Raw genomic sequence first — 115,343 nt, forward strand, 5'->3', positions numbered from 1 at the left:
CGGAACCGGCGGAGGCCAGCTCGCTGGTGGCGCAGGAGAGCCCGGCGCCGCCGAGGTCCTGGATGCCCGCGACGAGCTTCTCCTTGAAGATCTCCAGGGTGCACTCGATGAGGAGCTTCTCCTGGAACGGGTCGCCGACCTGGACGGCCGGGCGCTTGGCGGGCCCGGTGGACTCGAAGGTCTCGCTCGCCAGCACGGAGACGCCGCCGATGCCGTCGCCGCCGGTGCGGGCGCCGTACAGGATGACCTTGTTGCCGGGGCCCGACGCCTGCGCGAGGTGGATGTCCTCGTGCTTCATCACGCCGATGCAGCCGGCGTTGACCAGCGGGTTGCCCTGGTAGCAGGCGTCGAAGACGACCTCGCCGCCGATGTTGGGCAGGCCCAGGCAGTTGCCGTAGCCGCCGATGCCCGCGACGACGCCCGGCAGGACGCGCTTGGTGTCGGGGTGGTCGGCCGCGCCGAAGCGCAGCGGGTCGACGACCGCGACCGGGCGGGCCCCCATGGCGAGGATGTCGCGGACGATGCCGCCGATGCCGGTGGCCGCGCCCTGGTAGGGCTCGATGTACGAGGGGTGGTTGTGCGACTCGACCTTGAAGGTGACCGCGTACCCCTGGCCGACGTCGACGACGCCCGCGTTCTCGCCGATGCCGACGAGCATCGCGTCGTTGGCGGGGACCTTCTCGCCGAACTGCTTGAGGTGGACCTTGCTGCTCTTGTACGAGCAGTGCTCCGACCACATCACGGAGTACATGGCGAGCTCGGCGCCGGTGGGGCGGCGGCCCAGGATCTCGCGGATCCGGGCGTACTCGTCCTCCTTGAGGCCGAGCTCCTTCCAGGGCTGCGCGGCGTCCGGGGTCTCGGCCGCGTGCTTGACCGTATCCAGGCTCATGCGTTGACCAGCTTCTTGATGATCGAGGTGAAGAAACCGAGGCCGTCGGTGCGGCCGGTGCCGATCAGCGGCTCCACGGCGTGCTCCGGGTGCGGCATCAGGCCGACGATGTTGCCCGCGGCGTTGGTGATGCCCGCGATGTCGCGGAGCGAGCCGTTGGGGTTGCCGTCCAGGTAGCGGAAGGCGACGCGGCCCTCGGCCTCCAGCTCGTCGAGCGTGCGCTCGTCGGCGGTGTACCGGCCGTCCATGTTCTTGAGCGGGACGCTGATCTCCTGGCCGGAGCTGTAGTCCGAGGTCCAGGCGGTCTCCGCGTTCTCCACCCGCAGCTTCTGGTCGCGGCAGATGAAGTGGAGGTGGTTGTTGCGCAGCATCGCGCCGGGCAGCAGATGCGCCTCGGTCAGGATCTGGAAGCCGTTGCAGATACCGAGGACCGGCATCCCGGCCTTCGCCTGCTCGATGAGGGTTTCCATCACCGGCGAGAAGCGGGAGATGGCACCGGCACGGAGGTAGTCCCCGTAGGAGAATCCGCCGGCCAGGACGACCGCGTCGACCTGGTGCAGGTCCTTGTCGCGGTGCCACAGGGATACGGGCTCGGCGCCCGCGATACGGACGGCGCGCAGGGCGTCCTGATCGTCGAGGGTGCCGGGAAAAGTGACGACGCCGATACGGGTGGTCACTTCTCCTCCTCCACCTTCACGACGAAGTCCTCGATGACGGTGTTGGCGAGGAACGTCTCGGCCATCTCGTTAATACGGGCGAGGGCGGCGTCGTCGACCGGCCCCTCGACCTCCAGCTCGAAACGCTTTCCCTGACGAACGTCCGCGATTCCCTCGAACCCGAGACGGGGCAGTGCGCGCTGCACCGCCTGTCCCTGCGGGTCGAGGATCTCGGGCTTGAGCATGACGTCGACTACGACGCGTGCCACTGGCACTCCCGGTGTGGTGGTGTGGTGCGGCTGTCTCTCCGGGGGGTTCCCCAGACCCCCGCGGGTCCACTCAGCGTACCTGGCCAAAATTTCTACGCGAGTAGATATCGGGCAGGGCGGCCCTGGTGAGGGCGGTGCGTAGATCACGTCCGCATATCGGCCACGACACCGCTCGGAAAAGGTCTGGGAAAAACCCGCCCGGATTGCACACGGATTGCACACGGACACGCGCACGCAATTGACTGGGCTTCACAATGCGGTACCGACCGCTGTACAAATGATTACCGGGGAAAGCACCATTGCCCCGGGGACAACGGAACAGTCGACATCTCGTCGATCCGCTTCCGCCCGCCCGGCAGCCGGAAGGCCGGCATCCGCGCACGCAGAACGCGCCGGTGCCGCAGGAAAGGACCGATATCCGTGGCTCAGCGCGTAGTGGTGACACTCTCCGACGACATCGACGGGGGAGCGGCGGCGGAAACGGTGATCTTCGCCCTGGACGGGAAGACGTACGAGATCGACCTCAATCCCGCCAACGCGAAGAAACTGCGGAAGACGCTCGCGCCTTACGTGGCCGCCGGACGGAAGCAGACGAACGCCGGCAAGCACGGCAGGACGCCCACGGCCTACCGCCACACCTCCCTCGCCCCGGACCCGGCGGCCGTCCGCGCCTGGGCCCGCTCGCACCGGATGGACGTGCCGGCCCGCGGCCGCATCCCGAAGAAGGTCTACGAGGCGTTCCAGGCGTCCGTCTGAGGCGCGCGGCTTCCCGCGGCCGGACGCCCCGTCAGACCGGCCGCCGGAAGCCGACTTGCGCTACACCCCCGCAGGTCGGCTAGAGTCTGGAGCACGCCGAGGGGCGAGGCCGCAAAGCCGAATCCCACGCAGCGTGCGGGTGTAGTTCAGTAGCAGAACAGCCCCCTTCCAGGGGGAAGGCGCAGTGTGCAATTCCTGTCACCCGCTCTGCACGACTCTTCGGACCACTCAGGTGGATCGGGTAGAGTAGTGCTCGCTCCACCGGTGAAAGCCGAGTGGCTGCACTGCGGACGTAGCTCAGTTGGTAGAGCGCAACCTTGCCAAGGTTGAGGTCGCCAGTTCGAACCTGGTCGTCCGCTCAGAGGCAAAGGCCCCGATCATTTCGATCGGGGCCTTTGGCGTTCTTCCGCCACCCCATGACGTTTGTCATGAGCAGTGGTGACAGCGCGCACTGCTTCCGGGCCCGATCCGGCGGAACCCTTGAAGCATGACCAGCGACGACTTTCTCAACGACCGACGCGACGGTGGCACGTTCCCGCTCGCGAAAGCCGTGACCGCGGAGACGGTGATCGCGGTGGACGGGGTTCGCCGCAGCTACAAGGACGGCTTCGAGGCCGTCTCCGGCGTCTCCTTCTCCGTCGCCCGCGGCGAGCTGTTCGCCCTGCTCGGGACGAACGGCGCGGGCAAGACCTCCACCGTGGAACTCCTCGAAGGACTGGCCCTCCCGACCTCCGGAACCATCAAGGTCCTCGGCCACGACCCGTACCGCGAACGCGCCGCGGTCCGGCCCCGTACCGGCGTCATGCTCCAGGAGGGCGGCTTCCCCTCCGACCTCACCGTGCTGGAGACCGCGCGGATGTGGTCGGCGTGCACCACCGGCGCCCGCCCCGCCGGCGAGGCCCTGGAGATGGTCGGCCTCACCAGCCGGGCCAAGGTGCGGGTCAAGCAGCTGTCCGGCGGCGAGAAGCGCCGCCTGGACCTGGCGCTGGCCCTCACCTCGCGGCCGGAGGTGCTCTTCCTGGACGAACCGACCACCGGACTGGACGCCGAGGGGCGGCGCGACACCTGGGACCTGATCCGGGCGCTCCGGGAGTCCGGCACGACCGTCCTGCTGACCACCCACTACCTGGAGGAGGCCGAGTCCCTCGCGGACCGGCTGGCGATCATGCACCAGGGACAGATCGTGACGGCCGGGACGACCGCCGAGGTCACCGCCGCGCACCCGGCCCGGATCCGCTTCACCCTGCCCGGCGGTGTACCGGCCGCCCACATTCCGCTGTCGCTCCAGGCCGGCGCGGACGGGCAGCGGGTGGAGATCCGCACCTCCACACTCCAGGAGTCCCTGCACGAACTCCTCGGCTGGGCCCGGGAGTCGGGCGTGGAACTGCTCGGGCTCGACGCCCGCTCCGCCTCGCTGGAGGAGGCGTTCCTGCAGATCGCGAACACCCAGCTCCGCTCACGGGCCGACGACCCGCGCCGGGTGGGACCCCGGCACGGTTCCGCCGACGGCAGCACTCCGAACGAGACGAAGAAGGTGACGGCATGACCACGCCCACCACCCTCGCGGACGGCCGCACCGCCCCCGAGCGGTCCCTCTCCCCCGCCCCATCGGGCTGGTCCGCCTCCCTCCGGCGGCTGAACGCCCTCGCCCGCGCCGAACTGATCCTGCTGATCCGCAACCGGTCCGCGATCTTCGTGGCCCTGGTGCTGCCGATCGTGATGATCTTCTCGATCCGGGCCTCGCTCGAACAGATCGACCTCGCCGGCACCGGACTCTCCGTCGCGGGCGCCGCGCTCACCGGCGGTATCGGCATCGTGCTGGTCCAGGTCGTCTACATGAACCTCGTCACCGGTTACGTCACCCGGCGCGAGGAACTCGTCCTCAAGCGGCTGCGCACCGGCGAGGTCACCGACCGGGAGATCCTGATCTCCACGGCGCTGCCCTCCGTGGCGCTGGCGGTCCTCCAGAGCGTGCTGCTCGTCGTGGCGGGCGCGATCGCCTTCGACCTGAGCGCGCCGAAGCGGCCGGACCTGTTCCTGCTGGGCCTGCTCGTCGGCTTCGTCATGATGTCCGCGCTCGCCGCCGCTACCTCCGCGGTGACCCGGACGGTCCAGACCTCGCAGCTCACCACGCTGCCGCTGTTCTTCGTCTCGCTCTTCGCCTCCGGGATCTTCGTCCCGCTGGACGTCTTCCCGGACAAGCTGGCCGCCGTCTTCGAGCTGCTGCCGCTGACCGGCGTGATGACCCTCGTACGGCACGGCTGGCTCGGCGGGGTGGAGGGCGGTGACCTGGTCACGGCCGTCGTGGCGGCGCTGGCCTGGACCGCGTTCGCGGTGTTTGCTGTGCGACGGTGGTTCCGCTGGGACCCGCGGGGCTGACATGAAGGGGCTGAGGGGCGTGATCGGTCGGGTACGGGGCTGGCGGCGCGGCTGGCACGAGCGCACCAAGCTCCAGCGCATCGACCTCTACACCCGGGGCACGCTCGCCGTGCTCCCCTGGGTCTTCCTCGCCTCCTGGGGCCTGCTGCCGCTCCTCCCCGTGCTGGGCGAAGGCCCGGTGCCGGCGGGCCTCGCCGTGGCGTTCTTCGCGGTGAACACCGCCCTGTGCGTCCTGAGCAACCGCGATCTGGGAGCCGCGTTGGCCCACCACCGGGGCACGAAAACCTTTCCGGTGCGGCGACTGCGGCTCCCGGCGGCGCTGCTCGCGCTGCTGACCGGCCTGATGGTGGCGCTCGCGGCGACGGCCGACCTCAAGGACGCGGGTCTCGCCCTGCTGGTCCTGGACATGCCGTTGGCGTTCGCCATCCCGTACGTCCTCCTCGTCCCCGTCCGTACCTACCTGGTGCACTCAGCGGTCTACGCGGCGGTCCTGGTGGGGCTGCTGGCGGCCGTCGGGGTGCCCGCGGGGCTGCTCTTCGGCGCGGTCCTCTCGATGCTCGTCGCGATCCTGCTCGTGCTCTCCTCGGTCCGGCCGAGCGCCTGGAGCATGAGCGCGATGTGGCAGGCGGAGGAGGCACGGGACATGCAGGCCCGACTCGCGGTGGCGGAGGAACGGCTGCGGTTCGGCCGGGACATGCACGACGTGCTGGGCCGGAACCTGTCGGTGATCGCCTTGAAGAGCGAGCTGGCCGTGGAGCTGGCCCAGCGCGGCAACCCGGCGGCGGTGGACCAGATGGTCGAGGTGCAGCGGATCGCCCGGGCGTCCCAGCAGGAGGTCCGCGATGTCGTACGCGGCTACCGGGAGGCCGATCTGCCCACCGAACTCATGGGCGCGCGGGGCGTGTTGCAGGCCGCCGGGATCTCCGTCACCGTCGAGGGCGCGGACGGCCCGGCCGGGATCGGGGCTCCGGCCGCCGTCCAGGCGGCGCTCGGCTGGGTGGTGCGCGAGACCGCGACGAACGTCCTGCGCCACGGCGACCCGCGCCACTGCTCGATCCGGCTCGCCCGGACCCGGGACGCCGTGGTCCTGGAGGTCGAGAACGACGGGGCGGGCGCCGCGGACCCGCTCGACGGCGGGGGCGACGGCGGCGGTTCGGGCCTGGCCGGGCTGCGCGAACGGCTCGGGGCTCTCGGCGGCACCCTCACCGCCGGACCGGCCGGGGACGACCTGTTCCGGGTGACGGCGACGGTGCCCCTCACGGCCTCCCGCCCGGACCCGGCCGGCCGCGCCGCCTCGGCCCCCGACCCGGACGGGCGCGCCGACCCGGCCCCCGCCCCGGACGGCCGCCCGAGCCCGGGCGGAAGCCCGGCCTCCTCCCCTCCCTCCCCCGACCCTTCCGCCCTCCCGGAGGAACGATGACCACCGCGCGGCCCCTGCGCGTCCTGCTGGCCGACGACGAGCACCTGATCCGGGGCGCGCTGGCCGCGCTGCTCGCCCTGGAGGAGGACCTCGTCGTCGTCGCGGAGGCGGCGAGCGGACCCGAGGCCCTCGCGATGGCTCTGGCGCACCGGCCCGACGTCGCCGTCCTGGATCTTCAGATGCCGGGCGCGGACGGTGTGAAGGTCGCCACATCGCTGCGGGCCGAACTGCCCGACTGCCGCACCATGATCGTGACCAGTCACGGCCGGCCGGGGCACCTCAAGCGGGCCCTGGCCGCCGGCGTACGCGGCTTCGTGCCGAAGACCGTCAGCGCCCGGCGGCTGGCCGAGATCATCCGTACCGTCCACGCCGGAAACCGTTACGTGGATCCGGAGTTGGCCGCCGACGCGATCTCCGCGGGGGACTCCCCGCTGACCGTCCGGGAGGCCGAGGTGCTCGAACTGGCGGCGGACGGGGCGCCGGTCGCGGAGATCGCCGAGCGGGCCTCGCTGTCCCAGGGGACCGTGCGCAACTACCTCTCCTCGGCCGCCTCCAAGATCGGCGCGGAGAACCGGCATACGGCAGTGCGTCTCGCACGCGAGCGAGGATGGGTATAGTAGGCATCGCGCTTCGGCGCACTGCGGACGTAGCTCAGTTGGTAGAGCGCAACCTTGCCAAGGTTGAGGTCGCCAGTTCGAACCTGGTCGTCCGCTCCACAGAAGAGAAGGCCCCGGACCTTTCGGTCCGGGGCCTTCTCCGTGTCCGCCGGTCGTTACGCCCAGTTGGCGCCGGTCAGCACCTCGAACGCCTCGATGTACTTGGCGCGGGTCGCGTCCACGATCTCCTGCGGCAGCGCCGGCGGCGGCTGCTCGCTCCTACGGTCCCAGCCGGAGGCCGGCGAGGTCAGCCAGTCGCGGACGAACTGCTTGTCGTAACTCGGCTGTGCGCGGCCGGGCTCCCAGGTGGCGGCGGGCCAGAAGCGGGAGGAGTCCGGGGTCAGCACCTCGTCGGCGATGATCAGCCGCTCGGTCCCGTCCTCGGTGGTCTCGAAGCCGAACTCGAACTTCGTGTCCGCCAGGATGATCCCGCGCTCGTGCGCGATGTCCCGGGCCCGGCGGTAGACGTCGAGCGTGGTGCGCCGCAGCTCGGCGGCGGTCTCCACACCGACCTCGCGGGCGATGTCCTCGTAACTGACGTTCTCGTCGTGCTCGCCGACGGCCGCCTTGGTGGCCGGGGTGAAGATCGCGCCGGGCAGCTCGGACCCGTTGACCAGGCCCTCGGGGAGACCGATGCCGCACACCGTACGGGTGGCGTCGTACTCGACGAGCCCGGAGCCGGTCAGATAGCCGCGGGCCACGCACTCGACCTCGACCATCCGCAGCGACTTGCAGATGAGGGTGCGCCCCGCCCAGTCTGCCGGGGCGCCCGGGGGCAGCTCGGTGGAGATGACGTGGTTGGGGACGAGGTCGGCGAGCTGGTCGAACCACCAGAGCGAGAGCCGGGTGAGGACGCGGCCCTTGTCGGGGATCTCGGTCGGCAGGACCCAGTCGTACGCGGAGATGCGGTCGCTGGCGACCATCACGAGGTCGCCCGCCTCGTTCCGGTACAGGTCACGCACCTTGCCGGTGTGCAGGTGGGTGAGGCCCGGAACCTGTACGGGCTCGGGCTTTTCTACAAAACCGGACACGGTGCCTCCGCGTAGATTGATCCAGGAGCGGTTCCGATTGTCCCGTACGGAGGACACGGAGCGCGCGCCGGGCCCGGACCCGATGCGGTGGCTCTCGTCAGTCGCGCTTGCAGATCCGGTCGAGGAGGTTGGCCGTGGCCTGCTGGATCCGGGGGTCGGTGTGTCCGGGGCGATCGAGGGCCGGGGACCAGGCGAAGGTGCCGGAGGCGAAGACCAGCGCGCCGGAGGGGGCCTGGTAGAGCGAGGTCTCCTGGTGGCGGGTGGCGCCCTCGGAGTCCTCGTACGGGGAGTGGGCGAGCAGGATCCGGTTGTCGTGCTCGGGCAGGCTGGTGCGCGGGAAGTAGCGGTCGGCCTCGCCGGCGACCAGGCCCGGGATCTCGTCGCCCTCCACCGCGCCCGTGGCGTCCCAGAGCCAGTGCTCGGCGTTGCGCACGACCAGCGGGCTGGGGTCGGGGACCCGGCCCGCGTACTGGATGCCCAGGAGCTGCTGCTCGGGCCGGTCCACCTCGCGCCACAGGGCCGACTTCCCGGGCCCCCGGCGTTTGCGGCAGGTCAGCAGCCGGTCGGGCTCTCCGGACGCGGAGGGGGCGAGGCCCACCTGCCAGTACATGGTGTTGGCGGAGAGGAAGACGAGCGAGGTGCCGGAGTCCCGGGCGCGCTCGGCGGCCCGGCGCATCGGCAGCGACCAGTACTCGTCGTGGCCGGGGAAGACCAGGCCCCGGTAGCGGCTGGGGTCGACGCGGCCCGCGTGCAGGTCGCGGGCGTCGGCGTAGGCGAGGTCGTAGCCGTACCGCTCGGCCCAGCGGATGAAGTCGTACGCGTGCCCCACGTGCAGCGGCAGGCCCGATCCGGCGTACGGGCGGTCGAAGGAGATCGTTACGGCGGCGTCCTCCTCGCCGAGCAGCCGCCCCCGCTCGTCCCACGCGTGGTAGAGGCTGGCACCGGTACGGCCGTCCTCCGGATAGAGGTTGTACGCCTGCCAGGTGATGTCGGGCAGCAGAAGCAGCAGGTCGGCGGGGTGGTCGTGGCGCACGGTGAAGGGGATGTGCGAGCGGTAGCCGTCGGCGGTGGTCAGGACGGCCACATACGCGCCGACCGACCAGTAGCTCGGGATCTGGAGCCGCCAGGACATCCACCAGTGGTGGCAGGAGACGGTCCGGTCGGCGGCGAGCGGCGGGGGCTGGACGATGCCGGAGAGCCGGGGGCTCGTGGTGATCTTGGCCGCGCCGTCGCCGCCGTAATGACCGATCCGGTAGACGTCGACGGAGAACTGCTGGGGCGGGTCCACGGTGATGTGGAAGTCGATGGCCTCGCCCGGGGCCGCCGCGCCGGGCGAGACGAAGCCCTTGATCTGGCGGTGCACGTCGTCGGCGGTACGGGTGCCGCCGCCGGTGGAGCGGGCGAGGTCGGCGTACCAGGGGACGACCTGGCCGGTGTCGTCGAAGTAGTTCTCACTGCCGCGCAGCCAGGGCAGCGGGCCCTGACCGAAGGGATCGCTCACCGCGTGCGCGAGGGCACCCGACTCCCACCGGCGAATCTGCTCCGCCCCCATGCCGCGCCCCTCCCTCGGATCCCCCGGACAACTCGGGTGATCCCCCGGACAACTCTGGTGCGCCGAATGTCAGCGCCGATCCCCAGCACATCACATAACGCACGCACCCCGTCACCCTTCGTCGCGAATTGACGAGAACGGAACCATTCCTTCCGAACAGCGGATCCCGCACTCCGGACGCGGCGGCCTGCGCCTCGGCCCCGTGGTGGCGCGCCCCGGTCCCGTACGCGGCCGGTCCCGTACGCGATCCCGTATGCGGCCGGTCCCGTACGCGATCCCGTATGCGGTCACACCAGCCGGACCGGTTTGTCGGAGCGCACCCCCACCTCGGCCAGCCAGTTCAGCAGCGGGTCCGGATCGCCGTCCTCCACAAGGCTCAGGACCGGAGCCGCGAGGTCCGCCCGCCGCTCCCCGCCGACGAGCAGCGCGGGGCCGTCGAGCCAGTCCAGGCCGGGGGCCGCGCCCGCCGTGTCCACGGCCGCGCAGCAGACCATGGCCGCGACGTGGTCGGCGAGCAGTTCGGTGCCCGTACGCGGCGGCTGGAGGGGGAAGAGGGGCAGCGGGCCAGGACCCCAGAGGTCGAGGGGGTCGTCGGCCGCACCGCCGTGTCCCGGACCCCCCTGCTCCGGGCCGCCGTGGACCGGGGCCTCGGCCTCCTCGCGGGCGACCGCGGCGCCGATGCCCGCCGCGAGCGCCTCGCCCGGCCCGCCGGGTCCGCCCGGGCCCGACAGGTGCTCCATCACCCGGGCCAGCGTGGGGACGGCCGGGTCGGCGGCGGAGGCCCGGGGCACGCCCAGCGTGTCCAGGACGCGGTGCAGCCGGGCCGCCTCGCTGCGCCACTTCCGGTCGACGACCTCGTCGGGATACTGCTGCCAGTCCACCGGCGCCCAGCCCGGACCGCTCTCGGCGGGCCCGCCGTGGAAGAGCCGGGCGGCAAGCAGGGACGCGGCCTCGTCGGCAGCCCCGGGCTCCTCCAGCAGGTCGCACGCCGGCCGCTCGCCCAGGCGCAGGGCGAAGCCGTCCGCGAGCCGGTCCCGGCGGGACAGCTCGGTGAGCGCGGAGACGACTCCGGCGTCGAGCCGGGAGGGCCAGCGGCCCATCCGCCAGGCGGGCAGTGCCACCCGGGTCAGCAGCCGGTCCCAGCCGGCGTAGGCGAGGCCGACCTGTTCCTGGGCGGCGATGCGCAGCCCGTAGTCGACCGTCTGGGCCCGCATGGACGCGGCGGCCGCCACGCACCGCTCCATCTCGGCGGCATGGCCCCGGCAGGCCCGCAGCAGCAGCCGGGCGACCCAGCCGGCGAAGGCGAGCGGCGCCCCGCGCACCGGGCCCCGGCCGGGGGCTGCCGCGTCGGCGATCGCGGCGTCCAGACCGCGGACGAAGCGGCGGGCGGCGGCTATGTCGGGGTGCGCGGACGGGCCCGTGCCGGCCACGACGGGGGCGAGGACGGCGCGGAGCTCGGCGACCCGCATCCACCACAGGAACGGCGAGCCGATGACCAGGACGGGGGCGGTGTCGGCCGCCTCCGCCGGGGCTTCCGGCCGCTTCGGGAGCGACACCCCCGGGCCCTTCCTGAGCGCGGCTCCCGGGCCCTTCCTGAGCGCGGCTCCCGGGCCCTTCCTGAGCGAGCGGTGCGTGCGGTCCTCCAGCCAGCTGTCGCAGTCCGGGGTGAGTGCCACGGCCGAGGGCGCGGGCACGTCGAGCCGGTCCGCCAGATCGCGGACCAGGCGGTAGAGGTCGGGGGCGCCTTCCTCGGACACGGGGACGGTCGGGCTCATGGCGGGCCGCGCGCGGGCCACGGAGACGGCGACCAGGACGGTCACCAGCAGGACGACGACCGCGACGCCGAGGACCGTCCAGCGCACGGCGTCCCAGGCCGGACCGGCCAGATGCCCCTGCGCGTCCGCCGCGAACAGCACGACGGCGACGGCCGCGGGCAGGATCGCCACGGCCAGGGCCCTGCTGCGGATCCGCAGCAGGACGAGCGCCCGGGCCTGCGCGGCCCGCGCACCCAGCTCCTCACCCACGTCGGTACCGGACACGGCCGGACGTCACCCCCTCTGCCCTCATCGCGGCCCTCTGGGCCCTCGCGGCGGTGTTGCTCACTCCCCCACTGTGGCACCCGTCACCGACATCGCAATGCCGGTGGGCCAAGTGCCGGAACGCTTGCGCCGCACCCTAGTTGGGGGTCCGGCGGCCGTCATCCGGATAGCCCAGTCGTCACCCGATGGAATGGCTTTGGGCAAAGCTGCTGACGTGTTCGCGCCCATGAGGCAGGCCCGGGGGAACGGGCTGGTGGCGTGGTGACGGCATGGGTCAGCCCCTCGCGCCTGCCGCGTACGCCGGTGGCGTACGGGAGCGGGCGGGCGCGAGGGGCTGCGGGGGTGCTGTCCGGGGCGGGTCAGCGCTGATTCAGCCCTGGTTCAGGCCTGGTCAGCCCTGAGAAGCCTTCAGGGCGATGTCCGTACGGTGCTGGGAGCCGTCCAGACGGATCCGCCCCAGCGCGGTGTAGGCGCGCTCACGGGCCGCCGTGAGGTCCTTGCCGGTCGCGGTCACCGAGAGCACCCGGCCGCCCGCGCTGAGGACCGCGTCGCCCTCGGCGCGGGTCCCGGCGTGCAGGACGTACGCGTCGGGCGCATCCTGTGCCGCGACGTCCGCGAGCCCGTCGATCGGGTCGCCGGTGCGCGGGGTGTCCGGGTAGTTGTGCGAGGCGATGACCACGGTGACGGCGGCGTCGTCGCGCCAGTTCAGCGGCGGGAGGACGTCGAGGGTGCCGTTGGCGGAGGCGAGCAGGACGCCGGCCAGCGGGGTCTGCAGCCGGGCCAGGACGACCTGGGTCTCCGGGTCGCCGAAGCGGGCGTTGAACTCGATGACCCGGACGCCGCGCGAGGTGATCGCGAGGCCCGCGTAGAGCAGCCCGGAGAAGGGGGTGCCCCGGCGGCGCAGCTCGTCGACGGTCGGCTGGAGGACGGTTGCGAGGACCTCGTCGACCAGCTTGGGGTCGGCCCACGGGAGCGGGGAGTAGGCGCCCATGCCGCCGGTGTTCGGGCCCTCGTCGCCGTCCAGGGCGCGCTTGAAGTCCTGGGCGGGCTGGAGCGGCACGACCGTGGTGCCGTCGGTGATGGCGAAGAGGCTGACCTCGGGGCCGTCGAGGAACTCCTCGATGACCACGCGGTCGCAGGAGAGCGCGTGGGCGCGGGCCACGTCCACGTCCTCGGTGACGACGACGCCCTTGCCGGCCGCGAGGCCGTCGTCCTTCACGACGTACGGGGCGCCGAAGGCGTCGAGGGCCTCGTCGATCTCGGCGGGGGTGGTGCAGACGTAGCTGCGGGCGGTGGGGACTCCGGCGCCGGCCATGACGTCCTTGGCGAACGCCTTGGAGCCCTCCAGCCGGGCTGCTTCGCCGGAGGGGCCGAAGCAGGGGATGCCGGCCGCGCGCACGGCGTCGGCGACCCCGGCGACGAGCGGCGCCTCCGGGCCGACGACCACCAGCCCGGCGCCCAGCCCGGTCGCGAGGCGCGCGACGGCGTCACCGTCGAGCGCGTCGACCGGGTGCAGTTCGGCCACCTCTGCGATGCCGGCGTTGCCGGGGGCGCAGTACAGAGCGGTGACATCGGGGTCGAGGGACAGAGAGCGGCACAGGGCGTGTTCGCGGGCGCCGCCGCCGATGACGAGGACCTTCACGGGGTGCAGCCTAGCCGCCGGGCGCGGGGACCCCCGACGGCCGCCGGTGGGTGGACGCACCGCCGGGCGCGGCGAGCGCGGTCGGCCGCCGGTGGGTGGACGGTGGACGGCCGATGCCTGAGGGTGGGCGCCGCCTCACTGCTCGTTGGCGAACTCGTCGATCACCGTGGCGCCGAGCTCGCGGACGATCAGGTCGTGGCCGGAGAGCGCGGAGTCGACGAGATCCGGATCGTCGTCCTCCGGAACATCGTCCTCAGGGGAGACGGAGCGTGGCGGCTCGGCCCCGTACGAACTGCGAGAAGCCTCGGGGGCGGGCGCGGCGTCCCGGCCCTGCGGCGGCGCGGCGGGAGGCGGCTGCTGGGCGGACGGGGCGGGCTGGTACTGCGGCGCGGGCGCGGACTGCTGCGGGGGCGCGTGCTGGGGCCGGGGCTCGTACGCGACCGGGGCGGCGGGGGCCGGCGGGGCGGGCTGGTACTGCGGGGCGGGGCGTCCGCCGCCACCGGACTGCGGGGGCATGCCGCCACCGGAGGGATCGATGACCGCCTCGATGCGCCACTGGGCGTTGAAGCGCTCGGCGAGGGCCTGCTTGAGGACCTCCTCGCTGCCGCTGCCGGCGAAGTTGTCGCGGGCGCCCGCGTTGAGGAAGCCGAGTTGGAGCGTCGTCCCGTCGAACCCGGCGACCTGGGCGTTCTGGCTGAGCAGGATCCAGGTGAAGCGGCGGCGGTTCTTGACCGCCTCCAGGATGTCGGGCCACATGTTCCGCACCTGGGCGGCACCCTGCGCCATGCTCTGCCCGCCCTCGGCCGGAGCCTGCGGCGCGGCGGGGGCCGCCGGGGCGACCGGGGCTGCGGGCGGCGGGGTCGCGGCGGGGGCCGGACCGCTGCCGGGGGCGGACGCGGTGGGCCAGCCACCGGGCCGACGGCCCTGGTCCCCGGATCCGGCCCCAGAACCTGCCCCGGATCCGGCTCCCGCGGCGGCGGGCCAGGAACCGGGCCGCTGTCCGGGCTCGGGGGCGGGCGCCACGGGGGCCTGCGGGGCGGGCTCGGCGGCGGGCGGCGCGTAGGCGGCCGGGGCAGGGGGCGGCGCGTAGGCAGCCGGAGCGGCGGGCGGCGCCTCGCCCCGTACGGCGGCACGGGCGGCATCCGGACCCGCGGGCCCCACGGGCGCAGGACCCTGAGCGGCATGGCCCTGGGGAGCATGGACATCCGGCCCCGGTGCGTACCCCATGGGGGCGGCACCGACGGGCGGAGCGGCGAACGGTGCGGCAGCGGCGGCGGCCGACGCCCCGCGCTCCAGCCGGTCGAGCCGGGCCTGGAGCGACCGTTCGTCGTCGTAGGCGGCGGGCAGCAGGACCCGGGCGCAGATCAGCTCCACCTGGAGGCGCGGCGAGGTCGCGCCGCGCATCTCCGTGAGCCCGTCGTTGACGAGGTCGGCGGCGCGGCTGAGCTCGGCGGCGCCGAAGACGGAGGCCTGGGCCTGCATGCGCTCGACGACATCGGCGGGCGCGTCGATGAGCCCCTTCTCCCCCGCGTCCGGCACGGCGGCGAGGATCACCAGATCCCGCAGCCGCTCCAGGAGATCGGCCACGAACCGGCGCGGATCGTTGCCGCCCTCGATGACGCGGTCCACGACCTCGAAGGCGGCGGCCCCGTCGCCGGCGGCGAAGGCGTCGACGATCGAGTCGAGCAGCGAGCCGTCGGTGTACCCGAGGAGCGCGGTGGCCATGGCATACGTCACACCGTCGTCGCCCGCACCGGCCAGCAGCTGGTCCATGACGGACATCGAGTCACGCACGGACCCGGCCCCGGCGCGCACGACGAGCGGGAGGACGCCGTCCTCGACCGGGCTGTTCTCCCGCCCGCACACATCGGCGAGATAGCTGCGCAGGGTCCCCGGGGGCACCAGCCGGAACGGATAGTGGTGCGTGCGCGACCGGATCGTCCCGATGACCTTCTCGGGCTCGGTCGTCGCGAAGATGAACTTGAGGTGCTCCGGCGGCTCCTCGACCACCTTCAGCAGGGCGTTGAAGCCCGCCGGGGTGACCATGTGGGCCTCGTCGATGATGTAGATCTTGTAACGACTGGAGGCGGGCCCGAAGAACGCCTTCTCGCGCAGGTCACGGGCGTCGTCCACACCACCGTGGGACGCGGCGTCGATCTCGATGACATCGATGGACCCCGGCCCGTTCCGCGCGAGGTCCCGGCAGGACTGGCACTCCCCGCACGGGGTGGGCGTGGGCCCCTGCTCGCAGTTCAGACAGCGGGCGAGGATCCGCGCGCTGGTCGTCTTTCCACAGCCGCGCGGCCCGCTGAACAGGTACGCGTGATTGACCCGGTTGTTCCGCAGGGCCTGCTGGAGCGGGTCAGTGACATGCTCCTGACCGATGACCTCGGCGAACGACTCGGGGCGGTAGCGGCGGTACAGCGCAAGGGACGACACATCTACGAGGTTATCGGGGCCGACTGACACTCGACCCCACAGCACCTCACGGCCAACGCAAAGGGCCCCCCACGCACCCGCCAGAGCCAACCTACCCTTGCTGCCTTCCGGCCCTGGGGGAGTTCAGTCAGATAGCGCCACGTGAGGGGCTGACGCCCACCTTAGCGGATCCCCACCCCCTCCGGTCCACCCGCCCGCCCCCACGAACGACCTGCGGAACGTCTGCGGACCCCCCTCGGGACGATCTCCGGGGATCGTGTTCGCGAGCACCCTCAAACGTCTTGTATTGTTTGCGGCGGAGGATTCGCCTAGTGGCCTAGGGCGCACGCTTGGAAAGCGTGTTGGGGGCAACCCCTCACGAGTTCGAATCTCGTATCCTCCGCCATTGCTCTCACCGGGCAATACGTCGAAGGGCCCCGCAGCTTGCTGCGGGGCCCTTCGACGTTGGCAGTTCAACACAGAGCGGCCACTGATCCCCCGGGTACGGGGCGAAGTCCCGCAGGCTCAGGCGCACCACCGCCAGGCAGCCCCTCCGCCGCTCTCTCCTGCACCACCACCAGCAGGAGCAACCGGCATGAGGCGAGCGGCGAGCGGCGAGGCCGGCGGGTGCACACCGCCTCGGCGCACCAAAACTAGGAGTATGTTTTATGTAGCTGTACTTCTATATCTGGAGCATATTTCGGTGCGACCGAGGCCGCCGATGCCGAGTCGCTACGGCGGATCAGCGCGGCGCTGACCGCCCACGTCCGTCCTGCCAGCCCGTTCCACTTCGCCGACTGGGCAGAGGCCGTCGACGCACTACTGCGCTCAGCGCCGACCGGCCCGTCCCCGTGGTGATCGACGAGTTTCCGTACCTCGCCAAGGCCAACCCCGAGCTGCCCTCGATCATCCAGGAGGCGCTGCGGCCCCTGCGTGACCAGCGCACCGGCTCCCGTACCCGGCTGTTGCTGTGCGGCTCGGCGCTGTCCTTCATGGGAAGGCTGCTCTCGGGAAACGCCCCACTACGCGGACGGTCGGGGCTGGAGCTGGTCGTCCGCCCCCTGGACCACCGCCTCGCCGCCGAGTTCTGGGACATCACCGACCCCCGCTTGGCCATGAAGGTGAACGCGATCGTGGGCGGCACCCCGGCCTATCGGCGCGAATTCGCACGCGGCGACACACCAAAAGGTCCGGACGACTACGACTGGGTCGTCCGCACCGTCCTCAACCCCGACCCCCCCTTCCGCGAGGCCCGCTATCTGCTGGCCGAAGAACCCGACCTTCGCGACACCGCCCTGTACCTGTCCGTTCTGGCCGCCGTCGCCGACGGCAACGCCACCCGCGGGGGCATGGCCGGCTACCTGGAACGCAAGGCCACAGACATCGCTCATCCCATCAACGTCCTCGAGGACGCAGGTCTGCTGCACCGGGACGCGGACGTCTTCCGCGACAACCGTCCCACCTACCGCATCGCCGAACCGCTGATCGGCTTCTACCACGCGATCATGCGACCGGTTTGGGACCAGCTCGAACGCCCGGGCAGTGCGACACGGGTCTGGCAAGCCAGCCGCCGCCGCTTCGTCAGCAACGTCCTCGGTCCCCACTTCGAGCAGGTCTGCCGGGACTGGGCCCTGCATCACGCCGACCCCGAACTGCTTGGCGGTCTGCCGGCCCGCGTCGGACACGGTGTCGTTCACGACCCCAAGGCGCGTACCGGCCACGAGGTCGACGTGGCGGTCATCGGAATCGCGGATGGCACCAAGCCACCACTGCTGGCCGTCGGAGAGGCCAAGTGGAACGACACCATGGGCGCTGCCCACATCGAACGTCTCCGGCACATCCGCGACCTCATCACGCTGGCAGGCCGATACGACACCACGAATACCCAGCTCCTGTGCTTCAGCGGAGCCGGATTCAACGACAAGGCGCACGCTGCGGCAGCGGGCGACCCGGACATCCGCCTGATCGACCTGGCGACCCTCTACAACCAGGCCTGATGTACGCCCACGCGTCCACGACCAACGGCGCACCATGGTGAGCGCCACCCTGCCGTGGCGTAGCGGCACACCGCGTGCAGCCACTTCGGCAGGGAGGTGAAGCATCGTCTGTTGTCGGCGCTACCAAGGTTCCCGAATGACGCAGAACACAGCCGACCGAGCCTGACGCTTCCAGCAGAGACGCGCATCCGACGGACGGCCCCAAGCCCTGGATGCCTGGAACCACGCCGAACGCTCCGCCGCAGGTCAGGTACGGCTCCCGCTGGATGGACACACGCTCGGAAAGCGTGTTGGGGGGGCAACCCCTCACGAGTTCGAATCTCGTATCCACCCACAGTGATCGATCTTGACGACGAGCTGCTGGCCGACGTGGCTCAGGCGCTGGGGACCGGCACCAAGAAGGAGACGGTCAACACGGCTCTACGAGGTACTCGACAACCGCCGACGGGCTCTCGCTCTGACTCGGCTGCGGGCTGCAGCGGGTGAGGGCGCGTTCGATTAAATGAACGGGGGGCCGGTCTCAGTCCGCTGTTCAGCGTGAGTGGTTCGGCGTAGGTGGTTCAGCGCGAACGGCCGGTCTGCCCGCGAACCTGGATCAAGGCATGCGTACCGCTCGTACGCCAAGCCGCGCCGGACCGTTCCAACGCCTCCAGCGTCTTCTGCTCCAACCCCACGATCACGTCCGACTTCAGTGTGCGCAGCGCCGCGACGGCCCCGGGGAAGTACGCCGTGCGGTCGGCGAACGGTGTCGTCTCGGCCCACATCCGGTCGCCCACCAGGCGACGGTAGTTGAGGTCGCCCTTCAGGATCGTCACGGTGGCCGCCGCGAACTCCGCCCGCAGGTCACCCGGCATCTCCTCGTACGGCAGCGGGGCGCAGAAGAACGGATGGGCCCGGACCTCCAGGCGGCCCGTCGCCATGGCGTCCCACAGGCGACTGCCGATGCGGCCCGCCTCGCCGGGTGCCTCCGCCAGGCGCCGCAGGCAGTCGACGACGTCGGCTGTCGTCGCGTCGGAGACGTAGTACGGGTAGGGCTTCACGTGGAGCACGAGCCGCTCGGCATGGCGGTGCACGAGGAGGTGGTCGATGAGGATCAGGTCCGGGATCAGCTCCCGCCCCGCGTTGTCCGCCACCACCGCGACCGTGGCACCGGCTCCGGCGGGCAAGACCTGCCAGAGCAGGGCGCTGTCGTCGGCGACCAGGTCATCGGCCGCAGCGCCGGGTGCCGCGTCCCCCTCCGTCACGCGGAAGCCCAGGTCCGCGCGGTTGCCCCAGACCGAGGCGTGGAGCAGGGCCGTGGCCCGCTCGTCGGCCGGTACGTCGGCGAGCGCGTCCAGGGCGCGGAGCTCCTCGTCCACCGCCGTGCCGCGAAGCTCGGCCCGCTTGAAGGGGGCGAAGGGGTCGACACCCTGCCACGGGCCCGTACCGAAGTACCCGACGGCGGAGAGGAGCCTGCGGTAGAAGTAGCTCTCCGACCACAGGAACGGGGCGTCGAACCACGATCGCCCGAAGAGCTCCCGCCCCCAGGCCGACCACTGCTCGTGGTCGGACTCCGAGGGGGCGAGGGGTTCGATCACCCCGTTGTTGTTCTGCTCCAGCAGGGCGTCGAGTGCCTCGTGCTGGCGGGGGCCGTACGGGAAGGCGTCCCGTACCTGCTCGATCAAGGCCGGATGGCGGTTGGCCAGGACGCCCCGGGCGAACGAGCCGGGCTCATTGCTCAGGATGACCTGCGCGTCCCGTTCGGGGGTCGGGGGAGCGCCATCCGAATCGTGGGCCGTCTTCTCCGCCATGCTCCACGCCTTTCGCTTGCCGCTCACGCGTCTTCGGCCTTCAGAGCCATCAAGCGGGTGGCCACCGCCTCGGGCTCCGACGTTGAGGGGGTGAGACCGAAGTGCTCCACGAGTTCGGTCTGCAGGAACGCGGCGATCTCCGCCTGGTCCGCGCCACGGCGGAGCATCCCCAGGAGGGGTGCGAGCATGCAGTCGTACTCGTCGGGCACCTCGTCGGCGACGCCGATCGGGTCCCAGTCGTTCAGGAGCTGCCGCAGGTTCTTCTCGGTCAGGCCGGTTCCGGTTCGCATGGCTGCAGGATGCCACCCGAGCGGGCGGGGGCCGCGACCCTGCCTCTGCCTCCGGCCTCGCCAGGCCGCCTGCGGCAAGGGCTACCGCCCGTGCTCGTCGCGCAGGCGGAGCGCGGAGACGAGGAAGAAGACGCCGCCCAGGAAGGCGTAACCGGCCAGGCTGGTCAGGGAGGCTCCGTCCTTGCCCGCCTGGGCGATGAACGAGGCGCCGGCGAGCGTGGAGATGCCGCCGCTCGCGATCATGGCTCCCTGGCCGCCGAGCCGGCGCCTGGCGACGCCGACGACGAGTTGGACGATGCCCGCGGTGATCGCCCAGGCGCCCCAGACCCGCAGGACGGCGGGGATACCGGAGGTGGCGGCGACGGCCAGGCCGATGCCGGTGAGGGCGCTGAGCGCGATGTTCGCGTAGAGGGCACGTACGGGTTGGCCGTTCGTCCGGGCGGACCGGAGGTCGACGACCGCGCAGGCCACGTCGAACAGGGGATAGATCGCCAACAGCGTGGCGGTGAGCGCGCCCAGCGTGTCGGCGGTCGCGAACAGCAGGGCGGCCCACGCCGCGGCGAACGCGAAGCGCAGGAAGTACAGCCTGCGCAGGGCGGCGGGGACGCTGGTGGGAGGGGTACCGACGAGGGTGTCCATGGAAGTTCCCTTCAGGAAAACCGAGTTGGCATCGATCGGCTGGGCACCGGAAGCCCTCCACTGGAGAGGGAGAACGTTCGGTCTCATTGCCATTCAAAGCAATGCCCCTCTACCTGTCAAGACCGAACGTTCTCCCTCACTCGTGCGGTAACCTGGCAGCATGAGCGAAGGCGCGGGAAGGGGCAGTACGTCGGCGGCGCGTGCCCGGCTGCTCGACACGGCGACGAAGATCTTCTACGCGGAGGGCATCCACTCCGTCGGCGTCGACCGGATCATCGCGGAGGCGCAGGTCACCCGCGCCACGCTGTACCGGCACTTCACCGGCAAGGAAGAGCTCGTCCTCGCCTACCTCGACCAGGCCGACCGGGGCATCCGGGCAGGCATCGAGGCCGCGCGGGCGGGCGAGAGGTCGGCGGCCGACGCGGTCCGGGCGGTCGCCCGGTTCATCACCGGAGGCATTCAGAGCCCCGGCTTCCGCGGCTGCGCCTTCCTCAACGCGGCGGCCGAATACCCGGATGCCGCCCACCCGATCCACCGGGCCGTCCTGGCCCACCGCCAGTGGTTCCTGGAGACCGTCACCGAGTTGCTGGCGCAGGTCGGCGACGAGCCCGCCGAAGGGGCCGGCCGGCACCTCGTCATGCTCCGCGACGGCGCCATGGCGGCGGGCTGCCTCTCGGATCCGAAGCCGATCGCCGAGACCTTCCTCCTGGGCGTCGAGGGGATTCTGCGGGCACGCGGGGCCTGAGGGGCTGCAGACGGGGCGGTCACCACCGTCGAGCGCTCTCAGCCCGCCGGTGGTGACGAGGAAGGCGCGGACGGGAGCGGGCTGATGCCCGGTTCGAAGTGGGCCCGGAGGTAGATGCGGGTGCGTTGCGGTGTGTACTCGTGGGCGTACAGGCTCACGCACCGTTCGTCGGACGTGTCGTAGCCGTCCTCCATGCCGTACGGCATGTCCGGGGCGCCGGAGGGTTCCGGGCTCTTGGTGGCCTTGGGGCTGCCGGGGCAGACAGAGCCGTAGCGGATGCCCTTCTTGAAGCTCTCCGGTTCCGGTAGCCCCAGGTGGGTGAAGTCGTGGGCGGGTGCGCCGGCCTGTGCCTCCGTGGGTTCCAGCCACTTGCCCTGGGGCGGGTGCTCGGACAGGTAGGTCTCCGCTTCGGCTCGCGTCAGCGTGAAGGTCAGGATGCCCGTGTCGAAGCGTGAGGTGCCCTCGTAGGCGGCCTGAGCAGACTTGGCGGTGGCCGGGATGTCGAGGCCCATGTGGCCGCTCATCCAGGCGGGGGTGATCCCTTCGGCCCAGCCGATACCGGGCCCCGTTTCCTTCACGCGGCCGGACGTGCTCTCGCCGTCCTCGTCGATGAGAAGCAGACCCGCCACGACTGCAGCACCGACGAGGACCAACGCTCCTGCGGCCACCGACGCAAGGATCCAGCGGCGCCCGCCCAGGCGGCCGTCGCCCCCGGAAGGGCTCTCCGGAGGTTGGTAGGCAAAGACGTCATTCACCTGGCAGAAGTCCTTCCGGGCGGCCTGTTGGTCGTGCGGTCCTGTTGTTGCTCGCGGCCGGAGTCCTCGCGTCCGTCCCTGCCTTCACCGGGGCCCGGGAGTTCGCCGTCGGGAGATGCGCCCCCGAGGTCGTAATGCCGTACATCGCTGCTGCCCGCCATGTCGAACTCCTGGGCCAGTCCGACCCGGTGCAGCTTGGCCATCTGCCCGTCGGGGATGTCCAGCGGGCCGACGTTGACACCCTTGCCCTCGTCCCAGTTGTACCGGTCCCACGCATTCGCCTGGTAGTCAAGGCTGACCCTCGGGTTGCCGTGGGCGTCAGGCACGGCGGTCACGACTCCGGTGACGTTGCTGTTGACCCCGCCCACCGCGTAGAACCAGTTCTCGTCAGCTTCCTGGGTGAAGTAGAAGCCTTTGGGTTGCTTCGCCTCGACCGGGAAGGCGACCGGCTTCCCTCCGTTCCTCTTGAACTCCTCCACGGCCTGCCTGCGCCATTCGTCCTGCTTCAGACGGACCGTGTCGTCGACGTACGACTTGAAGGCCGGGACGTCCGCCATCATCTTGTCCACCGGCAGTTGCATGGGGCGTCCGCTGTTGCTCAGGTAGTGATCCATGTGGCGCGACGCGTCCGTCATGCCCTTCCAGTCAGCCCCCTCGGTCAGCAGCCGCATCTTCTGCTTGGTGGCCCACTCCTCGAAGCCCGCCGACTGCGAATCGTGCCGACCCGCGCCCCCGTCCGCAGCGATCTGCGGCATGGTGGGACTGAGGATGCCCGCAGCAGTCAGATCGTCCTTCTGCTTCAGCCAGAGCTGCGCCCGCGCCTCGGGGCTCAAGGACTCCCACAGACGGCGCAGCTCCGCCCGCTGCTTATCGTTCGCGTCCTTGCCGAGGCCTGCCAGCTCCTAGGCACGTGGGACCTGCTCCTCGTCCAGGGAGGTGTACGTGGCGTGTCCGGCGTTCTCCGGGGCACCGCCGTGGCTCTTCCGCAGGGCGCGCGCGGCCGTGGCGTCCACCTCGGCCGCATGCTGAACGATTCCGGCGAGCGTGTCGGCGTACCACTGCATACGGTCCTGGTCCGCTGGTCGGGCCCCTCGGGCGTGCAGAGCGCCTCGATGACACGGACCGTGCCACCCGGGCCGTCGGAGATCAGGAGCGCGGGGTCCGGCGGGTTGTGCGCGGGATCGCCCTTCCTCGCCGCGTCGGTGAGCGTCTTCGCCTGCTTCTGGTAACGCACCAGTTCCACGTGTGCGTCGGCGAGGACGTTGGCGATGCTCTCGGCCTCACTGTGGAGGTCGGTGAACTCCTTGGCGGTCTTTGCCGACGAACTCCCGTGTGACGGTGGCGTTTGCGCCCTGCCAGCGTGCGCCGGCCGCCTTCTTGGCCAGGCCGTCGCGGACCGTGGTGGTGAGTTTGGACAGTTCACCCGCCATGGCCTTCCAGTCGGATACCGCGGTGGCCAGCTTTCCGAGGTCCATGCCGATGAGGTCCGAGTACGTGAATCGACCCACGATGCTCCCTACCTGAAGTAGTCGTTCAAGGCAGAGACAGGTATCGGGCCGGAGCGGCCACTCACCTCGGCGGCGATTTTCACATCGTCCCGGGCGTGCAGCTTTTTGGTGAAGTCCAGGTGATTGGAGATGTGCGCACATGCCTGCAGCACATGCTTCACCTGCGAGGACCAGACCTCGACGGTGGTCTCCAGCTCAGAACCGATGCGCAGACTGTGGCTCTTGAGGACAGCGGCCGCCTGCATGGTCGACCCGGCGCCGCTCTTGTCCGCACCCGTTCCGGCGATGTCGGCTTGCTTCTTCAGTTCCCCGTGGAGAACGAACGCTTCGTGTCCCACAGCCCCCAGGTCGTCCTGGTGCACCACCAGGTCCGCGGCAGCGGCACCCTGCGATCCGGCCTCGTTCAACCGCATCGGCGTGTGCCCCTCGGCCACCGCCTCCTTGGACCTCTCCCACTCTTCCCAAGCCATGTATACCCCCGTCGCGCGACGACGGACCGTGCCTCGACCTCGGCCCGATAGACCGAACAAACTATCAATTCCCGCTTTTCACCTGGTTGTTCATCGCTTTCCGCAAGCCATCGGCAGAGTAGAACTCGCCAGGGGTCGCACCTACAAGCAGTCATCGCTTTTCGGACAACCCTGCGCCAATCGGGGGACCGGAGACAACCCGAAGCGCCCGAGTCCGCCTCTCACAGGCCGGACACAGCGTCGCCACCGGTGAGTTGAGTTTGGGGCCGTGCTGATCGTCCACGTTCCATCACGCACTCGGAAGCCGGAAGTACGAGGAATGATGACCAGATCACCGCAGGGCCGCACCAGCCGTCTCACCCGCCCCTCGATCGCCGTCGCCGCGGCCGTCGCCGTGACGGCGGGTGTCGTTGCCGCCGCGCCGGACGCCAAGACGGCCGAGCCGTCGCCGAAGCTCAGCCTGATCGCCGCCACCACCTCGGTGACGCTCGACTCGTGGAAGGAGGATCCCGGGGTATACCTCGACCTCGGGACCTACCTGACCTCGGAGAACGGCGCCTTCGAGCTCAAGGTGACCCGTAAGTCGTACAAGGATCCGGTCCTCGCCACACAGGTGCTCCGGAACGGGAAGAAGACCACGACCAAGGCGCTTCCCGCCGGGCTCGTGAAGGACTTCTCCGGGCTGCCGGACTTCGCGCAGATCTCCGTCACCGACGCGGCCGGCAAGACCGTGCTGAAGCAGACCGAGGCCTTCTGCCCCAACAACGCCTCCGGGCGGGTCCGGCCGGACGCGCCCGCCAACTCGAAGTATCCGCAGAGCTGTCCGGTGAACCCCTTCACCCTCGGCTCGGTCTGGGGCGTCGAGAACGGCTGGGCGTCCAACACCTACGCCGGGTACTACGCCAAGCCGGTCCAGCTGGCCGCCGGGACCTACACCGCCAAGATCTCCGTGACGAAGAAGTACCGCGACCTCTTCGGCATCGCGAACAAGCCGCAGACCGTCAAGGTGACGGTTCGGGAGCGTAGTTGGGAAGAGGAGGAGGGCTCGGGATCCGCCGCTCGCAGCGCGGCTCCCCGGTCCTCCCAGTCCGCCAAGTCCGCCGCCGGGCACCAGGGGCACCAGGGGCACGGCGGGCATGAAGGGCACCAGCAGGCCGCCGACGCGCCCGCCGCCGCTCACTCCGGGAACGCCGCCGCCTCCGCCCATGCCGCGCACGGCGCCCCGGCCCGTCCCGAGGCCCCCGCCGCCCGGACGACCGGCGCCACCCCCACGTTCAACGTCGGTCACGGGCCCTACCCGCCCGCTCCGCCCGCCCTGCCCTGGGCGCTGAAGAAGGAGTCCCTCCAGCGGCAGGCCTTCTCGGCGGCCAAGGTCGGCGACCGGCCCGGGCAGACCGACGGATCGCGGCAGGCGCCCGCGGCCGAGCCCAACGCCAAGCGGCCCACCGGCAGGGCCACCGTGCCCGACGTGCCCAAGCCGGACCTGCGCTCGCTGCCCGCGTACGGCATCACCGTCAGCGACGGCTACGAGGACGTGCCCGGCAAGGACTACCTCGCCTTCAGCGCCAACGTGTGGAACGCGGGCCCGGCCAAGCTCGTCGTGGACGGCTTCCGCTCCCCGGGCAAGGAGCTGATGGACGCCTACCAGTACTTCTACGACGCCAAGGGCAAGCAGGTCGGCTACACCCCGACCGGCACGATGGAGTGGGACCCGCGCCCCGGCCACGAGCACTGGCACTTCACGGACTTCGCCAGCTACCGGCTGCTGAAGGCCGACAAGAAGGAGTCGGTGCGCAGTGGCAAGGAGGCGTTCTGCCTGGCCAACACCGACGCCGTCGACTACACGGTGAAGAACGCCAACTGGCACCCGGACAACACCGACCTGTCCACCGCGTGCGGCCAGGAGAACTCGATCTCCGTCCGCGAGGTGCTCGACGTCGGCTCCGGTGACACCTACACCCAGGACCTGCCCGGCCAGTCCTTCGACATCACGGGTCTGCCGAACGGCACGTACTACATCCAGGTCCTCGCCAACCCGGAGAACCGGCTCAAGGAGACCAACTACAAGAACAACAGCGCCCTGCGCAAGGTCGTCCTCGGCGGCAAGAAGGGTGCCCGGACCGTGACGGTCCCCGCCCATGACCTGGTGAACGCCAACTAGTCGTCATCAGCGCGGCGTTGACACGCCCAGCCCCGTACACTCCGCCGGCCCCGGGAGAATTGGTTCTCCCGGGGCCGGTCGGGTTGCGGCGGGCCGGCCCGTCAGTCCTCCCCCTCCAGGTTCCCTTCCGTCTCCAGGTACACCTGGCGCAGCGCTTCCAAGACCGCCGGGTCCGGCTTGGCCCACATGCCGCGGGACTCGGCCTCCAGCAGGCGTTCCGCGATGCCGTGCAGGGCCCAGGGGTTGGCCTCCTGGAGAAACTGCTTGTTCTCCGGGTCCAGGACGTACGTCTGGGTGAGCTTGTCGTACATCCAGTCGGCGACGACGCCGGTCGTGGCGTCGTACCCGAAGAGGTAGTCCACCGTGGCCGCCAGCTCGAACGCGCCCTTGTAGCCGTGGCGGCGCATCGCCTCGATCCACTTGGGGTTGACGACGCGGGCGCGGAAGACGCGGGACGTCTCCTCGACGAGCGTGCGCGTGCGGACCGTCTCGGGGCGGGTGGAGTCGCCGATGTACGCCTCCGGGGCCGTGCCCTTCAGCGCGCGCACGGTCGCCACCATGCCGCCGTGGTACTGGAAGTAGTCGTCGGAGTCCGCGATGTCGTGCTCGCGGGTGTCGGTGTTCTTCGCGGCGACCTCGATGCGCTTGTAGGCGCTCTCCATCTCCTCGCGGGCCGGGCGGCCGTCGAGTTCGCGGCCGTAGGCGTAGCCGCCCCAGACCGTGTAGACCTCGGCGAGGTCGGCGTCGGTGCGCCAGTCGCGGGAGTCGATGAGCTGGAGGAGGCCCGCGCCGTACGTGCCGGGGCGGGAGCCGAAGATCCTTGTGGTGGCCCGGCGTTCGTCGCCGTGTTCGGCCAGGTCGGCCTGGGTGTGCGCCCGTACGTAGTTGCGCTCGGCCGGCTCGTCGAGAGATGCCGCCAGGCGTACGGCGTCGTCGAGCAGGCCCACCGTGTGCGGGAACGCGTCGCGGAAGAAGCCCGAGATGCGGAGCGTGACGTCGATGCGGGGGCGGCCCAGCTCGGCGTACGGGATGGGCTCCAGGCCCGTCACGCGGCGCGAGGCGTCGTCCCAGACGGGGCGGATGCCGAGCAGCGCGAACGCCTCCGCGATGTCGTCGCCCGCCGTGCGCATCGCGCTCGTGCCCCAGAGGGAGAGGCCGACCGACGTGGGCCAGTCGCCGTTGTCGGTGCGGTAGCGGGTCAGGAGGGAGTCCGCCAGGGCCTGGCCCGTCTCCCAGGCCAGCTTGGACGGGACCGCCTTCGGGTCCACCGAGTAGAAGTTGCGGCCCGTGGGGAGCACGTTGACCAGGCCTCGGAGCGGGGAGCCGGAGGGGCCTGCCGGGACGAATCCGCCGTTCAAGGCGTGGACCGCGTGGGTCAGTTCGTCGGTCGTCGCCGCCATGCGCGGGACCACCTCGGTGGCCGCGAAGGTCAGGATGTCGGCCACGGCGTCCGGGAGGCCCGCGGCGACCCCGGCCACTGCCTCCGGGTTCCAGTCCGCGTCGTCCATCGCCTGGACCAGGGCGCGCGCCTGCTCCTCGATCTCGTCGGCCGCGGTGCGGGTGGCCGCCGACTCGTCCAGGCCGAGCGCCTCGCGCAGGCCGGGGAGGGACGCCGTGCCGCCCCAGATCTGGCGGGCGCGGAGGACGGCGAGGACCAGGTTGACCCGGTCGTTCCCGGCGGGCGGGTTGCCCAGGACGTGCAGTCCGTCGCGGATCTGGACGTCCTTGATCTCGCAGAGCCAGCCGTCGAGATGCATGATGAAGTCGTCGAAGCCCTCGTCCTCCGGGCGGTCCTCCACCCCGAGGTCGTGGTCGAGCTTCGCCGCCTGGATCAGCGTCCAGATCTGGGCGCGGATCGCGGGCAGCTTCGCCGGGTCCATCGCGGCGATCTGCGCGTGCTCGTCGAGGAGTTGTTCCAGGCGCGCGATGTCGCCGTAGCTGTCGGCGCGGGCCATCGGCGGGACCAGGTGGTCGATGAGCGTGGCGTGGACGCGGCGCTTCGCCTGCGTGCCCTCGCCCGGGTCGTTCACCAGGAACGGGTAGACGAGGGGCAGATCGCCGAGGGCGGCGTCCGGGCCGCAGGCGGCGGAGAGGCCCGCGTTCTTGCCGGGCAGCCACTCCAGGTTGCCGTGCTTGCCCAGGTGGATCATCGCGTCCGCGCCGAACCCGTTGTCCTCGGCGGAGGCGGCGATCCAGCGGTACGCGGCCAAGTAGTGGTGGGACGGCGGGAGATCGGGGTCGTGGTAGATCGCGATCGGGTTCTCGCCGAAGCCGCGCGGCGGCTGGATGAGGATGAGGAGGTTGCCGCGCCGCAGGGCCGCGAGGACGATGTCGCCCTCCGGGTTGGCGGAGCGGTCGACGAACATCTCGCCGGGGGCGGGGCCCCAATGCTCCTCCACCGACTCCCGCAGCTCCTGCGGCAGTTCGGCGAACCAGCGACGGTAGTCGGCGGCCGGGATCCGGACCGGGTTCTTCGCCAACTGCTCCTCGGTCAGCCACTCCTGGTCGTGGCCGCCCGCGTCGATGAGGGCGTAGATCAGCTCGTCGCCGTCGCCGGAGGCCAGGCCCGGGATGTCCTCCTCGGGGCCGAAGTCGTACCCCTCGGCACGCAGTCGGCGCAGCAGGGCCACGGCGCTGGCGGGGGTGTCGAGGCCGACCGCGTTCCCGATGCGGGAGTGCTTCGTCGGGTAGGCGGACAGCACCAGCGCGATCTTCTTCTCCGCGTTCGGGATGCTCCGCAGCTTCGCGTGGCGTACGGCGATCCCGGCGACGCGGGCCGCGCGCTCGGCGTCGGGGACGTACGCCGGGAGCCCGTCCTCGTCGATCTCCTTGAAGGAGAACGGGACCGTGATCAGGCGGCCGTCGAACTCCGGCACCGCGATCTGCGTCGCCGCGTCCAGCGGGGAGACGCCCTCGTCGTTCTCCTCCCAGGCGGTACGCGGGCTGGTGAGGCAGAGCGCCTGGAGGATCGGCACGTCGAGCTGGGTGAGCGCGCCCGCGTCCCACGACTCGTCGTCGCCGCCGGCCGAAGCCTCTGCGGGCTTGGTGCCGCCCGCCGCGAGGACGGTGGTGACGATGGCGTCGGCGGAGCGGAGCCGGTCGATGAGGTCCGTCTCCGGCGTACGGAGAGACGCGACGTACAGCGGGAGTGGGCGGCCCCCGGCGTCCTCGACCGCCGTGCACAGCGCGTCCACGAACGCGGTGTTCCCGCTCATGTGGTGGGCGCGGTAGTAGAGGACGGCGACGGTCGGCGCGCCCTCGGGCACCGCTCGGGCCTCCCGCTCCAGCGGGCCCCACGCGGGGGCCGGGGCGGGCGGCTCGAAGCCGTGGCCGGTCAGCAGCACGGTGTCGGAGAGGAACCGGGCCAGCTGCTCCAGGTTGGCGGGGCCGCCGTGCGCGAGGTAGGCGTGCGCCTCGGCCGCGATGCCGATCGGCACGGTGGACGCGGCCATCAGCTGGGCGTCGGGGGCCTGCTCACCGGTCAGCACGACGACCGGGCGGCCGGTGGCCAGCACCGCGTCGAGCCCCTCCTGCCAGGCCCGTACGCCACCGAGGAGCCGGACGACGACGAGGTCGACGCCGTCCAGCAGCTCCGGCAGTCCGTCGAGGTCGACGCGCGAGGGGTTGGCGTACCGGTAGCTGACGGGCCCCTCGGAAGCGCGGGCGCTCAGGAGGTCGGTGTCGGACGTCGACAGGAGCAGGATCATGCTGCGTCAGGCCTTCCTCGGGGTGTCCACGCCCCGGGCGGGTGTCGGAGGGTCTCCCCGGGCGGTCCGGTGGCTACCGGGCACTCGGAGAAGGGAGTTCCTGACTCGTCCGGCGGCCGGTGGTGGCGGCGACCGGACTCACAGTGGCGGGACCGCGCCGGAATCTCACCGGGCTTCCTCCCCTGTCGCCGTCTGGCGATGGCGGCCTGAACGGACCACCGCCAGCATCCTAAGCGGCGGAGGTGGGGGCGGGGCAGGGGGCGTGGGTGCGGTGGTGATCACTGTTTCCGGCGGCCACCACCGGTCAGCCGCCGCTGTCCCGCAGGTCACAGCCGCGGGCCCCTCGCCGGGAGCGGCCCGGTCGGTATGCTCGCCGCCATGCCCGATTCCGCCCTCTCGCCCCTTTCCGCGGGCGGCCCAGCCCTCCGCGACAGCGGCGACGCCTGCCCGGGGACGCTGCGGCTGCACCGGGCCGACGACGGTGCGCTGGCCCGGGTCCGGGTGCCCGGCGGGGTGCTGAGCGCGGACCGGGCGGACGCGCTGCTGGCGGCGGCCGGCCGGTTCGGGGACAGTGAGCTGCATCTCACCTCGCGGGGCAACGTCCAGCTGCGCGGCCTCGACGCGGAGTGCGGAGGCGGGCTCGCCGAGCTGCTCACCGCCGCCGGGCTGCTGCCGTCCGCCGCGCACGAGCGGGCCCGCAACATCGTGGCCTCGCCGCTCGCCGGGCTGGACGGATCGCCCCCGGTCAGCGGCTGGTTGTCCGGACTGGACGGCCTGGTCTGCGGATCGGCCGCCGCCGCCTCGCTCTCCGGCCGCTTCCTCTTCGCCCTGGACGACGGCCGAGGTGATGTGGACGCGCTGGGCGCCGACGTGACCCTGATCGCGGCGGGCGACAGCTGCCTCCTGCGGATCGGGGCCTCGGACGAGGTGTTCCGGGTACCGGGCGGGGAAGGCCCCCGCGCCGCGCTCCTGGCCGCCGAGGCGTTCCTGCGGGCCGCCCGGGAATCCGGCGCGTGGCGCGTGAAGGACCTGCCCGACGGCGTACGGGCCGATCTGGTGCGAACCGTCGGTGCGGGGGCCGGTCCGGCGGTGCATCGCCCCCGGCCGCGTACGGCGACGCCCCCTGCCCCGGGCGCGCACGCTTCCGCCAGCGCGATCAGCGTCGACGTACCCCTGGGGCGGCTCACCTCCTCCCAGTGGCGGCTGCTCACCGAAACGGCCCGCCGGTACGGGAACGAGCTCCGGCTCACCCCGTGGCGCGGGATCGTCGTCCCCGGCCCCTTCGCGCACGACGAGGCGGTGGAGGCGCTCCGGGCGCTGGACGCGGCCGGGCTGATCACCGCCCCCGACTCCCCGTGGACCGGGGTCGGCGCGTGCATCGGCCGCCCCGGCTGCGCGAAGTCCCTGTCCGACGTGCGGGCCGAAGCCGGGGCCGCCGTCGGACCGGTCGGGCGGCTCCCTGTCTACTGGTCCGGGTGCGAACGCCGCTGCGGCCACCCCCACGGGGAGTGGATCGACGTGGTCGCAACGCCCGACGGGCACCGGATCTCGCACGTACGGGGAGAGCGGCGGGACCCCCGGACGACCGTTCCGACCGTTCGGAACGGCGCCCCGGCACGGCTGGCGGCAGCGGTGGCCGAGGCCCGCGCCCTCTGACGCAACACCCGATTCCTCTGACGTATCAGCTGAAGAAAGCGACAGCACTGTGCACCAGTACGAGAAGGACGGACCGGCGATCTACCGCCAGTCCTTCGCCACCATCCGCGCGGAGGCGGATCTCGCCGGGCTGCCCGCCGACGTCAGCCAGGTCGCCGTCCGGATGATCCACGCCTGCGGCATGGTCGACCTCGTCAAGGACCTCGCCTTCTCGCCGAACGCCGTGGCCGACGCCCGCGCCGCTCTGCGCGCCGGCGCACCGATCCTCTGCGACGTGGCGATGGTCGCCAGCGGGGTCACCCGCAAGCGGCTGCCCGCGGACAACGACGTGGTGTGCACGCTGTCCGACCCGTCCGTGCCCGAACTGGCCGCGAAGATGGGGACGACGCGCAGTGCGGCGGCCCTGGAGCTGTGGCGGGACCGGATGGAGGGGGCGGTGGTCGCGGTCGGCAACGCGCCGACGGCCCTGTTCCGGCTGCTGGAGATGATCGAGGAGGGCGCCCCGCGCCCGGCCGCCGTGATCGGCGTCCCGGTCGGCTTCGTCGGCGCGATGGAGTCCAAGGAGGCCCTGGCCGAGCACCCGTCGGGCCTGGAGCACCTGATCATCCGCGGCCGGCGCGGCGGCAGCGCGATAGCTGCGGCGGCCCTGAACGCCATCGCGAGCGAGGAAGAGTAGTGATGAGCGAGTCCAGCGGCAGCACGGGCCGTCTCTACGGTGTCGGACTCGGCCCCGGCGACCCGAACCTGATGACCCTGCGGGCCGTCCAGGCCATCGGCGAGGCCGACGTCGTCGCGTACCACAGCGCCCGGCACGGCCGCTCGATCGCGCGCTCCATCGCCGCCGCGCACCTGCGGCCGGACCACATCGAGGAGGCCCTGGTCTACCCCGTCACGACGGAGACCACGGACCACCCCGGCGGCTACCGGGGCGCGTTGGAGGAGTTCTACGAGGCGGCCGCGGCCCGTCTCGCGGCGCATCTGGACGCGGGCCGGACGGTCGCGGTGCTCGCCGAGGGCGACCCGATGTTCTACGGCTCATACATGCACATGCACAAGCGCCTTGCGGACCGGTACGCGACCGAGGTCATCCCGGGTGTCACGTCCGTCAGTGCTGCCGCCGCCCGGCTCGGCACCCCGCTCGTCGAGGGTGAGGAGATCCTGACGATCCTGCCCGGCACGCTGCCGGAGGAGGAGCTGACGGCCCGTCTCGCCGCGACAGACACGGCGGTGGTGATGAAACTGGGGCGGACGTTCCCGGCGGTGCGCGGGGCGTTCGAGGCGTCGGGCCGGCTGCCGGAGGCGCGGTACGTGGAGCGGGCCACGATGGCCGGGGAGCGTACGGGCGAACTGGCGGACATCGACCCGGAGTCGGTCCCGTACTTCTCGGTGGCGGTGCTGCCGAGCCGCGTCGACGCGCCGCGTCCGTCCGGAACAGCCGCCGGCGAGGTCGTGGTCGTCGGCACCGGTCCGGCGGGCCCGCTGTGGCTGACGCCCCAGACGCGGGGCGCGCTGGCGGCGGCCGACGCCCTGGTCGGCTACACGACGTACCTGGACCGGGTGCCGGTCCGCCCCGGGCAGGCGCGGCACGGCTCGGACAACAAGGTGGAGTCGGAGCGGGCGGAGTTCGCGCTCGACCTGGCCCGGCGGGGCCACCGGGTCGCGGTGGTCTCGGGCGGCGACCCCGGGGTCTTCGCGATGGCGACGGCGGTGCTGGAGGTGGCCTCGCAGGACGCCTACGCGGACATCCCCGTCCGGGTGCTGCCCGGCGTCACCGCGGCGAACGCCGCAGCCGCCCGCGCGGGTGCGCCGCTCGGCCACGACTACGCCACGATCTCCCTCTCGGACCGGCTCAAGCCGTGGGAGGTCATCGCGGAGCGGCTCCGTGCGGCGGCCTCGGCGGACCTGGTGCTCGCTCTGTACAACCCGGGGTCCAAGTCCCGTACGTGGCAGGTCGGCCAGGCCCGCGACCTGCTCCTGGAACACCGCTCGCCGGACACCCCGGTCGTTCTGGCGCGGGACGTGGGCGGCCCGACGGAGTCCGTACGTACGGTGCGGCTGGCCGACGTCGACCCGGCGGAGGTGGACATGCGGACGCTGCTGATCGTGGGCTCGTCGCAGACGCGGTGGGTGAAGCGGGGCGAGGACGGCGGCCGGGGCGTCGTCTGGACGCCGCGCCGCTACCCGGAGGCGTAGCCCCCTCGGGCCCGCTGCTCGGGCCCGGAGGCGTAGAGCTTCCGGAAACCGCTAGCCGGGTTCGTGCAGTCGGCGTACCCAGCGCGCGGCCTCGTCGGGCGTACGGGCCACCGGCACCCCGTCCGGTACCGGTGGCCGCCGGACGACCACGACCGGGATCCCGGCCTCACGGGCGGCGGTGAGCTTGGGCGCGGTGGCGTCCCCGCCGCTGTCCTTGGTGACGAGGACGTCGATGCGGTGGCGCCGGAGGAGCTCCCGCTCCCCGTCGAGGCCGAACGGGCCCCGGTCGAGGAGCACCTCCATCCGGGCCGGGCAGGGCGGCTCCGGCGCGTCGACGGACCGGACGAGGAACCACAGCGCGTCGAGGCCCGCCCCCGCGAAGGCGGCGAGCCCCATCCGCCCGGTGGTGAGGAAGACCCGCTCGCCGAGTGCGGGCAGCAGCCCGGCGGCCTCGGCGAGCGATCCGGCGGAGTGCCAGCGGTCACCGTCCTGGGCGACCCAGCCGGGCCGACGGAGGGCGAGGAGGGGAACATGGGCCAGGGCGGCGGCCTCGGCGGCGTTCCGGCTCATGGCGGCGGCGAAGGGATGGGTGGCGTCGATGAGGGCGTCCACGTCGTGCTCACGCATCCAGGCGGCGAGCCCCTCGGGCCCGCCGAACCCGCCGATACGCACCTCCCCCGGTGGCAGCCGGGGGGCGGCGACCCGGCCCGCGAGCGAGGTGGTGACCCGGACGCTCCGGTCACCGGCCAGGCTCTCGGCCAGCCGGCGCGCCTCGGTCGTACCGCCCAGGACAAGGACATGCACGGCAGCAGGTACAGGCATCGGAACGGACTCTTCTCGTGAACGCTGAGACGCAGGGCGGTCGCAGTGCCCAACTCAAGCACACCGGTCTGCGCCCCGGCTGGACGACCGGCGCCTGTGCGACGGCGGCGACGACGGCCGCGTACACGGCACTGCTGACCGGCGACTTCCCGGACCCGGTGTCCATCACGCTGCCGAAGGGCCAGACACCGGCGTTCGCGCTGGCGGTGGAGGAGCTGGGGCCCGGGCAGGCGAGCGCCGGGGTGGTGAAGGACGCGGGGGACGACCCGGACGTGACGCACGGGGCGCTGGTGCGGGCGACGGTACGGAGGCTGCCGCCGGGCTCCGGGGTGGTGTTCCGGGCGGGCTCCGGCGTCGGTACGGTCACCCTCCCCGGCCTGCCGCTGGAGGTCGGGGAGCCCGCGGTGAACCCGGTGCCGCGCCGGCTGATGCGGGAGCACGTGGAGCGGGTGGCGGCGGAGCACGGTGCGGCGGGCGACGTGGAGATCACGGTGTCGGTCGACCACGGCGAGGAGATCGCCCGCTCGACGTGGAACGGCCGCCTGGGCATCCTGGGCGGCCTGTCGATCCTCGGCACGACGGGGGTGGTCGTCCCCTACTCCTGCTCGGCCTGGATCGACTCGATCCGCCGGGGCGTGGACGTGGCGCGGGCGGCGGGCCTGACGCATGTGGCGGGCTGCACGGGTTCGACGTCGGAACGGACGGTGCGCGCGGAGTACGACCTACCGGACATCGCGCTGCTGGACATGGGGGACTTCGCGGGCGCGGTGCTGAAGTACGTACGTCGGCACCCGGTCGACCGCCTCACGATCTGCGGCGGCTTCGCCAAGCTCTCCAAGCTGGCGGCGGGCCACCTGGACCTCCACTCGGCCCGCTCCCAGGTGGACAAGGCCTTCCTGGCCGACCTGGCCCGGACGGGCGGCGCGGACGAGGACCTGGCCGCCCGGATCGCCACCGCCAACACGGGCCTGGAGGCGCTGCGCCTGTGCGAGGCGGCGGGCGTCCCCCTGGGCGATCTGGTGGCGGCCCGCGCCCGGGACGAGGCCCTGTCCGTGCTCCGGGGCGCGCCGGTCGCGGTGGACGTGCTCTGCATCGACCGGGCGGGGGTGGTGGTGGGGCGGGGGTAGGGGCGGAACAGATCGACGCGCAGGGCCCGGACACGGGCACGGCCACGGCGCGGGGTGAGACGGCGGCCCCTCACCCACCGCTGAGGGGCGAGCCCCAGCCGGTATCGTGCAGGGCCCGTCGTTCCAGATGGCCGAGCAGATGACCGGCCGCCCGTCCCACGGTGCACTCCGGTGCCCCGACCGCGACCAGGTCGGCAATGATCCGTTCCCGAACCACCTCGTCCGACCACTCTCCACTCAGGAGAGGCAGAAGCAACAGGAAGCGGCCGGAGGCGTCCTGGACACCGTCTGCCGGGGGCTCGGGGCAGTCGGCGACCCGGGTCAGCTCACGCCACGAAAGCCCCGAGACCAGGGCCGGGCTGAAGCCCGCGCCCGTGCCCGTGGTCTGACCGCCGGGGTGGTAGTCGACCCCGAACTCGTCAACAAGGTTGCGGTAGACCACGACAACACCGGAAGCAGGGTGACTGTCCGGCACCAAGGCCCGGAACACCGGCCACTGTTCGGGATCGAAGAGCACCTCGGCGAGGGCATCGGCGTCGCCCCCGTCCCCACCGAACCAATCGGGGTCCGCCCGCCCGGCACACGTCCCGTCACCGCACATCGCCAACAGATGGTTGGCCCAGAAGCCACGCCGTCCCAGGAGCGACTCCCCCGCCACGACCGGCCCGTGGCCGTACCCCTCGATCAGCACACGGGGATTCTGTCAGCGATCACTGACACGGCCCGGGATTGCGAGCCCCGGGGCGCTCCTCCCCGGGCCCCGCAGCGGCATTCCTCGCCCCCTTGCCCCGTTATTCCCTCCCCTCCACCTGCGTCAGCGCCTCCGTGATCATGCGGGTCGCGAAGTTCTGGTCGTCCGTCATGCGGTTGATGTGTTCGGCGAGCAGGAACGCCGTCGCCTCCAGCGGGGTCAGTTCCGCTTCTGTCCAGTCGCCGTACTGGTTGCGCCACAGCGTGGGGCTCAGGCCGATGGCGGCCGCGACGGCCAGGCCCGCCATCGTGGGGACGGCCTGGGGCGGGACGCTCCTCGGCAGCATCTTCAGGGAGGTGACGAGGGTCGGCACCACGTATTCGACGACGTCCTTGTCGTGCGCCTCGTGGGCCTCCCGGAGCCACTTCATGTACAGGTAGATGAGCGTGCACGTTCCGTCCAGCACGTCGTCGATGCCCTCCGGGCCGAGCGACGCGAGGAGTTGCTGGATCAGCTGCTCCTGTTCCGGGTCGGTCCCGCTCCTGCCCGCGTGAACGGTCCTGATCCGGGAGTCGACCAGCATGAGCGCCGCGCCCACATCGCCGGCGGGAGCGTGTCGAGGTTCGAAGGGCGACAAGGCGGAAGTCCTTTTCGGGGTGGCTGCGGTGGGGCAGCGCGCGGTGTCCCAGCGCGGTCCGTACCTCTGCGCACTCGGACGACTACGCAGCCGACTCTCCACGATCCCGGCAGCTCCGTCGGGCACTTCACGGATTTTCCCCCCGATTTCGCGCTTCGCACGCTCTGCCGCCAACGCGCACATCGCGTACACCTGGGGCTTTTCGCTCAGCCGCAACAGCGTGGCCGGACCGGTCGGCAGCGCGCGACAGTGATGCAGACCGAACACGGGTGCACGGGGGACCTGAAGGTGCTTGCGAACCCGTCCGTGGACGATGCCGAGAACCCTGAAGGGGGCAGAGAAGGCATGAGGAAGATCAAGGGTGTGAGAGCGAAGGCGGCCATCGCGTCGGGTGCTGTACTGCTGGCGGGCCTGGGGATGGCCGCGACGGCCTCACCGGCGCAGGCGGCCAGGTCGGACTGTTCTTCCGGGGCGCTGTGCGCCTGGCTCAGCTCCTCCTACGCGGGGACCCCGGGCCAGGTGTGGGGCAACAACACGGACCTGCGGCAGTACAACAAGTTCAACGACGCCGGCTCCGTCTACAACAACGGCAACTCCTGCGACGTCCGGCTCTACACGTTGAAGGACTACGAGGGCCGGACCTACCTCCTCAAGCGTGGTTACAGCATCTCCTCGCTGAAGACCCACTTCGCCGACGGCAGGTTCAAGTACGGCATCGCCTCGAACAAGTGGGTGTGCTGATCTGATGCGGCGGATGCTGTGGCTTGCCGCCGCGGCATGCTTCCTCGTGGCCGGATGCACCTCGTCCGGCCACGATGGCCGTGCCGGCGGAGAGCTTCCCCGCCCGTTGTCAGGGGCCGTCCACTTCTCCGCGGACCAGGCCGACGCGCTGCGCGGGATGGAGGAGGAGGAGATCCGGTCCTGCATGCGGGAGCGAGGTCACGTCTACCGCACGGCCCCCGTGTCCGATCCGCGCAGGCTCGCCGCGGAGAACCCCTACGGACTGCTGGACGCCGACTGGGCCGAGGACGACGGCTACGGCATCACCGCAGGGCAACTGGCCGGCCGGCCGCGGGACCCGAACGCCCCGCACCTCTCCTCACTGCCGAAGGCCGAGCGTTCCGCCTGGGAGAAGGCGCTGCTGGGGGAGGAGAAGAACCACCGCACGCTCACCCTTCCGGACGGCATGAAGATCGGCTACGACCCCCGGTCCTGTGTCGAGGTCGCGAGCAGCACGGTCTACGGGAAGCGCTGGACGGAGCTGCGCTACCTCGTGGAAGCCCTCACCAACGACATCGTCACCGCCGTACGGGACACCCCCGGCTTCCGGGACGCGGAGCTGGCGTGGGCGGACTGCATGGCGGAGCAGGGGCACGCGTACCGGAAGCTGTCGGAACCGCGGTCCGAGACGAAGCAGCGGCTGGAGAAGACCGGCCAGGATCCGGTCGCGCAGCGGTCCGTCGGGCGCGACGAGTTGGCGCTCGCCCGTCATGACCTGGCGTGCCAGCGTGACGCGGACCTGGCTCGGGCGGTGACCGAGGCCCAGGGGGAGGCGGAGGTGAAGAGCCGTGAGCGATGGCGGAAAGAGATCGAGAAGTACGGTGCCATGAAGGCGTCCGCACTGGTCAAGGCTGATCGCGCCGCCGGGTGAACCGCCCGCTCCCGCGCCTCCCGGAGCCCCCGCCGCATTCTCCGCCCCCTGACGTCACTTTCGCCAGAACAGATGGTGCGTCATGCCGCTCGGGCTCGGCACGACGTCCACGTGGTAGCGGTCGCGCAGGTCGTCCGGTGAGTCCCACAGACGCAGGCCCGTGCCCAGCTTCACCGGGGCGACCGCCACGTGCAGGGTGTCGACCAGGCCTGCGTCGAGGAACTCGCGGATCGTGGTGACTCCACCGCCGAGCCGGACGTCCTTGCCGCCCGCCGCTTCCCGTGCCCGGTCCAGGACCGTCGCCGGGTCGGCGTCGACGAAGTGGAACGTGGTGTCGGAGAGGGCCAGCGAGGGGCGTGTGTGGTGCGTCATCACGAACACCGGCGTGTGGAACGGGGGTTCGTCGCCCCACCAGCCCTGCCACTCGTGGTTCTCCCACGGGCCGCGCTGCGGGCCGAACTTGTTGCGGCCCATGATCTCGGCCCCGATGTTGTGCGTGAAGTCCCGGGTGAAGTAGTCGTCCAGGCCACGGCTCCCGCCGGGGTCCGTGCGGTTCGGCCAGCTCGCCGTGGCGCCCGCCCAGGAGAAGAGTTCCCCGGGGTCGACGTGGCCGAAGGGCCGCTCCAGCGTCTGGTTCTCACCGGCGGCGATACCGTCGCTCGACACCGTGAAGTTCTGCACTCGCAGCAGTTGAGCCATGCCGTCCTCCTCTGTTCCTGACGTTCTCCTCGGGTAGACCGGGGGCGCCGTCTCAACTCATCGGTCCGGACGCGTCCGCAGGCCTCTCCCCCACTATCGCCTCCCGTCCCCCGTACGCTGCTGAGCCTCACCGCCCCAGCGATCAAACGGGAGAGTCCTTGAGCGATCAGCCCGACCGGCCCGGCCGGAAGCCGTTCCTGTACGTCGTCGTCTGCGCGGCCGGCGTCGCCCGTGACGTCGACCGGCTCTTCGTCGCGGCGCAGGACGCCGGCTGGGACGTCGGCGTCGTCGCCACTCCGCAGGGGCTCGGCTTCCTCGACGCGGCGGCCGTCGAGGCGCGGACCGGGTATCCGATCCGCTCCGGCTGGCGCGCCCCCGGCGACCCCCGGCCGTTCCCGGACCCGGACGCCATCGTCGTCGCGCCCGCCACCTTCAACACCGTCAACAAGTGGGCGGCCGGGATCGCGGACACCCTGGCCCTCGGCATCCTCTGCGAGGCGTACGGACTCGGCGTCCCCACCGCCGTACTCCCGGCCGTGAACTCCCTCCTCGCCCAGCACCCCGCGTACGCCGAGAGCCTGGCCAGGCTGCGGAGCATGGGGGTCCGGGTCAGTGCCCGCGCGCCGCACACCCCCAAGTCCGGTGAGACCGCCGACTTCCCCTGGGACGAGGCCCTGGAGCTGCTCGCCCATGGACCGGATTCGGCCGCCCGATAAGGTAATGGCCGGATAAAGAGATCACCAAGTGCGCACCGGCTGCCGCACGTCCCGGGAGGAAGCCATGGGAACCCGCCGTACATCGCTGCCCGGAGTGGGCGCTCAGTACGACTTCACGACCGAGACGGGACAGCACATCTCGGTCGTCGTCCACCACGACGGACGCCGGTTCATCGGGTTCTACGAACAGGACGATCCTGATTCGTGCCAACTCTCCGTCCCCCTGACGACGACCGAGGCCACCGCCCTCGCGCACCTCATCGATCCGGCGCCCATCGACGCCGTACGGACTGAGGGCATCGACCTCGTCACCGAGCACATCCCGCTCGGGTCCCGCTCCCCTTACGGCGGGCGGCTGTTGGGGGAGACCCGGGCACGGACCCGGACCGGGGCGTCCATCGTGGCGGTGCTGCGCACCCACAGCGCGCACCCGTCGCCGGAACCGGACTTTCGACTGGCCATCGGGGACACACTCGTCGCCGTCGGTACGCGTGAGGGCGTCGACGCGCTCTCCGAGATCATTGCGGAGGGCTGACCGTGCACGACACGACTGCATTGCTGGTGGAGCTGGGAGCCGTCATCCTCGGGCTCGGGCTCGTGGGACGGTTCGCCGGGCGGATAGGGCTCTCCCCCATCCCCCTGTACCTGCTCGCCGGGCTGGCGTTCGGGCACGGAGGACTGATTCCGCTCAAGGCCAGCGAGGAGTTCACCATGGTGGGCGCCGAGATCGGCGTCATCCTGCTGCTCCTGCTGCTGGGGCTCGAGTACAGCGCTTCCGAGCTGGTCACCAGTCTGAAGACGCAGTATCCGTCGGGTGCCGTCGACTTCGCCCTCAACGCCATCCCGGGCGCCGTCGCCGCCCTCATCCTCGGCTGGGGGCCCGTGGGCGCCGTCGCGCTCGCCGGTGTCACCTGGATCTCCTCGTCCGGGGTGATCGCCAAGGTCATGACCGATCTCGGCCGGCTCGGCAACCGCGAGACCCCCGTCATCCTCGGCGTCCTCGTCATGGAGGACCTGGCGATGGCGATCTACCTGCCGCTGCTCACCGCCATGCTCGCCGGGGTCAGCCTGGCCGGCGGCAGCCTCGCGCTCGTCATCGCACTCGGGGCCGTCGGGCTCGTCCTCTATCTGGCGCTCCGCCACGGCCGCCTGATCAGCCGCGCGGTCTCCTCCGACAACCCGGAGATGCTGCTCCTGGTCGTCCTCGGCCTCACCGTCCTGGTCGCCGGTGTCGCCCAGCAGCTCCAGGTGTCCGCAGCCGTCGGCGCGTTCCTCGTCGGCATCGCGCTCTCCGGTGAGGTCGCCGAGGGCGCCCGCAAGCTGCTCACCCCGCTGCGGGACCTGTTCGCCGCCGTGTTCTTCGTCTTCTTCGGACTCTCCACGAACCCGGCCGACATCCCGCCGGTGCTGCTGCCCGCGGCCCTGCTGGCCATCATCACCACCTTCACCAAGATCGGCACCGGCTACTACGCGGCCCGCCGCGCCGGAGTCGGCCCGCGCGGTCGCTGGCGTGCGGGCGGCACCCTCGTCGCGCGCGGCGAGTTCTCCATCGTCATCGCCGGTCTGGCCGTGGCCACCGAACCGCGCATCGGCCCCATCGCCACCGCGTACGTCCTGATCCTCGTCATCGTCGGCCCGCTCACCGCCCGGTGGACGCAGCCCATCGCCGCGAAGATCGAGGCCCGTCGCGGCGGCGGCAAGGACACGAGCGACGTCCTGGTGAAGGAGCCCGTCGCGAAGGCCGCGCCCGAGCGCCGGCTGGGCTCCCACGACGACCTCACCCCGGAGCCCGCGGGCGACAAGCACGAGTAGCCCCGGCCCACGGCACCGCAGCCGAAGCCGAAGCCCCCGGACGCACTCATGGGCGCCGGGGGCTTCGCCGTACCCGGCGGACTCGGCGGACCCGGCACGTCCATCTCTACATGTCTGTAGAGTTGACCGCGTTCCGGCAGTGCACCGCAACGTAGGGAGATGTCATGGCTCTGTGGGACCGCATCAAGGAATCCGCGTCGTCGATGCAGACGCAGCTGGAGGCGAAGAAGAACGAGCTGAAGTCGGGGTCGTTCCGGGACGCGAGCATGGCCATGTGCGCCCTGGTCGCCGCCGCCGACGGTTCCGTCGACCCGGCCGAGCGCCAGCGCGTCGCGGCGCTCATCGCGTCCAACGACGTCCTGCGGAACTTCCCCGCCGACGACCTCCAGCGGCGCTTCAACGCCTACGTCGACCAGCTCACCGCCGACTTCGCCCTCGGCAAGGTCGGTGTGGTCCAGGAGATCGCCAAGGCGAAGAAGAAGCCGGCCGAGGCCCGTGCCGTGATCCAGATCGGCATCGTCATCGGCGGCGCCGACGGCGACTTCGACGCGACCGAGCAGGCCGTGGTGCGGGAGGCGTGCTTCGCGCTCGACCTGCCGCCGCACGAGTTCGACCTGTAGCGATCCGTACGCGCGTCACCGGCCGGTCAGGGTGTCACAGCTCCTTGGCCGGCCAGTCCAGCAGCCGGGCGCCGATGACAGCCGTCTGCAGGCTGTAGCGGTGCACCGGGTCCGACGGGTCCGACCCGGTCAACTGGTGGATGCGCTCCAGGCGGTACGTCAGCGCCCGGACGCTCAGCGCCAGCCTGCGGGCGGTCTCGGCGGCGACGCAGCCCGCGTCGAAGTAGACCGCCAGCGTGTTCAGCAGCGGTTCCGCGCCGCCCCTCGCCTTCTGGAGCGGGCCCAGCTCACTGCGCACCAGATCGGCCATCGCCTGCCGGTCCCGGGTCAGCACCGGGTAGACCATGAGGTCCGAGGCGTACAGCACGGGGTCCTCCATCCCCATCCGGTCCGCCAGGTCGAGGGCTTCGAGCGCCTCGTCGTAACTGTGGACCACCCCGCCGGGCCCCTTGTGCGGGCGGCCGACCGCCACCTGCCCGCCGTCCGTCGCCGCGTGCGCCTGCTTGGCGAAGTAGCGCAGGACGTCCGGCTGGCTGCCCGGCGCGATGCAGACGATCCGGCCGTCCTTCGTCGTCAGCAGGATCTTGCGCCCGCTGAACCGCGTCAGCAGCGCTGCCTCCACGGTGCGCGGCACCGCGTCCGTCTCCGTGTACGCCTCCGGGCCCGACGCCACCGCGACCGCGTGCGCCCGGGAGAGCCGCAGGCCGAAGCGGGTCGCCCGCTCCGCGAGCCGGACCAGGTCGCTACGTCCGTAGAGCAGGTCGTCGATGAACTCCCGGCGCGCCGCCTCCTCCCGCCGTACGGTGAGGCGTTGGGCCCGCTCGAAGCCCTCGGCGAACGCGTCGACCGCCTGCTCCACCGCGGCCAGGACGGCATCGGTCACGGCCTGGGAGTTCCCGGCAGCGGACTGGGGCCAGGCTTCACGGGTCTGCACCAGATGCATCGTCACCAGGGCACGCAACTGGTGGCCCGCGTCCGCCGCAGCACGGCCCAGCGCGCGGCGTTCCTCCAGTTCGTTACGTGTCAGGCGTCGGCCGGTGAGGGCGACTTCGCCCAGAATGCGGGCATAATCGCCCAGCATTTCCTCGGGAATCCTCGGCTCGGCCACGCACTCTCCTTCAGCCCTGCAACAGTCCTGTCATTTCCCCAACGCACACGGGGCGGTGCCGGTGCCCGGCATTAGCAAAGCGTAAAGATTGCCGGGATCCGGCAATGCGTCGGGCAGGCCCCGGATGACAGGATCTGGTCAGCAAGAACACGGGGGAAGCACCACGGGGGAGCACGGGGGAATCGGGGGAAACACGGGGGAGCAGGGAGAACGACCCGGCCGCCGCGGCAGGTCACGACCACGCCGCGGCAGCCGGGCCCTGTCACCCGCGGGCCGGCCACCACCGGCCGTCCGCCGCCCGGTCGCCCACCGACCGAGCACCCGTCGGCCGCTCGTCGACCGGCCGCTCGCCTGCCCCGTACCGGATGACGAAGGCGCACGCCGCAGGGCGGACGCGCCGAACCGCAGGGGGCGGGATCGATGGACGAGTTCCTGAGCGCGGCAATCGGATTCCCCGCTGTCATCTTCGGCGCCGCTCTGGTCGTCATCATCTGCTTCTGGCTGCTGGTGCTCGCCGGGGCCGCCGGCCACGACTCCTTCGACGCCGACCTCGACACCGGTCCGGTCGGCCTCGGCGGCGTACCGGTCTCCGTCTCGGTCTCCCTGCTGATCGTCTTCGCCTGGTTCGGGAGCCTGACCGGTACGGTCCTGCTCCGCCACAGCGGCACCGACAGCGCCACCCGCGCCGTGCTCGCGGTCGCCGTGCTCGCCGGGTCGCTGCTGGTCGCCTGGGCGGCCGTCCGCCTCCTCGTCCACCGCTTCCGCCGGTTCTTCCCGGCACAACCTCCGCCATCCCGGCTGGACTTCGTCGGGAGCGTCTGCACGATCCGCACCGGCACCGTCACCGCGACGTTCGGCCAGGCCGAGGTCGTCTCGCGCGACGGGTCGACGGCCATCGTGCAGGTCCGCCGGGCCGACTCCTTCCCGTCCTCCTCCCGTCCCCCGGGGCCGGCCGCCGAGGACGCGCCGCTCGCCACGGGCGGCTCCGGGCTCCTCTACGCGTACGACGAGGACGGCGAGTTCTTCTGGGTCGCGCCCTACGACGCGGCGCTCGATCCGGGCCCGAACAGCTGACGTTCGTCCCGCCGTCTCCCTGAACCTCCGGTCACCCGCCACCGCGCGGGGCCCCTTCCGTACCAACCAGCCGCCAAGGACTCTTCTATGGATGCCATCTCCCTGGGCATCGGCGTGCTCGTCGCCGTTGTCCTGCTCATCGTCATCGCCATCGCCTTCGTCATCACCCGGCTGTTCCGCAAGGTCGAGCAGGGCAAGGCACTGATCATCTCCAAGACCAAGAAGGTCGACGTCACCTTCACCGGTGCCGTCGTCCTGCCCGTGCTCCACAAGGCCGAGACGATGGACATCTCGGTGAAGAAGATCGAGATCCACCGCGCCGGGCGCGAGGGTCTGATCTGCCAGGACAACATCCGCGCCGACATCCAGATCACCTTCTTCGTCCGGGTCAACAAGACCGTCGAGGACGTCATCAAGGTCGCGCAGTCCATCGGTACGCAGCGGGCGAGCGACAAGGCCGCCATCCAGGAGTTCTTCGCGGCGAAGTTCTCCGAGGCCCTCAAGACGGTCGGCAAGCAGCTCGACTTCGTCGACCTGTACACCAAGCGCGAGGAGTTCCGGGACCGGATCATCCAGGTCATCGGCACCGACCTGAACGGCTACCACCTCGACGACGCGGCGATCGACTTCCTCGAGCAGACCCCGATGTCGCAGCTCGACGGCTCCAACATCCTCGACGCGCAGGGCATCCGGAAGATCACCGAGCTGACCGCGATCGAGCACGTGCGCACCAACGAGTTCCAGCGCACCGAGCAGAAGGAGATCACCCGGCAGGACGTCGACGCCCGCGAGACGATCCTGGAGCTGGAGCGCCGGCAGGCCGAGGCGGAGATCAAGCAGCGCCGCGAGGTCGAGAGCCTGCGGGCCCGCGAGGAGGCGGCCACCGCCCGGGTGCAGGAGGAGGAGCGGCTCGGCGCGCAGACCGCGTTCATCCGGACCGAGGAGCAGCTCGGCATCCAGCGGGAGAACCAGGCGCGGGAGATCGCCGTCGCGCAGAAGAACCGCGAGCGGGTCATCGCCGTCGAGAGCGAGCGCATCGAGAAGGACCGGATGCTGGAGGTCATCGGGCGCGAGCGCGAGACCGAACTGAACCGGATCGCCGCCACCAAGGAGGTCGAGGCCGAGCGCCGCGAGGTCGCCGACGTCATCCGGGAGCGGATCGCGGTGGACCGCACGGTCGCCGAGCAGGAGGAGTCGATCCTCACCCTGCGCGCCGTCGAGGACGCCGAGCGGGCCCGCAGGTCGGTCATCATCGCGGCCGAGGCGGAGGCCCAGGAGAAGCTGGTCAAGGACATCAAGGCGGCCGAGGCCGCGGAGGCCGCGTCCTCGCACCTGGCGGCCGAGCAGCTCACGCTCGCCGAGGCACGGCTCAAGACGGCCGACCTGGACGCCCAGGCCAAGCTGCGCCTGGCGGAGGGCATCCAGGCCGAGACGGCCGCGCCCGGGCTCGCCGCCGTGCAGGTGCGGGACGCCGAGGCGGACGTCACCGAGAAGGCCGGTCTCGCGGAGGCCGAGGCAACGGCGGCCCGGCTCAAGGCCGAGGCGGAGGGCGCGCGGCTCAAGGCGCTCGCCGACGCGGAGGGCACCCAGGCGCAGGCGACCGCGGACGCGGCCGCCATCGGCGAGAAGCTGAAGGCGGAGGCCGCGGGGCTCACGGAGAAGGCGGCCGCGATGGCGGCGCTGGACGAGGCGTCCCGGACGCACGAGGAGTACCGTCTGCGGCTCGACGCGGAGAAGGAGATCCGGCTGGCGGGGCTCGACGTGCAGCGGCAGGTCGCCGAGGCGCAGGCGACGGTCCTGGCGACGGGTCTGGAGAACGCCGACATCGACATCGTCGGCGGAGAGTCCGTCTTCTTCGACCGGCTCGTGTCGTCGGTCTCGCTCGGCAAGGCGGTCGACGGGTTCGTCGGCAACTCGCAGACCGCGCAGGCCCTGGCGGGGTCGTGGCTGGACGGTTCGTCGTCCTTCACGGACGACCTGAGCCGGGTGCTGGGGTCGGTCTCCACGGGTGATGTGCAGAACCTGACGGTGTCGGCGCTGCTCATGCGGCTGATGGGGTCGTCGGGTGCGGCGTCGGGCCAGGTGGAGCAGTTGCTGGCGGCGGCGAAGGAGCTGGGGCTCGCGGATCTGCCGGTGTCCTCGGTGGCCGGTACGAAGGTTGCTCCCGCGGCGGTGTCGCTGAACGGGGCCGGGGCGAAGGGGTAGACCCGCCCGCACCACCACAGCCCGTCCGGCGTTTGAGGACGGAACCCTTGGCCCGGGGGATCGGAAGGTCTGGGTGTGCGTCCCACGGGGGTGGGCGCACCAGGGCCTGGCCCGCCCGGCAGGGCGGGCCCTCCGGGCCAGGGGTTCCGTCCTCAAGCGCCGGACAGGCTGGAGTTCCGGGGCCGCGCCACACGCCGGGAGCAGGCCCACCAGCCCCAAGGTTCCGTCCTCAAGCGCCGGACGGGCTGAACATCCGGGCCGCCCCACACGCCGGAAGCAGGCCCACCAGCCCCAAGGTTCCGTCCTCGAACGCCGGACGGGCTGGAGGTCCGGGTACACCGGCGCATCACGAAACACGTAGGGAGCCGTACGCATGGACAGCGACATCACCGACACCGCAACCGACCCCCAGGGCCCCCAGGGCGGCGGCCAGGGCGATGTGGACGCCGGTGCCTACGAGGTGCTGCGGCGACGGCTCTCGGCGCAGGCCGGCGAGCTCGTACGGCGCGCCGAGGCGCTCAACACCCGCCGGACGGAGGAGTTCGGCTCGACCGGACTGCGGCTCCTGGCCACCGAGCAGGTGCGCACCGAGCACGCTTCCGTCCCGCGTGACCTCGTCGCCGTGGGCGGGCAGTTGCTGTTCGGGTTCGAGCGGGGGCCGGGGGCCCGGGGCGAGGCCGGGGTCGACGACGTCCTCCTCGTCCGGGACGCCGAAGGAGACAGCGAGGCGCCCGAGAACGGCGGCACCCTCCTCGACGACGACGGGTTCCGGCGCGAGTTCGCCTCCCTCCACCGCTACTTCCGCGACGCCCGTCTCCTCCGTCTGCGCCGGGCGGGCGGCAAGCTCCTGGCCGTCTTCCGTACGGGCGAGAACGCCGAGGACATCCGCGTGCTGCGCTGGGCCCTGGGCGCGGACGGCTCGCCCGGGGCGTTCCTGGACGCGCAGGGCGAGCGCGACCATGTGTTCCCCGCATCCCACGACTTCGACTGGACCGTCGCCGGGCGCGAGGCCCACCGCCCCGGCCGCCACCCGCACATCGCCATCGGCAAGGGCGACGGCCTCTTCGTCGACACGATCGGCGGCACCCTGACCGTCAAGGTCACCGACGACACCGAGTCGCCGGACGGGATCTACGAGGAGCCCGTCGACGAGCCGTTGCAGTCGCTGGCCGACGCCGACGTCGAGTACGCGGAGGTCGGGCCGCTGACGCTGCTGCGCGTGCGGCCGTACAAGGAGACCGCCTGGCGGCATCTCGTCTTCAACTCCCTGCTCTCCAGCGTCCAGCGGCTCGACGGCATCGGGCCGTCCTGCCACCGCCTCCCCGAGGACCAGGGGATCATCTTCCCCGGCGGCTACTACCTCACCACCGGCACCGCGAAGACCTTCGACACCGCCGAGGAGCTGACCGAGCCGGTCTTCGAGGGCGCGGTCCGCTCGCCCAACGGGGAGGACGTGCTCTACGTCTTCCGTTCCCGCGACGGCCTGCGCAGTCTCCTCCTCCCCTACAACCTGATCCGCCAGGAGGTCGCCACCCCGCTCACCGGGCGCGGCCACGCGCTCCTGGACGACGGGACGCTGGTCCTGCTGCGGGACAACCCGGACGGGCCGGCCCGCGTGCACCCGTTGCAGCGCTGGCAGACGCCGTACGTCTCCGACACCTACGCCGCCGCCCGGCCCGCCGGGACCGGGCCGCTCGCCCGGACCGGCAACGCCGATCTGGTGCGCGGGATCTCGGACTGCCTCGCGCTCGCGCACGGCGTTCAGGACATGACGCCGACGACCGCCGTCTACGGGCAGCTCGCCGCCGACTGCGCCCGCGCCCAGGACCGGTACCACTGGCTGTCCGACCCCGAACTGGGCGCTCTCGGCGAGCCGTTGGCCGAGCTGCGGGCCACCGCACAGCAGGTGCTGGCCGAGTTCACCGCCGTACAGGATCTGACCCGGCGGGCCGCCGACGCGCTGGAGGAGACCGCCGGGCGCATCACCGCGCTCGTGCGGCGGGTGCGCGGCGAAGTGCCCGGGTCGGCGTCCGCTTGGGTCGAGCGGCTGACCGAACTGCGGCAGGCGCACGGGCACTTGGCGACGGTCGGCGAGATGCGGTACGCGGATGTCGAGCGGATCGCGGAGCTGTCGGCCAGGACCGAGGACGACATCGCGTCGGCCGCCCAGCGGGCCGTCTCCTTCCTCGCCCGCGAGGACGCGTTCGACGGGTATCACGCGGACATCGCGGGGCTGGTGGCCGACGCGGGGGCGCTGGAGACCGTGCGGGACGCCTCCGCCGTGACGGACCGGCTGGCGGCGATGACGGAGGGTCTCGCCACCGTCACGGACGTCGTCGCCGGTCTCGACATCGGCGACGCCACCGTGCGCACCTCGATCCTGGAGCGGATCGCGGAGGTGCTGGGCGGGGCGAACCGGGCCCGTGCCACGCTGGACGCGCGCCGCCGGGAGCTGCTGTCGAAGGAAGGGCGGGCCGAGTTCGCCGCCGAGTTCGCGCTACTCGGGCAGGCGGTGACGGGCGCGCTCGCGGCCGCCGGATCGCCGGAGGCATGTGACGATCAACTGGCGCGGCTTCTGCTCCAGTTGGAGAACCTGGAGTCGCGGTTCGCGGAGTTCGACGACTTCCTCGCCGAGCTGGCCGAGCGCCGCACCGAGGTGTACGAGGCGTTCTCGGCACGCAAGCAGACCCTCCAGGACGAGCGGGCGCGGCGCGCCGAGCGGCTGGCCGGGTCGGCCGACCGGGTGCTGGAGACCATCGCCCGGCGGGTGGCGGCGCTCGACGATCTCGACGCCGTCCACACCTACTTCGCCTCCGACCCGATGGTCGCCAAGATCCGGCGGACCGCCGACGAGCTGCGTGAACTCGGCGATCCGGTACGGGCGGAGGAGCTGGACGGGCGGCTGAAGGCGGCCCGTCAGGAGGCGGGCCGCGCCCTGCGCGACCGCACCGAGCTGTACGCCGACGGCGGGTCCGTGATCAAGCTGGGCCGCCACCGCTTCGCGGTGAACACCCAGCCGTTCGACCTGACGCTCGTGCCCTCCGGGGAGAGCCTCGTCTTCGCGCTGACCGGGACGGACTACCGGGCCCCGGTCACCGACCCGGCGTTCTCGGCGGCCCGGCCGTACTGGGAGCAGCTGCTCCCCTCGGAGAACGCCGCCGTCTACCGCGCCGAGCACCTCGCCGCCCGGCTTCTCGACGAGCACGGGGCGGACCGGCTGGCCGCGCTGTCCGAAGCCGAACTGTCCAAGGTGGTGCGGGAGTCGGCCGCCGAGGCATACGACGAGGGGTACACCCGGGGCGTCCACGACGAGGACGCCACCGCGATCCTGGCCGCCCTGCTGCGCCTGCACCCGGGCGCCGGGCTGCTGCGCCACGAGCCGGCCGTCCGCGCGGCGGCCCAGCTCTTCTGGGCGTACGGAACCGAGGAAGCGCGGCGCACCTCCTGGACCAGGCGCGCGGTCTCCCTGGCCCGGGCCCGCGACACTTTCGGCCTGGCCCCGGCCATCGCGGTGCTCCAGGAGGAGTGGGCGACGACGATCGGCTCGCCGTCCCCCTCCGCACCGGCCCACGCCGTCGCCGCGTACCTCTTCGAGGAGCTGACCACCGGACCCTCCGGGTTCGTCGTGGGTTCCCCGATCCGGACCTTCCTGGAAGCGTTCCACCGGGCGGCGGGCCCCGACGCGTACGGGGACGACCTCGCGGCCCTCGGCGACGACCTGGCCGCGCGCCGGCAGCTCGTGGAGGGCTGGATCGCCCCGTACGCCGAGGCCACGGGGGCGGACCTCGGCGACGGCGATCTGGCGGAGGCCGTCGCGGTGGAGCTCTGCCCGGAACTGGAGCGGTACGCGTGCGACGCGCCGCTCACCGAGCGACTTGAGGGGCTCCTCGGCGATCACCCGCGCATCGCGGGCGGCGGGGCCCTCACCGTACGGCTCGACGAACTCCTCGCCCGTACCGCCGGGTTCCGCGACGACGTCGTGCCCGGGTTCCGTGCCTACCAGCGGCTGCGCACCTCCCTGGTGGACGCCGAGCGCGGACGGCTGCGGCTGGACGACCACCGGCCGCGCGTGATGTCGGCGTTCGTCCGCAACCGGCTGCTCGACGAGGTGTACCTGCCGCTGATCGGCGACAGCCTGGCCAAGCAGCTCGGCACCGCCGACGCCGACCGGCGCACCGACTCGCAGGGTCTGCTCCTGCTCGTCTCGCCGCCCGGCTACGGCAAGACGACGCTGATGGAGTACGTCGCGGACCGGCTCGGCATGGTCCTCGTCAAGATCAGCGGTCCGAACCTGGGCCACGACGTGACCTCTCTCGACCCGGAGCAGGCCCCGAGCGCCACCGCCCGGCAGGAGATCGAGAAGATCAACTTCGCGCTGGAGGCGGGCAGCAACACGCTCCTCTACCTCGACGACATCCAGCACACCTCGCCCGAACTGCTCCAGAAGTTCATCCCGTTGTGCGACGCCACGCGCCGTATCGAGGGCGTGCGGGACGGCGAACCGCGCAGCTACGACCTGCGGGGCAAGCGGTTCGCGGTGTGCATGGCGGGCAACCCGTACACCGAGTCCGGCGAGCAGTTCCGGATCCCCGACATGCTCGCCAACCGGGCGGACGTGTGGAACCTCGGCGAGGTGCTGAGCGGCCGCGAGGACGTCTTCGCGCTGAGCTTCGTGGAGAACGCGCTGACCGCCAACCCGGTTCTCGCCCCGCTGGCCGCCCGCTCCCGCGACGATCTGGCGCTGCTGGTGCGGCTGGCGGGCGGCAGCGACCCGGCCGCACGCGCCGAGCACCTGGAACACCCTTACAGTGCTGCTGAGTTGGACCGCATCCTGGCGGTGCTGCGCCATCTCCTCACGGCCCGGGACACCGTGCTCGCGGTGAACGCCGCGTACATCGCGTCGGCCGCGCAGACGGACGCCACCCGCACCGAACCGCCGTTCCGGCTCCAGGGCTCGTACCGCAACATGAACAAGATCGCCGAGCGGATCGTGCCGGTGATGAACGACGACGAACTGTCCGCCGTCATCGACGACCACTACGCGGGCGAGGCCCAGACGCTCACCACGGGCGCCGAGGCGAACCTGCTGAAGCTGGCAGCCCTGCGTGGCACGCTCACCGCCGAACAGGCGGAGCGGTGGGCGGCGATCAGCGGTTCCTACGTCCGCAACCAGGCACTCGGCGGGCCGGACGGCGACCCGGTGACCCGGGCCGTGGCCGCACTGGGGCTGCTCGCGGACCGGATCGCGGCGGTCGAGACGGCGATCCAGCGGGCGGCGGACCCCCGGCACCTGCTGGCGGGCACCCAGGGAGCCGCCAACGGCGGGGCGGCCGGCGGCGGGACGGTCAACGACCGGCCCACCCCCGGCCGTCATGCGAAGATCACAAACGCTCCACACTGATCGGCACCGATCGGGAAGACCGAGCCGGAAGGATCACGGCATGCTGGGTTTCGTGCCTCCACTCCCTCAGCAGCCGGGACGGCCGCCGGCCTCCGGTCACATGATCGTCTGCGGCGACGACGCGCTGGCGCGCCGGCTCGCCGTGGAGCTTCGCTACATCTACGGCGAACGGGTCACGCTGCTCCTGCCGCCGGGCCGGGACCCGAGCAGCCCCGAGACACCCCTGACCCAACGGGGGCGGGCGGCAGCCCTGTTCGGCCGGATGTCTGCAGCGATGAGCCGCGCGGGCAACGGCAGCGGGACCACCGGCGGCAACGGAGCCACCGGCGGCAGCGGCGACACCAACGCCGGGGTCGAGGCCGTCCGCATCATGGAGGCCCCCGAGCCCTCAGACGACGCCCTGGAGGAGGCGGGCATCGACCGGGCCGCCGCCCTCGCCCTCGTCTACGACGACGACGAGCGCAACATCCGCGCCGCCCTGACCGCCCGCCGCCTCAACCCCCGTCTGCGGCTGGTGATCCGGCTCTACAACCGCAAGCTCGGACAGCATCTGGAGGAGCTGCTCGACCAGGCGGCGGCCGTCGCCATGCCCGGGATCGATCCGGCGCTGCTGGACGCCTCCACCACCGTCCTGTCCGACGCCGACACCGCCGCCCCGGCCCTCGCCGCCACCGCCCTGACCGGCAGCAGCAAGGTCATCCAGGCCGAGGGGCTGCTCCTGCGCGCCGCCGAGCGCCCGCCGCCGCGTTCCGGCGAGAGGGCCGACCCCGGGCTGTGCACCCTCGCCCTGCTCTCCTCCACCACCAACGACCCGGCCGGCGCGGAGGGTTCGGACAGCAGCGGCGACGAGGCCCCGCGGCTCCTGCCCGACGAACGCGCCGTCGCCGAGTCGACCGGCCGGGGCACGGTGGTCCTCGAAGCGATCAGCCGCGCCGATCCGGCACGGTCCGCGACCCGGATGGGAGGCAGGGGCGCGCCGCTCTCCCAGATCTTCTCGCGCCGGCTGCGCTGGTCGGCCCTCGGCTTCGCGCTCGCCGCGGTGGCGCTGGTGATCGCCTCGCTGCTGACCACGAAGGACACCGCGCTCCACTCCGCCTACCTGACCGTCCTCGACCTGCTGGGCATGAACGACCCGGCCGAGGGCGCGCCGCCGGCCCGGCAGATCATCCAGATCCTCTCCGGCATCGCCGGTCTGCTCCTGCTGCCGCTGCTGATCGCCGCCGTTCTGGAGGCGTTCGGCACCCTGCGCACCGCCTCCTCGCTGCGCCGCCCGCCCCGAGGCCTCGGGGGGCACGTGGTGCTGCTGGGGCTCGGCAAGATCGGTACGCGCGTCCTCGTACGCCTGCGGGAACTCGACATCCCCGTGGTCGTCGTCGAGGAGGACCCCGAGGCGCGGGGCATCCCGCTGGCCCGCTCCCTGCATGTGCCGACCGTCATCGGCGACGTCACGCAGGAGGGCGTCCTCGAAGCCGCCAAGGTCTACCGCGCCCGCGCCCTCCTCGCGCTCACCAGCATCGACACGACGAACCTCGAAGCGGCGCTGTACGCCCGCTCGGTGAAGCCGGACCTGAGGGTGGCGCTGCGGCTGTACGACGACGAGTTCGCCACCGCCGTCTACCGCACCCTGCGCACCGCCCACCCCCAGGCCCTGACCCGCTCGCGATCGGTCTCCCATCTCGCCGCCCCGGCGTTCGCGGGCGCCATGATGGGCCGCCAGATCCTCGGCGCGATCCCGGTCGAGCGCAAGGTGATGCTGTTCGCCGCGCTGGAGGTCGCCGGGCACCCGCAGTTGGAGGGCCACACGGTCGAGCAGACGTTCCGGGCCGGTGCCTGGCGGGTCCTGGCCATCGACGCCACCCCGCCCGCCGACCGCAACCCGGACCTCGCCGCCCTGCCCCCGTTCGACCCGGAGGGAGACGCGACGCCGCCGCCCTCCGGCCTCGTCTGGGACCTGCACCCCGGCTACGTCCTGCGCGCCCAGGACCGGGTGGTGATCGCCGCCACCCGCCGGGGCCTCGCGGAGCTGCTGCGCCGGCAGCGGTCGGCGGTGCCGGGGCGGTAAGCCGGTTCGCGGGGGCGGTTCGCGGGCGGGCGGTTCGCGGGCGGGCGGTTCGCGGGCGGGGCTCCCCGTCCGTCGCCCGCCCGGCTACCGGAACGCGCCCATCGCCTCCCTGACCTCGTCCAGCGTGGCCTCCGCCAGTGCGTTCGCCCGCTCGTTGCCCGCGCGGAGCACCGACCGTACGTACGTCAGGTCCTTCGCGTACTCCGCCCGCCGGGCCCGGAAGGGCTCCAGGTGGCTGTTGACCGCGTCGGTCACCGTCCGCTTCAGAGCGGCGGCTCCGCCGTCGCCGATCTCCGCCGCGACCTCGTGCGGGTCCCGGTCGAGGCAGAGAGCGGCCAGCAGGACCAGGGACGAGACGTTCGGGCGGGCGTCGGGGTCGTACGTGATGTGCCGGTCGGCGTCCGTCGTCGCGCCCTTGATCAGGCGGGCCGTCTCGTCGGCGGTGGCGGAGAGCGGCACGGAGTTGGCCCGGCTCTTGCTCATCTTCGTACCGTCCGTGCCGAGCAGCAGGGGCGCGGCGGAGAGCAGGATGTCGGGTTCCGGGAAGACCTGGCCGTACCGCTCGTTGAACCGGCGGGCGATCGTCCGGGTGACCTCCAGGTGGGGCGCCTGGTCCCGGCCGACCGGAACCAGGTTTCCCTTGCAGGACAGGATGTCGGCGGCCTGGTGGACCGGGTAGGTGAGCATCAGCCCGCTGACCGTGGACTGCCGGGAGTGCGCGATCTCGTCCTTGACCGTGGGGTTGCGGTTCAGCTCAGCGACGGAGACCAGGCTGAGGAAGGGCAGCATGAGCTGGTTGAGCGCGGGGACGGCGCTGTGGCAGAAGACGGTGGACCGGGCGGGGTCGATGCCGAGGGCCAGGTAGTCCAGGAGCAGCCCGTCGGTGTACTCCGCCAGCCTCTCCGCGGTGTCACGGTCGGTGATGACCTGGTAGTCGGGGATGAGGACGATGACGTCCACGCCGAGATCCTGGAGGCGGACCCGGTTGCGCAGGGAGCCGAAGTAGTGGCCGAGGTGAAGGGCGCCGGTGGGGCGGTCCCCGGTGAGGACCCGGAAGCTGCCGGGGTCCCGGGCGATGCGGTGCTCCAGCTCGGCGGTCCGGCTCTCGGTGACGCGGCTTTCGGTGACGCGGCTTTCGGTGACGCGGTTCTCGGTGACGCGGTTCTCGTTGGCCCGGGGCTCGGTGCTTCGGGGCTCGTCGGTGGTCGTGGTCATGGTGGGTGCCTCTCCTCGCGTGAGTGATACGTGAGGGACGGCCCCGCCGGTGAGCGCCGCTGCGCTCCGTCTTCCGTGTCCGCGCCGTACGAGGGCAGCGAAAAGGGCCGTCCATGTCGAACGGCCCTGGTTCCGTGCAGATGCTGTGGCCGCTCCTATGAGGAGCGCCACCAGTTTCGGCACGGGACGGAGGTCATGGGCCGAGTGTAGCGGCCCCACGCCCGGCTGACAGGTGCCCGGCGAGCGGACGTGGAATAGGTCGGAGGGAGGTCCCGTTGTAGGGTGTAGTTCAACGTTCAACCAAATCGGTCAGGGCCTCCGGATCTCCGAATCTCCGGACCCCGGCCAGGTCTCAGGAAGGCGGACGCCATGCAGTTCGGGATCTTCACCGTCGGGGACGTCACGACCGACCCGACCACCGGCCGGACCCCCACCGAGAACGAGCGGATCAAGGCGACCCTGGCCATCGCGCAGAAGGCCGAGGAAGTCGGCCTGGACGTCTTCGCGACCGGCGAGCACCACAACCCGCCGTTCGTCCCGTCCTCCCCGACGACGACGCTCGGCTACATCGCCGCCCGCACCGAGAACCTGATCCTGTCCACGTCCACCACGCTGATCACCACCAACGACCCGGTGAAGATCGCCGAGGACTACGCCACCCTCCAGCACCTCGCGGACGGCCGCGTCGACCTGATGATGGGCCGGGGCAACACCGGACCGGTCTACCCCTGGTTCGGCAAGGACATCCGCCAGGGCATCCCGATGGCCATCGAGAACTACGCCCTGCTGCACAAGCTGTGGCGCGAGGACGTCGTGGACTGGGAGGGCAAGTTCCGCACGCCGCTCCAGTCCTTCACCGCCACCCCTCGCCCGCTGGACGGCGTCCCGCCGTTCGTCTGGCACGGCTCCATCCGCTCCCCGGAGATCGCCGAGCAGGCCGCGTACTACGGCGACGGCTTCTTCCACAACAACATCTTCTGGCCCATGGAGCACACCAGGAAGATGGTCGACCTCTACCGGCGCCGCTACGCCCACTACGGGCACGGCACCGCCGAACAGGCCATCGTCGGGCTCGGCGGCCAGGTGTTCATGCGGAAGAACTCTCAGGACGCGGTACGGGAGTTCCGCCCGTACTTCGACAACGCGCCGGTCTACGGCCACGGCCCGTCCCTGGAGGACTTCACCCGCGAGACCCCGCTGACCGTGGGCTCCCCGCAGGAGGTCATCGAGCGGACGCTGACGTTCCGGGACGCGGTCGGCGACTACCAGCGCCAGCTGTTCCTGATGGACCACGCGGGGCTGCCGCTGAAGACGGTCCTGGAGCAGCTCGACATCCTCGGCGAGGAGGTCGTGCCCGTCCTGCGCAAGGAGTTCGCCAACCTGCGCCCGGCCGGCGTTCCGGAGTCGGCGCCCGTCCACCCGGCGGTGACCGCCGCCCGCGCCCCTGAGCAGAAGAAGGAGGTCTGACCTCGATGTTCGCCACCACACCGCTGCGCATCGTCGCCGTGTCGGCCGGCCTGAGCCAGCCGTCCTCCACCCGGCTGCTGGCCGACCGGCTGGCCGCCGCCACCCGTGAGCGCCTCGCGGTCGAGCAGGACAGGCACGTCGAGGTCCACGTCATCGAGCTGCGCGATCTCGCCGTGGACATCGCGAACCACCTGGTCAGCGGGTTCCCGTCGGCCGGGCTGCGCGAGGCGATCGACGCGGTGACGGAGGCCGACGGGCTGATCGCCGTGACCTCGGTCTTCACCGCCTCGTACAGCGGACTGTTCAAGTCGTTCTTCGACCTGATCGACCACACCGCGCTGACCGGCAAGCCCGTCGTGATCGCCGCGACGGGCGGCACGGCCCGGCATTCGCTGGTCCTGGAGCACGCCCTGCGCCCGCTCTTCGCCTACCTGCGGGCCGTCACCGTGCCCACCTCCGTCTACGCGGCCTCGGAGGACTGGGGTTCCTCGGGCGACGAGTACACCGAGGGCCTGCCGTCCCGGATCCGGCGCGCGGGCGGCGAGCTGGCCTCCGCGGTCCTGGGCCGTACGGTCTCCGGGGCCTCGCGGGCGCTGGGGCTGGACGACGGGGAGGACGCGGTCGTCCCCTTCGAGCAGCAGCTCGCGGACCTGCGGCTGGACTGAAAGCACGGGCCGAAGGAACCGGACCGAAGGAACCGGACCGAGGGCAACGGGCTGAGGGAACTGGGCCGAGGGCAATCGGGGCGGGTCACATCGACCCGCCCCGATTGCCCTGTTTGATTACAGTGAGACCGAATGCTGTACCGAGCGCGACCAACCGCGACCAACCGCGACTGAGCGCGACCGAGCTGGAGGCAGATATGGGCAGGATCGTTGTGGGCGTCGACGGCTCCGACTCCTCGATCAAGGCACTGCACTGGGCCGTGCGCCAGGCCGAGCTGACCGGCGCCACGGTGGAGGCCGTGAACAGCTGGGAGTACCCCGCAACCAGCTGGGCGTCGATGATGCCGGGCATGCCGGAGGACTTCGACCCGCAGGCCGTGGCCACCGTCTCCCTCACCGAGGCGCTGGAGGAGGCCCTCGGCGCCGCGGGCGCCGCCGCGGTCAGCAAGGTCGTGGTCATCGGCAACCCGGCCCAGGCCCTGCTGGACCGCGCCCAGGGCGCCGACCTGCTCGTCGTGGGAGCCCGCGGCCACACCGGCTTCAAGGCCACCCTGCTCGGCTCGGTCAGCCTCCACGTCACCCAGCACGCACCGTGCCCGGTGACGGTGGTCCGCGACTGACGCGGGGAGGGGCGGGGACGGCCCGCCCCCGAGAAACAAGGAGCCGTTGTCAGTGGGGGCTCCTATCGTGTGGTCATGACCCCTGCTCTCTTCGGGCGCGACCACCCCGCAGGCGTCCTCCGCTCGGAAATCGCCCGGGCCACGGACAGCCACGGCGGTCTCGTGCTGGTCACCGGCGAGGCCGGGATCGGCAAGAGCACCCTCGTCACGGACGCCGCGCACGAGGCACGGCGGCGCGGGGCGCTGGTGGTCGGGGGGTCCTGCTGGGACTCGGACAACACCCCGGGGTACTGGCCCTGGGTCCAGATCCTGCGCGGCCTGCGCCGGTCGGCGACGGCGGTGGAGTGGGCAGCGGCCCAGGAGGCGTCGGACGGCCGGCTCGCCGTGCTCCTCGGCGACCCGGCCGGGGTCGCCACAGGTGCTGCTCACGGGGGCGAGCCCGGCGCGGAAGCCGGTGCGGTCGGTGTTCACGGTGGCGGGCCCCACGCGGACGGAGGCCCGGGTGAAGGGTCGCCCGGCTGGGGCCCGTCCGAGGGTGCGGAGGCCTTCGGGCTCTTCGACGCGGTGACCACGGCCCTCGTCGCGGTCTCGCAGAGCCGGCCGCTGGTGGTCGTCCTCGACGATCTGCACAGCTCCGACCCCGCCTCGCTGCGGTTGCTCGAATTCGCCGCCCAGCACGCCTGGTTCGAGCGGCTGCTGCTCATCGGCACCTACCGGGACGTCGAGGTGGAGGCCCCCGGGCACCCGCTCCAGCCGCTGATCCTGCCGCTGGTCTCACGCGCCGCCGCGACCCTCACCCTGACCGGCCTCGGCCGCGACGAGGTGGGCGCGCTGATGACCGTGACGACGGGCCGCGAGCCCGCGCCCCAACTGGTCGACGAGGTCCACCGGCGTACCGGCGGCAACCCCTTCTTCGTCGAGCAGACCGCCCGGCTCTGGCACAGCGGAGCCCCGGTCTCCACCATTCCGCCCGGTGTGCGGGAAGCGGTCCGGCAGCGGCTCGCCCTGCTGCCCGAGCCGGTCGTCTCGCTGCTGACCAGCGCCGCTCTGCTCGGCCGGGAGTTCCGCCGGCAGGTGCTGGCCGTCGTGCACGGCGCGCCGGTCCCCCACGTGGACCGGCTGCTGGAGTCGGCCGTCGTCGCCCGGGTCGTCGTTCCCCGCCCGTCCGGCCAGTACGCCTTCGCCCACGACCTCCTGCGCGAGACGCTGTACGCCTCGCTGGACGACTCCGAGGCCCGCGAACGCCATGCCGCCGCCGTACGGGCCCTGGACACGCACGGCGGCCTCGGCGACGCGGTGCCGCCCGGCGCCCTGGCCCGGCATGCCCATCTCGCCGGCGACGCTCTGGAGCGCGACCGCCGGATCGACCTGCTGCTGGCGGCCGCCCGGGACGCCTCGGGACGCCTGGCCGACGAGGAGGCCACCGAGCACTACCGGCGCGCCCTCGCGGTGGCCTCCGGCGATGATCCCGACCTCCGGCGGGCCACGCTGATCGGGCTCGACCTCGCCGGACAGCTCCGGCACGCGGGGGAGGCCGCCGAGTCGCAGCGCCTGCTGGACGGGGCGGTCGCCCGGGCCCGGGAGCTGGACGACCCGGAGCTGCTGGGCCGGGTGGCGATCACCCTCCAAGGCGACGGGTTCCTGGGCAACCCCGGCGTGTCCACGAAGGGCCTGCTCGCCGAGGCGCACCGCAGGATCACCGGCAAGGAGGGCCAGGAGAGCCTCTCCGACGACCGGCTCGCCCAGGAGCTGGCCATCCACTTCATGGCGCTGGCCCGCAGCGGCTCGGACGACGAGGCGCTCGCCTTCTCGCTCTGGGCGCGCCACGACTCCGTGTGGGGTCTCGGTTCGGCGGTGGAGCGGCTCGGGCTGACCGACGAGATGACCGTCGTCGGCCGGCGCACCCGGCACCAGGACATGGAGCTGCACGCGGCGTCCATGCGCTGGGTGGCGCTGCTGGAGCTGGGCGACCCGGCCTTCCTCGACCAGTTCCGTACGTTCGTCAGGCTCGCGAAGGTGACCGCGCTGCCCCGGTTCGCCCTGAGCGTCGCCGTCGACAGCAGCCTGATCGCCTCCCTGCAAGGCCGGTTCGCCGAGGCGGCCACCGCGCTGGAGGACGACTCGCTCGACCCGGAGAGCAACGACCACGCGGCCTTCGGCTTCATGGCGCACCACCTGCACTGGGCACTGCACCTGCTCCGGGGCCGTTTCGCCGAGGCCGAGGAGGTCCTCGCCAAGCTTCCGGCCTCCGGGTATCCCTTTCCCGCACTGCTGGAGGCGGTCACCGCGGTGGAGCAGGGCGACGCCACGCCCGCGCTGCGCCTGATCGCCGAGCACGCGGACCGCGCCGCCCCCTACCCCCGGGCGTACATGCCGCTCTGGCTCAGGCTGCTGGCCCAGGCGGCCGCGGTGACGGGCGACCCGCGTCTCATCGCCCGCGCGGAGGACGAGCTGACCCCGTACACGGGCCAGTGGGTCGTCTCGCTGTACGGGTGCGACATCGGCGGCCCCGTCGACCTCTGGCTCGGAATGCTCGCCGCCGCACGCGACGACCAGGACACGGCGGTCGCGGCGCTCACCGAGGCCGCCGCCTCCTCGGACCGCCTCGGCGCCCGCCCCTGGGCCGTACGCGCCCGGCTGAGCCTGGCCCGTTCCCTGCTCGCCCGCTCCGGCGCGGGCGGTGGCGGAGCGGGCGGCGCCGTAGCGGGCGGGGCCGGTGCCGTCGGGGCCGGTGCCGTCGGGGCTCAGGGCCTCGGCGCGGACGACGCCGGGCAGGCGCGTCGGCTGCTCGGCGAAGTGAGCCGGGAGGCCGGTGAGTTGTCCCTGGACCACGTCGAGGCCGAGGCCGCCTCCCTCCGCACGGCCCCGCCCGTGACCGTCTCCGGCACCACGGTCGCCGCGGCCGCCGATGCTGCCGCGGCCACTTCCGTCTCACGGACCTCGCCCCCTTCCCCCGTCCCGGCCCGTCCCCCTGCGCCGGGGTCGGCGCCGGCCCCGGCCCCGGCCCCGGCATCGAACCGGAGCGAGGCCACCGCATCGACCCGGAGCGGGGCCGCCGCGTCGGACCGCCGCGAGACCGCCGCGTCGGCCGGGCCGTCCGCCGAGTTCCGGCGGAACGGGCCCGTGTGGCAGCTGCGGTGGGACGGGGTGACCGTGCACGTCCCGGATGCCAAGGGCCTGCGGGACCTGCACAGCCTGCTGGGGCTCCCCGGCGCCGACGTCCCGGCCGTCCGGCTCCTCGCACCCGAGGGCGGGGACCTCGTCGTCGCGGCCGGGCAGCTCGGCGGCGATCCGGTGCTCGACGAGGAGGCCAAGCGCCGCTACAAGGACCACCTGGACCGGCTGGACGCCGAGATAGACCGAGCAGCCGCCCGGGACGACGCCCAGCAGGTGGAGAAGTACGACCGGGAGCGGCAGGCCCTCCTGGACGAGCTGCGTACCGCGGCCGGGCTCGGCGGCCGGACCCGTCGGCTGGGCGACCAGACCGAGCGGGCCCGCAAGACGGTCACCGCCCGGATCCGCGACACCCTGCGCAAGCTGGAGACCCTGCATCCCGCGCTGGCCGCCCACCTGAAGGCCTCCGTGACGACCGGAACCACCTGCGCCTACCGCCCCGAGCACTCCCCCGACTGGCGGCTCTGACCTACGGGGCGCTCGGCCCGGCCTCGGGAACTCCCGGAGCCGGCCGTCCGCCCGGCGCCGCTCCTACTCGACCACCACGTCGGCCACGGCACACGCCACGTTGTCGGGGCCGCCCGCCTCGCGGGCCAGGCCGACCAGCCGGCGTACCGCCTCCTCCGGGTCGTCCGCCGCGACGACCGCCGTCCGCAGGTCCGCCGTGTCCACCACCGCCGACAGGCCGTCCGAGCACAGCAGATAGCGGTCGCCCGCCAGCACCTCCTGCAAGCGGACGTCGGGGCGGCACGCCAGGGCCACCGCTGCGGGCCGCGCCTCGCCGACCAGCGCCTTCAGCAGGAGCGCGGGCCCCGGGTGGGAAGAGGCCTCCTCCGGGCTCAGCGAACCGTCGTCGATCATCGACTGGACCAGGCTGTGATCGTGCGTGATCCGGAACAGCTCCCCGCCGCGCAGCAGATAGGCCCGCGAGTCCCCTATGTGCACGAGCCCGAGCCGCGATCCGGTCCAGAGCATCGCGGTGAGCGTGGTCCCCGAACCGTCCGGAGCCTCGCAGGGCGCGACCGCGTCCCGCACCGCCCGCGCAGCCGAATCCGCCGTGTCTTCCAGGGCGTTCAGCAGACCCGCGGCGGACAGCGCACCGTCCCGGCCCCACGTGGAGGGCTTGAGCGCCTCGATCGCCGCGGCACTCGCCTCGGCCCCGCCCTCCCCGAAACCGTCGGCGACCGCCAGCAGCCGGGGGCCCGCGAACGCCGCGTCCTGGTTCACCGTACGCACCACCCCGATATCGGTGAGCGCGGCACACCGGATCGCCAGCGCCCCCACGCTCCCCGCACTCCCCGAACTTCCTTTGTTCTCTGCGTTGTCCGGCATCCGCGACATCGTCCCGCCCTCCGCTGACAGATGGTCGACGAGGTACATCGCCAGATCGCGCCGGGCCGCCGTCTCGGCCTCCACCCGCGCCCAGTAGGCCCGGATCTCCACGGCCGCGGCACCCGCGTCGAGCGCCACGACCCGGCCGATCCGGTTCAGCGGCATGCCGATCCTGCGCAGCCACGCCACGAGCCGGGCCCCCTCCACCTGCGCCGGGTCGTAGTACCGGTAGCCGTTCACCGGGTCGACCAGGGCGGGCCGGAGCAGACCCAGTTCGTCGTAGCGCCGGAGCGCCTTGGCGGAGAGCCGGGACAACCGGGCGAACTCCCCGATCGTCACCAGCTCCCCGCTCGCGGCGCCCCCCGCACGGCCTTCGCGTTCCACCCCGTACCTCCTCGTACCGGGCGCCTTCCGCCCGGCCCCACCGATGCTGGGGCTTCCCCCGTGGGGAAGGTCAAGGATGCCCGGGGCGAACTCTGCCAGGCCCGGTCACTTGCGGTTGTACAGCCGCATCGTCACCACGCCGAAGACCACCATGAGAACCCCGGCCCACCCCAGCGACCAGGCGATGTCGGCGGCCGGCCAGTTGCCCGCCATCAGCTCGCGCACCGCCGTGGCGAGGTGGGTGACAGGGCTGTTGTTCACGAAGGCCTGGAGCCAGCCCGGCATCGTCTTCGGCTCGACGAAGACATTGCTGAGGAAGGTCAGCGGGAAGATCACCATCATGCTGACGCCCATCACCGACTTCTCGGAGCGCAGCAGCAGCCCGAACATGGTCCAGATCCAGGAGAACGCGAACGAGAACACGATCAGCAGAGCGATGCCCGCCAGCACGCCGAGCACCCCGCCCTCCGGACGGTATCCGATGAGCATGCCGACGGAGAGCATGACCGCCGACGCCAGCAGATAGCGCAGGACGTCACCGAGCAGATAGCCGACCATCGGCGCGGGCCGCCAGATCGGCAGCGTGCGGAACCGGTCGAAGACGCCCTTGCCGATGTCCGTGTTCACCGCGACACCCGTGTACATCGTGATCATCACGACGCTCATCACCATGATGCCGGGCAGCAGGAACTGGATGTACTCCTCCGTGGAGCCTGCCAGCGCCCCTCCGAAGAGGTACGTGTACATCAGGACCAGCATGATCGGGAAAGCCGTCACATCGAAGAGCTGGTCCGGCACATGCTTGATCTTCAGCATGGCGCGCCAGCCGAAGGTCAGCGATGCCGACAGGCCGCTGGGCCTCGGGGGGCGGTCCTGGCCCACCAGGAGCGCCGAGAGGCGTTCCTGGTCGGGCGCGGCGAGCACGACATCCTCGGGCTCCGTCTTGGCGGTCGCGGTGCTCATGCCGCCACTCCCTTCTTGTCCGTGAGTGCGAGGAAGACCTCGTCGAGGCTGGGCTGTCCCAGCGAGAAGTTGTCGACCGTGATGCCGCACCGGGCCAGCTCGGCCAGGGCACGCCCGGCGTGCTCCGCCGCGCCCTGCTCGGTGCTCTGCCCGTCGACCCGGGCGGTCAGCGCCACCGGGTCCGCGTCCAGTTGGACGTCCGCGTTCAGCGCGAGCGCCAGCACCTTCTGCGCCTCGGCCCGCTGGTCGGCGTTCCGCAGCCGCAGGTGGACGGTGCCGGCACCGACGGAGGCCTTGAGCTCGCCCTTGGTGCCCTCGGCGATGACCTTGCCGTGGTCGATCACCGCGATCCGGGAGGCCAGCTGGTCGGCCTCGTCCAGATACTGCGTGGTCAGCAGGACCGTGGTGCCGTGGTCGACGACCGCCCGCACGATGTCCCACACCTGGTTGCGGCTGCGGGGGTCGAGTCCGGTGGTCGGCTCGTCGAGGAACAGCACGTCCGGGGTGTTCAGGATGGACGCGGCGATGTCGATGCGCCGCCGCATGCCTCCCGAGTAGTTCTTCACCTGCTTGCCCGCCGCCTCGCTCAGCCCGAACCCGTCGAGCAGCTGGTCCGCCCGGTTCCGGGCCGCCGGCTTGGAGTGGCCCAGCAGCCGGGCGAGCAGGACGAGGTTCTCCATGCCGGTCAGGTCCTCGTCCACCGAGGCGTACTGGCCGGTCAGGCTGACCCGGCTACGGACCGCGTCGGCGTCCTTCACGACGTCCTTGCCGAAGATCCGGGCCGAGCCGCCGTCGGGGCGCAGCAGGGTCGCGAGCATGCGGACGGCGGTGGTCTTGCCGGCGCCGTTGGGTCCGAGGACGCCGTAGACGGTGCCCGTGGGGACCGCGAGGTCGATGCCGTCCACCGCGCGGTTGTCGCCGAAGACCTTCACCAGCCCCGCGGTCTCGATGGCCAGTTCAGTACTCATGATCCATTCCTTGGTGGTCGTCGGTGGAAGTCTGTGGTCCGCGTCTGACGTCCGCGTCCCGCTCCGGCTGCTCGTGACACGTAGCCGCTCCTGGCACGTAGCCGCTCGCGAAACGTTGCCGCCAACGAGACGTTGCCGTTCGCGAGACGTTGCCGTTCATGAGACATAAGGGCGGACGGCGCGCGCCTCGCGCAGGGCCCAGCCCCACCAGCCGAGCTGGTCGAGCATGAGACCCACGGACCGGTCCCGCCCGGTGTCACCGGGGCGCCCCTCCAGCGGCTGCTGGAGGACGTCGAGCGCGACCCCGTTCCTCAGGGTCACCGTGTGCAGCTCGGTGAAGACCGAGCGCAGTTGCTCCACGGCGTACAGCCCGGCGGAACCGTGTCCGTAGCTCACGAAGGCGACCGGTTTGGTCTGCCACTCGTCGTAGGCGAAGTCGATGGCCTGCTTCAGGGAGGCGGGGAACGAGCGGTTGTACTCCGGGGTGACCACGACGAAGGCCTCGGCCCTGGCGATCTCCTCGGTGAACTCCGTCATCTGGTCGGTCGCCCGCCCCGGGTAGTGCACGGGGAAGTCGAAATCGGCGAGGTCGAGCACGGCGAGATCCAGCTCGCTGCGGTGCTGGGCCCGCTCCATGAACCAGCGGCCGACCGCATCGCCGATGCGGCCCTCGCGGGTACTGCCGATGATCACCGCTACCCGCAGCGGAGCGCTGTCCGTCGTCATCGCCCGTTCCTCCTCCCTCTCTCACTTCTTGGGCGCGAGACGGCGAGGCGCAGCCGCCAGATTCAATCTGGCGGCTGCGCCTCGCGGTGAATCGTCAGGTCTCCCGCGAGTAGAGGTAGTAGTACGACACGACGAGGACGCCCGCCCCGACGGCCAGCCCCAGGCCGGTCGACCGCAGCACGCTGGTGTCGGTGAGGCTCACCAGGAAGCCGATCGCGCACGCGGTCAACGCACCGTACGCGGCAGCCCGCAGCTCGCGCGGCAGAGAGCGCTGGATCCGGCCCAGCGCGAAACAGAGGGCCGCCAGAGCGACCCCGGAGACGAGACCGAGCAGGACCTGCCCGCCGGTGCTGGGACCGCCGTCGCGGCGGATGAACGCCGCGTAGAACCCGTAGATCACTCCGAGTACCAGAGGCAGTGCCCAGGCGAGCGGGGTGTGGTGACGGGTCCGCGCATGGGCGCGGGCCCCCCTCCGGCCGGGCATGGCTGCGTGTGTGGCCATCGCGGACAGCTCCTTCCGTCACCCCCGTCGCACGCCCCCGTTCCTCCAGAGCACACCCACCCGCGCCGCCCGGCAACTCGAATGGCTCACGGTCCGGAGCGGGGCCGCTCCGGACGGGATTGTCTGGAGGAGTGCGGACCTCTCCCTCGGCTCCCTCCCCGACCCCGTCGCCCGCCCCGGCCCCGGCCTTCTCTGCGGTCTCGGCGGCGCTCTCGGCGGCCCTGCTCGTCCTGCTCGCCGTCCTCGTGCCGCTGAGCGCGCTCTCCGCCTGGGTCGACCTGGAGATCGACGACACCGACCGGTACGTCGCCGCCGTGTCCCCGCTCTCGTCCGACCCGGCGGTGCAGGACACCGTCACGGACCTGGTCACCGAGGAGGCGATGCGACAGATCGATCTCGGTCCCCTCCAGGACACGGTCCAGGAGTTCCTGCACGAGACCGTCCGGTCGTTCACCACCACCGAGGCCTTCCGCAACGCCTGGGACACCGCCAACCGCGCCGCCCACAGGGCGGTGAAGGCCGCCCTGGACGGCGACAGCGGTCAGGCCGTCACGATCGACCTGGCCCCGGTGATCGACCAGGTCAAACAGGACCTGGTGCGCGACGGAGTGCCGTTCGCGGACCGGATCCCCGTCGAGCGGACGGAGATCACCCTGCTCGGCCCCGGTCAGGCCGACGAACTCCGGGACACCTTCCGGTGGCTCCGCTACTGCAGCATCTGGCCGGCCGTCGCCACGCTGGTGCTCCTCGTGCTGGTCGTGGGCATCGCGACCGTGCGGGGCGGGCTGCGGGCCGGGCTGTGGGCCACCGCGGTCGTGGGCGCCGGGTTCGTGCTCGGTGCGATCGTGCTCCGGGTGCTGGTCGCGGTCGGCCGCGGCCGGGTGCTGGACGAGGTGCCGGGCGGCGACCGGGACGCGGCAGCGGCGGTGGTGGACGCCCTGACCGCCTCGCTGCGGACCACGGTGTGGTGGGTGCTGGGGGCCGGTGCGGTCCTGCTCGTGGGCGCGGTGCTGGCCCGGGTTCTTCTGCGGCGCGGTAAGGCCCCGGCCGACGTGCGATGAGGCGGTGCCCGGGTGAGAGTGGGATCCGGGACTCCACCGAGCGACGACCGCCGCCGAACGAACCCGAAAGAGGCGTCATGGCCGACAGCGACATCTTCGAGAACATCGACGAACTGGTCTCCGAGGAACGCGACCTGCGCGACCGTTCCGTGGCGAAGATGGGTCTGTCCGCGGAGGAGAAGGCCCGGCTGCGGGCGGTGGAGGTCCAGCTCGACCAGTGCTGGGACCTGCTGCGCCGACGGCGGGCGCTCAGCGAGTACGGCGAGGATCCCTCGACGGCGAAGGTCCGCCCCGCCGACGAGGTGGAGGGATACCAGAGCTGACAGGACCCGGGGTCGCCCGGGGCGACCGGGCCGGTGTTTCACGTGAAACACCGGGTGGCGGCCTCAGCGCTCCGGCGGGTGTCCCTGAAGTCGTTCCATCTCCCGGCGGTCGCGCTTGGTCGGGCGGCCCGCGCCCCGGTCCCGTACGGGGACCTGGATCGCCATCTCGCGGGGCGGCGGGGGCGGACTGTTGTCGACGAAGCACTCCACGGCCACCGGCGGGCCGACCCGCTTCTTCACGATCTTCGAGACGACGACCACCCGGTCCCGCCCCGCGTGCCGTAGCCGGACCTCGTCGCCGACGCGCACGGCCTGTGCGGGCTTGGCCCGATCGCCGCCGACCTTCACGTGTCCTGCCCGGCAGGCGGCGGCCGCCTGGGCACGAGTCTTCGTCAGCCGGACCGACCAGATCCACACGTCGACCCGGACGCTTCCCTCCGCCTGTGGCGCGTCACCGGAAACCATGCGGTCGACTCTAATGCGGACCGGGCGGCCGGCGGGAGGCGATAAGCCCCTGCCGGCCGCCCGGTCTCGTGCTTCCTACGAGCCTCACACGCCGATGTCGCGCCCGTCCTTGCGCCAGACGGCGACGACCGAGGGGCGGACGATCCTGCCCGGTCCGTCGGGCCAGGCACTCGCCGGCTTCTCGACGGAAGCCCCGTCGATCTCGCCCGGGTGCTGGACCGCCACCAGGACCCGGCGGTCCTGGATGACCGGACCGCAGGTCTCGGCCCCGGTCGGGACAGTGAGGAACTGCTTCAGTTCGCCGCGCCGGTCACCGTGGGTCGCCACGCCGAACAGCCCGTCGTGCGAGCCGAGCGCGTTGCCGTCCGTGGAGATCCACAGGTTGCCGTGGGCGTCGAACGCCACGTTGTCCGGGCAGGAGATGGGGCTGACGCTCGACTTGGGGAAGCCGGCGAAGTACGTCGCCGGGTCGTCCGGGTCGCCCGCCACAAGGAACAGCCGCCAGGCGAAGCCGTCGCTCGTCGGGTCGTCCCAGTTCTCCGCGAGCTCCAGGATCTGACCGTGCTTGTTGGCGTTGCGCGGGTTCGCCTCGTCCGCGCCGGGCTTGCCCTCCTTGCCGCGGTCCGAGTTGTTGGTGAGCGCCACGTAGACCCGGCCCGTGCGCGGCGAGGGCTCGACGTCCTCGGGGCGGTCCATCTTGGTCGCGCCGACCTTGTCACCGGCGAGGCGCGTGTAGACGTACACCTCCTCGGCGGTCATGCCCGGGACGTGCGAGGTGGTGCCGGTGGCCAGCGGGATCCAGACGCCGCTGCCGTCGAACTCCCCGTCGTTGGGGAGCTTTCCGGTGCCGTCGATCTCGTTGACCGGCGAGTCGCCGGTCAACTTGGCGACGTACAAGGTGCCCTCGTCGAGCAGCGTCAGGTTGTGCTCGCGGGCAGCACGCGAGTTCCCCTTCTTCATGCGCTTGCTGGAGACGAACTTGTAGAGGTAGTCGAACTTCTCGTCGTCGCCCATGTAGACGACCGGGCGGCCGTCGGAGGTGAGCCGGGGCTGCGCTGCCTCGTGCTTGAACCGGCCCAGCGCGGTCCGCTTGCGCGGGGTGGAGTCCGGGTCGTACGGGTCGAGTTCGACGACCCAGCCGAAGCGGTTGGCCTCGTTGGGCTCCTTCGCCAGGTCGAACCGCCGGTCGAACCGCTCCCACTTGCGCTCGGACCCACCCGTGCCGATCCCGTACCGCTTGTGCATGGCGGTGGTGCCGTTGGCGAAGTACTGGTTGAAGTTCTCCTCGCCGTGCAGCGTGGTGCCCCACGGGGTGGTGCCGCCCGCACAGTTGTTGAGCGTGCCGAGCACCTTTCGGCCGGTGCGGTCGGCGGACGTACGCAGCAGGGTGCTCCCCGCGGCCGGGCCCGTCATGCGGAACTCACTGGTCGCGGTCAGCCGACGGTTCAGCGGGTGCCGGTTGACCGGGCCCAGCTTGCCGGTGCGGTGCTCCTCCTGGACGACGACCACGGAGAGTCCGTGCGCCGCCCAGGCGATCTCCACCTGCTCACGGGTCGGGTTGGCCGGATCGTAGCCGCGGAACATGAGGATCTCGTCCGTGTACTCATGGTTCGCGACCATGACCTGCCGGCCACGCTCGCCGCGCAGCGGGAGCAGGGAGAGGAAGTCGTTGTTGTAACCGAACTGGCCCGCCTGCGCCTTCGCCGTCTGCTTGTCCGGGTCGAAGGCGGGCGCGCCGCGCAGGATCGGCTCGCCCCAGCGGATCACCACGTTCTGGGCGTACCCCTCGGGGACCGTGACCTTGTCGTCCTTGTTGGGCGCGACCGGCGAGAACCGCAGGCCACGCGCGCCGGACGCCCCCGGTTTGTGGGGACGACCCGGTTTGTTGCCGTGGCCCGCGAGCGCGGCGGCCTCGGCCTGCGGGGCGCTCGGGCCGGTCAGCGCGGCGGTCCCGGCGGCGGTGGCGACGGTGACCACGGCGGCGGCGCGCATCATCGAACGGCGCGACACGGCACCGGCGATGATGTCGCCGGCGTACTCGTTGTCGCTGTTGTTGGGCGTCTCCTTGAAGCAGGCGTCCCCACAGCGGAAACGGCAGGTCAGGGCGGAACGCCCACCGGGATGCGAGCTGATGAACGGCAGCAGATTACGCACGTGGATTCCCTCCGTCTGGTGTCGTGCGTGACGGTAGGTGCGCCTCCACCCGGTCCGAGGGACTCCCGGTGAACGGCGAGTGAAGTCCGGGCCACCGCTGTTCCTTCGAGGGCCGGTGGTGGACACCGCGGTGGACTCGGTCCGGGAACGGTTTCGGCTCGGTTGACGCAGGGGTGGGCCGCACCGGCGAACGGCCGGATCCGGCCGCTAACCTTACGTATCCGTCCTGGCCAGGGATGAATTCACCTCAGGTCGGACATTCACCGCACCCAACTCATGCGAAAGGCCTCGCCCATGGGCATTCGGAGCTTGCTGCGTAAGGTGTTCGGCCGCACGGAGCAGGACGAGCCGACCACGGCCACCGTCCCGCCCCAGGCCGAGCGCACTCAGCCCAAGGAGACGGAGCCGGAGACCACTTCGGCGGCCGGGCCCGCCGCGGAGCCGAAGGCGTCGATTCCGGCCCCGGCTTCGCCCTCGGCCTCGGCCTCCGACACCGGGTCCACCGACCGTGACAGCTCGGTGGCCGCCGACCTGGTGGCGGAGGCCTTCGACAAGGCGTCCGCCGCGTCGGCGTCACCGACCGTCCCTGCGCAGGGATCGGCCCCGGAGAACGCCCTGGACGACGCTCCGGCAGACGCCCCGAAGGCCGAGAAGGCCCAGGAGCCCGTCACGATCGACGAGCCGGTGGTCGCCGAGGAGCCCGTTACGACCGAGGCGGCCGAGTCGGCGCCGGAGCCGGAACTGGAACCGGAACCGGAACCGATCACGATCGACCTCGACCTCGACGACGACGAGCCCTCGAAGGCCGCACCGGCCCAGGAGTCCACGCCGGAACCGGCGAAGACGGAGGCGGAGGCACCGGCGGAGTCGGAGGCACCGGCGGAGGCTGCGGAGAACGCCCCCGAGGCGCCCCAGGCCAACGCCGAGGCCCCGAAGGCCACCGAGGCACCCGAGACCCCCAAGGCCCCCGAAGCCGCGACGGCACCGGAGCCCGCAGAGGCCCCGGTCGTCGCGGAGACCCCGGCGGCCACGGACGCCCCGGTCGTCGTGGAGACCCCGGAGCCCGCGGAGCCCCTGGTGGTTGCGGAGACCCCGGCGGCCACGGACGCCCCGGTCGTCGCGGCGACCCCGGAGCCCGCAGAGCCCCTGGTGGTCGCGGAGACCCCCGCGGCACCCGCCACTCCGGAGCCGACGGCCCCCGTCGCGGCGGAGGAGCCCGCCCCCGGCAAGCCCGCCACCACGCTCGCGCGGGTCAAGTCGCGTGCTCCGCAGCTCGCCGCCCCGTACAAGGCGGCCCAGGTGGCGCTCAAGGCGCACGGGCTGACCGGGCTCCGCGCCCGCGTCTACCTGGTGCTCGACCGCTCCGGCTCGATGCGGCCGTTCTACAAGGACGGCAGCGCCCAGCACCTGGGCGACCGGACGCTCGCGCTCGCCGCGCACCTGGACGAGGACGCCACTGTGCGGGTCGTCTTCTTCTCGACGGACATCGACGGCACCGGCACCCTCGAACTCTCCGGCCACGAGGGCCGCGTCGACGAGCTGCACGCGGGCCTCGGCCGACTGGGCCGGACGCACTACGAGCGCGCGGTCGAGGAGGTCGTCGCGGACTACGAGAAGGCGGAGGCCACCGGTCCGGCTCTCGTGATCTTCCAGACGGACGGCCCGCCAGACGCCAAGCAGGCCGCCCGGCAGGCTCTCGCGGACGCGGCACGGCTGCCGCTGTTCTTCCAGTTCGTCGCCTTCGGCGACCAGGACGCGAAGGGCTTCGACTTCCTGCGGAAGCTCGACGCCCCGAACACCGGGTTCTTCCACGCCGGACCGGCCCCCCGCGAGATCGCGGACGCCGAGCTCTACCGGGAGATCCTCGCCGGGCTGCCGGACCGGGTCTCCGCGCGCGAGGCCGGCTCCGGGGCCTGATCGACCGGCAGTCGTACGGTCACGGCGAGGCCGCCGCCCTCCGGGCCCGGTACCGCCGTGACCGTACCGCCGTGGGCCACCGCGATCGACCGGACGATCGACAGACCGAGGCCCGACCCCGGGCCCATCCGGTCCCGGCCCTCGCCCCGCCGGAACGGCTCGAAGAACCCCGCGACATCGGCCTCGGAGACCACCGGCCCGGTGTTGCGCACCAACAGGGCACCCTCCCCGCTCAGGCAGACCTCCACCGAACCGCCCGGCACGTTGTACGTGACCGCGTTGGCCAGCAGATTCGCCACCAGCTGGGCGAGGAGCAGACGGTTGCCGCGCACGGGACAGGCGGCCGCCGCGACGATCACCACCGGCCCGTCGCCGCCCCGCCCCCGGCCCTCCGGACTGCCACCGCTCCGGCCCCGGCCATCCGGACTGCCGACGCCCACGCCCCGTACCGTCGGATTCGGATACCGGGCCGCCTCCTCCCTGACCACGTGATCAAGGCGGACCGCCTCGCGTTCGTCCGTGGCCAGGCCCCGTTCGCTGCGGGCCAGCACGAGCAGCCCCTCGATGAGCCGCTCGCTGCGCCGGTTGGTGTCCAGCAGGGTCTGCCGGGTGCGGACGAGGTCCTCGGGGGACGGATCGTCCAGGCCGATCTGGATCGCGGCGCGCTGGGTGGCCAGCGGGGTCCGCAGCTCGTGCGAGGCGTTCGCGATGAATCTCCGCTGGCTGTCGAAGGCCTTCTCCAGCCGCCCCAGCAGCGCGTCCAGCGTCTCGCCCAGCTCTTTGAGCTCGTCGTCCGGGCCGCTGGAGGCGATCCGCTCGTGCAGGGTCTTCTCGGAGAGCCGACGGGCCTTCGCGGTCATCGCGTGGACCGGCCGCAGCACCCGGCCCGCGATCCACCAGCCGACCCCGACCGCGCCCGCCGTCATCACGAGCAGCGCGGCGAACGACCAGTTCAGGAGCTGCTTGCCCGCCGCGTCGCTGACATGGTCGGTGAGCTCGTAGGCGGTGGACGATCCGGTGGAGCTGCGGGCGATGAAGGGGCCGTTCACGGTGTACCCGGGCGGGACCACGACCACCGCCGTGGAGGCGATGGCACGCGCCTCGGTCTCCGTACCGGCGCGGGAGGCCAGGTTGACAGTGGCCAGCAGGGCGGTGCCGAGCACCAGGAAGACACCGCCGTACACGAGGGCGATGCGGGTGCGGATCGTCGAGTGCGGCAGCTTCGAGGCGTCCACCAGCCGCCGCAGCGGGGACGGCCGCTTCACAGGGCGTACCCGACGCCCTGAACGGTGCGGATCAGCGCGGGCTCGCCGAGCTTGGCGCGGAGCTTGCTCATGCAGACGCGCACGGCCCCGGTGAACGGGTCGGCGTTGGCGTCCCAGGCCCGCTCCAGCAGCTCTTCCGCGCTGACCGTGCCGCCGTCGGCCTCCAGGAGCAGTTGCAGCACCGTGAACTCCTTCGGGGAGAGGTCGAGGTCCCGGCCGTCGCGGAGCGCGGACCGCCGTACGGTGTCGAGCCGGATGCCGTGCCGTTCCAGCTGGGGGGGTACGGGCCGGGCGCTGCGCCGGCGCAGGGCGCGTACCCGGGAGACCAGCTCGGGGAACTCGAACGGCTTGCTGACGTAGTCGTCGGCCCCCAGGTCGAGCCCGGCGACCCGGTCCTCCATGGCTCCGGAGGCGGTGAGCATCAGGATCCGGGTGCGGGAGCCGGAGGCGACCAGGCGGCGGGCCACGTCGTCGCCGTGGACCCGGGGGAGGTCGCGGTCGAGGACGACGACGTCGTAGTCGTGGAGGCCGAGGTAGGCGAGGGCCGCGTCCCCGCTGTACACCGTGTCGACCGCGAATCCGGCCCGGCGCAGTCCGGTGGCGACCAGCTCCGCGAGGATCTCCTCGTCCTCGGCGACCAGTACCCGCATGGTGATGTCCCCTGCCTCGTGCACGCTTGTCCGCTCCCTCCCAGGATGCGACTTTCTTACGGGAACCACTACGTGAGGGGATGTTTCGCAAAGCTCTCCACCGGAGGGCCTTCGTCCGTCCGCGCACGGGCCGCCGTTTATCGATGTGAGTGGATCTTGATCGGGCCGTTAGGATTTCGACCATGGCGGCCACTGGATCCGAGAAGCAGGGGGCGACGGCGTACTACGTCTCGACCCCCATTTACTACGTCAACGACGCTCCTCACCTGGGCCACGCCTACACGACCGTCGCAGGCGACGTGCTCACGCGCTGGCACCGCCAGCGCGGCGAGAAGGTGTGGTACCTCACCGGCACGGACGAGCACGGTCAGAAGATCATGCGCACGGCCGAGGCGAACAACGTGACTCCGCAGGCCTGGGCGGACAAGCTCGTCGAGGAGGCGTGGAAGCCCCTCTGGGAGCATCTGAACATCGCTAACGACGACTTCATCCGGACGACGGAGAAGCGGCACACCGACCGTGTGCAGGAGTTCGTGCAGGACCTGTACGACAAGGGCGAGATCTACAAGGGCGGGTACGAAGGCCCGTACTGCGTGGGCTGCGAGGAGTACAAGCTCCCCGGCGATCTGATCGACGGCGAAGGCGAGTTCGCCGGTCAGAAGCTCTGCCCGATCCACAAGAAGCCGGTGGAGCTCCTCAAGGAGGAGAACTACTTCTTCAAGCTCAGCGAGTACGGCCCGAAGCTGCTGGAGTTCTACGCGGCGAACCCGGACTTCATCCAGCCCGAGTCGGCGCGCAACGAGGTCGTGAACTTCGTCGAGCAGGGTCTGCAGGACCTGTCGATCTCGCGCTCGACGTTCGACTGGGGCGTCCCGGTGCCGTGGGACGACAAGCACGTCATCTACGTGTGGGTCGACGCGCTGCTCAACTACGCGACGGCGGTCGGATACGGCGCCAACCAGGAGAAGTTCGACGGTACGTTCCCGGCGAACGTGCACCTGATCGGCAAGGACATCCTCCGCTTCCACTCGGTGATCTGGCCCGCGATGCTGATGGCGCAGGGTCTGCCGCTCCCCGGCAAGGTCGTCGCCAACGGCTGGCTGATGGTCGGCGGCGAGAAGATGTCCAAGTCGAACCTGACCGGTATCAAGCCGCAGGACCTGACCTCGCACTTCGGCGTCGACGCGTACCGCTGGTACTTCCTGCGGGCCATCTCCTACGGCAGCGACGGGTCGTTCTCCTGGGAGGACTTCTCTGCTCGCTACACCTCCGAGCTGGCCAACGACTACGGCAACCTCGCCTCGCGCGTGGCGGCGATGGTCGGCAAGTACTTCGGCGGCGCGCTGCCTGAGGACACGGCCGCCGGTGACGCCGAGCAGGCTGTGCGGGACGGTCTGGCGAAGGCCGTGGCGACGGCCGACCGGAAGATCGGCGAGGAGCTGGACTTCCAGGGCGGCATCCTGGCGATCTTCGACTTCGTGAAGCAGGTCAACGGCTACATCACGGAGCAGGAGCCGTGGAAGGTGGCCAAGGACACCACCCCGGAGGGCCAGGCCCGCCTGGCGACCATCCTCTACACGGCCGCCGAGTCGCTGCGCGGGGTCGCCGTGCTGCTCAACTCGGTGATGCCGGAGACCTCGCAGAAGCTCTGGGAGTCCCTGGGCGCCGAGGAGTCCCTGGGCGCCCTGGCCGACCAGAAGGTCCAGGACGCGGGCGCGTGGGGCACCCTGCCCGCAGGCGCGACGGTGACGAAGGGCGCGGTGCTGTTCCCGCGCCTGGAGGAAAAGCCGGCGTAACGCCTCCGTACGTACGCCGGGAGCCCGGGACCGTCAACAGCGGTCCCGGGCTCCTGACGTTGCGGCGTGGGGTCAGCGCACCCAGTTCTTGAGGGGTTCGGTGTCCAGCTCGATCCCGACGGGGTCGGGGAGGGTGACGGTCTTGCCGTACGGCACCGTGACGACCTGCTCGTAGCGCACGCCGTCGGGCTGCGAGTGGACCTTCACCTCACAGGTGTCCCGGTCGATCAGCAGGTAGACGGGGATACCGGTCTCGGCGTACGCCCGGGGCTTCTCGACGCGGTCGCGGCGGTCGGTGTCCTCGTCGTACGAGGTGACCTCGACGACCATCAGGACGTCGTCGGGGCTGGCCCATTCGCCTTGGCCGACGAAGGCGTCGATGGGAGCGAGACTGGCATCGGGCCGGGCATTGCCCCTGCGGTAGGACTCAATGCGAAGGCCCTGCTCGCCGAAGAGCCACCTGCTCGGATCCGACTGCATGCAGATCTGCGTCAGCCAGGCGATGATCCGCCCGTGGTCCCCGTCCGGCACAGCCTTGACCCCCAGTTTCCCGTTCACGAACTCCAGCCGCAGTGCCTCCTCGGCGCGTATGGCGTGACGGGCCAGATCCTCGAAGACGTCCTGTGTCAGGACGCGGTCCTCGACCACGCTCACCACGACCTCCTCTTGCACCGGGTCACTTGTCAGTTGGGGCGGACTCAAGCGTACGGGCAAGGCACCCGGCCCGTACCCCGATCACCGCCTCAGCGACTTCGCATCCCCCATCACGATCACCGGGTTCATCTCCGGGTCCAGGGTGCGCAGGAGTTCTTCCATGCGTTTCTCGGGGACGGAGACGCAGCCCTGGGTCGGGCCGTCGTGGTCGACGTGGATCCAGATGCCGCCGCCGCGTTCCAGGCCGAGGGGGCGGGTGCGGTTGAGGGGGCTGACGCCCTCCTCACGGTTGTAGTTGATCGCGACGACGTAGTCGAAGGAGCCTTCCAGCGGCTCGCCGAAGAAGCCCTCGCCGTCGACCGCGAACCGGGGGTGCTCGTCGTACGGCAACAGTGCCCCGGGGTCGGGGAGCCGGCCGCCCGCGTCGGTGAGGGTGTAGACGCCCCTGGGCGATCTGCGGTCGCCCGCCACGTGGTGGTCCGTCCAGCCCTCCATACCGTTGTGGGCCTGCCAGGGTCCCGCGACCGGCTCCCAGCCCTGGGCCGGGTCCGCGCGGCTGTACAGGACCGCGCTGGAGCGGTAGGAGTCGGCCTCCTCGCCGGTGACCACGAAGGCCTGCCGGGCCTCGGCGGGGATCTGGGCCAGGGTCTCCGGTCCCAGGTCGGGGATCTCGGCGGGGCTCGGCGCGGGCACCGGGCTGGAGGAGGACCGGAGAGCGGACGCGGCGTCGGACTGCGGGCCCGCGGCGCCCTGTCCCGGGACGCCGACCGGGGTCTTCTCCGGAGCGGCGCCGGAGGAGCAGCCGGTGAGCAGCAGAGCCAGGGCGAGGAGGGGTGCGGCGAGCAGGGCGGGTGGGCGGCGGGGGAGGGACACGGCGGTGGGCTCCTCGGATGGCGGCGGGCGGCGCGACGCGGCAGGACGGGCTGCGAGAGGGGTGTCTCGGTGCCAGTCTTTGCCGGGCCCGCCCCGGCCGAACCCGAACCGGGGCCATCCGGCTGTACCGCGTCGCCCGGCCGTCACCGGCGCTCGCGGGTCTGCAACGAAACAGCCCCCGATCGGGTGATCGGGGGCTGTTTCACGTGAAACATCCGCAGGGCGGGACCGTCCGGACTACTGGTCGGCGGGCTTCTCCGACGCGCCCTTAGCGGCGACCGGCTTGCGCAGCTGGATGTTCAGCTCGCGCAGACGGGTCTCGTCCAGCTCGGTCGGGGCGCCCATCATCAGGTCCTGGGCGTTGCCGTTGAGCGGGAAGGCGATGGTCTCGCGGATGTTGGGCTCGTCCGCGAGCAGCATCACGATGCGGTCGACGCCGGGGGCGATGCCACCGTGCGGCGGGGCGCCGAGGCGGAACGCGCGGAGCATGCCCGCGAACTCGTGCTCGACGGTCTCGCGGTCGTAGCCGGCGATCTCGAAGGCCTTGAGCATCAGCTCGGGCTCGTGGTTACGGATGGCACCCGAGGACAGCTCGATGCCGTTGCAGACGATGTCGTACTGCCAGGCGAGGATGTCCAGCGGGTCCTTCTCCTCCAGGTCGGCGAGGCCGCCCTGGGGCATCGAGAAGGGGTTGTGCGAGAAGTCGATCTTTCCGGTCTCCTCGTCCCGCTCGTACATCGGGAAGTCGACGATCCAGCAGAACCGGAAGACGCCCTCCTCGAAGTGGCCGGCGCGCTTGGCGGCCTCGACCCGGACCGCCGACATGATCTTGGAGACCTCGTCGAACTCGCCCGCACCGAAGAAGACGGCGTGGCCCGGGACCAGCGAGAGGCGCTCGGTGAGCGTCTTGACGTCGGTCTCGGTGAGGAACTTGGCGATCGGTCCGGCCAGCGTGCCGTCCTCGCCCACACGCACCCAGGCAAGACCCTTGGCGCCGTGTTCGACGGCGTACTCGCCGAGGCCGTCGAAGAACTTCCGGGACTGGCCCGCGGTGTCCGGGACCGGCAGCGCGCGGACGTGCTTGCCGGCGAACGCCTTGAAGCCGGAGTCGGCGAAGACGTCGGAGATGTCGACGAGCTCCAGCTTGGCGCGCAGGTCCGGCTTGTCGTTGCCGTACTTCAGCATCGACTCGCGGAACGGGATGCGCGGGAACGGCGAGGTGACCTCGCGGCCGTTGCCGAACTCGGTGAAGAGCTCGGTCATCAGCTTCTCGATGGGCTGGAAGACGTCCTCCTGCTCGACGAAGGACATCTCGACGTCGAGCTGGTAGAACTCGCCCGGCGAGCGGTCCGCGCGGGCGTCCTCGTCGCGGAAGCAGGGCGCGATCTGGAAGTAGCGGTCGAAGCCCGAGATCATCAGCAGCTGCTTGAACTGCTGCGGGGCCTGCGGCAGCGCGTAGAACTTGCCGGGGTTCAGCCGGGACGGGACGACGAAGTCACGGGCGCCCTCGGGGGAGGTCGCGGTGAGGATCGGGGTCGCCATCTCGTTGAAGCCGAGGGCCACCATCTTGGAGCGGATGGAGGCGATCACGGCCGAACGCAGCATGATGTTGCGGTGCATGCGCTCGCGCCGCAGGTCGAGGAAGCGGTACTCCAGGCGCCGCTCCTCGTTGACGCCGTCCTCGGTGTTGATCGTGAACGGCAGCGGGGCGGCCTCGCCGAGCACCTCGACCTCGGAGACCTCGATCTCGATCTCGCCGGTCGGCAGCTCCGGGTTGACGTTGTCCGCGCCGCGCGCGGAGACCTTGCCGTCGATCCGGACGACGGTCTCCTTGGTCAGCTTCGCCAGAGCCTCGTTGCCGGGGGTGCCGGGGCGGGCGACGAGCTGCACCAGACCGTAGTGGTCGCGCAGATCGATGAAGAGGATGCCGCCCAGGTCTCGGCGATTGTGCAGCCAGCCACTCAGCCGGACGTCGGTGCCGACGTCAGAGGCGCGGAGCTCGCCGCAGGTGTGGGACCTGTACCGATGCATCGTCGTTCATCCAGTCTTCGCGGTTAGGTGTGGATTGAGCCTCCCCAGGCTACCGCCCGGGGCCGGGGGGCTTCATTTCCCTTTGTCCCCCCGTACCCGCCGCCCCCTGGGCAGGTGGCCGCCTCTCAGTGGCGTCCACCGAGCAGATCTTCCTAAAGTGGGGCAATGCGCACCGAGGAAGTCCTGGCCGCGATCGCGACGGGCCTGTGGCGCTGGGACAACGCAGCCGGCACGGTCACGCTCGACGCGGAGGCGGCCCGGCTCCTCGGCCTGCCTCCCGAGCCCGGCAGCTACCGGGAGTCGGCGGTGCGCTCCTGTTTCCACCCGGTCGACTGGAACGAGATCTACGGGGTCGTGAACCTCGCGGTCGCCGAGGGCAGCCTCGCCGAGGCACGGCTGCGGATCGTGGACGAGCGCGGGCAGGTCCTGCGTACCGTACGCAGCCGCTCCAAGCCGGTCTTCCGGACGGACGAGGACGCCGACAGCGAGGCCTACGTCCTCTACGGCACGCTCCAGGAGGTCGCCGAACCGCAGCCCGGCGCCACCGACGCCGCCCACACGCCGATCACCGGGGACTGGCGGCGGTCCCGGGAGGCGTTCCTGCTGGACGCCGGGCGGGCGCTGGCCGAGGCCCGGTCCACGGCGGAGGTGCTGCGGGTCGCCGGATCCCTGTCCATGCCCGGCTTCTCGCCGGACGGCCTCGCGGTCTTCGGCTCCGCCGGGGAGCGGCTGACGATCATCGGGCACCACGGGCACAGCATGGGGGACGAGGAACCCTTCACCGACATGCCCCTGGACACCGACTACCCGGCCGCCGAGGTCGTCCGCACCGGCCGGGCGATCTACCTCCCCTCCCCGGAGGAGTACCGCCGCCGCTATCCGGCCACCTGGCCGCTCGCCCGGCGCTTCGGACGGCAGTCCTGGGCATTCCTGCCGCTGGTCTCGTCCGGCCGCACGATGGGTGCCTGGATGGCCGGGTTCCAGCACCCGGTGGGGTTCTCCCCGGACGAGCGCGCGGTGCTCTCGACGGTCGCCCGGATGCTCGCCCAGGCCCTGGCCCGCGCCGGGGTCGCGGAGACGGAACGCGAGCTGTCGCTGGGGCTCCAGCGCTCGATGATGCCGACCCTGGGGCCGGAGATCCCCGGGATGACGGTGGCCGCGCGGTACGTGCCGACCGGTGGCGGGCTCCAGGTGGGCGGCGACTGGTACGACATGATCCCGCTGCCCAACGGCCGGATCGCCCTGGTCATCGGCGACGTCCAGGGCCACGATGTGCGGGCCGCCGGGCTGATGGGCCAGCTCCGCATCGCCCTGCGCGCCTACGCGTCCGAGGGCCACCGCCCGGACGCCGTGCTCGCCCGGGCCTCGCGCTTCCTTTCCGGGCTCACCGACGCGTACGAGAGCGTCGAGGGCGACGCGGAACCCCCTGCGCCGCGCTTCGCGACCTGTCTGTACGCCGAGGTGGACCCGGAGGCCGGGACCCTGGACATCGCCCGCGCGGGCCACCCCGACCCGGTGGTGATCAGCGCCGACGGGACCGCGGTGATCCGGCAGACGGCCGGCGGGCTGCCGCTCGGGATCGAGACGGACTCCGACTACCCCACCACCCGGGTGGTACTGGAGCCCGGCGAGACGATCATGCTGTGCACGGACGGCCTCATCGAGACCGGCGGACACGACATGGCCACCGGGTGGACCCGGTTGCGCCCGGTCCTGGAGAAGCCGGTGGAGGACCTGGAGCAGCTCGCCGACGCCCTGGTCCAGGCCGTGCACGGACCGACCTCGCACTACACGACGGGGCCGCTGGCGGACCGGCGGGAGGACGACATCGCGGTCCTGGTGCTGCGGCGTGAGAGCGCCCCGGCCCCGGAGGCGGCGCCGCGCCGGAGCGTCCTGACCATCGCGCAGGCCGAGCCGGAACGGATCTCGGTGGGGCGGCAGCTGGTGCGGGAGCTGCTGCACGACTGGAGCGATCCCGAGCAGGTCGATTCGGCGGTCCTGATGGTCTCCGAGATGGCCACCAACGTGCTCGTCCACACGGACGGGGACGCGCTGATGGTGGCGGAGATCTCCGGCGGGCAGGGCGAGCGGCGGCTGCGCGTCGAGGTCGCGGACGCCAGTGACGAGCTGCCGCACAAGCGGAGACCGGGCGAGATGGCATCCAGCGGGCGGGGGCTCGTACTGATGGAGATGCTGGCGGATGCGTGGGGGGTGGATCCGCGGGGGGAGGGGAAGTCGATCTGGTTCGAGCTGTACGAGTCCGATGAGCCGGGGGTTTCCTGAGCGGGTGAGGGACCCGGGCCGTGGCTCTCCGAGCGCTCGGGCTCGCCCGCCGTGACGGTTCTGTCCTCAAGCGCCGGACGGGCTGGATTCCCGGGCCCCGGCCCCACCGAGAGCGCGGGCCCACCACCCGCACGGTTCCGTCCTCAAGCACCGGAGGGGCTGGGGTGGGCGCCGCCCGAGGGACCGGGGTCGCCGGTCTCCGGCGGGCCGGAACGGCCTCCCCCGCGCAGTTCGCCCAGTACGCCGAACGCCGCCGCGCACAACGGGACCGCCAGCAGCATGCCCAGCAGGCCGGCCACGCTCGCTCCCGCCGTCAGGGCGATCATGATCATCGCAGGGTGCATCTGGACCGTACGGCTCTGGATCATCGGCTGGAGCACATGGCCCTCCAGCACCTGGACCGCGAGCACCACCCCCAGCGCCCACAGCGCGATCACGAACCCCCGGTCGGCCAGCGCGACCAGCACCGCCACCGCGCCGGAGAGGAACGCCCCCAGGTACGGGATGTACGCGCCGACGAAGACCAGCGCGCCGAGCCCCACCGCACCCGGGACGTCCAGGATCAGCAGGCCCACCGTGATGCACACGGCGTCGATCAGGGCGATGAACGTGGTCCCGCGCATGAAGCCCTCGACGGCCTCGAACGCCCGCCGCCCCATGGCCTCCACCAGGTCCCCCGTGCCGCGCGGGGCCACCGTGTGGGCCAGGTTCACCGCCCGGTCCGAGTCGCGCAGGAAGAAGAACGTCAGCAGCAGGGCCAGCACACTGGTCGCCACCAGCGAACCGATCAGGCTGATGCCGCTGAGGAGCCCGCCCGCCGCGCTCGCCCCGAACTTCTCGACCAGGCCCTTCGCGTTGTCGGCCAGATCGTCGACGTCCGTGGCCCCGGCGATCTCCAGGTGATCGACGACCCACTGGCCCGCGTCCTTGAGCGAGGCGACGATCTGGTCGCCGGAGTCGACGAGGGCGGTGACGACGATGTACCCGGCACCGCCGACGACCGCGACGAGGGCGGCGCAGGTCAGCCCCGCGGCCAGCGAACGGTTGAGGCGGCGCGCGATGAGCCAGCGGTGGACGGGGCCGAGCAGGGCCGTGCCGAGCAGGGCCAGCAGCACCGGGGTGACCGCGGTCTTGAGGACGACGACCAGCCAGATCGCGACGGCGGCGACGCCCACGACGAGCAGGACGACACCGCACCAGGCGGCGGCGCGGCGGGCGCTGTCGGGCAGGAGGGGCGTGGATGCGGGCACCCTCCCAGCCGATCACGGGGGGCGTCGGCGGGCCCGCCGACGCCCCCCGTACGGGTGACGCGTCGTCACATGCCGTGGACCGCGGGGACCGTGCCCAGGCGGCCGGCCTGGAAGTCCTCGAAGGCCTGCTTCAGTTCGGCCTGACTGTTCATCACGAACGGTCCGTAGTGGGCCATGGGCTCCCGGATCGGGCGGCCGCCGAGGAGGACGACCTCCAGGTCCGGGGTGTGGCCGTCCTGCCGCTCGTCCGCGCGGACGGTCAGCGAGCCGCCGTCGCCGAACACCGCGGTCTGGCCCATCGCGATCGGACGGCGCTCCGCGCCGACCGTGCCGCGCCCGGCCAGGACGTACGCGAGGCCGTTGAAGTCCTCGCGCCACGGCAGGGTCACCTCGGCGCCGGGCCGGACGGTGGCGTGGATCATCGTGATCGGTGTGTGGGTGATGCCCGGGCCCTGGTGGCCGTCGAGTTCACCGGCGATGACGCGGAGCAGCGCCCCGCCGTCGGGGGAGGCGAGGAGCTGGACCTCGCCGCCGCGGATGTCCTGGTAGCGCGGGTCCATCATCTTGTGGGCCTTGGGCAGGTTCACCCAGAGCTGGAGGCCGTGGAAGAGGCCGCCGGACTGGACGAGCGACTCCGGCGGGGCCTCGATGTGCAGCAGGCCCGAGCCGGCGGTCATCCACTGGGTGTCGCCGTTCTCGATGGTGCCGCCGCCACCGTTGGAGTCCTGGTGGATGAAGGTCCCGTCGATCAGGTACGTGACCGTCTCGAAGCCGCGGTGCGGGTGCCAGGGGGTGCCCTTCGGCTCTCCCGCCGCGTACTCCACCTCACCCATCTGGTCCATCATGATGAATGGGTCGAGGTGCCGGTAGTTGATCCCCGCGAACGCGCGGCGGACGGGGAATCCCTCGCCCTCGAAGCCGCTGGGCGCGGTCGTGACGGCGAGCACGGGACGGGCCGCGGCGTCACCCGAAGCGGCCACCTTGGGCAGGGTCAGCGGGTTGTCGACAGTCACTGCGGGCATGGAAGCCACCTCCGGGCGAGTGTTCTGGAATCAATTTAGTTGAATGGTGAACATCTTGCAAGGCGTCGCGCATTCCCGGAGGGCGGCCGCGACAGGGCGAGGGCCCGCGCCGTCTCGGCGCGGGCCCTCGCCCGACAGAAGAAACCCCAGGTCAGCGACCCACGGACACCCCGAATCCCTAGCCGTACATACGGCGCATCGCGAAGTCGACCATCTGCTCGACGGCCTTGGCGTCGAAGACCATCCGGTGGTCGCCCTCCATGTCCAGGACGAAGCCGTACCCCGTCGGCAGCAGGTCGATCACCTCGGCCCCGGTGATCACGAAGTACTTCGACTCCTTGCCCGCGTACCGCCGCAGTTCCTTGAGCGTGGTGAACATCGGGATCACCGGCTGCTGCGTGTTGTGCAGCGCCAGGAAACCGGGGTTGTCGCCGCGCGGGCAGTAGACCTTCGACGTCGCGAAGATCTGCTGGAAGTCCTCGGCGGAGAGGGAGCCGGTGGTGAAGGCCCGGACCGCGTCGGCCAGGGAGGGCGGCGACGGTTCGGGATACAGCGGCTGCTCCCCGTAGCCGCCGCCCATCTGACCCATCTGGCCCATCTGACCCATCTGCTGCTGAGCACCAGGGTTCTGGTCGTAGCCGTACATGCTGCAAAGAGTAATCGGACACATCTACGGCTTGAGGGGTTGCGCCTTATTACTGACGGGTAGCATCATCGGAGAGGTCAGCTGATAGACCTACGCCTGCCTGTCGCCCGACCGCATCACTCCCCGGGGCGCTGTGGCGCCACTGCTATTGATTACGGAGCCTTCCCATGGGGCACTACAAGTCGAATCTCCGCGACATCGAGTTCAACCTGTTCGAGGTTCTCGGGCGCGACAAGGTGTACGGCACCGGTCCGTTCGGTGAGATGGACGTCGACACCGCGAAGAGCATCCTGGACGAGGTCGCCCGCCTCGCGGAGAACGAGCTCGCCGACTCCTTCGCCGACGCCGACCGCAACCCGCCGGTCTTCGACCCGGAGACCAAGACCGCTCCGGTCCCGGCGAGCTTCAAGAAGTCGTACCAGGCCTTCATGGACTCCGAGTACTGGCGTCTGGGCCTGCCCGAGGAGATCGGCGGCACCACCTCGCCCCGCTCCCTGATCTGGGGCTACGCGGAGCTGCTGCTCGGCTCGAACCCGGCCGTGTGGATGTACTCCTCCGGTCCGGCCTTCGCCGGCATCCTCTTCGAGGAGGGCAACGACGAGCAGAAGAAGATCGCGGAGATCGCCGTCGAGAAGCAGTGGGGCTCGACGATGGTGCTGACCGAGCCGGATGCCGGCTCCGACGTCGGCGCCGGCCGGACGAAGGCCGTGCAGCAGGAGGACGGCTCCTGGCACATCGAGGGTGTGAAGCGCTTCATCACCTCGGGTGAGCACGACATGTCCGAGAACATCATCCACTACGTTCTGGCCCGCCCCGAGGGCGCCGGACCGGGCACCAAGGGCCTCTCGCTCTTCATGGTCCCGAAGTTCCACTTCGACTGGACGACCGGCGAGCTGGGCGAGCGCAACGGCGTGTACGCGACGAACGTCGAGCACAAGATGGGCCTCAAGGCTTCCAACACCTGCGAGATGACGTTCGGTGACCAGCACCCCGCCAAGGGCTGGCTGATCGGCGACAAGCACGACGGCATCCGCCAGATGTTCCGCATCATCGAGTTCGCCCGCATGATGGTCGGCACGAAGGCCATCGCGACCCTCTCCACGGGCTACCTGAACGCCCTGGAGTACGCCAAGGAGCGCGTCCAGGGTCCGGACCTGGCGAACTTCATGGACAAGACGGCGCCCAAGGTCACCATCACGCACCACCCCGACGTGCGCCGCTCGCTCATGACGCAGAAGGCGTACGCCGAGGGCATGCGCTCCCTCGTGCTGTACACCGCCTCCGTCCAGGACGCGATCCAGGAGCAGGAGGCCGCGGGCGAGGACGCCAAGGCGCTGAACGGCCTCAACGACCTGCTGCTGCCGATCGTGAAGGGCTACGGCTCCGAGAAGTCCTACGAGCAGCTCGCGCAGTCGCTCCAGACCTTCGGCGGCTCCGGCTACCTCCAGGAGTACCCGGTCGAGCAGTACATCCGGGACGCCAAGATCGACACCCTCTACGAGGGCACCACGGCGATCCAGGGCCAGGACTTCTTCTTCCGGAAGATCGTCCGTGACCAGGGCGCCTCGCTCAACACGCTCTCCGAGGAGATCAAGAAGTTCCTCGCGGGCGCCCAGGGCAACGAGGAGCTGGCCCCCGCGCTGGACTCGCTCGCCAAGGCCGCCGTGGACCTGGAGGCGATCGTCGGCACGATGATCACCGACCTGACCGCGACCGGCGAGGACGTCAAGAACATCTACAAGGTCGGCCTCAACACGACCCGCCTGCTGATGGCCTCCGGCGATGTCGTCGTCGGCTACCTGCTGCTCAAGGGCGCGGCCGTGGCGGCCGAGAAGCTGCCGACCGCCTCCGCCAAGGACGTCGCCTTCTACCAGGGCAAGATCGCCGCCGCGAAGTTCTTCGCCGCGAACGTCCTGCCGGGCGTCTCGACCGAGCGCGCCCTCGCCGAGTCGATCGACAACTCGCTGATGGAGCTGGACGAGGCCGCCTTCTAGGACCTCGCTCGCCCGGCCCGTGGGTCAACCGGCGCCGCCACCCGGAATTCTTTCGGGTGGCGGCGCTGTCGTATCAGCTGGGTACGCTGAGTGCACGGCCCAGAATCCCGTCCATGGGAGGAACCATGACCGCCGAGGCACTGCCCGAATCGCTGCACCGTCAGTCGGACGGCTCCAAGTGGCCGGTCCCGCCTGCGGACGGCTACACCGTGGACGAATTCTTCACGCTTGACCTCCCGCCGCACACCGAGCTGATCGACGGGAGCCTGGTTTTCGTGAGTCCGCAGCGAAAGTTTCACACGCTGGCGATGTATCTGCTGGAGCAGGGACTGCGCGTCCATGTACCCGGCCATCTGCGCGTACGCCGGGAGATGGCGGTCGTCCTCGGCAAGCGCAACGCCCCGGAGCCCGATCTGCTCGTTGTGACCGCCACCGCCGACGGAGACCAGCGCACCACCCGCTACCAAGCCTCGGACGTCCTCCTCGCCGTCGAGGTCGTCTCCCCCGACTCCGAGGACCGCGACCGGGACACCAAGCCCCACAAGTACGCAGCTGCGGGCATCCAGCACTTCTGGCTGGTCGAGATGACCGGCGAGAACGACCGCCCCATGGTCATCACCTACGAGCTCGACCCGGTCAACAAGGCCTATGTCTCCACCGGCGTCCACCACGACCGGCTCAAGCTCTCCGCCCCGTACGACATCGACATCGACCTGACCGCGATCGACGAGCTGTAGGCGACGGCCGCACCGGTCCACGGATCTCGCGGTCACCGGATACCGGACCCCGGGTCCTCGTTACAGTGAAGAACATGAGTTCCCCTCTCCGGTTCGACCGTGCGCACACCGATGACCTGATGACCTTCCTGGCGGCCAGCCCGTCCCCGTACCACGCCGTGGCCAACGCCGCCGCCCGGCTGGCGGAGGCCGGTTTCCGGCAGGTCGAGGAGACAGCCGCCTGGGACGGCTCGGCGGGCGGGAAGTACGTGCTGCGCGGCGGGGCGATCGTCGCCTGGTACGTGCCGGAGGGCGCGCAGGCGCACACCCCGTTCCGGATCGCGGGGGCGCACACCGACTCCCCGAACCTCCGGGTGAAGCCGCTGCCCGACACCGGGGCGCACGGCTGGCGCCAGATCGCCGTCGAGGTCTACGGCGGCACCCTGCTCAACACCTGGCTCGACCGGGATCTGGGCCTCGCCGGGCGGATCTCGCTGCGCGACGGCACCCACCGGCTGGTCAACATCGACCGGGCGCTGCTGCGGGTGCCGCAGCTGGCCGTCCACCTGGACCGGTCGGCCAACACGGAAGGGCTCAAGCTCGACCGGCAGAAGCACATGCAGCCGATCTGGGGACTCGGCGATGTGGAGGAGGGCGACCTGATCCGCTTCGTCGCCGAGGAGGCGGGCGTCGACGCGGAGGACGTCACCGGCTGGGACCTGATGCCGCACGCCATCGAGCCGCCCTCCTACCTGGGCCGGGACCGGGAGCTGGTGGCCGGGCCCCGGATGGACAACCTCCTCTCGGTGCACGCGGCGACCGCCGCCCTGGCCGCCGTCGCCGCTCTGCCCGACGCCGACCTCCCGTACATCCCGGTCTTCGCGGCCTTCGACCACGAGGAGAACGGCTCGCAGTCCGACACCGGCGCGGACGGGCCGCTGCTGGGTTCGGTGCTGGAGCGCTCGGTGTTCGCACGCGGCGGTACGTTCGAGGACCGCGCCCGCGCCTTCGCGGGAACCGTCTGCCTCTCCTCCGACACCGGCCACGCCGTGCACCCCAACTACGCGGAGCGGCACGACCCGACGCACCACCCGGTCGCCAACGGCGGGCCGATCCTCAAGGTCAACGTCAACATGCGGTACGCCACCGACGGCAGCGGCCGTGCGGTGTTCGCCGCGGCCTGCGAGAAGGCGGGCGTGCCGTGGCAGAGCTTCGTGTCCAACAACGCGATGCCCTGCGGCACGACGATCGGACCGATCACCGCCGCCCGGCACGGCATCCAGACCGTGGACATCGGCGTGGCGATCCTCTCGATGCACAGCGCCCGTGAGCTGTGCGGCGCGGACGACCCGTATCTGCTCGCGAACGCGCTCACCGCGTTCCTGGCCGGCTGACCCCAGAACACCCAACCGCTCCCGCGCACATGGTTGTTGCCGGGCCGGGTACGCGAGTCGTACACCGGCCCGGACTCACCGGGCGGTCGAGGAGGCGGGATTCATGGGACTCGGAGGATGCATCCTCCTGATCGGTGCGGGCGCGATCCTGGCGTTCGCCACCGACTGGAAGATGGACACCGTCAACGTCGACCTGGTCGGCTGGATCATGATGCTCGTCGGACTCGTCGGGGTCTTCGTCTACATGAGCATCGCGCGGCGCCGCCGGATGGTCGTGCCGCCCACCACCACGGTCGTCCAGGACGACCAGCAGCGCTACCAGTAACGGCGGGCGCTCCGGGTCGCCCCGCGCAGGGGCGACCCGTCCGGCGCGTCAGCCCTGCTCGTCCATCCCCGCGAGCACCAGCGCCAGCCGGGATTCGCCCTCCGCCGTGACGCGGACCGGCACCCCCCAGTCCTGCTGGTGCACATGGCAGGCCGGGTACTCGTTGGCCGGGTCGTCGTCGCAGGACGCCGCCATCGCGGAGACGTGCAGTACGCCCTCGGTGACCCCGTCCGCGAGGACCAGGTCGCGCCCGAGGTCCGTTCCCGCGCCGGAGCCGTCCGCCAGCAGTTCGGGCGGGGTGGCGGAGACCAGGAGCCGGGTCGAGGGACCGTAGCGGGTGTCCAGCTTCTGTCCGGCCGGCGCCTGGAAGACCACGTCGAGGCGGAGGGTGCCCGGGGCGATCTCGGTGGCGGCCCGCTGGGTGCGGTGCGCCTGGTCGGCGACCTGGACCGCCTCCTCGGGCAGCCGGAGGCGGGTCAGCCGGTGGCGGGCCGACTCGACGACGACGAGATCGCCGTCGACCAGCACCGCGTCGCTGGGCTCGCGGACATCGGTGGCCAGCGTGGTCACCTCCCCGGACGCCGGGTCGTACCGGCGCAGGGCGTGGTTGTACGTGTCGCTGATCGCGACGGACCCGTCGGGCAGCGCGGTGACGCCGATCGGGTGCTGGAGGAGCGCCTGTTCGGCGGCCCCGTCCCGGTGGCCGAAGTCGAAGAGGCCGGTCCCGACGGCGGTGTGGACGTGCTCGTCGCGGTCGACCCAGCGCAGCGCGGAGGTCTCCGAGTCGGCGACCCAGAGCCGCTCCCCGTCGGCGGAGACGGCGAGCCCGGACGGCTGGGCGAACCAGGCCTCGGCGGCCGGCCCGTCGACCAGGCCCTCGTTGGTGGTACCGGCGGCGACGCCCACGGTGCCGCTCTCGGGGTCGTACGTCCACAGCTGGTGCACACCCGCCATGGCGATCCACAGCCGGTCGCCGAACCAGGCGAGGTCCCACGGCGAGGAGAGGTCCACCTCGCGTGCCGGGCCGCTGGTCGGGGTCCCCTGCCACCACTGGCGGCCGGTCCCGGCGAGGGTGCTGGTCACCCCGGTCGTGAGGTCCAGGGCGCGGATCGCGTGGTTGACGGTGTCCGCGACGGCGACGCGGCCGTCCGGGAGCACGGCGAGCCCCTGCGGTTCGCTGAACCGGGCCTCGTCCGGGCCGCCGTCGGTCAACCCGCGTTCGCCGGTGCCGAAGTGACGTCGTACGGTCTCGCCGTCCGCGTCCAGCTCGACCAGGCGGTGCCGGGTGGTGTCGGAGACCAGGAAGCCGCCGTCCGGCAGGAGCAGCGCCTTGCCGGGGAAGCGCAGATGCGTGGCGACGGGTTCGGGCGCGACGTAGGGGCCGTCGCCCCGGCGGAGCGTGCCCTTGGCCGCGTGCTCGGTCTCCAGCTCCTCGACGAGCTTCTCGATGGCGTGCGCGTGGCCCTCGCCCGCGTGCTGGGCGACGACGTAGCCCTCGGGGTCGATCACGACGAGCGTCGGCCAGGCGCGGACGGCATACTGCTTCCAGGTGGCCAGCTCGGGGTCGTCGAGGACGGGGTGGTGGACCTCGTAGCGCTCGACGGCGTCGACGACGGCCTGGTGCTCGGCCTCGTGGACGAACTTGGGCGAGTGGACGCCGATGATCACCACGGTGTCGCGGTGCTTCTCCTCCAGCTCGCGCAGCTCGTCCAGGACATGCAGACAGTTCACACAGCAGAACGTCCAGAAGTCGAGGATGACGATGCGTCCTCGCAGGTCAGCGAGGGTGTACTGCTGGTCGCCTGTATTGAGCCAGCCGCCCTTGCCGATGAGTTCGGGGGCGCGGACGCGTGCACGTGTTGCCATGTCACCAGTCAACACCGTCCCGGCCTGCGCGCATTCCGCCGGGCCCCGGGGGAACCTGTGCCCCATGAGACTTCTCGTACGTGAGCGGCTGTTCGCCATCGGCGACGACTACTGGATCGAGGACGACGGGGGCCGCAAGGTCTTCCTGGTCGACGGCAAGGCGATGCGACTGCGCGACACCTTCGAGCTGAAGGACGCCGACGGCCGGGTCCTGGTCGAGCTGCGGCAGAAACTGATCAGCCTGCGCGACACGATGCTCATCGAGCGGGGCGGCGAGGAGCTGGCCAAGGTCAAGCGCAAGCGGCTGTCACTGCTCCGCAACCACTACCGGGTGACGCTGGTGGACGGTACGGAACTGGACGTCAGCGGCAAGATCCTGGACCGCGAGTTCGCCATCGAGTACGACGGTGAGCTGCTGGCCCAGATCTCGCGCCGCTGGCTGACCCTCCGGGACACGTACGGCATCGACGTCGTCCGGGACGACGCCGACACCGCGCTGCTCATCGCCGTGGCGATGTGCGTGATCGTGCTGGCGGAGAAGGAGAGCGAGGGCTGAGTCCCGCCGGTCGCGGCGGCCCGGTTGTTTCACGTGAAACGTGGAGCCCTCCGAGCCCGCCCGGTCAGGGTGCGACACGCCCCGCCTGCCGCGCCGCCGCCCGCCGGTCCGCCTGGACGAAGGCCGCCGCCGTCAGGGCGACCGTGGCCGCGAAGGAGACCGCGAGGGCCGGGTTGAGCCAGGACGGGACGACCCCACTGGTGAACTCCCGGCCGTCGGTGGTGCGGCACAGGACGTCCACCGGAATGAACCGCATGTCGTGCGTCTCCACCCGGGCGCCCTCCGGCAGGTCGGACGCGTACCGGCACTGGTGCATGGGCGTCGAGTCCGCTCCCGACCCGACCTCGCTGACCGCGAAACCGGCCAGGAGAAGGCCGAGGAGGTAGAGGAGCACCGTGGCCGAGGCGGCGGAGATCGCCGTGCCACGGAGCAACGTCGATTCGGCACTGCCCTGCTCAGCCATGGCGCTCACTGTAGACAGGGCGTCGCGACCGAGACAGGGCGTCGCGACCGCCACCACGGCAGCCCTCAGAGCGGTGGCGTGAGCCCCAGGCGGCGGTCCTTCAGGGCCGGGAACTGCTCCCGGGTCGCGCGTACCTTGTCCGCGTCCAGCTCGACGGTCAGGACCTCCTCGTCCGCGCCCGCCTGGGCCAGCACCTCGCCCCACGGGTCGACGACGATGCTGTGGCCGGCCTGCTGGATGTCGCCGTGGGTGCCCGCCGTGCCGACGGCGAGCACGTACGCCTGGTTCTCCACGGCGCGGGCCTGCGCCAGCAGCGTCCAGTGGGAGCGGCGGCGCTCCGGCCAGCCCGCCGCGACGACGAGCGTCTCGGCGCCCGCGTCGACCAGCCCCCGGAACTGCTCGGGGAAGCGGAGGTCGTAACAGGTGGCGAGGCCCAGGGTGGTGTCCGGCAGGGCGACGGTCACGAGCTCCTCGCCCGCGCCCATCATCACCGCCTCGCCCTGGTCGAAACCGAAGCGGTGGATCTTCCGGTAGGCGGCCACGCGCTCGCCCTCGGGCGAGAAGACCAGGCTGGTGTTGTACAGGGTGCCGTCGTCCGCGCGTTCGACGAAGGAGCCCGCGTGCAGCCAGACACCGGCCTCGGCCGCCGCCTTCGCCATCGCCTCGTGCGTGGGGCCCTCCAGCGGCTCGGCCTCCGCCTCGAAGGAGGTGTAGGCGAACGCCCCGACCGGCCAGAGCTCGGGAAGAACCACCAGGTCAGAGCCGCGCTGGGCGACCACCAGAGAGGCCGCTCGTACTCTGCGGGCCTCGACGGATTCGTCCGGGTCCACTGCGATCTGGATGAGGGAGGCGCGCACACTACCACCGTCCTGGCATTCAAGCCGTCAACACGGGCCTACGATCGTCACACGAAAGCACTGCCGGGGTGCCTGCTCGCAGCGTAACTTAGCCACCGAACCTCCCACGCAGCTCGCCGACAGTGCCGTCAGAGCCGGCCCACCCGCCAGCACTCCCTGCTCTCTCCAGCCCATGCACCGCAGAACCGCACGAGGGGTCCCGTGACCGTCCATCCCAGCCTCCAGCCCTACACCGACGCCGCGACCCACTCCATCGAGGCGATAGCCGAGCTGGTGAAGCCCCTCGCCGAGAGCGAGTGGAACCGACGTACGCCCTGCCCGGGGTGGTCGGTGCGCGACATCGTGTCGCACGTCATCGGCATGGAGTGCGAGATGCTCGGCGATCCCCGGCCGATCCACACCCTGCCGCGCGACCTGTACCACGTACAGAGCGACTTCGCCCGGTACATGGAGATGCAGGTCGACGTCCGGCGGCACCACACCTCCCCGGAGATCACCGCCGAGCTGGAGTACGTCCTCATCCGCCGGGCCCGCCAGATCCGCAACGAGTCGCGCAGCCCCGAGACCAAGGTCCGCGCTCCTCTGGGCGCCGAGCAGACCCTCGAAACGGCACTGAATCTGCGGGCCTTCGACGTGTGGGTGCACGAGCAGGATCTGCGGAGCACGCTGGGGCAGCCGGGGAACCTGGACTCCCCCGGCGCCCTGATCACCCGGGACATGCTGCTCGCCGGGTTGCCGAAGGTGGTCGCCAAGAGCGCGGGCGCGCCGGCCAACTCGGCGGTCGTCTTCGACGTGCACGGCCCGGTGGAGTTCCTGCGGACGGTCCGGGTCGACGCGGAGGGCCGCGGCTCGATCGACGGCGCGCCGTCGCTGGGCCCGGCCGTGACGCTGTCGCTGGACTGGGAGACGTACGTCCGCCTCGCCTGCGGCCGGGTCCGTCCCGCGGCCGTCGCCGACCGGATCAAGATCGAGGGCGACCAGGAGCTGGCCGCCGCGATCCTGGACAACTTCGCCGTGACCCCGTGACCCCGTTACCGCTTCACGGGCACGTGCCCGCGCCTCGGAGTGAGGGCTACGCGGGCACGTGCACGGCCTCGACGCGGCTGACCACGTGGTGCTCGCGTTCCCTGCGGGCCGCCCGGCGGCGCAGCCGCAGGATCTGGGCGACGCCGAACGCCTCCAGGACGAAGACCGAGGCGAACGCGACACGGTAGTTGTCACCCGTGGCGTCCAGCAGGACCCCGACGGCCAGCAGGGTGGTCATCGAGGCGACGAAGCCGCCCATGTTGACGATGCCGGAGGCGGTGCCCTGGCGCTCGGGCGGGTTGGCCGGGCGGGCGAAGTCGAAACCGACCATCGAGGCCGGGCCGCAGGCGCCCAGCACCAGGCACAGGACGATCAGCAGCCACATCGGCGTGTGGTCGGCCGGGTAGAAGATCGCGGACGCCCAGAGCAGGGCCGTCGTCGCCACCGTGCCGAGCGCGATCGGGGTCCGCGCCTCGTGGTGACGGGCGATGATCTGCCCGTAGACGAGCCCCACCACCATGTTGGACAGCACCACCAGGGTGAGCAGCGAGCCCGCCGTGCCCCGGCTCAGCTCCTGCGCCTCGACCAGGAACGGCATCCCCCACAGCAGCAGGAACACCATCGCCGGGAACTGGGTGGTGAAGTGCACCCACATCCCGAGCCGGGTCCCCGGCTCCCGCCAGGCTGCGGCGATCTGCCGGCGGACGTACGCGGCCCCGGCGTGCTCGGCGGGCGGCGGCTCATGGCCCTCGGGGTGGTCCTTCAGGAACAGCAGCAGGAGCACGAGCACCACCACGCCCGCCAGCGAACTGCCGACGAACGTCGTGGTCCAGCCGTAGCTGTGCAGCGCCCGCGCGATGAACAGCGTCGAGACGAGGTTGCCCGCCATCCCGAACAGCGCGGCGACCTGCCCGATCAGCGGTCCGCGCCGGGCCGGGAACCAGCGGCTGCCGAGCCGGAGCACACTGATGAACGTCATCGCGTCGCCGCAGCCGAGCAGGGCGCGTGCGGCCAGCGCCATCCCGTACGAGGGGGAGAGCGCGAAGCCGAGCTGCCCGACGGTGAACAGCACGACCCCGATGGTGAGGACCTTCTTGGTGCCGAGCCGGTCGACCATCAGCCCCACGGGTATCTGCATGCCCGCGTAGACCAGGAGCTGGAGAATCGAGAACGTGGAGAGCGCCGAGGCGTTGACGTCGAACCGGTCGGCGGCGTCGAGTCCGGCGACGCCCAGGCTCGTACGGAAGATGATCGCGACGAAGTAGACGGCGACGCCGATGCCCCAGACCCAGGCGGCACGCCGGCCGCCGGGCGGGTCACCGGGCAGCGGGAGCGTGGGGGCGGCCGAGCTCACCGGTCCTCACCCCGCACCAGCTCCCGCACCCGGCCGACATGGCGGCGCACGACGAGGGCCGCCCCGTCGGCGTCACCGGCCCGGATCGCCTCCAGCAGCTCACCGTGCTCGGTGATGTTGGCCTCGATCCTCCCCGGATGCGCCTCCATCACCGCGACGCCCATGCGCAGCTGACGGTCGCGCAGCTGGTCGTAGAGGCGCGAGAGGATCTCGTTGCCCGCGTGCTTCACGATCTCGGCGTGGAAACAGCGGTCCGTGACGGCCACCGCCGCCAGATCGCCGGCCTCCGCCAGCTGCCGCTGCTCCTCCAGAAGCTGTTCCAGGCGCTCGATCAGCCGCGGGGAGGCAGGCACCGCCTTGCGCGCCGCGAACTCCTCGACCAGCAGCCTGGTCTCCACCACGTCCTTGATCTCCTGCGCGGAGACGGCGAGGACGAGCGCACCCTTCTTCGGGTAGAGCTTGATCAGCCCTTCGACCTCCAGCCGCAGCAGCGCCTCGCGCACCGGCGTCCGCGAGACCCCGACCGCATCCGCCAGATCCCCCTCGGTGAGCAGCGTCCCGCCCTCGTAACGCCGGTCCAGGACCGCTTCCTTGATGTGCGTGTAGACCCGCTCGGCGGCGGGCGGGCGCTTGAGGGAGGAGGACGTGGACCGTACGGGGGCGGAGGAGGGCGCGGCAGGCATGCGCACAGCATAGATACAACATGCACGCATGGGGGCCGGCGTCCGGATCCTGGACCTCTGCCAGGCCCGAAGAGCCGGATACAGTTCAGGCCTTCCTGAATTCGACTGCGGCCTGGTCGTCACCTCGCCGGACGGCCGTCGCACGCGCTACGAGCTGGCTGACGAACGCCTCGGCACCGCACTGGACGACCTGCGCTCCGCGGTAGTGGCCGTCGAGACCGACCGCACCTGCCCCGACGCCGAGACGCGAGGGTGCTGCTGATGACCACGCTCTCCCTCGGCCCCACCCCGGCCCGCCGGGACGCGCTCGCCCGCCGCATACGGCTGCTGGTCGCCGCCACCATCGCCTACAACGTCATCGAGGCGGTCGTCGCCCTCACCGCCGGAACGCTCGCCTCCTCCAGCGCGCTGATCGGCTTCGGCCTGGACTCCGTCATCGAGGTCTCCTCCGCCGCCGCGGTCGCCTGGCAGTTCTCCGCCCGCGAGCACGCGGTGCGCGAGGCCCGGGAGCGGACCGCCCTGCGGATCATCGCCGCGTCGTTCCTCGCCCTCGCCGCATACGTCGCCGTCGACGCTGTCCGCGCGCTGACCGGCACCGGCGAGGCCGAGCCCTCCCCGCTCGGCATCGTCATCGCCGCGCTCTCGCTGGCGATCATGCCGTTCCTGTCGGCCGCCCAGCGGCGCGCGGGCCGCGAGATCGGCTCCGCGTCCGCCGTCGCCGACTCGAAGCAGACCCTGCTGTGCACGTACCTCTCCGCCGTCCTGCTCGTCGGCCTGATCCTCAACGCCGCGTTCGGCTGGTCCTGGGCGGACCCGGTCGCTGCCCTCACCATCGCCGGCATCGCGGTCAAGGAGGGCCGCGAGGCATGGCGCGGCAAGGGCTGCTGCGCGCCGGCGGCCGGGAGTCAAGCCTGCGCAAAATCACCCGTTCGGTAACACATCCATTTCCCCTCGCCAGGAGTCTCACCTGCGAGCGGCACCCTTATGTAGCCGCGCATCAGGGGCATTTGGAGCGTTCAGTTGAAAATCGGCATCAAGTACGTCAATCGCGTCTCCGTCACGGCCACCGTGACGCTCACCGCCGGTGCGGTGCTCGCGGGCAGCGCCTTCGCCTCCACGGCACACGCCGCCACGCCGCCGGCTCCGAAGATCGTCGCCAAGGGCGGCTTCCTGATGAACGACGGCACCGGGAAGACCCTCTTCACCAAGTCCGCGGACACCCGCCGGGCCACCGGTTCGACCACGAAGATCATGACGGCGCTGGTCGTCCTGTCCCAGAAGAACGTGAACCTGAAGTCCAAGGTCACGATCCAGAAGGCGTACAGCGACTACATCGTCTCGAAGAACGCCTCGTCCGCCCGGCTCATCGTCGGCGACAAGGTGACGGTGGGCCAGCTCCTCTACGGTCTGATGCTCCCCTCCGGCTGCGACGCCGCGTACGCCTTGGCCGACAAGTTCGGCTCCGGCTCGACCCGTGCCGCGCGGGTGAAGTCGTTCATCGGCAAGATGAACTCCACGGCGAAGAGCCTCAAGTTGAAGAACACCCGATTCGACTCGTTCGACGGCATCGGGAACGGCAACAACTACTCGACCCCCCGTGATCTGACGAAGATCGCGAGCAAGGCGATGAAGAGCTCCACGTTCCGCTCAATCGTCAAGACCAAGTCGACGAAGCAGAAGGTGACCACCAAGAACGGTGGCTACCGCTACATGTCGTGGACCAACACCAACAAGCTGCTCGGCAGTTACAGCGGCGCGACCGGCGTCAAGACCGGCTCAGGACCGACCGCCAAGTACTGCCTGGTCTTCGCGGCGACCCGCAAGGGCAAGACGGTCATCGGCACGGTGCTCACGTCGACCTCCGAGGCGAACCGCACCGCCGACGCGAAGAAGATGATGGACTACGGGTTCAAGAAGTAGGGCCTCCGACCCGGACAGGCGAGAAGGCCGGTGGTCCCGCGCGGTCGCCGTGCGGGCCCACGCATCAGGGGTTCACAGCCGGATTCTTTGCCCTGGCTGCGTACATCCTTGCGGGCCGGTCATGAGTCTCGTATCGGGGGCTTTCCATCTGGCCGGTCCCTCAATGCATTCGCGAAATCGGAGCGTTCATTGATATCGAGCCACAAGACCCGCCCCGAGGCCGGTCACAAGGTCCGCGGCAAGCGCCTGCGTAACTCTGTCGTCGCAGCCGTCGTATCCGGTGGCGTGATGCTCGGGGTCATGCCCCTCGCGTCGCCTGCCCAGGCCGCTGCCGCCCTGCCGACGCTCAGCGCCAAGGGCGCGTTCCTGCAGGACCGGGCGACCGGCGCCAAGAAGTACGGCAAGGCCGCCGACATCAAGCGGCAGATGGCCAGCACCACCAAGGTCATGACCGCCGCCGTGGTCCTCAACACCCCCGGCGTCGATCTGTCCCGCAAGGTGACCATCTCGCAGGCCTACCGCGACTACGTCACGGCCCAGGGCGCCAGCACGGCGGATCTGCGGACCGGCGACAAGGCGACGGTCCGTCAGCTGCTGCACGCCCTGATGCTTCCGTCCGGCTGCGACGCGGCGTACGCGCTCGCCGACACCTTCGGCGTGGGCTCCACCCGGGCCGCCCGGACCAAGCAGTTCATCGGCCAGATGAACGCCAAGGCCGCATCGCTCGGGATGACCAACACCAAGTTCGACTCGTTCGACGGCATTTCGGCGGCCGGGAACAACTACTCGACCCCGCGCGACCTCGCGCAGCTCGCCAGCTACGCGATGCGGGGCTCGACCCTGCGCGGCATCATGAGCACCACCAAGTACGTGGCCCCCATGACGACCAGCACCGGCGGGACCCGCACGTACACCTGGTACAACACCAACCAGCTGCTCGGCTCCTACAGCGGCGCCGTCGGCATCAAGACCGGCACCGGCACTGCGGCGGGTCCCTGCCTCATCTTCGCCGCCACCCGGGGCGACAAGACGTACGTCGGCGTCATCCTGAATGGCACCGACCGCTACAACGACGCGGCCAAGCTGCTCGACCACTACTACGGTTCCAGCACCGCGTCGACCATGAAGCTGCGCACGCTGCCCCAGGGCGCACAGCGCGACTGAACCGGCACCGGGCGTGACAGAAGGGTGCGGCCACCGCCGGTGGCCGCACCCTTCTTCCGTTCGTCGATCAGGCCCAGGTGATGAGCCGCTTCGGCTGCTCCAGGATCGCCGCCACATCGGCCAGCACCTTGGAGCCCAGCTCGCCGTCGACCAGACGGTGGTCGAACGACAGGGCCAGCGTGGTGACCTGACGCGGCTTCACCTTGCCCTTGTGGACCCACGGCTGGAGCTTGATCGCACCGACCGCCAGGATCGCGGACTCGCCCGGGTTGAGGATCGGCGTACCGGTGTCGACGCCGAAGACGCCGACGTTGGTGATGGTCACCGTGCCGCCGGCCATCGCCGCCGGGGACGTCTTGCCGTCCCGGGCCGTGGTGACCAGCTCGCCCAGCGCCTCCGCGAGCTGCGGCAGCGTCTTGTCGTGCGCGTCCTTGATGTTCGGCACGATCAGACCGCGCGGGGTGGCCGCCGCGATGCCCAGGTTGACGTAGTGCTTCTGCACGATCTCCTGGTTGGCCTCGTCCCAGGCGGCGTTGACCTCGGGGTTCCGCTTGATCGCGACGAGGAGGGCCTTGGCGATGACGAGCAGCGGGTTGACCCGCACCCCCGCCATGTCCTTGTCCTCCTTGAGCTCGGCCACGAGCTTCATCGTGCGCGTCACGTCGACCGTGACGAACTCGGTGACGTGCGGAGCGGTGAAGGCCGAACCGACCATCGCCTGCGCGATCGCCTTGCGCACGCCCTTGACCGGGATACGGGTCTCGCGGGCGGAGTCGGAGGCCACCGCAGGGGCCTCGGCGACCGCCGGCGCGGGGGCCACCGGGGACGCGACGGCCGCGGGAGCCTCGGGAGCGGCCGGGGCCGCCGCCGCGTGGACGTCCTCGCGGGTGATGATGCCGTCCTTGCCGGTCGGCACCACCGTCGCCAGGTCGATGCCCAGGTCCTTGGCCAGCTTGCGGACCGGGGGCTTGGCGAGCGGACGGCCGCCCTGGACGGGAACAGCCGGGGCCGGAGTCGGCGCGGCTGGCGCCCCGTGCCCGTTCAGCTCGGCCTGCACCGCCGCCGCGACGGCGGCGGCCTCGGGAGCGGCGGCCGCACCCTTGCGCGGGCGGCGCTTGGTGGAGGACTCGGCGACCCCGTAGCCCACCAGGACCGGCGTACGGCCCTTCGGCTCGGCTTCCGCCTCGGGCTCCGCGGCCGGCTCCTGGACCGGAGCGGCGGCGGCCGGGGCGGGCGCGTCGCCGCTGCCCGGGGCCACGTCGATCGCGATGATCACCTGGCCGACGTCGACGGTCGTGCCCTCGGGGAAGCGCAGCTCGTGCACCACCCCGTCGAACGGGATCGGCAGCTCGACGGCCGCCTTCGCGGTCTCGACCTCGCACACGACCTGGCCGTCGGTGACGGTGTCGCCGGGCTGGACGAACCACTTGAGGATCTCGGCCTCGGTCAGTCCTTCGCCCACGTCGGGCATCTTGAACTCACGGAAGCGAGCAGACGTTTCGGTCATCGTCGTCACGAACCCTCTCCTCAGAACGCCAGCGAGCGGTCGACGGCGTCGAGCACCCGGTCCAGGCCGGGCAGGTACTCGTCCTCCAGCCGGGCCGGCGGGTAGGGGACGTGATAGCCGCCGACCCGCAGCACAGGGGCTTCGAGGTGGTAGAAGCAGCGCTCGGTGATCCGGGCGGCGATCTCCGCGCCGGAACCGTAGAAGACGGGCGCCTCGTGGACGACCACGACCCGGCCCGTCTTCTCCGCCGACTTCTGGATGGCGTCGAAGTCGATCGGGGCCATCGAGCGCAGGTCCAGGACCTCGACCGACTTGCCCTCCTCCTGGGCGGCCGCGGCCGCCTCCAGGCAGACCTTGACCATCGGCCCGTACGCGACGAGCGTGAGGTCACTGCCCTCACGGGCCGTGACGGCCCTGTGCAGCGGACCGGGAATGGACTCGGTGTCGACCTCGCCCTTGTCCCAGTAACGCCGCTTCGGCTCGAAGAAGATCACCGGGTCGTCGCTCTGAACGGCCTGCTGCATCATCCAGTACGCATCGCTCGCGTTGGACGGCGAGACCACCTTCAGACCCGCCACATGCGCGAAGAGCGCCTCGGGGGACTCGCTGTGGTGCTCGACCGCGCCGATGCCACCGCCGTACGGAATACGCACGACGACGGGCAGCTTGACCTTGCCGAGCGCACGGGCGTGCATCTTGGCGAGCTGCGTGACGATCTGGTCGTACGCGGGGAAGACGAAACCGTCGAACTGGATCTCGACGATGGGGCGGTAGCCGCGCAGGGCCAGACCGATGGCCGTGCCGACGATGCCGGACTCGGCGAGCGGGGTGTCGATCACCCGCTCCTCGCCGAAGTCCTTCTGGAGCCCGTCGGTGATCCGGAAGACACCGCCGAGCTTGCCCACGTCCTCACCCATGATGAGGACCTTGGGGTCGGTGTCGAGGGCGAGGCGGAGCGACTCGTTGAGCGCTTTCGCGATGGACATCTTTTCCACGGCCATGGCTACTTGCCCTCCTCGGCAGAGTCGGCGAACGATGCCTGGTAGGCGGCGAACTGGGCCCGCTCCTCGTCCACGAGGGAGTTCCCGTCGGCGTAGGCGTGCTCGAACAGGGCCATCGGCTCCGGATCGGGCATCGCGCGTACCGCTTCCCGTACCCGCTTGCCGAGGGTCTCGCTCTCCTCGTCCAGGGCAGTGAAGAACGCCTCGTCGGCGTGGCCGGACTTCTCCAGGTACGTCCGCAGCCGCAGGATCGGGTCCTTGGCCTCCCACGCGGCCCGCTCCTCGTCGGCCCGGTACTTCGTCGGGTCGTCGGAGGTGGTGTGGGCGCCCATGCGGTACGTGAACGCCTCGACGAGGGTCGGGCCCTCGCCGCGACGGGCCCGCTCCAGCGCGGAGCGGGTGACGGCGAGACAGGCGAGGACGTCGTTGCCGTCGACGCGGACGCCGGGGAAGCCGAAGCCCTGGGCGCGCTGGTAGAGCGGCACGCGGGTCTGGCGCTCGGTGGGCTCGGAGATGGCCCACTGGTTGTTCTGGCAGAAGAAGACGACCGGGGCGTTGTAGACCGCGGAGAAGGTGAACGACTCGGCGACGTCTCCCTGGCTGGAGGCGCCGTCACCGAAGTACGCGATCACGGCGGAGTCCGCACCGTCCTTGGCGACGCCCATGGCGTAGCCGGTGGCGTGCAGCGTCTGCGAGCCGATGACGATCGTGTACAGGTGGAAGTTGTTGCTGTTCGGGTCCCAGCCGCCGTGGTTCACGCCGCGGAACATGCCGAGCAGGTTGGTCGGGTCGACGCCGCGGCACCAGGCGACGCCGTGCTCCCGGTAGGTCGGGAAGACGTAGTCGTCGTCGCGCAGGGCGCGGCCACTGCCGATCTGGGCGGCCTCCTGGCCGAGCAGCGAGGCCCACAGGCCCAGCTCGCCCTGACGCTGGAGGGCGGTCGCCTCGGCGTCGAAGCGGCGCGTGAGGACCATGTCCCGGTACAGGCCGCGCAGCTCTTCCGCGCTCAGGTCGATGCTGTAGTCCGGGTGCTCGACGCGCTCGCCCTCGGGCGTCAGCAGCTGTACGAGCTGGGGCTCGGCGCTCTGCGGCTTCTTCGCGGCGCTGGTCCGCTTGCTGGCGCGTCGCGGTTTACGCGCGGCGGCAGTGCTCTCCACGGTCACGTGCGTGCTCCTCCGTCGGTCCGGCCCCCGGGGTCCGCCGGGAACCAGTGCGGCTCGCCTGAGTCCGGAGCCGTGCACGGGGTGGGTGCCGGTCGGGCCGGGATCAGGCGTGACAGGTGCCCCGGCGAGCGCCCTGTCATAGGCACGTTACCCAGTGCATCGCATAACTGCGAAACCCTCTCTGACCTGCGTTTTTGCTTGGATTTCCAAGTAAATCGAGAAAACCGCGAAGCACTGCTGGTCAGGGCACTGGAAACAGCCTTGCAGGCCGCCGGAACAACGGCACGTTATCCCGCGGATCAGCGCCAGGGAAGAGCGGAGGGGAAGGGAGTATGTGAGACTGCGGTCGTGCGCGAAGATGGAAAAATCACAGTATTTCTGCTCGACGATCACGAGGTCGTCCGGCGCGGCGTCCATGAGCTGCTCGCCTCCGAACCGGACATCGAGGTGGTCGGCGAGGCCGGTACGGCCGCGGACGCCCTGGCGCGGATCCCGGCGACGCGGCCCGACGTGGCGGTGCTCGACGTGCGGCTGCCGGACGGCAGCGGAGTGGAGGTGTGCCGGGAAGTCCGTTCCCAGGACGAGAACATCAAATGCCTGATGCTCACCTCGTACGCCGATGACGAGGCGCTTTTCGACGCGATCATGGCGGGCGCCTCGGGCTATGTGCTGAAGGCGATCCGCGGCAATGAACTGCTGAATGCCGTACGGGACGTGGCGGCCGGAAAATCCCTGCTGGATCCGGTGGCGACCGCCCGGGTCCTGGAGCGGCTGCGCGACGGCGGCACCGCCAAGGGCGACGACCGGCTGGCGGGCCTCACCGAGCAGGAGCGCAAGATCCTGGATCTGATCGGGGAGGGGCTGACCAACCGGGTCATCGGGGAGCGGCTGCACCTCGCCGAGAAGACCATCAAGAACTACGTGTCCAGCCTGCTGTCCAAGCTGGGCATGGAGCGCCGCTCACAGGCCGCCGCGTACGTCGCACGGCTCCAGGCCGAGCGACGCTGAACCGCCGCGGGCGGCGGGACTTTGGTCCCGCGCCACCCGGGGCAGGCGACTCTTACGCGGCCCCTACGCCCGGGGGACAGTGGAAGCCATGTCCTTCGACTCCCACGGCTCCCCCCGCGAACGCCGCGCGGTCGGCACGCGCGCGGTCGGCACGATCGAGCGGACCGGGCCGGCCGAGCCGCTCGATCTGCTCGGCCGGGTCCCCTACGGCCGTCTCGCGACCAGCATGCGGGCCCTGCCGTTCCTGGCGGTGGCCCGGCACATCGTGAGCGACGGCCACATCCTGCTGCGGATGCACCGGGGCTTCGGCCACCACGAGGCGTGCGACGGGAGCGTCGTCGCGTACGGGGCGGACAACTACAACGACGCGGCGTCGGGCGACGGCGGCAACCTGTGGTCGGTGCAGTTCACCGGGCCCGCCGAGATCGTGCACCCCTGCCGCGAGCAGGAGGAACTGTTCGGCGCGGCCCCCGTCAGCGTCAACGGGGAGCCCTACGCGCCGGCGTACCTCCGGGTCGATCCGCATTTCGTCACGGAACACAGGCTGGACTTCTGAGACGTCGGCTCCGTGGTGCTTTAGCGCACCGGTGGGCGTGACCGCAAGTCCGCGAAGCGACCACGCAGAGTGATCTAACATCTGGTAAGTGCCGCGCTCATATGTCACTCGTCCACCTGTTCCCCCGGTCGGCAAGGTGCTGCGCCGATATCCGGGCGTGGGCGAGCCGCTCGCCTGCGAGCCGATCACCAAGGGCCTGCTGAACCACGGATACCGCGTCTCCACCACGAGCGGTTCCTACTTCCTCAAGCATCATCTCGACAAGAAGCACCTGGACGACACCAGCGGCGAACGCGCCGCGATCGTGCGCCAGCACCGTGCCACCCAGCGCCTGCAGTCGCTCGGCGTCCCCGTCGTCCCGCCCCTGACGGACACCCGGGGTGAGACCGTCACCGTGATCGGTGAACGCTGCTACGCCCTGCACCCCTGGGTCGACGGCCTCCACCGGGTCGGCGCCCAGCTCACCCTCGCCCAGTCGCGCCGGCTCGGCACGCTCCTCGGCACCGTGCACACCGGTCTGGAGCAGGTGATGGCACCGCGCGACGGCCCGCCGCGCGCGAGCCCGCCCGCCCGGCCGGGGCACCACAGCCCGGACGCCGTCGACACCTTCACCCTGATCGACGACCTGCTGGCCGCCGCGCGCGGACAGGACGGCCGGAACACCCCGCGCGACGCCTTCGACGAACTCGCCGAGCACCGGCTCGTGGAGCGCCGCGCCCTGCTCGAACAGCACGCCCACCGCCGCCCGCCCACACCGGAGGGGCCCGCCACCGGCTGGGTGCACGGGGACTTCCACCCGCTGAACCTGCTCTACCGGGGCGCCGACCCCGTCGCGATCGTGGACTGGGACCGGCTGGACGTACAGCCGCGCGCCGAGGAGGCGGTACGGGCGGCAGCGATCTTCTTCGTCCGGCCGGCCGGGGAGCTGGACCTCGCGAAGGTACGCGCGTACGCCCGGGCGTACCGGCGGGCCGCCGGGGCGGGGGCCGGGGAGCTGGCGGCCGCGGTGCACCGGGTGTGGTGGGAGCGGCTCAACGACTTCTGGATACTCCGCTGGCGCTACCGCCTGGACGACCGCAGGGCCGACCCGCAGTTTCCCGCGGTGTCGGCCCTGGCGGTGTGGTGGACGCGCGAGTACGAGGCGGTGTGCGCGGCCTTCACGGAGTGACTCAGCCCGTCGTGGCGCCGGCCGCCACCTCGCCGGGCGTCGTCCCCGTACCGCCGCCGTCCTCCCCGCCGGCGCCGCCGTCGTCACCGGCGCCGCCCGGGGTGCCGGGGTCGGTCGTCGGGTCCGTGGGCTCGCCCGTGGGCTCCCCGGTGCTGCCTTCGCTGGTGGAGCCGTCCGACGCGCCGCCGTCCGTGTCGGTCGGCGTCGGGGACGGGCTGAACGTCGGCTCGCTCGGGGTCGGGTCCGGGGTCCACGGCGGCGGGTTCGGCTCGGTCTGGCCGCCGCTGGTGGTGTCCGGCTCCTCCGGCTCCTCGCTCTCCTCCTCGGTCGGCTCCTCCGAGGGCTCCTCCTCGGACTGGCTGACCGAGGTGGACGGAGTGACCGGGTCCTTGTCCTTGTCGCCGTCACCCTGCGCCGCGTTGAGGGCGAAGGCCACGCCCGCCCCGATCGCGATCAGGGCCAGCAGAACGAAGAGCCACATCTTGCCGCGCCCGCCGGGACGCCCCTGCCCGCCGTCGTACCCCCCGTCGTCCGGGTTGTACGGGGGCAGGATCGGGCCCTGCGAGGTGTCCCCGTGCATCGGGTGCCCCGCGCCCATCACCTGAGTGGAGCCGGCCATACCGTGCGGCGGAGTCTGGCCCCCCTCGCGCAGCGCGACCGGGCCGGTGTTCCAGGTGCCCGTGTGGCCGCCCTGCACCTGGAGCATCTGCAGGCTGTACTGGACGAGTCCGCGCATCTCCTCGGCGCTCTGGAACCGGTCGTCGGGGTCCTTCGCCAGCGAGCGCATCACCATCCCGTCCAGCTCCGGCGGCACGACGTCCGAGACCTCGGAGGGCGGCACCGGGATGTCCTGGACGTGCTGGTAGACCACCGAGAGCGGGGTCTCGCCGGTGAACGGGGGCCGCAGCGCCAGCAGCTCGTAGAGCAGGCAGCCGGTGGCGTACAGGTCGGACCGGTGGTCGACGGCCTTGCCGAGGGCCTGCTCGGGGGAGAGGTACTGCGGCGTGCCCATGACCATGCCGGTCTGGGTCATCGTCGACTGCGCGCCGTGCAGCGCGCGGGCGATGCCGAAGTCCATCACCTTGACCGCGCCGGAATCCGTGATGATCACGTTGGCGGGCTTGATGTCGCGGTGCACGATGCCGTGCTGGTGCGAGTACGCGAGGGCTTCCAGCACACCCGAGACGATGATCAGCGCCTGCTCGGGCGGCGGGGCCTCGGCGGTCAGGAGCAGATCGCGGATGGTGCGGCCCTCGACCAGTTCCATCACGATGTACGGGACGGTCTGGCCGCCCACGACGTCCTCGCCGGAGTCGTACACGGCGACGATCGCATGGTGGTTGAGGCCCGCGACGGACTGTGCCTCGCGGGTGAAGCGGGCCTTGGAGACCGGGTCCTCGGCCAGATCGGAACGGAGCAGCTTCACCGCGACCGTGCGTCCGAGCCGGACGTCCTCCGCCGCGTAGACCTCTGCCATGCCGCCCCGGCCGAGCCGGTGGGTCATCCGGTAACGGCCGTCCCCGACGACGCCGCCGACGCCCCAGGAGTCGGTGCCATCCGAGACTCCGCCGCCGTTTGCTTCGGAATCGGGTGCCATCAGTCCTCGCCGTCGTATCTGTCCGCGCGTCCGCGGGTTCTCACGGTGCCTTGCTGCACTTGGTGCATTGCCACGTCACGCTACAGCCTCCGCCGGACACCCCGGTTCCGCTCGGGCAGGATCATCGGACCGCCCGGCGCGTCCTCCCCATGAATTTGATGCGTTTCCTGTAACGCTTCCGAGACGCTTCTTGTGCGTAGGGTCACGGAACGGGCACCCGGCTTGACGTGTCGGACCCCTACGGCAGACTTGGCGCGTAATCGCGTTGTACGGGAACCGCGCCGCACGCAATCACGTCAGACAGAAACACGTCGGACAGAGAAACCGCGTGCGACCGCGCGCCGCCGAGGGGGATGCAAGTCATGAGCCAGGACGGCGCACAGGGCCGCTACGCGGGCGGGGCGGTCGCGGGCGGCCGCTACCAGCTGCGCGACCTGCTCGGCGAGGGCGGGATGGCTTCCGTCTACCTGGCCTACGACTCCGCCCTGGACCGCCAGGTCGCGATCAAGACCCTGCACACCGAGCTCGGCCGCGAGCAGTCCTTCCGCGAGCGCTTCCGGCGCGAGGCACAGGCCGTCGCCAAGCTCCAGCACACCAACATCGTCTCCGTCTTCGACACCGGCGAGGACGAGCTCGGCGGTGCGCTGATGCCGTACATCGTCATGGAGTACGTCGAGGGGCAGCCGCTCGGCTCGGTGCTGGCCGCCGATATCCGTCAGCACGGCGCGATGCCCGCCGAGAAGGCCCTCAAGGTGACGGCGGACGTGCTCGCCGCCCTGGAGACCAGCCACGAGATGGGCCTGGTCCACCGGGACATCAAGCCGGGCAACGTGATGATGACCAAGCGCGGCGTCGTCAAGGTCATGGACTTCGGCATCGCCCGCGCCATGCAGTCCGGCGTCACCTCGATGACCCAGACCGGCATGGTCGTCGGCACCCCGCAGTACCTCTCCCCCGAGCAGGCCCTCGGCCGCGGCGTCGACGCGCGGTCCGACCTGTATTCGGTGGGCATCATGCTCTTCCAGCTGCTCACCGGCCGGATCCCGTTCGACGCGGACTCGCCGCTGGCCATCGCGTACGCGCATGTCCAGGAGGAGCCGGTCGCGCCCTCCAGCATCAACCGGTCAGTCACCCCGGCGATGGACGCCCTCGTCGCCCGCGCCCTCAAGAAGAACCCGAACGAGCGCTTCCCCAGCGCCGCCGCGATGCGCGACGAGATCGCCCGCGTCCTGAACGCCTCCGGCGGCCAGACCGGCGCCCCGATGATCGTGTCCGGCGGCGGGCCCGCCAACAGCGGGTCCGGCGTCGGCTCGGCGGTGTTCCCGCCGGTCGACCAGAGCACCCCGGCGCCCCAGAGCGTCCAGACGCCGTACCAGCCCCACCCGCACCAGCAGCCCGGGCCGTACAACCAGCCCACCCCCGCGCCGAGCTACGGCTACCCGCAGTCCGGCCAGGTCCAGGGCTACCCGACCCCGGGCCCCCTGTCCCACCAGACCCCGCCGCCGTACTCGATCAGCCCGCAGCACGCGACGGCCGTCGGCACCACCGACCGCGCCGGCTCGAAGCGGAACATGCCGGTCATCGTCGGCTCGATCGTCGTGGCCCTGCTGGCCGTCGGAGGCCTGATCACCGCGATCGCCCTCCAGGGCGACGGCAAGGACGACGAGGCGGGCAAGGGCGGCGAGAGCGGCACCGAGCAGGTGGAGGGCTACCGCCCGCCGGAGCGCAACCGGACGATGAAGGAAACGGAGTGCTCGAACGCCTCCGAGGACTCCAACGACCCGAAGAAGGTCCGCGCGCCCAACTTCATCTACAAGGACGTCCTCTCGGCGAAGTCGTGCGCGGCCGCCGCGGGCTGGACGGTCAAGGTGATCGAGGAGCCGGGCAACACGTATGCCGAGGACCAGGTCGTCGGGCAGTTCCCGTCCTCCGGTACGGCGGTCGACGAGCGCGGCGCCCACTTCGAGCTGAAGGTCTCCACCGGCAAGCCGTCCTGACCACCGGGATGCCGTCCTGAACCACCCGGAAGCCGTCCTGACCACCGGGAAGCCACCCTGCACCCGGCGGTCCGCCGTCCTGAAACGTCGGTGTCCGAAGGTGATCGTTACGGTTCACGGATCTCGCCGGATCTTCGTCATGGACCGGTACGTGGACCATTAACAGGCCCCTGCCTTCCGGATACCGCGTCCGGGATGCCGGACGCGGGGGCCCGTGTGACGCTGATCTCATGGCTCCAGGACTTCCGGCCGCATGGTCGTCGAGGTGTGCGGTCTGTCTGCTGGCGGCGGCCGGAGCGGCGCTGGGGCCGCCGGCCGGCTCCGCCCACGGTTCATCGGCGCCCGACGGCCCGCCGTCCGTCACCGCCACGGCCCCCGGGACGTCGAGCCCCGCCGCCACCGCGTCCGCCTCCGTGTCCTCGCCCCCTGCCCCCTCGGGCTCCGCGTCGCCCTCGGCGCTCCCCTCCGCGCTGCCCCTGCCGTCCGGCGTTCCGGCTTCCGGAGCGTCGGGGACCTGGCCGGGCCCGTCCTCCACGGCGGCGACCGGGGACGGCACGCAGTCCTCCGCCGGAGCCGAAGCCGGTTCCGGGCCCGAGGCCGATGAGCACGAGCCCTCTGCGTCTCCTTCCGCTTCGCCCGACGTGTCCGGGTCGACCGCACCCCTGGCCGGGCGCGAGGCCGGGGCCGGCAAGGAGCGCCCCGGGCGTTCGCTGTCGCCGATGGAGCCGGCGCGGGCCGAGGATCCCGACAGGGAGGATCCGCCGGAGGAGGCCGACGAGGGGATCGCGGACCCCGTCGACCTGCCTGCTTCCACCCCGCCGCCCGACGCGTTCAGAGATCCGGGACAACGATCCGGGCAGGCGCTGGACGCAGCGGCCGTACGGCGGGTGCAGGAGGTCTCGCTCGGTACGGGCATCGCCCTGGTCGGGCTGGGACTCGGCTTCCTCGCATTCCGTATGCGTCGGACGAACTGAACTCGTGCACCGGGCGAACTGAAACTCGTGCGCCGGACGAACTGAGCGCCGTACCCCCTCCCGTTCCGCTCCGACGAGACTTGCCAGGACGAACATACTCGGTATACATACTCGGTATGTCCATTCGCCACGGCCTGCTGGCCCTGCTGGAACGGGGCCCTCGTTACGGGTCCCGGCTCCGCACCGAGTTCGAGTCGCGCACCGGTTCCACCTGGCCCCTGAACGTCGGTCAGGTCTACACGACGCTCAGTCGGCTGGAGCGCGACGGCCTGATCGTCCAGGACGGCTCGGACGACGCCGGGCACGACCTCTACGCGATCACCGACGAGGGCCGCACCGAACTGCGCAGCTGGTTCGAGACCCCCGTGGACCGCACCAGTCCGCCCCGCGACGAACTGGCCATCAAGCTCGCCATGGCCGTGGGGGCCCCGGGCGTCGACATCCGGGACGTCATCCAGTCCCAGCGCCACCACACGCTGAAGGCGATGCAGGACTACACCCGGCTCAAGGCCCAGGCCCTGGCCGACGTCCCTGCCAATCGGGACGAGGTCGCCTGGCTCCTCGTCGTGGAGCAGCTGATCTTCCAGGCGGAGGCCGAGGCCCGCTGGCTCGACCACTGCGAGTCCCGGCTCGTCCGCCTCGCCGAGGCCGCCGCCACCGAGCCCTCCGCCGAGCCCGGCCCGGCGGCCACCCGCGGTCCGGGCCGTGCGCCGGCCGACCGGACCCGCTCCCGGCGCTGACGCCGGCGTCTTCCGGCCCGGATCCTCGTCCCGCTCGTCACCACCTTGTTCCTAGGGGGAACCACCCGTCATGCCCGCGCCAGCCACCCAGCCGCCCCCGTCGTCGTCCCCCGGGACGCCCGGCGGCAGCCCCGTACTCGAACTGCGGGCGCTGACCCGTACCCATGGCTCCGGCGTCGCCGAGGTGCACGCCCTGCGCGGGATCCACCTCTCCGTTCACCCGGGCGAACTGGTCGCCGTGATGGGCCCCTCCGGCTCCGGCAAGTCCACCCTGCTGACCCTCGCCGGCGGGCTCGACACCGCCACGAGCGGCCAGGTCGTGATCGAGGGCCAGGACCTCGCCGCCCTCGGCCCCAAGGGGATGGCCGCCCTGCGCCGCCGCAGCGTCGGATACGTCTTCCAGGACTACAACCTCATCCCCGCCCTGACCGCCGCCGAGAACATCGCGCTGCCCCGCGAACTCGACGGCGTCTCCGTGCGCAAGGCCCGCAAGGAGGCCCTCACCGCGCTGGCCGAGATGAAACTCGAAGCGATCGCCGACCGCTTCCCCGACGAGATGTCCGGCGGCCAGCAGCAACGCGTCGCCATCGCCCGCGCCCTCGTCGGCGACCGGCGCCTCGTGCTCGCCGACGAGCCGACCGGAGCGCTCGACTCCGAGACCGGCGAGGCGGTCCTCGCCCTGCTGCGCACCCGCTGCGACCAAGGCGCGGCGGGCGTCATGGTGACCCATGAGCCCCGGTACGCGGCCTGGGCCGACCGGGTCGTGTTCCTCCGGGACGGCTCGATCGTCGACCAGACGGCGACCACGGGAGCCGACTCCCTGCTCGCCGCCGGAAGCGCCGAGGCCACCGCGTGAGCCCTCTCCCCGGCTGGCGCGCAGCCTTCCGCATAGCCCGGCGCGACGCGGCACGGGCCAAGGGCCGCAGCGCCCTCGTCGTCGCGATGATCGCCCTGCCGGTCCTCGGTGTGACCGCCGCCGACCTCACCTACCGCAGCGCCCTGCCCACCAAGGCCGAGGAGCTGACGGCGGAGCTGGGGTCGGCCGACGCGCGGTTCATGTCCACGAGCGTCGGCCCGGTGAAGCTCCAGCAGATGCCGGACGGCATCAACTGGAGCACCCCCGAGGGCGCCCCGGACCCGACCCCCGAAGAGCAGGCGAAGCCGGTCGACGTACCGGCCGCCTTCCCCGAGGGCTCGCGGTATCTGACCGAGCGGAGCGTGCCCGCGTCGGTCACCACCCGGCACGGCATCGCCGACACCGAGGTCAGCGAGCTGCGCATCTCCGACGCGATGCTGCGCGGCCGGATCGAGCTGACCGACGGCACCTACCCGCGCAAGCCGGACGAGATCGCCGCGACCTCGGACTTCGTCAAGGCCGCCGGGCTGTCCATCGGCGACTCCGTCACCGTGCGCGGCCCCGAGCTGACCTACACCCTCACCGGCACGGTCGAACTCCCCGCCGACCTGCGGGCTGACGCCCTGTACGCGCTCCCCGGCTCGGTCATCGACCCGTGGCAGAAGGCCGCCGACCGCGACAAGACGATCCTTCCGCCCCAGCCGAGCGATCCGAAGTGGCTGGTGAAGGGCCCGGCCGGGGCGGGTGTGACCTGGCAGGACATCCTCGCGGCCAACGAGAGGGGCGTGGTGGTCAAGTCCCGCCAGGTCGCCCTGAACCCGCCGCCGGACTCCGAGGTCCCGATGTCCTCGATGAGCAGCGGGTATTCCACCGAGGCCGAGACCACCGCCGCGGTTCTCACGGTGGCCGCCATGGCCGTCCTGGAGATCGTGCTGCTGGCCGGCCCCGCGTTCGCCGTGGGCGCGCGGCGTTCGCGCCGTCAGCTGGGCCTGGTCGGCTCGTGCGGCGGCAGCCGGGGCCAGGTCAGGGCCGTGGTGCTCGCGGGCGGCGCGGTGCTCGGCGCGGTCGGCGCGGTGGCCGGGGTCGGCGCCGGGTTCGGCCTGACCGCCCTGTTCCGCCCGATGATCGAGGACTTCACCGGCAACCGCTTCGGCGAACTGACCGTACGGCCCTGGGAGATCCTCGGCATCGCCGCGCTCGGCCTGGTCACCGGTGTCCTCGCCGCACTCGCCCCGGCGATCGTCGCGGGCCGCCAGTCGGTCCTGGAGTCGCTCACCGGCCGGCGCGGCACCCGTCGCAGCTCCCGCGTGCTGCCCGTCATCGGCGTCATCGCGCTCACCGCGGGTGTCGGCGTCGCGGTCTACGGCGGGGTGGCCGGCGACACGGTCTTCGTCGCCGGTGGCTCCGTCCTGGCCGAACTGGGCGTGCTCGCCTGCATCCCGGTGATCGTCGGGTTCCTCGGACGCCTCGGCCGAGGCCTCCCGCTGACGCCCCGGATGGCGCTGCGCGACGCGGCCCGCAACCGTGGCCGCACCGCTCCCGCCGTCGCCGCCGTGATGGCGGCCGTCGCGGGGAGCGTCGCCATCGCCACGTACACGAGCAGCAGCGCCGCGCAGCACGCCTACGACTTCGAGCCCAACTTGACCCCGGGCACCGTCGCGCTGGCGGCCTCCGGCATCGGCGCGGACGCCGAACTCCCCCGCTCCCGGGCGGCCGTCGAGCAGAACTATCCGGTCAGCGGCAGGCCCGCCGACTTCGGGCGGGTCTGGGCCGGGAGCGACTGCTCGGTCTACTACGAGGAGGAGAACGGCTGCGGCACCCTCGAACTCGTCAAGCCCACCGGCGCGGGCCACAGCTGCCCACTCAAGGGCAAGGGCGCCGAGGAACTCGCCCTGCGGCTCTCGGCCGACGAGCACAAGCGCATGATGAACTCCCCGGCCTGCATGGACGAGAACTACACGATGGTCGCGTTCGGCACCGGTGAACACAAGATCGTCATAGGCGGCGCGGACGTCCTCGACACCTACGTGAAGCTCGACGACCCGGCGGCGGCGAAGGCCCTGGCCGACGGCACCCCCGTCCTGCTGAACTCGGCGTACGCGAAGAACGGCGAGGTGACCCTCAAGGCGACCCACCTCTACAGCGACCGGGACGAGAAGAACCGGGCCCGGCACCCCGGCAAGGCCCGCACCACGACGGACCGGCTGAAGGTGTACGTCGCGCCCGACCGGTTCGCCGCCACCCCCGGCATCCGCATGGTCATGCCGCAGAAGACCGCCGAGCGGCTCGGCCTGCACGTCGAGGACTACGGCAGCTTCTACGCGCTGGGGCGCGACGCCACGGACGCCGAGGCCCAGGCTGCCTACGCGGCGATCGACCAGGCCGGAAACCGCGCGTACCTGATGAGCTCGAACGAGAGGTTCCGGACACAGGACGACACGATCCTGCTGATCCTCGCCCTCTTCGCCGGTGTGGTGACCCTGGGCGCGGCGGCCATCACCACCGGGCTGTCCAAGGCCGACGCGGAGGCCGACCTCACCACGCTCAGCGCGGTGGGCGCGCCCCCGGGCGTCCGGCGTTCGCTGTCCGGCTTCCAGTGCCTGGTCGTCGCCCTGACCGGGGTCCTGCTGGGGACGGTGGCGGGGCTCGTCCCCGCGGTCGCCCTGCGCCTGACCGACCTGCGCGCGGCGCTGGAGAAGATGCGCGAGGACCCGATGCAGTCGGCGTACACACCGATCGTGATGCCGTGGGAGACCGTCGGGCTGCTGGCCCTGGTCGTCCCGGTGCTCGCCGGGCTGCTGGCCGCCGCTCTCACCAGCTCCCGGCTGACCCTGGCCCGGCGCGCGGGCTGAACGGCACATCCGGGTCTCCCGGAAGGGTTCCGGTGCCCCCGAAGACGGTGGATCTTCCGTTTTCGGGGGCACCAACGTGGTGTACGGCACGTGTGCGAGACAATGGCGGCATGGAAATGCCGAGGAATGACCGGTCGCAGGAGCACCCGCAGGTCCTTGTCGTGGGCCAGGACGGAATGGCTATCGGCGGCGGTGCCAGTGACGACGAGTCGCGCGAGGTCCCGGTGACGGAAATGGTGGAACAGCCCGCGAAGGTCATGCGCATCGGCAGCATGATCAAGCAGCTTCTGGAGGAGGTCAGGGCGGCTCCTCTCGACGAGGCGAGCCGGGTCAGGCTGAAGGAGATCCACGCCAGCTCCGTGAAGGAGCTGGAGGACGGCCTGGCGCCCGAGCTGGTCGAGGAGCTGGAACGGCTCTCCCTGCCGTTCACCGAGGAGTCGGTGCCCTCCGAGGCCGAGCTTCGGATCGCCCAGGCCCAGCTCGTGGGCTGGCTGGAGGGCCTCTTCCACGGCATCCAGACGGCGCTGTTCGCCCAGCAGATGGCGGCCCGCGCCCAGCTGGAGCAGATGCGTCGCGCCCTGCCGCCCGGTACGGCCCACGAGGACGAGGAGGGCGGCGCGGACCCGCACGGCCCGATCCGCTCGGGCCCGTATCTGTAGATCCGCGTCCGTTCCCGATCCGGGCCGATCCCGGATCGGGAACAGCCCGGATCGGCAACGGCCTGCATCGGGAACGGCCTGCATCGGGAAGAGCCAGGATCCTCAACTGCCTGAATCGGCCACGACCATGATCAGTCGGCCGACGGCGCCACCAGCAGCACCTTGCCGATGTGCGCGCTGGACTCCAGCACCCGGTGCGCCTCGGCGGCGTCCGCCATCGGCAGCGCCCGGTCCACCACGGGCTTGACCACCCCGCCACCGATCAACGGCCACACGTGCTCGCGTACGGCGGCGACGA

General features: G+C 71.6%; 96 protein-coding genes, 4 tRNA genes, 1 other RNA gene, 3 pseudogenes and 1 riboswitch (2 of these 105 cut by a window edge). Of the genes and pseudogenes, 55 read left to right on the forward strand and 49 right to left on the reverse strand.

Annotated elements, in window-relative coordinates:
• The 3 genes in view from purL to purS are tightly spaced (each overlapping or abutting the next) and all read right to left on the reverse strand, a layout consistent with a single transcriptional unit that may run on beyond the window.
• On the reverse strand, positions 1-889 hold the start of the coding sequence (purL, locus tag IE140_RS10495) for a phosphoribosylformylglycinamidine synthase subunit PurL (RefSeq protein ID WP_150195948.1). 1,361 nt of this gene lie to the left of the window's left edge; only the first 889 of its 2,250 coding nucleotides appear in the window; the start codon lies at positions 887-889; the stop codon falls past the left edge of the window.
• Complete coding sequence (gene purQ, locus IE140_RS10500) at positions 886-1,566, reverse strand: phosphoribosylformylglycinamidine synthase subunit PurQ (protein ID WP_150195946.1); 681 nt, start codon at positions 1,564-1,566, stop codon at positions 886-888. The genes purL and purQ overlap by 4 nt, the downstream gene beginning before the upstream one ends.
• The gene (gene purS / locus IE140_RS10505) at positions 1,563-1,814 is read right to left on the reverse strand and encodes a phosphoribosylformylglycinamidine synthase subunit PurS (RefSeq protein ID WP_010056446.1); all 252 of its coding nucleotides are present in this window, start codon (positions 1,812-1,814) and stop codon (positions 1,563-1,565) included. Before purS ends, purQ begins: the two co-directional genes overlap by 4 nt.
• Before the next feature lie 420 nt (positions 1,815-2,234).
• On the opposite strand from purS, the gene IE140_RS10510 reads away from it, so the two are divergent.
• The 8 genes from IE140_RS10510 (at position 2,235) to IE140_RS10545 (ending at position 7,085) form a co-directional block, all read left to right on the forward strand.
• A complete protein-coding gene (locus IE140_RS10510) occupies positions 2,235-2,570 on the forward strand; it encodes a histone-like nucleoid-structuring protein Lsr2 (RefSeq protein WP_100563010.1) in 336 nt (111 codons plus the stop codon).
• 135 nt (positions 2,571-2,705) lie between these two features.
• Positions 2,706-2,777: transfer RNA gene (locus IE140_RS10515), tRNA-Gly, on the forward strand.
• Positions 2,778-2,856: 79 nt separating this feature from the next.
• Positions 2,857-2,929 (forward strand) — tRNA-Gly (locus IE140_RS10520).
• A 128-nt stretch (positions 2,930-3,057) separates the two neighbouring features.
• Positions 3,058-4,116, forward strand: coding sequence for an ABC transporter ATP-binding protein (locus IE140_RS10525; protein WP_150195944.1), 1,059 nt, complete (start codon positions 3,058-3,060; stop codon positions 4,114-4,116).
• Positions 4,113-4,949: an ABC transporter permease gene (locus tag IE140_RS10530; RefSeq protein WP_150195942.1), complete on the forward strand. Its 837-nt coding sequence runs from the start codon at positions 4,113-4,115 to the stop codon at positions 4,947-4,949. The genes IE140_RS10525 and IE140_RS10530 overlap by 4 nt, the downstream gene beginning before the upstream one ends.
• Position 4,950: 1 nt before the next feature.
• Positions 4,951-6,369 carry a sensor histidine kinase gene (locus IE140_RS10535; protein ID WP_229826743.1) on the forward strand — a complete coding sequence of 473 codons (1,419 nt, stop codon included), beginning with the start codon at positions 4,951-4,953 and terminating at the stop codon, positions 6,367-6,369.
• Entirely contained in the window at positions 6,366-6,986 is a 621-nt protein-coding gene (locus tag IE140_RS10540) for a response regulator transcription factor (RefSeq protein ID WP_150198055.1), read from the forward strand. The genes IE140_RS10535 and IE140_RS10540 overlap by 4 nt, the downstream gene beginning before the upstream one ends.
• Positions 6,987-7,009: 23 nt before the next feature.
• Positions 7,010-7,085, forward strand: a tRNA-Gly gene (locus tag IE140_RS10545).
• 56 nt (positions 7,086-7,141) lie between these two features.
• Here the strand turns inward: IE140_RS10545 and IE140_RS10550 are convergent.
• From IE140_RS10550 to ffs, 6 genes are all read right to left on the reverse strand, one after another.
• Positions 7,142-8,056, reverse strand: a complete 915-nt coding sequence (locus IE140_RS10550) for a phosphoribosylaminoimidazolesuccinocarboxamide synthase (protein ID WP_093442742.1) — start codon at positions 8,054-8,056, stop codon at positions 7,142-7,144.
• 97 nt (positions 8,057-8,153) lie between these two features.
• The gene (locus IE140_RS10555) at positions 8,154-9,608 is read right to left on the reverse strand and encodes a N,N-dimethylformamidase beta subunit family domain-containing protein (RefSeq protein WP_150198057.1); all 1,455 of its coding nucleotides are present in this window, start codon (positions 9,606-9,608) and stop codon (positions 8,154-8,156) included.
• Positions 9,609-9,895: 287 nt separating this feature from the next.
• On the reverse strand, positions 9,896-11,647 hold the full coding sequence (locus tag IE140_RS10560) for a hypothetical protein (RefSeq protein ID WP_150198060.1): 1,752 nt from the start codon (positions 11,645-11,647) through the stop codon (positions 9,896-9,898).
• Between the two features lie 391 nt (positions 11,648-12,038).
• A complete protein-coding gene (gene purD / locus IE140_RS10565; RefSeq protein WP_150198062.1) occupies positions 12,039-13,289 on the reverse strand; it encodes a phosphoribosylamine--glycine ligase in 1,251 nt (416 codons plus the stop codon).
• A 135-nt stretch (positions 13,290-13,424) separates the two neighbouring features.
• Positions 13,425-15,728, reverse strand: coding sequence for a DNA polymerase III subunit gamma and tau (locus IE140_RS10570; protein WP_189460324.1), 2,304 nt, complete (start codon positions 15,726-15,728; stop codon positions 13,425-13,427).
• Positions 15,729-15,785: 57 nt separating this feature from the next.
• An RNA gene (ffs, locus tag IE140_RS10575) (signal recognition particle sRNA small type) lies at positions 15,786-15,882 on the reverse strand.
• Positions 15,883-16,025: 143 nt separating this feature from the next.
• On the opposite strand from ffs, the gene IE140_RS10580 reads away from it, so the two are divergent.
• From IE140_RS10580 to IE140_RS10590, 3 genes and pseudogenes are all read left to right on the forward strand, one after another.
• Positions 16,026-16,113 (forward strand) — tRNA-Ser (locus IE140_RS10580).
• A gap of 278 nt (positions 16,114-16,391) precedes the next feature.
• Positions 16,392-17,704: pseudogene (locus IE140_RS10585) on the forward strand (AAA family ATPase).
• 336 nt (positions 17,705-18,040) lie between these two features.
• A pseudogene (locus tag IE140_RS10590) lies at positions 18,041-18,206 on the forward strand (type II toxin-antitoxin system VapB family antitoxin).
• Positions 18,207-18,264: 58 nt separating this feature from the next.
• On the opposite strand, the gene IE140_RS10595 reads toward IE140_RS10590, so the two are convergent.
• The 3 genes from IE140_RS10595 to IE140_RS10605 form a co-directional block, all read right to left on the reverse strand.
• On the reverse strand, positions 18,265-19,494 hold the full coding sequence (locus tag IE140_RS10595; RefSeq protein ID WP_150197876.1) for a damage-control phosphatase ARMT1 family protein: 1,230 nt from the start codon (positions 19,492-19,494) through the stop codon (positions 18,265-18,267).
• 23 nt (positions 19,495-19,517) lie between these two features.
• The gene (locus IE140_RS10600) at positions 19,518-19,784 is read right to left on the reverse strand and encodes a DUF1871 family protein (RefSeq protein WP_150197878.1); all 267 of its coding nucleotides are present in this window, start codon (positions 19,782-19,784) and stop codon (positions 19,518-19,520) included.
• Positions 19,785-19,865: 81 nt separating this feature from the next.
• Positions 19,866-20,423: a hypothetical protein gene (locus IE140_RS10605; protein ID WP_093443573.1), complete on the reverse strand. Its 558-nt coding sequence runs from the start codon at positions 20,421-20,423 to the stop codon at positions 19,866-19,868.
• Between the two features lie 160 nt (positions 20,424-20,583).
• Between IE140_RS10605 and IE140_RS10610 the strand changes: the two genes are divergently transcribed.
• Entirely contained in the window at positions 20,584-21,168 is a 585-nt protein-coding gene (locus IE140_RS10610) for a TetR/AcrR family transcriptional regulator (RefSeq protein ID WP_150197880.1), read from the forward strand.
• 38 nt (positions 21,169-21,206) lie between these two features.
• Here the strand turns inward: IE140_RS10610 and IE140_RS10615 are convergent, their stop codons facing one another.
• The 5 genes from IE140_RS10615 to IE140_RS10625 all read right to left on the reverse strand — a co-directional run bounded on the left by IE140_RS10615 (position 21,207) and on the right by IE140_RS10625 (position 23,901).
• On the reverse strand, positions 21,207-21,923 hold the full coding sequence (locus IE140_RS10615) for a hypothetical protein (RefSeq protein ID WP_150197882.1): 717 nt from the start codon (positions 21,921-21,923) through the stop codon (positions 21,207-21,209).
• A complete protein-coding gene (locus IE140_RS35900; protein ID WP_229826744.1) occupies positions 21,920-22,756 on the reverse strand; it encodes a hypothetical protein in 837 nt (278 codons plus the stop codon). Before IE140_RS35900 ends, IE140_RS10615 begins: the two co-directional genes overlap by 4 nt.
• A 69-nt stretch (positions 22,757-22,825) precedes the next feature.
• Positions 22,826-22,987 carry a hypothetical protein gene (locus IE140_RS35905; RefSeq protein WP_229826745.1) on the reverse strand — a complete coding sequence of 54 codons (162 nt, stop codon included), beginning with the start codon at positions 22,985-22,987 and terminating at the stop codon, positions 22,826-22,828.
• 216 nt (positions 22,988-23,203) lie between these two features.
• Positions 23,204-23,431 (reverse strand): hypothetical protein, encoded by a 228-nt coding sequence (locus tag IE140_RS35910; protein WP_229826746.1) that lies wholly within the window; start codon positions 23,429-23,431, stop codon positions 23,204-23,206.
• An 8-nt stretch (positions 23,432-23,439) separates the two neighbouring features.
• Complete coding sequence (locus IE140_RS10625) at positions 23,440-23,901, reverse strand: hypothetical protein (RefSeq protein ID WP_150197884.1); 462 nt, start codon at positions 23,899-23,901, stop codon at positions 23,440-23,442.
• A 319-nt stretch (positions 23,902-24,220) separates the two neighbouring features.
• On the opposite strand from IE140_RS10625, the gene IE140_RS10630 reads away from it, so the two are divergent.
• Positions 24,221-26,062, forward strand: coding sequence for a lysyl oxidase family protein (locus tag IE140_RS10630; RefSeq protein WP_189460326.1), 1,842 nt, complete (start codon positions 24,221-24,223; stop codon positions 26,060-26,062).
• A 101-nt stretch (positions 26,063-26,163) separates the two neighbouring features.
• Here the strand turns inward: IE140_RS10630 and cobN are convergent, their stop codons facing one another.
• A complete protein-coding gene (gene cobN, locus IE140_RS10635) occupies positions 26,164-29,769 on the reverse strand; it encodes a cobaltochelatase subunit CobN (RefSeq protein WP_150198428.1) in 3,606 nt (1,201 codons plus the stop codon).
• Between the two features lie 94 nt (positions 29,770-29,863).
• Positions 29,864-29,949: riboswitch (cobalamin riboswitch) on the reverse strand.
• A gap of 186 nt (positions 29,950-30,135) precedes the next feature.
• Here cobN and IE140_RS10640 point away from each other — a divergent pair.
• From IE140_RS10640 to IE140_RS10650, 3 genes are read left to right on the forward strand one after another with little or no spacing between them, the layout of a single operon-like run.
• A complete protein-coding gene (locus tag IE140_RS10640; protein ID WP_150196388.1) occupies positions 30,136-31,425 on the forward strand; it encodes a ferredoxin-like domain-containing protein in 1,290 nt (429 codons plus the stop codon).
• A 49-nt stretch (positions 31,426-31,474) separates the two neighbouring features.
• The gene (locus IE140_RS10645) at positions 31,475-32,101 is read left to right on the forward strand and encodes a precorrin-8X methylmutase (protein WP_093443563.1); all 627 of its coding nucleotides are present in this window, start codon (positions 31,475-31,477) and stop codon (positions 32,099-32,101) included.
• Between the two features lie 2 nt (positions 32,102-32,103).
• The gene (locus IE140_RS10650) at positions 32,104-33,618 is read left to right on the forward strand and encodes a precorrin-2 C(20)-methyltransferase (protein ID WP_150196387.1); all 1,515 of its coding nucleotides are present in this window, start codon (positions 32,104-32,106) and stop codon (positions 33,616-33,618) included.
• Positions 33,619-33,669: 51 nt separating this feature from the next.
• Here the strand turns inward: IE140_RS10650 and IE140_RS10655 are convergent, their stop codons facing one another.
• On the reverse strand, positions 33,670-34,440 hold the full coding sequence (locus IE140_RS10655) for a cobalt-precorrin-6A reductase (protein ID WP_093443559.1): 771 nt from the start codon (positions 34,438-34,440) through the stop codon (positions 33,670-33,672).
• Positions 34,441-34,457: 17 nt separating this feature from the next.
• On the opposite strand from IE140_RS10655, the gene IE140_RS10660 reads away from it, so the two are divergent.
• Entirely contained in the window at positions 34,458-35,567 is a 1,110-nt protein-coding gene (locus IE140_RS10660; protein ID WP_150196386.1) for a cobalt-precorrin-5B (C(1))-methyltransferase, read from the forward strand.
• A gap of 70 nt (positions 35,568-35,637) precedes the next feature.
• Here IE140_RS10660 and IE140_RS10665 read toward each other — a convergent pair whose 3' ends face one another.
• Together IE140_RS10665 and IE140_RS10670 are read right to left on the reverse strand one after the other, a co-directional pair.
• Positions 35,638-36,258: a hypothetical protein gene (locus IE140_RS10665; protein WP_150196385.1), complete on the reverse strand. Its 621-nt coding sequence runs from the start codon at positions 36,256-36,258 to the stop codon at positions 35,638-35,640.
• A gap of 100 nt (positions 36,259-36,358) precedes the next feature.
• Positions 36,359-36,841, reverse strand: a complete 483-nt coding sequence (locus IE140_RS10670) for a hypothetical protein (RefSeq protein ID WP_150196389.1) — start codon at positions 36,839-36,841, stop codon at positions 36,359-36,361.
• A gap of 399 nt (positions 36,842-37,240) precedes the next feature.
• Here IE140_RS10670 and IE140_RS10675 point away from each other — a divergent pair, with 399 nt between their 5' ends.
• Positions 37,241-37,636, forward strand: a complete 396-nt coding sequence (locus IE140_RS10675; protein ID WP_225679153.1) for a peptidase inhibitor family I36 protein — start codon at positions 37,241-37,243, stop codon at positions 37,634-37,636.
• A gap of 106 nt (positions 37,637-37,742) precedes the next feature.
• The gene (locus tag IE140_RS10680; protein ID WP_150196384.1) at positions 37,743-38,546 is read left to right on the forward strand and encodes a hypothetical protein; all 804 of its coding nucleotides are present in this window, start codon (positions 37,743-37,745) and stop codon (positions 38,544-38,546) included.
• Between the two features lie 54 nt (positions 38,547-38,600).
• On the opposite strand, the gene IE140_RS10685 is transcribed toward IE140_RS10680, so the two are convergent.
• The gene (locus IE140_RS10685; RefSeq protein WP_006125861.1) at positions 38,601-39,245 is read right to left on the reverse strand and encodes a dihydrofolate reductase family protein; all 645 of its coding nucleotides are present in this window, start codon (positions 39,243-39,245) and stop codon (positions 38,601-38,603) included.
• Between the two features lie 158 nt (positions 39,246-39,403).
• Between IE140_RS10685 and IE140_RS10690 the strand changes: the two genes are divergently transcribed.
• The 4 genes from IE140_RS10690 to IE140_RS10705 all read left to right on the forward strand — a co-directional run bounded on the left by IE140_RS10690 (position 39,404) and on the right by IE140_RS10705 (position 42,393).
• Positions 39,404-39,961 (forward strand): flavoprotein, encoded by a 558-nt coding sequence (locus IE140_RS10690; protein WP_100563063.1) that lies wholly within the window; start codon positions 39,404-39,406, stop codon positions 39,959-39,961.
• 64 nt (positions 39,962-40,025) lie between these two features.
• Positions 40,026-40,496: a cation:proton antiporter regulatory subunit gene (locus tag IE140_RS10695; protein WP_030076978.1), complete on the forward strand. Its 471-nt coding sequence runs from the start codon at positions 40,026-40,028 to the stop codon at positions 40,494-40,496.
• A 2-nt stretch (positions 40,497-40,498) separates the two neighbouring features.
• Positions 40,499-41,773: a cation:proton antiporter gene (locus IE140_RS10700; protein ID WP_032776433.1), complete on the forward strand. Its 1,275-nt coding sequence runs from the start codon at positions 40,499-40,501 to the stop codon at positions 41,771-41,773.
• 164 nt (positions 41,774-41,937) lie between these two features.
• A complete protein-coding gene (locus tag IE140_RS10705; RefSeq protein ID WP_006125865.1) occupies positions 41,938-42,393 on the forward strand; it encodes a tellurite resistance TerB family protein in 456 nt (151 codons plus the stop codon).
• Between the two features lie 34 nt (positions 42,394-42,427).
• Here the strand turns inward: IE140_RS10705 and IE140_RS10710 are convergent, their stop codons facing one another.
• Positions 42,428-43,501, reverse strand: coding sequence for a PucR family transcriptional regulator (locus tag IE140_RS10710; RefSeq protein WP_093444161.1), 1,074 nt, complete (start codon positions 43,499-43,501; stop codon positions 42,428-42,430).
• A gap of 420 nt (positions 43,502-43,921) precedes the next feature.
• Here IE140_RS10710 and IE140_RS10715 point away from each other — a divergent pair, with 420 nt between their 5' ends.
• From IE140_RS10715 to IE140_RS10730, 4 genes are all read left to right on the forward strand, one after another.
• Positions 43,922-44,575 (forward strand): hypothetical protein, encoded by a 654-nt coding sequence (locus IE140_RS10715; RefSeq protein ID WP_093444162.1) that lies wholly within the window; start codon positions 43,922-43,924, stop codon positions 44,573-44,575.
• 87 nt (positions 44,576-44,662) lie between these two features.
• Entirely contained in the window at positions 44,663-46,780 is a 2,118-nt protein-coding gene (locus IE140_RS10720) for a flotillin family protein (protein ID WP_150196383.1), read from the forward strand.
• Between the two features lie 373 nt (positions 46,781-47,153).
• Positions 47,154-52,181, forward strand: a complete 5,028-nt coding sequence (locus IE140_RS10725) for a DNA repair ATPase (protein ID WP_150196382.1) — start codon at positions 47,154-47,156, stop codon at positions 52,179-52,181.
• A gap of 40 nt (positions 52,182-52,221) precedes the next feature.
• Positions 52,222-54,243 carry an NAD-binding protein gene (locus IE140_RS10730; RefSeq protein ID WP_150196381.1) on the forward strand — a complete coding sequence of 674 codons (2,022 nt, stop codon included), beginning with the start codon at positions 52,222-52,224 and terminating at the stop codon, positions 54,241-54,243.
• An 84-nt stretch (positions 54,244-54,327) separates the two neighbouring features.
• Here the strand turns inward: IE140_RS10730 and trpS are convergent, their stop codons facing one another.
• Positions 54,328-55,458 (reverse strand): tryptophan--tRNA ligase, encoded by a 1,131-nt coding sequence (gene trpS / locus IE140_RS10735; RefSeq protein ID WP_150198111.1) that lies wholly within the window; start codon positions 55,456-55,458, stop codon positions 54,328-54,330.
• Between the two features lie 369 nt (positions 55,459-55,827).
• Between trpS and IE140_RS10740 the strand changes: the two genes are divergently transcribed.
• The 4 genes from IE140_RS10740 (at position 55,828) to IE140_RS10755 (ending at position 61,852) form a co-directional block, all read left to right on the forward strand.
• Positions 55,828-56,925, forward strand: coding sequence for an LLM class flavin-dependent oxidoreductase (locus tag IE140_RS10740; RefSeq protein ID WP_032776440.1), 1,098 nt, complete (start codon positions 55,828-55,830; stop codon positions 56,923-56,925).
• 5 nt (positions 56,926-56,930) lie between these two features.
• Entirely contained in the window at positions 56,931-57,590 is a 660-nt protein-coding gene (locus IE140_RS10745; protein WP_150198113.1) for an FMN reductase, read from the forward strand.
• A 197-nt stretch (positions 57,591-57,787) separates the two neighbouring features.
• Positions 57,788-58,210: a universal stress protein gene (locus IE140_RS10750; protein WP_032764491.1), complete on the forward strand. Its 423-nt coding sequence runs from the start codon at positions 57,788-57,790 to the stop codon at positions 58,208-58,210.
• 75 nt (positions 58,211-58,285) lie between these two features.
• Positions 58,286-61,852, forward strand: coding sequence for an ATP-binding protein (locus IE140_RS10755; RefSeq protein ID WP_189460328.1), 3,567 nt, complete (start codon positions 58,286-58,288; stop codon positions 61,850-61,852).
• A gap of 63 nt (positions 61,853-61,915) precedes the next feature.
• Here IE140_RS10755 and IE140_RS10760 read toward each other — a convergent pair whose 3' ends face one another.
• The 5 genes from IE140_RS10760 to IE140_RS10780 form a co-directional block, all read right to left on the reverse strand.
• Positions 61,916-63,100 (reverse strand): MerR family transcriptional regulator, encoded by a 1,185-nt coding sequence (locus tag IE140_RS10760; protein ID WP_150198358.1) that lies wholly within the window; start codon positions 63,098-63,100, stop codon positions 61,916-61,918.
• A 105-nt stretch (positions 63,101-63,205) separates the two neighbouring features.
• Positions 63,206-64,063, reverse strand: coding sequence for an ABC transporter permease (locus tag IE140_RS10765; RefSeq protein WP_109179253.1), 858 nt, complete (start codon positions 64,061-64,063; stop codon positions 63,206-63,208).
• Positions 64,060-65,031, reverse strand: coding sequence for an ATP-binding cassette domain-containing protein (locus tag IE140_RS10770; RefSeq protein WP_150198356.1), 972 nt, complete (start codon positions 65,029-65,031; stop codon positions 64,060-64,062). Before IE140_RS10770 ends, IE140_RS10765 begins: the two co-directional genes overlap by 4 nt.
• A gap of 156 nt (positions 65,032-65,187) precedes the next feature.
• Positions 65,188-65,757, reverse strand: coding sequence for an NADPH-dependent FMN reductase (locus IE140_RS10775; RefSeq protein ID WP_093444171.1), 570 nt, complete (start codon positions 65,755-65,757; stop codon positions 65,188-65,190).
• A gap of 94 nt (positions 65,758-65,851) precedes the next feature.
• The gene (locus tag IE140_RS10780; RefSeq protein WP_030707585.1) at positions 65,852-66,259 is read right to left on the reverse strand and encodes a hypothetical protein; all 408 of its coding nucleotides are present in this window, start codon (positions 66,257-66,259) and stop codon (positions 65,852-65,854) included.
• Between the two features lie 131 nt (positions 66,260-66,390).
• Here IE140_RS10780 and IE140_RS10785 point away from each other — a divergent pair, with 131 nt between their 5' ends.
• Together IE140_RS10785 and IE140_RS10790 are read left to right on the forward strand one after the other, a co-directional pair.
• A complete protein-coding gene (locus IE140_RS10785; protein WP_189460330.1) occupies positions 66,391-67,320 on the forward strand; it encodes a hypothetical protein in 930 nt (309 codons plus the stop codon).
• Between the two features lie 77 nt (positions 67,321-67,397).
• A complete protein-coding gene (locus tag IE140_RS10790; protein ID WP_093444174.1) occupies positions 67,398-67,643 on the forward strand; it encodes a DUF2630 family protein in 246 nt (81 codons plus the stop codon).
• A gap of 63 nt (positions 67,644-67,706) precedes the next feature.
• On the opposite strand, the gene IE140_RS10795 is transcribed toward IE140_RS10790, so the two are convergent.
• Both IE140_RS10795 and IE140_RS10800 read right to left on the reverse strand, forming a co-directional pair.
• Positions 67,707-68,108 (reverse strand): RNA-binding S4 domain-containing protein, encoded by a 402-nt coding sequence (locus IE140_RS10795; protein WP_032764500.1) that lies wholly within the window; start codon positions 68,106-68,108, stop codon positions 67,707-67,709.
• Between the two features lie 84 nt (positions 68,109-68,192).
• Positions 68,193-70,262, reverse strand: coding sequence for a PhoX family protein (locus IE140_RS10800; protein ID WP_032764501.1), 2,070 nt, complete (start codon positions 70,260-70,262; stop codon positions 68,193-68,195).
• Positions 70,263-70,556: 294 nt separating this feature from the next.
• On the opposite strand from IE140_RS10800, the gene IE140_RS10805 reads away from it, so the two are divergent.
• Positions 70,557-72,179: a VWA domain-containing protein gene (locus tag IE140_RS10805; RefSeq protein ID WP_150197636.1), complete on the forward strand. Its 1,623-nt coding sequence runs from the start codon at positions 70,557-70,559 to the stop codon at positions 72,177-72,179.
• On the opposite strand, the gene IE140_RS10810 is transcribed toward IE140_RS10805, so the two are convergent.
• Together IE140_RS10810 and IE140_RS10815 are read right to left on the reverse strand one after the other, a co-directional pair.
• Positions 72,113-73,444 (reverse strand): HAMP domain-containing sensor histidine kinase, encoded by a 1,332-nt coding sequence (locus tag IE140_RS10810; RefSeq protein WP_150197637.1) that lies wholly within the window; start codon positions 73,442-73,444, stop codon positions 72,113-72,115. The two genes, IE140_RS10805 and IE140_RS10810, sit on opposite strands and share 67 nt — an antisense overlap.
• Positions 73,441-74,094, reverse strand: a complete 654-nt coding sequence (locus IE140_RS10815) for a response regulator transcription factor (protein ID WP_024263690.1) — start codon at positions 74,092-74,094, stop codon at positions 73,441-73,443. Before IE140_RS10815 ends, IE140_RS10810 begins: the two co-directional genes overlap by 4 nt.
• Before the next feature lie 182 nt (positions 74,095-74,276).
• Here IE140_RS10815 and metG point away from each other — a divergent pair, with 182 nt between their 5' ends.
• The gene (metG, locus tag IE140_RS10820) at positions 74,277-75,890 is read left to right on the forward strand and encodes a methionine--tRNA ligase (RefSeq protein ID WP_032776454.1); all 1,614 of its coding nucleotides are present in this window, start codon (positions 74,277-74,279) and stop codon (positions 75,888-75,890) included.
• A 72-nt stretch (positions 75,891-75,962) separates the two neighbouring features.
• Here the strand turns inward: metG and IE140_RS10825 are convergent, their stop codons facing one another.
• From IE140_RS10825 to aspS, 3 genes are all read right to left on the reverse strand, one after another.
• A complete protein-coding gene (locus IE140_RS10825; protein WP_167533580.1) occupies positions 75,963-76,544 on the reverse strand; it encodes a Uma2 family endonuclease in 582 nt (193 codons plus the stop codon).
• An 81-nt stretch (positions 76,545-76,625) separates the two neighbouring features.
• A complete protein-coding gene (locus IE140_RS10830; protein WP_189460332.1) occupies positions 76,626-77,417 on the reverse strand; it encodes a L,D-transpeptidase family protein in 792 nt (263 codons plus the stop codon).
• A gap of 237 nt (positions 77,418-77,654) precedes the next feature.
• Positions 77,655-79,448, reverse strand: coding sequence for an aspartate--tRNA ligase (aspS, locus tag IE140_RS10835; protein ID WP_030806924.1), 1,794 nt, complete (start codon positions 79,446-79,448; stop codon positions 77,655-77,657).
• A 165-nt stretch (positions 79,449-79,613) separates the two neighbouring features.
• Between aspS and IE140_RS10840 the strand changes: the two genes are divergently transcribed.
• A complete protein-coding gene (locus tag IE140_RS10840) occupies positions 79,614-81,731 on the forward strand; it encodes an ATP-binding SpoIIE family protein phosphatase (protein ID WP_189460334.1) in 2,118 nt (705 codons plus the stop codon).
• Between the two features lie 143 nt (positions 81,732-81,874).
• Here IE140_RS10840 and IE140_RS10845 read toward each other — a convergent pair whose 3' ends face one another.
• The 3 genes from IE140_RS10845 to IE140_RS10855 form a co-directional block, all read right to left on the reverse strand.
• The gene (locus IE140_RS10845) at positions 81,875-82,981 is read right to left on the reverse strand and encodes an AI-2E family transporter (RefSeq protein WP_150196223.1); all 1,107 of its coding nucleotides are present in this window, start codon (positions 82,979-82,981) and stop codon (positions 81,875-81,877) included.
• Between the two features lie 65 nt (positions 82,982-83,046).
• On the reverse strand, positions 83,047-84,003 hold the full coding sequence (locus IE140_RS10850) for a pirin family protein (protein WP_032764509.1): 957 nt from the start codon (positions 84,001-84,003) through the stop codon (positions 83,047-83,049).
• Between the two features lie 178 nt (positions 84,004-84,181).
• On the reverse strand, positions 84,182-84,649 hold the full coding sequence (locus IE140_RS10855; RefSeq protein ID WP_006125898.1) for an SseB family protein: 468 nt from the start codon (positions 84,647-84,649) through the stop codon (positions 84,182-84,184).
• A 167-nt stretch (positions 84,650-84,816) separates the two neighbouring features.
• Between IE140_RS10855 and IE140_RS10860 the strand changes: the two genes are divergently transcribed.
• From IE140_RS10860 to IE140_RS10875, 4 genes are all read left to right on the forward strand, one after another.
• The gene (locus IE140_RS10860; RefSeq protein WP_093444184.1) at positions 84,817-86,643 is read left to right on the forward strand and encodes an acyl-CoA dehydrogenase; all 1,827 of its coding nucleotides are present in this window, start codon (positions 84,817-84,819) and stop codon (positions 86,641-86,643) included.
• A gap of 113 nt (positions 86,644-86,756) precedes the next feature.
• A complete protein-coding gene (locus tag IE140_RS10865) occupies positions 86,757-87,380 on the forward strand; it encodes a Uma2 family endonuclease (protein ID WP_150196224.1) in 624 nt (207 codons plus the stop codon).
• 74 nt (positions 87,381-87,454) lie between these two features.
• Complete coding sequence (locus IE140_RS10870) at positions 87,455-88,753, forward strand: M18 family aminopeptidase (protein WP_032764748.1); 1,299 nt, start codon at positions 87,455-87,457, stop codon at positions 88,751-88,753.
• Between the two features lie 103 nt (positions 88,754-88,856).
• The gene (locus IE140_RS10875; protein WP_030707566.1) at positions 88,857-89,078 is read left to right on the forward strand and encodes a DUF6458 family protein; all 222 of its coding nucleotides are present in this window, start codon (positions 88,857-88,859) and stop codon (positions 89,076-89,078) included.
• Between the two features lie 48 nt (positions 89,079-89,126).
• On the opposite strand, the gene IE140_RS10880 is transcribed toward IE140_RS10875, so the two are convergent.
• Positions 89,127-90,944: an NHL domain-containing thioredoxin family protein gene (locus IE140_RS10880; protein WP_150196225.1), complete on the reverse strand. Its 1,818-nt coding sequence runs from the start codon at positions 90,942-90,944 to the stop codon at positions 89,127-89,129.
• Positions 90,945-91,008: 64 nt separating this feature from the next.
• Between IE140_RS10880 and IE140_RS10885 the strand changes: the two genes are divergently transcribed.
• Positions 91,009-91,500, forward strand: a complete 492-nt coding sequence (locus IE140_RS10885) for an LURP-one-related/scramblase family protein (RefSeq protein WP_032764514.1) — start codon at positions 91,009-91,011, stop codon at positions 91,498-91,500.
• Positions 91,501-91,564: 64 nt separating this feature from the next.
• Here the strand turns inward: IE140_RS10885 and IE140_RS10890 are convergent, their stop codons facing one another.
• On the reverse strand, positions 91,565-91,963 hold the full coding sequence (locus tag IE140_RS10890; protein WP_150196226.1) for a hypothetical protein: 399 nt from the start codon (positions 91,961-91,963) through the stop codon (positions 91,565-91,567).
• Positions 91,964-92,028: 65 nt separating this feature from the next.
• Entirely contained in the window at positions 92,029-92,820 is a 792-nt protein-coding gene (locus IE140_RS10895) for a carbon-nitrogen family hydrolase (RefSeq protein WP_093444188.1), read from the reverse strand.
• A gap of 201 nt (positions 92,821-93,021) precedes the next feature.
• Here IE140_RS10895 and IE140_RS10900 point away from each other — a divergent pair, with 201 nt between their 5' ends.
• Positions 93,022-93,846 (forward strand): maleylpyruvate isomerase family mycothiol-dependent enzyme, encoded by an 825-nt coding sequence (locus IE140_RS10900; protein ID WP_109179263.1) that lies wholly within the window; start codon positions 93,022-93,024, stop codon positions 93,844-93,846.
• Positions 93,847-93,892: 46 nt separating this feature from the next.
• On the opposite strand, the gene IE140_RS10905 is transcribed toward IE140_RS10900, so the two are convergent.
• Both IE140_RS10905 and IE140_RS10910 read right to left on the reverse strand, forming a co-directional pair.
• Positions 93,893-95,200, reverse strand: a complete 1,308-nt coding sequence (locus tag IE140_RS10905) for an MFS transporter (protein ID WP_150196227.1) — start codon at positions 95,198-95,200, stop codon at positions 93,893-93,895.
• Positions 95,197-95,883 (reverse strand): GntR family transcriptional regulator, encoded by a 687-nt coding sequence (locus tag IE140_RS10910; protein WP_093444244.1) that lies wholly within the window; start codon positions 95,881-95,883, stop codon positions 95,197-95,199. The genes IE140_RS10905 and IE140_RS10910 overlap by 4 nt, the downstream gene beginning before the upstream one ends.
• A gap of 103 nt (positions 95,884-95,986) precedes the next feature.
• Here IE140_RS10910 and IE140_RS10915 point away from each other — a divergent pair.
• The 4 genes and pseudogenes from IE140_RS10915 to IE140_RS10930 all read left to right on the forward strand — a co-directional run.
• A pseudogene (locus tag IE140_RS10915) lies at positions 95,987-96,145 on the forward strand (transcriptional regulator); the annotation flags it as partial.
• A complete protein-coding gene (locus IE140_RS10920) occupies positions 96,145-96,819 on the forward strand; it encodes a cation diffusion facilitator family transporter (RefSeq protein ID WP_150196228.1) in 675 nt (224 codons plus the stop codon). The pseudogene IE140_RS10915 and the gene IE140_RS10920, both read left to right, overlap by 1 nt.
• Before the next feature lie 84 nt (positions 96,820-96,903).
• Positions 96,904-97,803: a D-alanyl-D-alanine carboxypeptidase family protein gene (locus IE140_RS10925; RefSeq protein WP_093444191.1), complete on the forward strand. Its 900-nt coding sequence runs from the start codon at positions 96,904-96,906 to the stop codon at positions 97,801-97,803.
• Between the two features lie 288 nt (positions 97,804-98,091).
• The gene (locus tag IE140_RS10930; RefSeq protein ID WP_093444192.1) at positions 98,092-98,967 is read left to right on the forward strand and encodes a D-alanyl-D-alanine carboxypeptidase family protein; all 876 of its coding nucleotides are present in this window, start codon (positions 98,092-98,094) and stop codon (positions 98,965-98,967) included.
• A gap of 67 nt (positions 98,968-99,034) precedes the next feature.
• On the opposite strand, the gene IE140_RS10935 is transcribed toward IE140_RS10930, so the two are convergent.
• The 3 genes from IE140_RS10935 to pdhA are packed head-to-tail and all read right to left on the reverse strand — an operon-like array spanning position 99,035 to position 102,638.
• The gene (locus IE140_RS10935) at positions 99,035-100,483 is read right to left on the reverse strand and encodes a dihydrolipoamide acetyltransferase family protein (RefSeq protein WP_150196229.1); all 1,449 of its coding nucleotides are present in this window, start codon (positions 100,481-100,483) and stop codon (positions 99,035-99,037) included.
• Between the two features lie 11 nt (positions 100,484-100,494).
• Entirely contained in the window at positions 100,495-101,475 is a 981-nt protein-coding gene (locus tag IE140_RS10940) for an alpha-ketoacid dehydrogenase subunit beta (protein WP_093444194.1), read from the reverse strand.
• A gap of 2 nt (positions 101,476-101,477) precedes the next feature.
• Positions 101,478-102,638 (reverse strand): pyruvate dehydrogenase (acetyl-transferring) E1 component subunit alpha, encoded by a 1,161-nt coding sequence (gene pdhA / locus IE140_RS10945; RefSeq protein ID WP_032764528.1) that lies wholly within the window; start codon positions 102,636-102,638, stop codon positions 101,478-101,480.
• A 348-nt stretch (positions 102,639-102,986) separates the two neighbouring features.
• Here pdhA and IE140_RS10950 point away from each other — a divergent pair, with 348 nt between their 5' ends.
• From IE140_RS10950 to IE140_RS10960, 3 genes are all read left to right on the forward strand, one after another.
• On the forward strand, positions 102,987-103,646 hold the full coding sequence (locus IE140_RS10950) for a response regulator (RefSeq protein ID WP_030806973.1): 660 nt from the start codon (positions 102,987-102,989) through the stop codon (positions 103,644-103,646).
• An 88-nt stretch (positions 103,647-103,734) separates the two neighbouring features.
• Positions 103,735-104,202, forward strand: coding sequence for a pyridoxamine 5'-phosphate oxidase family protein (locus IE140_RS10955; RefSeq protein WP_107412327.1), 468 nt, complete (start codon positions 103,735-103,737; stop codon positions 104,200-104,202).
• Between the two features lie 136 nt (positions 104,203-104,338).
• A complete protein-coding gene (locus IE140_RS10960) occupies positions 104,339-105,370 on the forward strand; it encodes a phosphotransferase (protein ID WP_150196232.1) in 1,032 nt (343 codons plus the stop codon).
• 1 nt (position 105,371) lies between these two features.
• Here the strand turns inward: IE140_RS10960 and IE140_RS10965 are convergent, their stop codons facing one another.
• The gene (locus tag IE140_RS10965) at positions 105,372-106,967 is read right to left on the reverse strand and encodes a protein kinase domain-containing protein (RefSeq protein ID WP_150196230.1); all 1,596 of its coding nucleotides are present in this window, start codon (positions 106,965-106,967) and stop codon (positions 105,372-105,374) included.
• Between the two features lie 362 nt (positions 106,968-107,329).
• On the opposite strand from IE140_RS10965, the gene IE140_RS10970 reads away from it, so the two are divergent.
• The 6 genes from IE140_RS10970 to IE140_RS10995 all read left to right on the forward strand — a co-directional run bounded on the left by IE140_RS10970 (position 107,330) and on the right by IE140_RS10995 (position 115,045).
• The gene (locus tag IE140_RS10970) at positions 107,330-108,964 is read left to right on the forward strand and encodes a protein kinase domain-containing protein (RefSeq protein WP_189460336.1); all 1,635 of its coding nucleotides are present in this window, start codon (positions 107,330-107,332) and stop codon (positions 108,962-108,964) included.
• Between the two features lie 230 nt (positions 108,965-109,194).
• A complete protein-coding gene (locus IE140_RS10975) occupies positions 109,195-109,938 on the forward strand; it encodes a hypothetical protein (protein WP_150195214.1) in 744 nt (247 codons plus the stop codon).
• A gap of 116 nt (positions 109,939-110,054) precedes the next feature.
• The gene (locus IE140_RS10980) at positions 110,055-110,678 is read left to right on the forward strand and encodes a PadR family transcriptional regulator (protein ID WP_093444200.1); all 624 of its coding nucleotides are present in this window, start codon (positions 110,055-110,057) and stop codon (positions 110,676-110,678) included.
• A gap of 70 nt (positions 110,679-110,748) precedes the next feature.
• A complete protein-coding gene (locus tag IE140_RS10985) occupies positions 110,749-111,534 on the forward strand; it encodes an ABC transporter ATP-binding protein (RefSeq protein WP_150195216.1) in 786 nt (261 codons plus the stop codon).
• Entirely contained in the window at positions 111,531-114,386 is a 2,856-nt protein-coding gene (locus IE140_RS10990) for an FtsX-like permease family protein (RefSeq protein WP_150195218.1), read from the forward strand. The genes IE140_RS10985 and IE140_RS10990 overlap by 4 nt, the downstream gene beginning before the upstream one ends.
• Before the next feature lie 110 nt (positions 114,387-114,496).
• Positions 114,497-115,045 carry a bacterial proteasome activator family protein gene (locus tag IE140_RS10995; protein ID WP_078566649.1) on the forward strand — a complete coding sequence of 183 codons (549 nt, stop codon included), beginning with the start codon at positions 114,497-114,499 and terminating at the stop codon, positions 115,043-115,045.
• Between the two features lie 131 nt (positions 115,046-115,176).
• Here the strand turns inward: IE140_RS10995 and IE140_RS11000 are convergent, their stop codons facing one another.
• Positions 115,177-115,343 carry the 3' portion of an NAD(P)H-quinone oxidoreductase gene (locus IE140_RS11000; RefSeq protein WP_093444203.1) on the reverse strand. It continues 823 nt past the right edge of the window, so only the last 167 of its 990 coding nucleotides appear in the window; the start codon falls outside the window, past its right edge; its stop codon occupies positions 115,177-115,179.

The sequence above is a fragment of the Streptomyces parvus genome (assembly GCF_014648875.1).
GTDB lineage: Bacteria > Actinomycetota > Actinomycetes > Streptomycetales > Streptomycetaceae > Streptomyces > Streptomyces parvus.

Coding starts and splice junctions, on each gene's coding strand:
- IE140_RS10525 (WP_150195944.1), top strand. CDS start 3,058: ATGACCAGCGACGACTTTCTCAACGACCGACGCGACGGTGGCACGTTC.
- IE140_RS10530 (WP_150195942.1), top strand. CDS start 4,113: ATGACCACGCCCACCACCCTCGCGGACGGCCGCACCGCCCCCGAGCGG.
- IE140_RS10535 (WP_229826743.1), top strand. CDS start 4,951: ATGAAGGGGCTGAGGGGCGTGATCGGTCGGGTACGGGGCTGGCGGCGC.
- IE140_RS10540 (WP_150198055.1), top strand. CDS start 6,366: ATGACCACCGCGCGGCCCCTGCGCGTCCTGCTGGCCGACGACGAGCAC.
- IE140_RS10555 (WP_150198057.1), bottom strand. CDS start 9,608: ATGGGGGCGGAGCAGATTCGCCGGTGGGAGTCGGGTGCCCTCGCGCAC.
- IE140_RS10595 (WP_150197876.1), bottom strand. CDS start 19,494: ATGGCGGAGAAGACGGCCCACGATTCGGATGGCGCTCCCCCGACCCCC.
- IE140_RS10600 (WP_150197878.1), bottom strand. CDS start 19,784: ATGCGAACCGGAACCGGCCTGACCGAGAAGAACCTGCGGCAGCTCCTG.
- IE140_RS10605 (WP_093443573.1), bottom strand. CDS start 20,423: ATGGACACCCTCGTCGGTACCCCTCCCACCAGCGTCCCCGCCGCCCTG.
- IE140_RS10610 (WP_150197880.1), top strand. CDS start 20,584: ATGAGCGAAGGCGCGGGAAGGGGCAGTACGTCGGCGGCGCGTGCCCGG.
- IE140_RS35905 (WP_229826745.1), bottom strand. CDS start 22,987: ATGCAGTGGTACGCCGACACGCTCGCCGGAATCGTTCAGCATGCGGCC.
- IE140_RS10625 (WP_150197884.1), bottom strand. CDS start 23,901: ATGGCTTGGGAAGAGTGGGAGAGGTCCAAGGAGGCGGTGGCCGAGGGG.
- IE140_RS10630 (WP_189460326.1), top strand. CDS start 24,221: ATGATGACCAGATCACCGCAGGGCCGCACCAGCCGTCTCACCCGCCCC.
- cobN (WP_150198428.1), bottom strand. CDS start 29,769: ATGATCCTGCTCCTGTCGACGTCCGACACCGACCTCCTGAGCGCCCGC.
- IE140_RS10640 (WP_150196388.1), top strand. CDS start 30,136: ATGCTCGCCGCCATGCCCGATTCCGCCCTCTCGCCCCTTTCCGCGGGC.
- IE140_RS10650 (WP_150196387.1), top strand. CDS start 32,104: ATGAGCGAGTCCAGCGGCAGCACGGGCCGTCTCTACGGTGTCGGACTC.
- IE140_RS10655 (WP_093443559.1), bottom strand. CDS start 34,440: ATGCCTGTACCTGCTGCCGTGCATGTCCTTGTCCTGGGCGGTACGACC.
- IE140_RS10670 (WP_150196389.1), bottom strand. CDS start 36,841: ATGCTGGTCGACTCCCGGATCAGGACCGTTCACGCGGGCAGGAGCGGG.
- IE140_RS10675 (WP_225679153.1), top strand. CDS start 37,241: ATGAGGAAGATCAAGGGTGTGAGAGCGAAGGCGGCCATCGCGTCGGGT.
- IE140_RS10685 (WP_006125861.1), bottom strand. CDS start 39,245: ATGGCTCAACTGCTGCGAGTGCAGAACTTCACGGTGTCGAGCGACGGT.
- IE140_RS10695 (WP_030076978.1), top strand. CDS start 40,026: ATGGGAACCCGCCGTACATCGCTGCCCGGAGTGGGCGCTCAGTACGAC.
- IE140_RS10705 (WP_006125865.1), top strand. CDS start 41,938: ATGGCTCTGTGGGACCGCATCAAGGAATCCGCGTCGTCGATGCAGACG.
- IE140_RS10715 (WP_093444162.1), top strand. CDS start 43,922: ATGGACGAGTTCCTGAGCGCGGCAATCGGATTCCCCGCTGTCATCTTC.
- IE140_RS10720 (WP_150196383.1), top strand. CDS start 44,663: ATGGATGCCATCTCCCTGGGCATCGGCGTGCTCGTCGCCGTTGTCCTG.
- IE140_RS10725 (WP_150196382.1), top strand. CDS start 47,154: ATGGACAGCGACATCACCGACACCGCAACCGACCCCCAGGGCCCCCAG.
- IE140_RS10730 (WP_150196381.1), top strand. CDS start 52,222: ATGCTGGGTTTCGTGCCTCCACTCCCTCAGCAGCCGGGACGGCCGCCG.
- trpS (WP_150198111.1), bottom strand. CDS start 55,458: ATGACCACGACCACCGACGAGCCCCGAAGCACCGAGCCCCGGGCCAAC.
- IE140_RS10740 (WP_032776440.1), top strand. CDS start 55,828: ATGCAGTTCGGGATCTTCACCGTCGGGGACGTCACGACCGACCCGACC.
- IE140_RS10745 (WP_150198113.1), top strand. CDS start 56,931: ATGTTCGCCACCACACCGCTGCGCATCGTCGCCGTGTCGGCCGGCCTG.
- IE140_RS10750 (WP_032764491.1), top strand. CDS start 57,788: ATGGGCAGGATCGTTGTGGGCGTCGACGGCTCCGACTCCTCGATCAAG.
- IE140_RS10755 (WP_189460328.1), top strand. CDS start 58,286: ATGACCCCTGCTCTCTTCGGGCGCGACCACCCCGCAGGCGTCCTCCGC.
- IE140_RS10765 (WP_109179253.1), bottom strand. CDS start 64,063: ATGAGCACCGCGACCGCCAAGACGGAGCCCGAGGATGTCGTGCTCGCC.
- IE140_RS10770 (WP_150198356.1), bottom strand. CDS start 65,031: ATGAGTACTGAACTGGCCATCGAGACCGCGGGGCTGGTGAAGGTCTTC.
- IE140_RS10775 (WP_093444171.1), bottom strand. CDS start 65,757: ATGACGACGGACAGCGCTCCGCTGCGGGTAGCGGTGATCATCGGCAGT.
- IE140_RS10780 (WP_030707585.1), bottom strand. CDS start 66,259: ATGGCCACACACGCAGCCATGCCCGGCCGGAGGGGGGCCCGCGCCCAT.
- IE140_RS10790 (WP_093444174.1), top strand. CDS start 67,398: ATGGCCGACAGCGACATCTTCGAGAACATCGACGAACTGGTCTCCGAG.
- IE140_RS10795 (WP_032764500.1), bottom strand. CDS start 68,108: ATGGTTTCCGGTGACGCGCCACAGGCGGAGGGAAGCGTCCGGGTCGAC.
- IE140_RS10805 (WP_150197636.1), top strand. CDS start 70,557: ATGGGCATTCGGAGCTTGCTGCGTAAGGTGTTCGGCCGCACGGAGCAG.
- IE140_RS10815 (WP_024263690.1), bottom strand. CDS start 74,094: ATGCGGGTACTGGTCGCCGAGGACGAGGAGATCCTCGCGGAGCTGGTC.
- metG (WP_032776454.1), top strand. CDS start 74,277: ATGGCGGCCACTGGATCCGAGAAGCAGGGGGCGACGGCGTACTACGTC.
- aspS (WP_030806924.1), bottom strand. CDS start 79,448: ATGCATCGGTACAGGTCCCACACCTGCGGCGAGCTCCGCGCCTCTGAC.
- IE140_RS10840 (WP_189460334.1), top strand. CDS start 79,614: ATGCGCACCGAGGAAGTCCTGGCCGCGATCGCGACGGGCCTGTGGCGC.
- IE140_RS10850 (WP_032764509.1), bottom strand. CDS start 84,003: ATGCCCGCAGTGACTGTCGACAACCCGCTGACCCTGCCCAAGGTGGCC.
- IE140_RS10855 (WP_006125898.1), bottom strand. CDS start 84,649: ATGTACGGCTACGACCAGAACCCTGGTGCTCAGCAGCAGATGGGTCAG.
- IE140_RS10860 (WP_093444184.1), top strand. CDS start 84,817: ATGGGGCACTACAAGTCGAATCTCCGCGACATCGAGTTCAACCTGTTC.
- IE140_RS10865 (WP_150196224.1), top strand. CDS start 86,757: ATGGGAGGAACCATGACCGCCGAGGCACTGCCCGAATCGCTGCACCGT.
- IE140_RS10870 (WP_032764748.1), top strand. CDS start 87,455: ATGAGTTCCCCTCTCCGGTTCGACCGTGCGCACACCGATGACCTGATG.
- IE140_RS10875 (WP_030707566.1), top strand. CDS start 88,857: ATGGGACTCGGAGGATGCATCCTCCTGATCGGTGCGGGCGCGATCCTG.
- IE140_RS10880 (WP_150196225.1), bottom strand. CDS start 90,944: ATGGCAACACGTGCACGCGTCCGCGCCCCCGAACTCATCGGCAAGGGC.
- IE140_RS10885 (WP_032764514.1), top strand. CDS start 91,009: ATGAGACTTCTCGTACGTGAGCGGCTGTTCGCCATCGGCGACGACTAC.
- IE140_RS10890 (WP_150196226.1), bottom strand. CDS start 91,963: ATGGCTGAGCAGGGCAGTGCCGAATCGACGTTGCTCCGTGGCACGGCG.
- IE140_RS10910 (WP_093444244.1), bottom strand. CDS start 95,883: ATGCCTGCCGCGCCCTCCTCCGCCCCCGTACGGTCCACGTCCTCCTCC.
- IE140_RS10920 (WP_150196228.1), top strand. CDS start 96,145: ATGACCACGCTCTCCCTCGGCCCCACCCCGGCCCGCCGGGACGCGCTC.
- IE140_RS10930 (WP_093444192.1), top strand. CDS start 98,092: ATGCTCGGGGTCATGCCCCTCGCGTCGCCTGCCCAGGCCGCTGCCGCC.
- IE140_RS10940 (WP_093444194.1), bottom strand. CDS start 101,475: ATGGCCGTGGAAAAGATGTCCATCGCGAAAGCGCTCAACGAGTCGCTC.
- IE140_RS10955 (WP_107412327.1), top strand. CDS start 103,735: ATGTCCTTCGACTCCCACGGCTCCCCCCGCGAACGCCGCGCGGTCGGC.
- IE140_RS10965 (WP_150196230.1), bottom strand. CDS start 106,967: ATGGCACCCGATTCCGAAGCAAACGGCGGCGGAGTCTCGGATGGCACC.
- IE140_RS10970 (WP_189460336.1), top strand. CDS start 107,330: ATGAGCCAGGACGGCGCACAGGGCCGCTACGCGGGCGGGGCGGTCGCG.
- IE140_RS10975 (WP_150195214.1), top strand. CDS start 109,195: ATGGCTCCAGGACTTCCGGCCGCATGGTCGTCGAGGTGTGCGGTCTGT.
- IE140_RS10980 (WP_093444200.1), top strand. CDS start 110,055: ATGTCCATTCGCCACGGCCTGCTGGCCCTGCTGGAACGGGGCCCTCGT.
- IE140_RS10985 (WP_150195216.1), top strand. CDS start 110,749: ATGCCCGCGCCAGCCACCCAGCCGCCCCCGTCGTCGTCCCCCGGGACG.
- IE140_RS10995 (WP_078566649.1), top strand. CDS start 114,497: ATGGAAATGCCGAGGAATGACCGGTCGCAGGAGCACCCGCAGGTCCTT.